This is a genomic window from Kitasatospora sp. NPDC093806 (assembly GCF_040683335.1).
Taxonomy (GTDB): Bacteria; Actinomycetota; Actinomycetes; order Streptomycetales; family Streptomycetaceae; genus Kitasatospora.
Map to the genome: position 1 here is coordinate 1 of NZ_JBFBDO010000004.1, position 113,737 is coordinate 113,737.

The following is a 113,737-nucleotide window of genomic DNA, read 5'->3' on the forward strand; positions in this document are numbered from 1 at the left end:
GCGTTGACTTTTGGCACGCTGTTGAGTTCTCAAGGAACGGACGCTTCCTTCAGGCGGCTTTCACACCGGCCCTCCGGGCGCTTCGTTCTTTCGTGCTTCAACCTTACCAGCTGTTTTCCACTCCGTTTTCCGGAGCTTCACTCAACCGACTCGGCTTTCCGCTTGCCCCCGCTCTCTCGCGGCGACTCCGGAACTGTACGGGGACCGGGCCGCCACATGCAAATCGCCCCCGCCCGGGGTCCGGGCGGGGGCGATCGGTGCGACTCGGGTGAGTGCTCAGCGGACCTCGGTGATCTCCGGGCCGCGGGCGAACGGGTCCAGCGCGGCGCTGCCGAAGCGGTTCTCGCCCTCGCCGGCGGCCGCGACCGCGCCGCCGCCGTCGGCGACCATCTGCGCGTCCTCGGGGAGCTTCAGGACGATCGGGTCGCGGGGCGCCATCGGGCTGTCGCCGCGGACGACGACCGTCTGCCGGAAGACCTGCTCCAGGATCCCGCCCATCTCGGGCTGGACGGCGGCCTGGCCGGAGATCACGCCGCGGAGGAACCAGCGCGGGCCGTCGCAGCCGACGAAGCGCACCAGCTGGACACCCTGCGTGCCGTCCGGCAGCTGGACCGGGACCTGGGCGCGGAGGTGCCAGCCCAGCGGGCCCTCCTCCTCCTCGACCACGCCGCCCTGCGAGGTGATGCCGTTGGCGATCTCCTCGCGGACCTCGCCCCAGATGCCCTCGGACTTGGGGGCCGCGAAGGCCTGCAGCTGGACGGCGCTGTTGCCGAGGACCAGCGTGGCGGCCACGATCGCGTCGCCCGCCACCTCGACCCGGAGCTCCATGCCCTCGACGCCCGGGACCAGCAGACCCCCGAGGTCCACCCGGCCCTCTTCGGGGTTCTCCAGCTCGGAGTGGTCCCACGGCCCGTCCGGACGCGGGGCCGGCGGCAGGCCGACCCGCTCGGCCGGGTCCAGGTCGGTCACGTTCTCGCTCTCGGCGGAACCTTCGACGTCATCGGCCGTCTCGTCGGCGCTGATGGCGTCGTCGGCGAGCTGCTCGACAGCGTCCTCGCTCTTCTGGCGACGACGGAACACGGTCACTGTCCTTCCCGGTCCAAGACCGATGCGAATACCTGCTCGGCTTCCTGCGAGGCCGCGGGCAGCCTAGACCGCGGCGTGGCCGCCGGTCGACCCGAACCCGCCCTCGGCGCGTGCCGACCCCGGCAGCTCGGCCACCTCGTGGAAGCGGGCCTTCTCGACCTGCTGGATGACCAGCTGGGCGATCCGGTCCCCTCGGCGGAAGCTGACGCCCTCACGCGGGTCCAGATTGACGACGATCACCTTGATCTCTCCACGGTACCCGGCATCGACCGTCCCTGGGGCGTTCACCAGAGCAACTCCGCAACGAGCTGCCAGCCCGGACCGGGGGTGGACGAACGCGGCGTAGCCGTCGGGCAGCGCGATGGCGATGCCGGTGGGCAGCACGACCCGCTCGCCGGGGGCCAGTTCGGCGTCGACGGTGGTCCGCAGGTCGGCGCCCGCGTCGCCGGGCTGCGCGTAGGCGGGCAGCGGCAGCTCGGGGTCGATCCGCCGGATCAGGACGTCGAGGGGCTCGCGGGGGGTGCTGCTCAAGGGTTCACCTCAAAGGTTCGGGCACGCTGCATCAGGTCGGGGTCGTCGAGGACCTTCTCGATGTCCTCGGGACGACCGTGCTTGGTGAAGTGTTCCAGCTTCACCTGGATGAAGAGTGCCTGTGCGCGCACCGCGAGCGGTCCCTCGGGGCCGCCGATCCTCGCCTCGGCGGCGCCGTAGACCTTTCGGCCGTGCACTCCGGTGACCCAGGCGCGCAGGTGCAGCACGGAGTCCACCGGGACCGGGGAGAGGAAGTCGGTCTCCAGCCGGCCGGTGACGCCCGGGGCGTGCAGCAGCCAGTTGAGCGAGCCGAGGATCTCGTCCATGGCCGTGGTCAGCAGGCCGCCGTGGGCCAGGCCGGGGCCGCCCTGGTGGGCCTCCCGGACGGTGAACTCGGCGGTGACGTCGAGACCCTCGCCGGCCACCGCGTCGATGCCCAGGCCGCCGGGGTGCTGCGGGCCGCAGCCGAAGCAGTGCTCGTAGTGCGAGCCGAGCCGGGTGCCGGGGGCGGGGGCCTGCGGGGCGCGCGGCGGGAGGACGGCCTCCGGCGGCGGCGTGGTGGGCGACGTGGTGGGCGACGGCGGCAGGGCCGTGCGGGCGGTGGGGGCCGTGGGGGCCGTGGGGGCTGTCGAACCGGTCACGGCGCCCCAGCCTACCGACCGGTAGTCGGCCCGCGGGCGGGGGTTGCGTCCCGGGCCGGGTGTAACGGCGCCCACAATGGAGGGCATGTACGACGAACGCCTCACCGTGCCGCGCTCCTGGTGGCTGTTCCCGGTCATGATCGGCCTCACGCTCGCCCTGATCCTGCTGCGTGCCAGCGCGCTGGGCGCCCTGGTCGGGCTGGTGGTCGGGATCGCCGCCGGCGCCGCCGCGATCAGCAGTTACGGCTCGGCCCGGATCCGGGTGGTCCAGGGTTCGCTGGTGGCCGGCCCGGCCCGGATCCCGGTGGACGCCCTCGGGGCCGCGCACCCGCTGAGCCCGGCGGAGGCCGCGGCCTGGCGGGGGCCGAAGGCCGACCCGCGGGCCTTCATGCTGCTGCGCAGCTACGTCCCGACGGCGCTGCGGGTCGAGGTGGACGACCCGACCGACCCGACGCCGTACCTCTATCTCTCGACCCGGTCGCCGATGAAGCTGGCCGAGGCCCTGGACGAGGCCCGCCGGGGCGCCCGCGCCTGAGCGCGCGCCCGAGCCCGCCCGGACGGAACCGGACGCGGGACGGGAAGCGGGAACGGGACCGGGGACGGTCCGGGCAAACGGAGAGGGACGGTACCGCCTGTGCGGCACCGTCCCTCTGCGTCTTCACACGACGCCTCTCCGTATGACCGTATGACTGGTGCGACCGCCGTGGCGGCCGCCGGAGCTGCCGTCCGGCCCCGCTGCCCGGGGCCGGAAGGGGCGTAGTACCGGTCCCGCGGAAACCGCGAGGCCCGAGTCATGGCCGCCCTGGTCCTCAGGCGCCGCAGTCCCGGCAGATCGGGTTGCCGTTCTTCTCGCTGTACAGCTGGCTGCGGTGGTGCACCAGGAAGCAGCTCATGCAGGTGAACTCGTCCGCCTGCCGGGGAAGGACCCGGACGGAGAGTTCCTCGTTCGAGAGGTCCGCGCCGGGGAGCTCCATGCCCTCGGCCGCCTCGAACTCGTCGACGTCGACAGAGCTGCCGCCCTTGTCGTTCCGACGAGCCTTGAGCTCCTCGATGCTGTCCTCGTTGAGCTCGTCGTCGGTCTTGCGCGGGGTGTCGTAGTCCGTTGCCATTTTTCGCTCTCCCCCTCCGGGTTGTGCGGTGTGTGCGGTATCTCCAGCGCACGTAACGCATGGGAGGTCGGTCTTGTGCCCGACCCGAGGCGGAGATTTTGCCTTACTTCAAGCCCCGTTACTCAATCGACACTCAGCCGGGGGTCCGTTGGGGTGATCCACTCGGGCGCGGAAGGCCTCACGCTGGGCCATCGCCGCGGCGCCCGGACGACCGCCCGGTGAATACGCTCCGTAAGCGAAGGCCCCTGAAGTACCCGCCAATTCCCTTGCCCACCAGGGCGGGGAGTCAATCCTCCGATCCGACCCCGATCACCGTTCCGCTCACGGACGGCGATCGGGGGCAGGGACAGCATGATCACGCTCCGGGGTTGTCCCGGATCGCGGAGCGACACGGTGTGACCTTGGTCACGTTCGCCGTCGGCCGGGGCAAACCGTGGAAAAACCGCCCAAGCTACTGTGCCGCCTGCCGGGCCGCCCGGCGAGCCAGCAGCGCCGCCTGCCGCTCCTCGAACTTGACCGCCTGGGCGTTCAGCCCGTCGAGGAAGACACCGAGCTCCTGCTGCGCCCGCGCGCCCTCCGGACCGAGGTCCGTGATGTCCATGACCTTGAGGTGGCGCAGCACCGGCTGCAGCACGTCGTCGTGGTGGATGCGCAGGTTGTAGACGCCGCCGAGGGCGATCTGGGCGGCGGCCCGCTCGAAGCCGGGGATGCCGTGGCCGGGCATCCGGAAGTCGGTCACCACGTCGGCGATGGCCCGCATGGCCTGGTCGGGGGCGATCTCCAGGGCGGCCTTCAGCAGGTTCCGGTAGAAGACCATGTGCAGGTTCTCGTCGTTGGCGATCTTCGCCAGCAGCTGGTCGCAGAGCGGGTCGCCGGCGTAGTGGCCGGTGTTGCGGTGCGAGATGCGGGTGGCGAGCTCCTGGAAGGCCACGTAGGCGACCGACTGCAGCATGCTGTGCGCGTTGTCGGACTCGAAGCCCTCCGACATGTGGACCATCCGGGCCCGCTCCAGCTCGACCGGGTCGACGGCCCGGGTGGTGAGCAGGTAGTCGCGAATGGCTATCCCGTGCCGGCCCTCCTCCGCCGTCCAGCGGTGCACCCACTCCCCCCAGGCGCCCGAGCGGCCGAACATGCTGGCGATCTCGTGGTGGTAGCTCGGGAGGTTGTCCTCGGTGAGCAGGTTGACCACCAGCGAGACCCGGCCGAGCGGGGTCACCTTGGACTGGCCGAGCTCCCAGGCCTCGCCGCCGAGCACGCCGTCGAAGTCGCGGCCCTGGCTCCACGGGATGAACTCGTGGGGCATCCACTCCTTGGCGACCTTCAGGTGGCGGTTGAGCTCCTGCTCGACGACCTCTTCGAGGGCCAGGATGAGCCGCGTGTCGGTCCAGGCGCTCGAACCGAGCGAGGTGCTGCGCTGCACGGGGGCGATGGTCACGGGTCTGGCTCCTGGGGGACGGGCACGCGCTGGGACGGGCGCGTTGGACGGGCACGCCGGAGTACGTACGGACCGCACTTACGGTTGCGTAGGTTACGACACCGTAAGTTGCCCGGGCCGGAAAAGACAAGCCGCCCCCGCCAGGCCTTATGTCGTCTTGACGGGCCTGGCGGGGGCGGCTGCGGATGGTCGGCGCACGGAGTCCGGCCCCCACCCGGGACCCCGCGGCGGCCCTCAGGAGGGCCGGGACGGGGTCGGGAGGGGGCCGGGAGGGGCCGGGACGGGTTCGGGGCTGCCTGGGCGCCTACGCGCCGGGGATTCGCACGCGCATGGTGAGGCCGCCGCCGGCGCGCGGCGTGGCCTCGATGGTGCCGTTGTGGGCCCGGACCACCGAGCGGACGATCGAGAGGCCGAGGCCGACCCCCTTGTCGCTGCGGGTCCGGTCGGCGCCCTTGACCCGGCGGAACGGTTCGAAGATGTGCTCCAGCTCGTAGCCGGGGACGACCGGGCCGGTGTTGGAGACGACCAGCTCGCCGCCGCCGGGCACCGGGCCGGTGGTGATCTCCACCCAGCCGTCGGGGGCGTTGTAGCGGACGGCGTTCTGCAGCAGGTTGAGCGCGATCCGCTCCAGCAGGACGCCGTTGCCGGCGACCAGCGCCGGGTGCAGCGAGGCGCGCAGGTCGACCTCGCGCTTGGCGGCCTCGGAACGGGTCTGCTCCAGCGCCCGGGTGGCCACCTCGGACAGCTCCACCGGGCGGCGGTCGGTCAGCTCGTTGTCGCTGCGGGCCAGCAGCAGCAGGCCCTCGACCAGCTGCTCGCTGCGCTCGTTGGTGGCCAGCAGGGTCTTGCCGAGCTGCTGGAGGTCGGTCGAGGCCTCCGGGTCGGAGAGCTGCACCTCCAGCAGGGTGCGGTTGATCGCCAGCGGGGTGCGCAGTTCGTGCGAGGCGTTGGCGACGAAGCGGCGCTGGGAGTCGAAGGAGCGGTCGAGCCGCTCCAGCATGTCGTCGAAGGTGTCGGCCAGCTCCTTGAGCTCGTCGTCCGGGCCGTCCAGCTCGATCCGCCGGTGCAGGTCGGAGGAGGCCACCTCGCGGGCGGTGCGGGTGATCCGGCCGAGCGGGCGCAGCACCCGGCCGGCCATCGCGTAGCCGGCCGCGAAGGCGATCACGGCGAGGCAGACCAGCATGGTGAGGGACTTGCGCAGCAGGTTGCTGAGCGCGCTGTTGGCCTGGTTGGTCTGGTAGGCCTCGATCCAGTTGTTGAAGCCCTGGGCCGACAGCTGCTGGCCGTCCGGGGTGACGAACGTCCACGGGACGTCGGAGCGGAGCGTGATGCTCGGCAGCCGGGTGTCGTGGAAGGACTGCCGGACGAAGACGTACATCACCAGCAGCAGCACCACGCCGGCCATCAGGAACATCCCGCCGTAGAGCAGGGTGAGCCGGATCCGGATGGTGGGGCGGAACGGCAGCCAGGCGAGCATGCCGTCGCCGGGGACGTAGGTGTCGCCGGCGGGGTGGTGCAGGCGGGGGGCGCGCGGCGGGTGGGCCGGCTTGGGCGGTACGGGCCGGTTGGGCACGGCGCGCCCGCCGGCGGGCGCGCCGGAGGGCCCGCCGGCCGGGGGCGGGGTGGTCATGATGGTCCTCTCGGGGCGTCCGCCGCGGCGGGCGCGTGGTGGGGGGCGGGAGCCGGACGGGCCGCGGGCCCGGTCGGGTCCGCGGGGGTCCGGTCAGGTCCGCCGGGATCCGGTCAGATCCGGTAGCCGGAGCCCGGCACGGTGACGATCACCGGCGGGTCGCCGAGCTTGCGGCGCAGCGTCATGACGGTGACGCGCACGACGTTGGTGAACGGGTCGGTGTGCTCGTCCCAGGCCTTCTCGAGCAGCTGCTCGGCGGAGACCACGGCGCCGCCGGCCCGCATCAGGACCTCCAGGACGGCGAACTCCTTGGGGGCGAGCTGGACGGGGCGCCCGTCGCGGATCACCTCGCGGCGGCCGGGGTCGAGCGAGATGCCGGCCCGCTCCAGGACGGGGGGCAGCGGGACGGTGGCGCGGCGGCCCAGGGCGCGGACCCGGGCGACGAGTTCGCTGAAGGCGAACGGCTTCGGAAGGTAGTCGTCCGCACCGATCTCCAGGCCCTCGACCCGGTCGCTGATGTCGCCGGAGGCGGTCAGCATGATCACCCGGGTGGCCAGGCCCTGGTCGACGACGCTGCGGCAGACGTCGTCGCCGTGGACCAGCGGCAGGTCCCGGTCGAGCACGACCACGTCGTAGTCGTTGACCGCGATGCGCTGGAGCGCGGCCTCCCCGTCGTACACCACGTCGACGGCCATCGCCTCGCGGCGCAGCCCGGTGGCGACTGCCTCGGCGAGCAGCTGCTCGTCCTCGACGACGAGAACCCGCACGGTTTTTGTCCCTTCTCCAGGCCGGCCCCGGAAGCGGACGCACGGCTCCGAACGTGCCTCCATCCTGCCTGGTCCTGCGGTAAAGCAGCGATAAGCTGCCGCGCGGGCACGGAGAGCGGCCGGCGCCGGGCGCGCGCGGCCGCCGCGCGGGGCGCGGAACGCGACCGCGGTTCGTGGCGGGAACACTCCGCTTGGACTGTGACCCGGGCAACTTTCTCGCGCCGGGAGGTTTCCCGGCCCGGGGGCTGGGGAGGACAGCTGCACACCCGCGATCTGGCGCCACGCCGATCGCACCCACCCGCCGTGCGTTCATCCGCGCCGGCCCTGGGGCTGGGGCGTCACCGGGAGCGGCCGAGGGCCGTCTCCGCGCCCGACCGGAGATCTTCACCGCCCGGATCGGACGCTTCCGCTGGCCACACCACCCTTGGGCGGGGGGCGCACGACCGTGCACGTCCGACACAGTAAGGGGGCCCGTATGGACGCCTTCACCGCCGGAATCCTGCAGCGCATCGCCAACGCCGAGCAGGACCTGCACCGCGCGATCGAGGCCGGGGACGAGTTCCTGGCCGAGGTGGAACAGTCCGAGCTGGACGACCTGCGCCGACTCGCCGCCGAACACGGCGTGGACACGGTGCTGGACCGCCACCGCACCGCCGCCTGACCCTCGACCAGCCCGACCCGACGCCGGACTTCCGGCACCAGCGGCCCTGCGGGGGCCGTGCGAAATCCCAGGCCCTGGCATCCCCCGTATGCCAGGGCTCTTCGCTGCCCCGAAGCGGTCCTGCAGCCCCGGGAAGCCGCCCGGAAGCCGCCCGTCCGCCGCCCGACGGGGCGGGGGCGGACGGCCGGGGGGCGGGGTCAGTCGGTCCAGGCGTGCAGCGCGGCGAGGCGCTCCTGGAGCGGCTCGTAGACCCCGGGGGCGGCGGCCACGGTGAGTTCGCCGTCCGGGCCGTGCCCGGGCCGGCCGCCGAGCAGGGCGCCCGCCTCGGCGGCGATCAGGCAGCCGGCGGCCCGGTCCCAGGGGGCCAGCCCGCGCTCGTAGTAGCCGTCCAGCCGGCCGGCGGCGACGTCGCACAGGTCGACCGCGGCGGCGCCGGCCCGGCGGATGTCGCGCACCTCGGGCATCAGGGCCAGCAGCACCTCGGCCTGCCGGACCCGCCGCTCCTTGAGGTAGCCGAAGCCGGTGGCGATCAGGGCCTGGCCCCAGGGCGGGGCCGGGCGGGTGGCCAGCGGACGGGTGGCCGGCGGGCCGCCGTCCAGGTGGGCGCCGCGGCCGAGGACGGCGTGGAACAGCTCGCCGCGCGCCGGGGCGTACACCACGCCGACCACCGCGCGCCCGTCCAGCTCGGCGGCCACGCTGACCGCCCAGGAGGGCAGGCCGTAGAGGTAGTTCACGGTGCCGTCGAGCGGGTCGACGACCCAGCGCACCCCGCTGGTGCCGGGGCGCTCGGCACCCTCCTCGCCGAGGTAGCCGTCGGCCGGCCGACGGGCGCCGATCAGCTCCAGGACGAGCTTCTCGGAGGCCAGGTCCATCTCGGTGACCACGTCGACCGGGCTGCTCTTGGTGGCCGCCACGGCCAGGTCGGCGGGACGGCCGTCGAGCAGCAGGGCGCCGGCCCGGCGGGCGGCATCCAGGGCGACGTCGAGCAGCTCGTCGAGCAGGGCGGGGTCGGGCGCGGCGGGGCTGGACACGGGATCTCCTCCGGGACGGGACGGGGTCAGCGCTCGGCGGCGGCCGGGCGGGGGGCGCGCGGGTTGGGGCAGCAGGCGACCGCGCAGACGTCGTGGCTCGGGCCGAGCGCGCCGAGCGCGCAGCGGGAAACCGGCTCGCCGCGCTCGGCGGCGGCCCGCTCCAGGACCAGCTCGCGGACCGCGGCGGTGAACCGGGCGTCGGCGCCGACGGTGGCGGCCCGGGCGACCGGCAGGCCGAGCTCGGCGGCCTTGGCCACCGCCTCGGTGTCCAGGTCGTACTTGACCTCCATGTGGTCGGAGACGAAGCCGATCGGGACCATCACCACGGCGGGGGCGCCGTCCGCGTGCTGGGCTTCCAGGTGGTCGCAGATGTCCGGCTCCAGCCACGGGACGTGCGGGGCGCCGCTGCGGCTCTGGTAGACCAGCTGCCAGGGCCGGTCGGCGACGCCGGTGCGCTCGGCGACGGCGGCGGCGACCAGCCGGGCCACCTCCAGGTGCTGGGCGACGTAGGCGCCGCCGGGGCGGCCGCGGGCCGGGTCGTCCGGGTCGCCGGAGGTCTCGGCCATGGTGTCCGGGATGGAGTGGGTGGTGAACGCCAGCCGGGCGCCGGCCCGGACCTCCTCGGGCAGCCGCTCCAGCGCGGCCACCGCGGCGTCGATCATCGGCTCGACGAAGCCGGGGTGGTCGAAGAAGTGGCGCAGCTTGTCGACCCGCAGCTCGGGCAGGCCCTCGGCGGCGAGCGCGGCCAGCGCGTCGGCGAGGTTCTCCCGGTACTGGCGGCAGCCGGAGTAGCCGGCGTAGGCGCTGGTGGCGAGGACGGCGATCCGGCGGTGGCCGTCGGCGGCGAGCTCACGCAGGGTGTCGACCAGGTAGGGCGCCCAGTTCCGGTTGCCCCAGTAAACCGGGAGGTCCAGGCCGTGCTCGGCGAAGTCCTTGCGCAGCGCGGCCAGCAGTTCGCGGTTCTGCTCGTTGATCGGGCTGACCCCGCCGAACAGGAAGTAGTGCTTGCCCACCTCCCGCAGCCGTTCCTTCGGGATGCCGCGGCCCCGGGTGACGTTCTCCAGGAACGGGACGACGTCCTCGGGGGCCTCCGGCCCGCCGAAGGAGAGGAGCAGCAGGGCGTCGTAGGGATCGGCGCCGGCGGGAGAGGTGTTGCGCGCGTCGGACATGCCACCGATCCTGCCACTGTGCGGCGGAGGGCCGGGTCCGGGGCGGCACCGGACGTCCGGAAAATACCGTTTGCCAAGGTTCGTAAGCTGTCTATGCCAGCCTTGTTCCTTACCCCACTGCGGAGCCCCCGTGCTGTCCAGCTACCGCCAGATCTTCGCCGCTCCCGGCACCCTGGCCTTCTCGTCCACCGGGTTCATATCCCGGCTGCCGATCTCCATGACGGGGATCGGCATCGTCACCATGCTGTCCGAGCTGAGGGGCTCGTTCGGCGTGGCCGGCCTGGTGTCGGCGACCATGGCGGTGGCCGCGGCGATCCTGGGGCCACAGGTGTCCCGGCTGGTGGACCGGCACGGGCAGCGCCGGATCGTGCTGCCGGCGATGGTGATCACGATGGCCGCCGCGGTCGGGCTGCTGCTCTGCGCCCGGCTGAAGGCACCGGACTGGACGCTCTTCCTGTTCGCCGCCGGGATGGGCGTGATGCCCAGCACCGGGGCGATGGTCCGGGCCCGCTGGGCGTACCTGTTCCGGGACGAGGCGCCGAAGCTGCACACCGCGTACTCCTTCGAGGCGGTGGTCGACGAGGTCTGCTTCATCGTCGGCCCGATCCTCTCGGTGATGCTGGCCACCGCCGTCTTCCCGGAGGCGGGCGTGCTGCTCGCCGGGGTCTTCCTGACGGTGGGCGTGCTGCTGTTCGCCGCCCAGCGGTCCACCGAGCCCCCGGTCCATCCGGCCGCCCGGCACGCCGGCAGCCCGGTGATCCTCAACCGGGGCCTCCAGGTGCTGATCCTGACCTTCGTGGCGACCGGCGCGATCTTCGGCTCGGTCGAGGTGGTCACCGTCGCCTACGCCAAGGCCCAGGGGCACACCGCGGTCTCCAGCTGGATCCTGGCGCTCTGGGCGCTCGGCTCCTGTCTGGCCGGCATGGTGTTCGGCACCCTGAAGCTCACCGGGTCGATGGCCGGCCGCTTCCTCGGCGGGGTGGCGTTCATGGCGGTCAGCATGGTGCCGCTGCTGGTGGTCGCCGAGTCGGTGAGCGGGATCGCCGGGCTGGCGGCGGTCGGCGGCGCGCTGCTGATCGCGGGCATCGCGATCTCCCCGACCCTGATCACCGCGATGGCGCTGGTCGAGCGGCTGGTCCCGGCCGCCCAGCTGACCGAGGGGATGACCTGGACCACCACCGGGCTGGCCCTCGGGGTCGCCACCGGCTCCTCGGTCGGCGGCTGGGTGATCGACGGGGCCGGCGCCGCCGCCGCGTACTGGGTGCCGCTGACCGCCGGGGTGTTCGGCGTGCTGGCCGCCCTGGCCGGGCTCGGCCGGCTGCGCGCCGGGCTGGCCGAGGGCGGGGCCGCCGAGCCCGCCGGCCAGACCGTAGACCTCGAACGCTGACCTGACTTACCCTCCTCCCTACCCGCGGCCTACCCGCGGGTAGGGATCAGGGACCATCAGGGATCGAGGTGCGCCGACACCGCGCGGCCACCGGAGTCGGAGGCGCCGCCATGCCGCAGGCCAGTACCGCAGCCCGTACCGCCCGCTGGACCAACTGGGCCGGCAACCAGAGCGCCCACCCGGCGAAGGTGGTCACCCCCGGGACGGCGGAGGAACTGGCCGAGGAGATCCTGCGCGCCGCCGACCGGGGGCGGACCGTCAAGGCGGTCGGCTCCGGGCACTCCTTCACCTCGATCGCCTCCGCCGGGGACGGCGTCCTGGTCCGCCCGCACGCGATGACCGCCGTCCGCGAGCTCGACCGGGCGGCCGGCACGGTCACCGTCGAGGCCGGACTCCCGCTGCACCGGCTGAACCGGCTGCTCGCCGCCGCCGGGCTCTCGCTCACCAACATGGGCGACATCGAGGTGCAGACCGTGGCCGGCGCCACCAGCACCGGCACCCACGGCACCGGCCGGGACTCCGGCTCGCTCGCCGCCCAGATCCGCGGACTGGAGCTGGTGCTCGCCGACGGCAGCGTCCGGCACTGCTCCCCCACCGAGGACCCGCGGCTGTTCGAGGCCGCCCGGCTCGGCCTCGGCGCGCTCGGCGTGATCACCGCGCTGACCTTCGCGGTGGAGCCGGCCTTCCTGCTCACCGCGCACGAGCAGCCGATGGGCTTCGACGAGGTGCTGGGCCGGCTGGACGAGCTCACCGCGGTCAACGAGCACTTCGAGTTCTACTGGTTCCCGCACACCGACCGGTGTTCCACCAAGCGGAACAACCGCAGCCTGGGACCGGCCGCCCCGCTGCCCCGGTTCAAGGAGTGGCTGGAGGACGACTTTCTCTCCAACACCGTCTGGGAGGGCGCCTGCCGGCTCGGCCGCCGCTTCCCCGGCTCGGTGCCCACCATCGCCTCGCTGGCCAGCCGGGCCTGGTCGGACCGCAGCTACACCGACACCGCTTACAAGGTGTTCACCAGCCCCCGCAAGGTCAGGTTCACCGAGATGGAGTACGCGGTGCCGCGGGCCGCGCTCGGCGGCGTGCTCCGCGAGCTGAAGGCGCTGGTCGAGCGGTCGGACTGGAAGATCAGCTTCCCGGTGGAGGTGCGGTTCGCGCCCGCCGACGACGTCTGGCTCTCCACCGCGCACGGCCGCGACACCGCCTACATCGCCGTCCACCTCTACCGGGGCACCGCCGAGCAGGGGTACTTCACCGGGGTGGAGCGGCTGATGGCCGCCCACCAGGGCCGGCCGCACTGGGGCAAGCTGCACACCCGGGACGCCGAGTACCTCGCCGGGGTCTACCCCCGGTTCGCGGACTTCACCGCGCTGCGCGACGAGCTCGACCCGGACCGCCGGTTCGGCAACGACTACCTGCGCCGGGTGCTGGGCGCCTAGGACCCGCTCCCGCCGGGAGCCGGGGGCGGGACGGCGGCGGCGCTCGGGGCCGGGGGCTTCGGGGTCGCGGCCCCGGACGGCTTGGCGGACGCGGCCCCGTCGCCGGTGGTCCCGCCGCCGGCCGGCGCGGAGGGCGTGGCCGAGGGGGCCGGCTCCCCGGTGGGACGGGCGGACGGGGTCGCGCTCGGCGTGCTGCTCGGCGTCGCGCTCGGTTCCGGGCCGGGCCCGGTCGAGGGCCGGGCCGTGGGAGCGTCGCTCGGACTCGTCCCCGGGCTCGGCCGTTCCGAGGGGGCGCCGCCCCGACCGGACGAGGGCGAGGGGACGGCGGACGGCCCCGAGGACGGCGCCTCGGCCGGCGGGGCGGCGGGCTTGCGCTCCACCCGGCCGCCCAGCGAGGTCCCGCTGCCCGAGGTACCGGTCACCGTCGCCGACACCGGCTGACCGGTCGCCAGCTCGAAGGCGAGGATCGGCACCATGGCCAGGGTGAAGACCAGCGCCGAGACCGCCGCGTAGGACCGCCAGGTCCACCGGCGGCGCGCCCGGACCACCCGCGGCGCGTTCCACTCCGAGGGCACCGACGACACCGGCGACACCGGCGACACCGACGGTGCCGGCGGGTCGGCCGGGGCCGGCTCCGGGGCCTGCCGCAGTCCGTTCGCCAGCTGCCCCGGTCCGGCGGTGCGGTCCACCGCATCGCGCAGCTGTTCCCCGGTCCGCTTGAACAGGTGTTGGAACACCGCGCCGCCGGTGGTCGCGCCGACGCTCACCACCGCCGCGCCCAGAATGGTGCCGTACACGCCGAGTTCGGACGCGAGCAGCGCCCCCACCACGGTGGCCAGCGCACTGGCCGCGACCTGAGCCACACTCAGATCAATTCGCCTGCGACCTTCCTTGCCGCCCTCCCCGGCGGGCCTCTCCTCCGACATCGACATCCCTCGGGTCCCTGCGACTGTCCTTCGAACAAGTCACTCCATCTTGCCCAAAGAAGGACACAAGGGACGAAAATGCGGTTGCAAGCGGGAGATATATGTGAAGATGATCACCGTTCACCGGCCGATCCTCGGCCATTGGGGTCGCGTGCTCTTGAGATTCCCGTGAATCGCGGGAGACTTGAGCGGCGAGCCGCCCCTTTGGATGCCACGAATGGAGTACTGTTCGTAAAGCCTGAGCCCTGGATCGACTTGTCGACTGCCCATCAGACGGCAGCTTGACAAGGAGCTATGGCACAGGCACGCACGGCGACGCCCGTCCCGGACCGTCGCGATCACTGCGCGTGCGAGGACGGCCGGGACACCCAGGCGCGACGTCGACGGATGGCGTGGCAAAAAGGCAACCGTGCCACAGCGGCGGGGCCGGGCGTAAGCCCGACACGCCGGGGAACTCAGCAAGGTTGTGGCCAGTCGCGAGCGGGCAGGCCACACTCAGTACGGGAGCAGCGACGCAGGTGACGTCGGCAGGCACCACCCGGGAGGTAACCGTGCCCGAACTGCGGGTTGTGGCCGTCAGCAACGACGGCACACGGCTGGTGCTCAAGGCCGCCGACAGCACGGAGTACACCCTCCCCATCGACGAGCGGCTGCGCGCCGCCATCCGTGGTGACCGTCCGCGCCTCGGCCAGATCGAGATCGAGGTCGAGAGCCACCTCCGCCCCCGGGACATCCAGGCGCGGATACGAGCCGGTGCCTCCGCCGAGGAGGTCGCCCAGGCCGCCGGCATCTCGGTCGACCGGGTCCGCCGCTTCGAGGGTCCGGTGCTGGCCGAGCGCGCCTTCATGGCCGAGCGCGCCCGCAAGACCGCGATCCGCCGGCACGGCGAGGCCCCCGGCCCGCAGCTGGGCGAGGCCGTGGCCGAGCGGCTGGCGCTGCGCGGCGCCGAGAAGGAGACCGAGCGCTGGGACTCCTGGCGGCGCGACGACGGCACCTGGGAGGTCATCCTCTCCTACCGGGCCGACGGCGAGGGCCGCAGCGCGGCCTGGACGTACGACCCGCCCCGGCGACTGGTCCAGCCCAACGACGACGAGGCCCGCGCGCTGATCGGCGAGACGGTCGAGCGCGAGGAGGAGTCGGTCTTCCCGTTCATCCCGCGGATCGCCCGGCTCCCGCAGGACCGGCCGCCGCGTCCGATGATCGACCGGCCGTCGGCGGACCGGATCATGTCGGCCCGCGAGGTGCGCGAGTCGCGCGAGGCCACGGCCGACGCGCGGGACTCGCTGACCAGCCTGCTGGACGTGGTGCCCGCGTTCCGCGGCGACCTGGCGGTCGGCGCGCCGCCGCCGATCGAACCGGTGGCCGCCGAGGTGGCCGAGGACGCGGAGGAGCCGGCGGCCGCCGCACCGGCGGTCGGCGCGGGCTCGGCGTACGCGGACATCCTGATGCCGCGTGCGGTCGCCCCGCACCGGGAGCGGCTGGTCGGCACCACCGACCGGCAGGCCGAGGCGGACGGCGTCCGGCCCGGGCGCCGGGCCACCGTGCCGAGCTGGGACGAGATCGTCTTCGGCAGCCGGCGCAAGAAGCAGGAATAGAGCCGTAGCGCGTGGAGAGGGGCGGGTGGCCGTGGCCACCCGCCCCTCTCCGTGCGACCGGGATCAGCCCGGCAGCTCGGTGACCGCGATCGGGCGGGTGCCGTCACCGGACCACTCGCTCCAGGAGCCCGGGTAGAGGGCGGCCGGCAGACCGGCCACCTCCAGGGCCAGGATCTGGTGCGCGGCCGTCACCCCGGAGCCGCAGTAGACGGCGGTCGCCCGCTCCCCCGCGCCGAGCCCGCGGAACCGCTCGGCGAGTTCGGCGGGCGGCAGGAAGCGGCCGTCCGGACCGACGTTCCCGGTGGTCGGCGCGGAGACCGCGCCCGGGATGTGGCCGGCCCGCGAGTCGATCGGCTCGCTCTCGCCCCGGTAGCGCTCCCCCGCCCGGGCGTCCAGCAGCAGCGCCTCCCGGGCCCAGGCCGCGGCGCCGTCGGCGTCGATCACCGGCAGCTGCCCCGGGACGGGCTTGAAGTCGCCGTCCCCGGCGGGCGGCACCTCGGTGGCGACCGGCAGGCCCGCCTCCTGCCAGGCGGCGAAACCGCCGTCCAGCACCCGGACGTCCCGGTGGCCGGCCCAGCGCAGCAACCACCAGGCGCGGGCGGCGGCCAGCGAGGTCGCGCCGTCGTAGACCACCACCGGGCGGTCGGCCGAGACGCCGAAGCGGCGCAGCGCGGCGCCGAACTCCTCCGGGTCGGGCAGCGGGTGGCGGCCGCCGTGCCCGGGCGGGCCGGCCGGGGCGGCGAGGTCGGCGTCCAGCGCGACGAAGTGGGCGCCGGGCAGGTGGCCGGCGGTGTAGTCCTCGATCCCGGGCGGGCCGCCGAGCTGCCAGCGCACGTCGAGCAGGACCGGCGGGCGCCCGGAGTCGAGCGCCGCGCGCAGCTCGGTCACCGAGACCAGCGGGGAGTCTTCGTGAGGGGTGGTCATGGCGCTCATTCTGGCGCAGCGCGTCAAGTGCTCGGGCGAGCTGAGGCACGGCCCTCTCTCTTTGTGCGGTCTTTGCCGGATTTTCCGCGCGGCCCGAGGGTTCGGCGCGTGCCACGGTGGAAGCATCATCCTCACTGTGCCGTTTCGTGCGACGACCGCCTGTGAGGAGATCTGTCATGCCCGCGCTGACACTCCGGCTGGCCCAGGGCACCCCGTGCTGGGTCAGCCTGACGACCGACGACCTGCCCGGTGCCCGGGCGTTCTACGGCGAACTGCTCGGCTGGGACTTCGCACCGGGGCCGGGGCAGCTCGGGGAGTACGTCCGGGCCCGGGTGGGCGCGGAGGCGGTGGCCGGGCTCGGGGTGTCCGAGGTGACCGGCTTCCCGGTGCAGTGGACCACCTACTTCGCGGTGGACAGCGCGGACCGGGCGGCCCAGCTGGTCCGGGAGTGCGGCGGGACGGTCGCGGTCGGGCCGCTGCAGGCGGAGCGGGCCGGGCGGCTGGCGATCGCGGCCGACGTCTCCGGCGCGGTGTTCGGGCTCTGGCAGGGCGAGGAGCACCTCGGCCGGGAGGCCGGGCCCGCGCCGGGCGGGCCCGCCTGGGCGGAACTGCTCACCCCGGACGCGGACGGCGCGGCGGTCTTCTACCGCGCGGTGCTCGGGGTGCCGGTGGCGCCGGCCGAGGGCGGGTCGGCGCTGCTGGTCGACGGCCGGCCGGTGGCCGGGATCCGGCGCGGGGCCGAGCTGCGCGGCCACCCGCCGCGCTGGCGCACGCACTTCGCGGTGGCCGACGTCGAGGCGACGGCGCGCCGGGCGGTGGAGCTGGGCGGCGCGGTGCTGGTGGCGCCGCGGCACACCGGCCGCGGGCCGACGGCCCGGCTGGCCGACCCGCGCGGCGGGCACTTCTCGGTGCTGGAAGTGCCTTAGGCCTGCTGCTCCTCGAAGGGGAGGACGTCCGGGGAGAGGACGGCGGCGCGGGCGGTGGCGGCGGTGAGCCGGCGGCGGTGGTGGCGGCGGCAGAGCACCTCGTAGCCGACCTCGTCCTGGCTGACCGAGATGTCGCCGATCACCACCTGCGCCCCCTCGACCACCATCACCCCGCCGACCGTGCGGGCGTTGTGGGTGGCGCGGGCGCCGCACCAGCAGAGCGCCTCGACCTGCAGCACCTCGACCCGGTCGGCCAGTTCGATCAGCCGCTGCGAGCCGGGGAACAGCCGGGTGCGGAAGTCGGTGGTGATGCCGAAGGTGTAGACGTCGATGTCGAGTTCGTCGACCACCCGGGCGAGCTGGTCGACCTGGTCCGGGGCGAAGAACTGGGCCTCGTCGCAGATCAGGTAGTCGACCCGGCCGCCGGCCGAGAGGCGGTGCACCACGTGGGCGTGGAAGTCGAAGTCGTCGGCCACCTCGACCGCGTCGGCGCGCAGGCCGAGGCGGCTGGAGATGGTCGCCGCGCCGGCCCGGTCGTTGCGGGTGAGGATGATCCCCTGCCGGCCGCGGGCGGCGTGGTTGTGGTCCATCTGGAGCGCGAGCGTCGACTTCCCGCAGTCCATCGTGCCCGAGAAGAACACCAGTTCAGCCATGGGTGGTGCAAAGGCCTTTCACATCAGGGGAGTTCAGCGTCGGACTTCGAGCAGGGGCACGAACTGCTCGACCGGGGTCATCGAACCGTGCAGGCCGATCATCGCGGACTCGCCGGGCTCGTTGCGGGAGGCGACGATCGCGATGTCGTCGCGGGCGGCGGCGACCACGTCGCCGATCCGGTGGTAGACCCGGTCGTCCACGGTCGGGCCGAACCAGCCGGCCTCGATCGCCTGGTCGCGGGTGGCCACCCACATCCGGTCGCCGAGCACCTCGCTCCAGACCGTGTGGACGTCGGCGGCGGCGCCGGGGACGGCGTAGACGTGCCGGGCCCGGCCCTCGCCGCCGAGCAGCGCGACGCCGGCGCCGAGCTCCCAGTCCTCGTCGAAGTCGATCCGGTCCTCCGGCGCGATGTCGATCATGCCGTGGTCGGCGGTGACGTACATCGCCGAGCGCGGCGGCAGCTGTTCGGCGAGCCGGCGGGCGAGCCGGTCGACCGCGTCCAGGGTCATCCGCCACTCGTCGGAGTCCACCCCGAAGCGGTGCCCGGCGCCGTCCAGTTCGCTGACGTAGGTGTAGACGAGCGCGCGGTCGTGCTCGGCCAGCCAGGCGGCGGCCCGGTCCATCCGCTCCTCGCCGGTGGTGCGGCCGAGGAAGGTGCCGCCGGAGAGCGCGACCCGGGTCAGCGGGGTCTGGGCGAACAGCGGGGAGGAGACCTGGGCGGTGGCCACGCCGGCGGCGTGCACCTGCTCGAAGACGGTCGGGTACGGCTGCCAGGCGGCCGGGTCGGTCGGCGGCTGCCAGCGGAGCTGGTTCATCAGGTGCCCGGCGCCGGGCACCGCGACCGTGTAGCCGGCCAGGCCGTGCAGGCCGGGCGGGGTGCCGGTGCCGACCGAGGCCAGCGAGGTCGCGGTGGTGGACGGGAAGCCGGCGGTCAGCGGCCGGCCGGTGCCGCCGAGCGAGCCGCCCACCAGCGAGGAGAGGAACGGCGCGTACTCGGGGTGGCGCAGCAGCAGTTCCCAGCCGAGGCCGTCGACCAGGAAGACCACCGCGCGGTCGGCCGGCGCGAGCGGCAGCGTCGCGGTGAAGCCGGGGACGCCGAGGCCGGCCGCCACCGAGGGCAGCAGGTCGCAGAGCGAGCCGCTGCCGTACGGGGGCGCGGGCGCGGTGGCCGGGTCGAGGAGCTCGAAGGCGTCGTGGCCGTCGGGGGCGAAGGGCATGGTGGCGGGGGTGGCTTCCTGGCTGGCCGGGGCGGCCCGGGCGCGTGGGGGCGGCGTCCGGGCGCGGATCGGTGCGGGTCGGTCCGATGGGATCCGGGTGGTCCGGCGGGATCAGACCCGGGGGCCGTCGGCGATGGTGGCCTCGGAGAGGGCGCGGGCGAAGACCAGCGCCTGGGCGACCGTCTCGGGGCCGTCGCCGGCCTCGCTGACCCGCAGGGACAGGTCGTCGGCGGTGGCGGAGCCGGTGTAGCCGTGGTCCGCCTCGCAGTTGGGGTCGGAGCAGCCGGCCGGTTCGAGGTCGAGGCGCTGCACGGCGCCCCAGCCGATGGTCAGCACGACCTCGCGGGGCAGGGTGCCCGGGGTGTAGGTCTCCGGGTTGGCGACCATCCGGCTGAGCACCACGGAGTTGATCCGGTCCAGCCGGACGCTCTCGGTGGAGGTGGTCGCGAACGGCACGGCGGGGCTGCTCGCGTCGCCGGTCTGCTCGTCGGTGTGGCTCACCACGAACCGGGTCGGGGTCAGCACCAGCACGGTGACGTGTCGGCGGACCTCGTTGGCGTCGAACGTGGTCTCCTGGTGCACCAGGTAGGAGCTGATCGGCTCGGGGCCCACCGCGGACTCCACCGCCTCGGACACCAGGGCCGGGTAGTAGCCGCTGCGCTCGATCGCGGAACGCAGGTCCTGCGTGGTGGTGGTACCGGTCTTCGCCATAACTCCATCCTGGCATGGTCCGCCGACGAAGCGGGCGGCACGGCGCCGAGCTTCGGACAACGGCGCCCGCGGTCCGGACGCAACCAAGGAAGGTTACAGCGTGCTCATGGCGCGCGGGCCCAGATCGCTGCGGACCGGCAGGGGCGCGATGCGTACGCGCGCCCCCAGGATCGCCAGCCCGTGCGGGGCCACGACCACCGGTTCGAGGTCCACCGAGGCGACCTCCGGCAGGTCGTCGACCAGCCGGGACACCCGCAGCAGCAGCTCCTCCAGGGCGTCGGTGTCGACCGCCTCGGCGCCGCGCCAGCCGAACAGCAGGGGGGCCGCGCGGACCTCCCGGACCAGTCCGGCGACGTCCTGGTCGGTGGCCGGAACCAGCCGGTGGGCGACGTCGCCGAGCAGTTCGGCGGGGGCGCCGGCCAGGCCGAAGGAGAGGATCGCGCCGACCGCCGGGTCGACGGTGGCGCCGATCACGGTGTCCACCCCGCGCGGGGCGAGCCGCTGGACCACCAGCTCGGCCTGGGCGGCGCCGCCGAGCAGGGCGTCCAGTTCGCGGTGGGCGCGGCGCAGGCCGGGCTCGCCGGTCAGGTCGAGCCGGACGCTGCCGAGGTCGGGGCGGTGCCGCAGGTGGGGGGCGGTGGCCTTGAGGGCGACGGGGTAGCCGAGGGTGGCGGCGGCCCGGACGGCGGTCTCCTCGTCGGGGGCGGGCAGGGTCGGCGAGACGTCGATGCCGTAGCGGGCGAGCAGGGCGGCGGTGTCGGCGTCGGGCAGGGTGAGCCTTGCCCCGCCGGGCTGGGTGCGAGCGGCGACCGCAGCCCGGGTGGAGAGGGCGGCCTCGACCAGGGTGCGGGCGCCGGCCTCGTCGATCCGGTCGAGTTCGGGGACCCGCGCGGTCTCCTCGGCGGCGGCCATCCGGCGGCGCCAGTCGGCGTAGTGGACGGCGTGGGCGAGCGCCCGGACGGCCCGTTCGGGCGCGGGGTAGGCGGGGATGCCGCCGGGGCGCAGCCGGTTCGGCAGGTCGGTGAGCGCCAGGTGGGCGAGGAGCAGCGGCTTGCCCAGCTCGCGGGCGCGCTCGCCGGCGTCGAGCAGGGCGGCGCCGATCTCCGGGTCGTCGGTGCCGAGGTCGGGGTCGTCCGGGCGGTCGGGGTGGGCGATCCGGCCGCCCGCGCCGAGGGCGGGGCCCCAGCCCTGGGTGCCGATCGGCGGGATGGCGACGGCGATCACCGCGTCCACCGCCGGGTCGGCCAGCGCGGTGTCCAGGGCGATCCGGAAGTTCTCGCCGGTGGCGGCGGTGGTGAGGTCGACGGGGGTGCCCGGGCGCAGGCCGGCGGAGAGGCAGGCGTCGTGGGTGAGCAGGCCGAGCGAGTCGGAGTTGCCGACCACGGCGACCCGGTCGCCGGGCGGCAGCGGCTGGAGGGCGAGCAGTTCGCCGGCGTCGTACAGCTCGGTGATGGTCTCCACCCGGGTGACGCCGGCCTGCTGGAAGAGCGCGTCGACGGTGGCGTCCTTGAGGCCGGTGGCGGTGGCGGGGACGGCGTGGCCGGGCGGCAGGCTGCCGGTGTGGCGGGCGCCCTTGACCACGACCACCGGCTTGGCCTGGGCGAGCCGGCGGGCGATCCGGGTGAACTTGCGCGGGTTGCCGAAGGACTCCAGGTAGAGCAGGACGACCTCGGTGGCCGGGTCCTCGGCCCAGTACTGGAGGAAGTCGTTGCCGGAGACGTCGGCCCGGTTGCCGACCGAGGCGAAGGAGGAGATGCCGAGGCCGCGCCGGTGGGCGGCCTCCAGCAGGGCGACGCCGATCGCGCCGGACTGGCAGAACACGCCGAAGCCGCCGCGCGCGGGCAGCACCGGGGCGAGCGAGGCGTTGACCGGGCGGTCCGGGTCGGTGGAGATCAGGCCGAAGGCGTTCGGGCCGATCACCCGCATGCCGGCCGCGCGGGCCTGGCGGACCAGGGCGCGCTGGCGGTCACGGCCCTCGGGGCCGGTCTCGGCATAGCCGGCGGTGACCACCACCAGGCCCTGGACGCCGTGCGCGCCGCACTCGGCGACCGCTTCGGGGACGGCGTTGGCGGGGACGGCGATCACCGCGAGGTCGACCGGGCCGGGGATCTCCAGGATCGAGCGGTGCACCGGGACGCCGTCCAGCTCGGTGCCGGGCGGGGCGTGGTGGTTGACCGCGTGGACGGTGAGCGGCTCCCGGTCCCCGCCGCCGGCTCCGGCGGCCCCGGCCAGCACGGCGCGCAGCAGGGCGCGGCCGACGTGCTGCGGGTGGCGGGAAGCGCCGATCACCGCGACCGAGCGCGGGGTGAGCAGCCGCTGGACGGAGCGGGCCTCGGCGCGGTGCTCGCGGGCCCGCATGACGGCGAGCGAGGCGGCGGTGGGTTCGAGGTCGAACTCCAGGTGGACGACGCCGTCGGTGAAGCTGCGGTGCTGGGTGTACCCGGCGTCGGTGAAGACCTTCACCATCTTGCGGTTCTCCGGCAGCACCTCGGCCTGGAACCGGCGGATGCCGCGTTCCTGGGCGACCGCGGCGATGTGCTCCAGCAGGGCGGAGGCGACGCCGCGGCCCTGGTGGGCGTCCTGGACCAGGAAGGCGACCTCGGCGTCGGTGCCGGTGTCGGAGGGGCGGCCGTCGGCGTCGATCCGGTCGTAGCGGACGGTGGCGATGAAGCGGTCGCGGACGACGACGGCGAGGCCCACCCGGTTGACGAAGTCGTGGTGGGTGAAGCGGCGGACGTCCTTGTCGGAGAGCCGGGGGTAGGGCGCGAAGAAGCGAAAGTACTTGGACTGGTCCGAGACCTGCTCGTAGAACTCCACCAGGCGGCCGGCGTCGGCGGGGGTGATCGGCCGGATCCGGGCCGTCCCGCCGTCGCGCAGCAGGATGTCGGCCTCCCAGTGCTGGGGGTAGTCCGGCTCGGCCGTGCGGTCCTGCGGGCGGTCGCGCCGGGGGTCCTGCCGGGGGTCCTGCTGCGGGTCCTGCTGGGGGTGCGGTACCGCGGAGTCGTCCACGATCGTCAGGTTATCCGGCGGCGAGCCGAATGGCGCCGGGCGTGCGCGCACGGCAGGGTGGACAGGGCCGCTGGCCGGGGATTATGCGCTGGTTATGCCCCCGAAAGAAACAATCACAAGTCCCGAACGCGGCGCCTCGCAGGGGTCGCCCGCGTGCAACACTGGTCTAGACAACATGGTCGATTCCCCCACGACCGTGACCAGCATTACCGGAAAGGCACGTCTCATGGCCGAGCGCCGCGTCACCATCGGTTGGGCCGAGGGCCTGCACGCCCGTCCCGCCTCCGTCTTCGTCAAGGCCGTCGCGGCCACCGGCGTTCCGGTGACCATCGCCAAGCCCGGCGGCAACCCGGTCAACGCCGGCTCCATGCTCGGCCTGCTGACCCTCGGCGCGCAGGGCGGCGAGGAGGTCGTGCTGGCCTCCGACGCCGAGGGCGCGGACCAGGCGCTCGACCGCCTGGCCAAGCTGGTCCAGGAGGGCCTGGACGAGCTGCCCGCCGCGGCCTGAGTCCGCCGCATCCGGTCCTCGAAGCCCGGGCCCCGTTGGTCGGGGGGCCCGGGCTTCGACGTGCCCGGTGGTCGGCGCGCCCGGTGCGGGCGCCCCGGTCAGCCGTCCGCGATCGCCCGCAGCACGTCCAGCCGGGCCGCCCGGCCGGCCGGCCGCAGCCCCGCCAGCGCGCCCGCCACCAGCCCGGCCAGCAGCACCACCGCGAGCCGCCCCGGCGGGAGGGCGAAGCTGCCCGTCCCCGCGGAGTCCGCCGCCCGCACCAGCGCCCAGCCGAGGAACGCCCCCAGGCCCAGGCCGCCGACCGTGCCGAACAGCGCCACCAGCACCGACTCCCAGCGCACCATCGCCCGCAGCTGCCCCCTGGTCTGGCCGACCGCGCGCAGCAGGCCCAGCTCCCGGGTGCGCTCGTGCACCGCCAGACTCAGCGTGTTGGCGATCCCCAGCAGCGCGATCAGCACCGCCAGCGCCAATAGCGCGTAGACCACCGAGAGCATCAGGTCGACCACCTCGGCCGAGCTCCGCGCGAACTCCGCCCTGGTCTCCACCTTCGGGTCGCCGAACGGCGCCACCGCCCGGGCCACCGCCGCCTTCCCGGCCGCCGGGGAGACGCCGTCCCGCAGCGCGACCGCCACCAGCGAGTCCGCGTCCCGGCCCTGGTGCGGGGCCCAGGCCTCCCGGGTGACCAGGTAGTCGCCGGCCGGCCCGCCGCCCCGGTAGAGCGCCCGCACGGTGAACACCGCCTCGGCGCCGTCGCCGAACCGCACCGGGAGCGTCGTGCCCAGCCGCCAGCCGTACTTCGCCGCCTCCGTCCGGGAGACCGCCAGGCCGTCGGTGCCCAGCAGCAGCGAACCGTCCACCCCGCCCAGGTCGACCAGGCCCGCCAGCCGGGCCGGATCGGTCACGTCCAGGGTCCGGCCGTGGCCGTCCACCCGGGCCACGCCCCGGCCCAGGCCCACGCTCCGCTCCACCTCCGGCAGGGCCGCCACCGCGTCCGCCAGCTTCGGGCTCAGCCCGCCGTCGCGGAAGCCGCCGGCCGAGACCGCGAGGTCCCCGGCGAAGGTCCGCCGCACCGTGTCGTCCATCGTCGCCTTGATCGACGCGCCGAAGACGGTGAACAGCGACACCACCGTCACCCCGATCATCAGCGCGCTCGCCGTCGCCGCCGTCCGCCGCGGGTTGCGGGCCGCGTTCCGCTCCGCCAGCACCCCCGGCATGCCGCGCAGCCGCGGCAGCGGGGCGCCCAGCAGCCGCACCACGACGGTCGCGGCCACCGGCCCCAGCACCACCACGCCGAGCAGCGTGGCCACCGCCCCGGCCGCGGTCAGCGCCACCGACGGACCGTCCGTCGCACCCGCCACCGTGCCCGCCACCCCGGCCGCCAGCAGCAGCGCGCCGCCGAGCCGGCGGATCCGGCCGGCCCGGCCGGTCGCCGCGGTGTCCACCGCCACCGCCCGCAGCGCGGCCAGCGGCGCCGTCCGCCCCGCCCGCACGGCCGGCGCGACCGCCGAACCGACCGCCGTCACCGTCCCCACCAGCAGCGGCAGGACGACCGAGAGCGGACCGACCACCAGCGCGCCGGTCGGCAGGTTGAACCCGATCACCTTGAACAGCGCGGCCAGCCCGGCCGCCACCCCGATCCCGCCGAGCAGCCCCGCCACCGAGGCCGCCACGCCGACCACCACCGCCTCCGCCAGCGTCGCCGCCAGCACCTGGCCGCGCCCCGCGCCCAGCGCCCGCAGCAGCGCGTTCTCCCTGGTCCGCTGCGCCACCACGATGGCGAAGGTGTTGTGGATGGTGAAGGTCGCCACCAGCAGCGCGATGCCCGCGAAGACCAGCAGCAGGGTGGTGAACATGGACAGGAAGCGGCCGGACACCTGGGCGGTGGCCTCCTCGGTCACCTTCGCCCCGGTCACCGCCTCCAGCCCGGCCGGCAGCCGCGCGGACAGCGCCGCCACCAGCTGCTGCTGCGAGACGCCGTCCGCCGCCCGGAACCGGAGCGAAGTCGCCTGGCCCTCCCCCTTCGGCGTCAGGTACCGCTCGGCGTCCCCCAGGGTCAGCCCGGTCCAGGTGTTCTGCCCCATGCCGTCGGCCGCCGCGCCGAAGGTCGCGATGCCGACGATCGTCACCGTCACCGGGTCCGGGGTGCGCAGCACCGTCGAGTCGCCGATCCGCAGGTCGCCGGCCTTGGCGGCGCCCCGGTTGACCACCGCCTCGCCGGACCGCTCCGGCGCCCGGCCCTCGGCCAGCCGGTACGGGTTGAGCCCGCCGTCGGCCTGCCAGTAGCCGGCCAGGGTGGGCGGGCCCTGGCCGCCCACCGCCTTGCCGTCGCGGCCGATCAGCTGGCCGAAGCCCTGCACGGCCGGCTCGGCCGCCGCGACGCCCGGCACCGCGCGCAGCCGGTCGGCCAGCGCGAGGTCCACCGGGGCGCGGACGCCGCCCGGGGTGTTCCCGGCGTCCAGCACGTCGACGCTGCGGACCACCGCGTCGGTGCCGCGGTCGGCGTCGGCGAACAGGGTGTCGAAGCTGGAGCGCAGGGTGTCCCCGAGGACCAGCGTGCCGGCCAGGAAGCTCACCCCGAGCAGGATCGCGGTGAACGTCCCGGCCAGCCGGCGCTTGTGCGCGGCCAGCGAGCGCAGGCCGATCCGCAGGGTGGCGGGTGCGCTGCTCATGACCGGGGTCCCGGGCCGAGCGCGACGGGGCCCGGGGCCGGGCCGGGGTCGAAGGCCTTCATCCGGTCCAGCACGCCGGCCGGGGTGGGCCGGTCCATCCGGTCGACCAGCCGGCCGTCGGCGAGGAACAGCACCTCGTCCGCGTAGCCGGCCGCGGTCGGGTCGTGGGTGACCATGACGACGGTCTGGCCCATCCCGTCCACCGCGCGGCGCATCAGGTCCAGCACCTCGGCGCCGGTGCGGGAGTCCAGGTTGCCGGTCGGCTCGTCCGCGAAGACCACCTCGGGCCGGCCGGCCAGCGCCCGGGCCAGCGCGACCCGCTGCTGCTGGCCGCCGGACAGCTCGGACGGCCGGTGGTCCAGCCGCTCGCGCAGACCCACCGCGTCGATCAGCGACTCCACCCAGGCCTGGTCGACGGCGCCGCCGGCCAGGTCGACCGGGAGGGTGATGTTCTCCCGGGCGGTCAGCACCGGCACCAGGTTGAAGGACTGGAAGACGAAGCCGATCCGCTGCCGGCGCAGCAGCGTCAGCCGGCGGTCGCCGAGGTTCTCCAGCTCGGTGTCGCCGATCACCGCGGTGCCGGCGGTCAGCCGGTCCAGGCCCGCCGCGCAGTGCAGCAGGGTGGACTTGCCGGAGCCGGACGGGCCCATGATCGCGGTGAGCCGGCCGGCCGGGAAGCCGACGGTCACGTGGTCCAGGGCGCGCACCTCGGTCCGGCCGACACCGTAGACCTTGACCGCGTCGGCGACCCGGGCCGCCATCCGCTCGGTGCCGACCGGTTCGAGGATCGGGAGGGCGGTCACCGGGCACCGCCCCGGCCCGGCTTGGCGCCGCCGTCCTGCTCCGGGCCCTGGCCCTCGCTCCGGAGGTGCTCCAGCAGGGTGTCCCGGCGGGTCCGGTACTCCTCCTCGCCGATCTGGCCCTCGGCGTACCGGCGGGCCAGCGCGGCCAGCGGGCCGTCGGGGCCGCCGTTCCACGGGCCGGCGGGGCCACCGGCCCACGGGCCGCCCCAGCGGCCGGCCGCCCACGGCGGGCCCCACGGACCGCGGCGGGCCCAGCCGCGGCGGCGCAGCGCGGTCAGCACGACGACCAGGACGAGCAGCCAGAACAGCGGGAAGAGCAGGAACCACGGCCCCGGGCCGCCGCCGCCCCAGGGGCCCCAGCCGTCCCGGCAGATCGTGTCGGCGAGCAGTGCGGTGCTCTGCATGTCGGTCAACTCCTCGGTGTGCCCCGCGGGTTCGGGCGGGGGCCCGGCCCCGGGATGCTCCCCGGGGCCACCACGAGCCTCCCGCCGGGAGCGGGTCCGGCGCGTCCTCCGGCGAGCGGCATCGGGGGTACGACGGCGGGAGTACGAGCCGGGGGGCGGGCTGCTCCCGCCCCGGGCACCGCTTCGAGGCGTGCGGGCGGGTATCAGCCCAGCCAGCCGGGGCGGACCAGGCCGGATTCGTAGGCGAGGACGACGAGTTGCGCCCGGTCGCGGACGCCGAGCTTCACCATGGCCCGGCTGACGTGCGTCTTCGCGGTCAGCGGGCTGACCACCAGGCGGCGGGCGATGTCGTCGTTGCCGAGGCCCATCCCGACCAGGGTGAGCACCTCGCGCTCCCGGTCGGTGAGCGAGGCCAGCAGCCGGCCGGTGTCGGCGGGCTCCCGGGAGCGGCTGGCGAACTCGTCGATCAGCCGGCGGGTCACGCCCGGGGAGAGCAGCGAGTCGCCGACCGCGACGACCCGCACGGCGCGCAGCAGGTCGGCGGGCTCGGTGTCCTTGGCCAGGAAGCCGGCCGCGCCCAGGCGGAGCGCCTCGAAGATGTACTCGTCCAGTTCGAAGGTGGTGAGCACGACCACCCGGACGCCGGTCAGGTCCGGGTGGGCGCAGATCCGCCGGGTGGCCTCCAGGCCGTCGGTGCCGGGCATCCGGATGTCCATCAGCACGACGTCCGGCCGCAGTTCCGCCGCCAGCCGGACCGCCGCCTCGCCCTCGTCCGCCTCGCCGACCACCTCGATGTCGGGCTGGACGTCGAGCAGCGCCCGGAAGCCCGCCCGGACCAGCACCTGGTCGTCCGCCAGCAGTACCCGGATCATTCCGGCCGTCCTTCCTCGCTCGCCGTGCCCGCTCCCGGGCCCGCGCCCGCCGGTTCGGGCAGCCAGGCCCGGATCCGGAAGCCGCCGCCGTGCGGGCCCGCCGTCAGCTCGCCGCCGCATCCGGCGGCCCGTTCGCGCATGCCGACCAGGCCGTTGCCGGACCCGCCACCGCCGTCGGGGCCGGGGCCGGCGGCCGGGCCCGGGTCGTCGACCCGGAGCAGCAGCCCCGCCGGGGAGGACCAGTCCAGCAGAACCGTGGCGCCGCGCGCCGCCGAATGGCGGATGACGTTGGTGAGCGCCTCCTGGACGATCCGGAAGGCGGCCAGGTCCGGCTGGGCGGAGAGCGGCCGGGCCCGTCCGGTCGTCCGCACCGTGACGGTGAGCCCGGCGTGGCCCGCCTGGGTGACGAGTTCGGGCAGCCGGGCCAGCCCGGGCGCGGGGGTGCGCGGGGCCTGGCCGTCCGGGCCGCGCAGCGTGCCGAGCACCTGGCGGACCTCGCCGAGCGCCTCCTTGCTGGTGGCCTTGATGACGGTCAGCGCGGACCGGACCTGCTCGGGGTGCTCGTCGATCAGCTCCAGCGCCACCCCGGCCTGCAGGTGGATCACCGAGATGGAGTGCGCCAGGATGTCGTGCAGTTCGCGGGCCATCCGCAGCCGTTCCTCGGCGGCCCGGTTCTCCTCGGCCTGGCGCCGGGCCAGCCGGCGGGCGGCCAGCTGTTCGCCGCGTGAGCGCATGATCTCGGCGGCGGCGAGGACCAGCAGCAGCCAGGCCGCCACCCCGGCCTCCTGCCACCAGCCCTCGGTCGGCGCGGGCGCGCGCTGCCAGTCGGGCGGCAGCAGGTGGGAGCTGGTCAGGTGGACCAGGTAGCCGGTGCCGACGGCGATCCAGGCGGTCCGGCGGCGGCCGCGGGCGAGCGCGCCGAACACCGCGACGGCGAGGCCGAAGAAGACCGGCCCGTACGGGTAGCCGGCCAGCAGGTAGCCGGTGGTGACGGCGGTGACCGCGACCACCACCGGGCCGGGGAAGCGGTCGCGCAGGAGCAGCAGGGCGGGGCCGAGCAGCAGCAGCGCGTACCCGGCGGCGTCCAGCGGGGCCCGGTAGTCCTGCTGCTGGCGGGCGGCGGCGGTGGAGCCGACCACCTGGACCGCCGCGACCAGGAGGGCGGAGACCACCGTCCAGGAGCGCCGGGTCCAGGGCGGTCCGCCGAACGGGTCGTGGTCGTGGTCGGTGCCGGTCATGGACAGGGGACGGTCACCGCCCCGGCCGCGGGGTCGCGGTGTCCGGGCCGGTCCCGGACGGGGAGGTCCCGGACTGGTCGGTCTCGAACGGGTCGGTGCGGGACCGGCCGGTGCGGGCGGCGCGGGCGGCGGCGGCCAGCCGGGCGCCGCGCCGGGTGAGCCCCCAGGGCTTGAGCACGGAGAGCACGGTGGCGGCCAGGTAGATCGCCAGGGCCACCGAGGGGGCGATCACCAGCACGTGCGGGGCCCGGCCGGTCGGCGGCACGGTGCCGGCGGCGACCTGGCCGGCCGCGTCGTGGATGAAGGCGCGCAGCGCGAGGATCGAGGCCAGGGTGGCGGCCAGGGTCAGCCAGAACTTGGTGGCCACCCAGCGGTGGCGCAGCAGGCCCCAGCTGGTGCCGAGGGAGAGCACCAGGCCGGAGAGCAGCGAGAGCAGGCTGACCGGGATCAGCAGCCAGTCCGCGAAGATCCGCTGGGCGAGGTAGGCGGCGCGCACGGTGTCCGGGTCGGCGGAGGAGAGGCCGGCGATGCCGAGGGCGAGCACGCCGGCGGTCAGGCCCAGCCAGCCGACCGAGCAGGCGACGTGCACGACCAGCCAGAGCCGGCGGGCGTGCCGGGGCAGGTGGAACCGGCCGGCGCGGCCGGCGCGGTCGGTGGCGGCCGCGACGGTGGTCGCGGTGGGTGTGGGCATCGGCGGTGCTCCGGAGGGCGAGGGACGACGCGGGTCACGGCTGGGGTGGTCGGTGGGACCGCTCCCCACTCTGCCGGGTCGGGGTGGGGCGGGCATCGCACGGCGGGAGTAGTCGGCCGTACCACCGCTTGAGTACGAGCGGTCGGCACACCGGCGGTCGGAGTGCGGACGCTGGAAGCAGGGGCGCGTCAGTAGGCGATCTCGACGACGGTGCGGTGGGCCGCCGGGTCGGCGAGCGCGTCGAGCAGGTAGTGGGCCAGATCGGCGCGCGCTATCGACCAGGCCCCGGGCAGCCGGTGCCCGGCCGCCGTCCGGTAGCGGCCGCGGGCCCGGCCGCCGGTGAGCCGGGCGGCCCGGACCAGCGTCCAGTCCAGCCCGGTGTCGGCCAGCAGCAGCCGTTCCATCCGCGCCATGTCGGCGTACGGCCGGCGGAGCATCGGGTGCAGCAGCCCGGAGGTGAGCGCCCGTTGCAGCGGGGCGGCGCGCCAGGGCGCCGGGTTCAGGCTGGTGGTGGAGACGCAGAGCAGCCGGCCGACGCCGCTCGCGCGCATCGCCCGGAGGATGTGGTCGGTGCCGGCCGAGTAGACGGTGGTGGCGGCCCGGCTGTAGCCGATGCCGAGCGCGGAGACCACCGCGTCGGCGCCCCGGACGGCGCGGGCCACCGCGTCCGGGTCGAGGACGTCGCCCTGCCGGATGGTGGTGGGCCGGGCGTCGGCCAGCGCCAGCGGGTCGCGGGCGAAGGCGACGGTGGCGTGGCCGGCCCGGGCGGCCAGCTCCAGGAAGTGCCGGCCGGTGCCGCCGGTCGCGCCGAAGACGACGATGTTCACGGCGGGCCTCCGGCTCGCTCTCGGGTGCGGGACGGGTTTCGGTACCGGGGCGCGCGGCCGGCCCGCGCCGCGGCCCCGCCGCGGGCGGGCCGGCCGCCGCCGGGGACCATCAGTTGCCCACCTCGACGCGTCGGCCGTAGGTGGCCGGGTCGTCCAGGTGGGCGAGGATGTAGTCGGCGACGTTGGCCCGGGCGACCCGCGAGGCCTTGGGGAGGTGGCCGCCGACCACCGCCCGGTAGTCGGGCGTGGCCGGGCCGTCGGTGAGCATCGGCACCCGGACGATCGTCCAGTCCAGCGGGCTGGCCTCCACCTCGTCCTCCATCCGGGCGAGGTCGAGGTGGATGTTCCGGTAGACCCGGTCCACCACGAACTCGGCGACGAAGCGCTGCATCGCCGGCAGGTGCGCGGTCTCCAGCCCGGCCGAGGACATGGTGACCAGCCGGCGCACCCCGCCGGTCCGGGCGGCGGCGATGAGGTTGCGCACGCCCTCGGAGAAGACCGTGGTGGTGGTCCGGCTGGTCACCCCCAGCGCGACCAGCACGGCGGCCTTCCCGGTCAGCGGGCCGGTCAGCGACTCCGGGTCGAAGACGTCGCCGCGGGCCTTGGTCAGCCGCTCGTGCTCGACCGGCAGCTTGGCCGGGTCGCGCAGCAGCGCGGTGACGGCGTGCTTCTGCTCCAGTGCCTTTTCGACGAGCAGCCGTCCGGTCCGGCCGGCCGCTCCCACCACCACGATCTCCATGACTGCCTCCTTGCCGGGGCCGGCGGCAACTGTCCGCCGCCGGCCGTGAGTTGACCTTCGCTGTGCCAGCGTTCCTACGGTAGGGAAAAGGCGAGCAGGGCGCCGCCCGCGTCGCTCGGGTACTGCGGGTAGTAGGCGGCCTGGACGTAGACCATGCCGTCGGCGACCACCGCGCCGCCGCCGCCGGAGATCGCCGTGCCGTGCGCGGGCACGCCGTTGACCGTGGTGTAGTCGCGGACCGCGTCGTACTGCCAGAGCACGGCGCCGGTACTCGCCGAGAAGGCCCGCAGCTTGCCGTCGGTACTGCCCTCCCAGACCAGGCCGGGGCTGGTGGTCACGGCGGGGGTGAAAGCGCGCTGGCAGAGCTGCGGGTAGCCGGCCGAGCCGCCCCACTGGCAGCCGTCGGCCGGGCTCTCGGTCTGCCAGAGGACGGCGCCGGTGGCCGGGTCGAGCGCGGACAGGGTGCCGGGACCGGCGAACCAGGTGGCGGCGTAGAGCCGGGTGCCGTCGTAGGAGGTGCCCCACTCGATGCCCGAACTGCCGCCCTGCGTGTGCGGGTCGGCGACCAGGGCACGGTCCCAGACCTTGGCGCCGGTCAGCGCGTCGTAGACGTGGTAGACGCCGTTCTTCTGGCCGATGCCGACCACCCGGCGGTGGCCGATGGAGAACACGTTGGCACTGGCGCCGAAGTCCCAGTCGTGGTCGGTGCCGTCGGCCTTGCTCGGGCAGTAGGCGTCGGCGCCGGGGATGTTGCAGGCGACCGTGAAGGTGTCCGGGAAGGCCTCCTGGGAGCGCCAGCGGAGTTCACCCGTACGGGCGTTCAGGGCGAGCACGGAGTCGGTGTCACCCGCCGCCCCGGTGTAGTTCTGGCCGGTGCCGACGTAGAGGGTGCCGCTCTCCCGGTCGAGCACCGGGGAGCTCCAGACGGCTACCCCGGAGGGCTCGGAGCGGTCGGCGCCGTTCGGCCAGCTGCCGACCCGCTGCGGCTCGGGGGTGGTCCAGTACCGCCAGGCCAGGGCACCGGTCTCGGCGTCGACGGCGACCACCGAGCCGCGGAAGGTGCAGCACGGGTAGCTCAGATTGAAGGTGGCGCCGGACTCCCGACTGGACACCCCGACGTACACCAGGCCGTCGTGGACCAGCGGCGAGCCGGTGATCTGGGCCAGCGGGTGCTGGTCGAGCCGCAGCGACCAGCGCAGCGCGCCGGTGCGGCGGTCCAGCGCGTACAGGTAGCCGCGGTTGTCGCCGAAGTAGACGGTGTTGCCCTGGACGGCCGGGCCGCTGCGGACCGGGTCGGGGGCGGCGACGGAGTGGGCGCCGGCCACCGGGGCGAGGTCGAAGGTCCAGCGGGCCGCGCCGGTCTTCGCGTCCAGCGCCTGGAAGGTGCCCTCGGCGCCGCCGGCGTAGAGGGTGCCGTCCACCACGGCGGGCTGGCTGCCCAGGTAGACGCCGGGCACCTTGGGGTGGCCGAAGGCCCAGGCGAGGCCGAGTCCGCCGACTGAGGCCGGGGTGATCCGGCTCTCCTCGTCGTTGGACCGGCTGCCGGCCGCGTCGTACTGCCAGCTGCTCCAGTCGCCGGCCTTGGGGCGGGCCTCGGCGTCCTGGGCACCGGCGCCGTTGGTCGCGGCGAGCAGCACGAGGGCGGTCAGCAGCGCCACCAGCGCGGTGCCGAAGCGGACCGCCCCAGGGCCCGTCTTCACACTCCCGCCTGCTGGGCGACGCCGGGGCACGCACCTCGCCGCGTTGTCGTCGGTCACCAATGCTCCGCAGTGGCTCCCTCCTCCGCCTTGCGATGCACGCACCCCAACGCCGCCCAGCCTGCCCTCCGGGCGGACGACGGGAGTGTGAAGGCGGGCCCTGCGTCTGTACGGTGACACGTGGATCAACTCCTCGGTGAGGGTGAATGGTTCACGAGTGGTTCGGAGCCACCAGGCCGGCGGTGGCTTCGGCGTGGGAGAGCACGGCCGCGCAGTCCAGCTCGCCGAGGCCGGCCTCGGCGGCGGCGATCAGCGCCGCGTGGGTGGCGTCGCAGACGGGGGTGGCGACGCCGAGCCGGCCGGCCTCCGCGGTGGCCAGCCGGAGGTCCTTGCGCATCAGGTCGAGCCGGAACTGCGGGTCGCCGTAGGCCCGGCGCTGCATCACCGCGGCCTTGAACCGCATCACCGGCGAGCTGAAGCCGCTCTCGCCGATCATCCGGAGCGCGAGCTCGCGGTCGATGCCGGCCCGCTGGGCCAGCGTCACCGACTCGGCGAGCACCTGCATCTCCACGCCCATCAGCACGTTGAGCATCACCTTGGCGGTGGCGCCGAGACCGTTCGGGCCGAGGTGGCGGACCTCCTTGGCCAGCGACTCCAGGACGGCGCCGAGGCGGCCGAAGGTGTCGGCGGATCCGCCGACCATGAACCGGAGTTCGCCGTCCCGGGCGTGCTGCCCGTTGCCGATGACGCAGGCGTCGACGGCGCCGCGGCCGTGGTCGGCCACCCGGGCGGCCACCGACCGGGCGAAGTCCGGGGAGACGGTGCTGGTGTCCATCACGATGCCGTGTGCGGGCAGCGCCTCCAGTGCGCCGTCCGGGCCGAACAGCTGCTCCTCGACGGCGGCTTCGGAGGCGAGGCTGAGCAGCACCACGTCCACCCGGGCGGCGAGCGCGGCCGGGGTCGGGGCGACCTCGGCGCCGCGGGCGGCGAACGGGACGGCGCGTTCGGGGGTGCGGTTGTGGACCACGACCCGGTGGCCCCGGTCGAGCAGCCGGGCGGCCATTCCGCCGCCCATCACGCCAAGGCCGATCACACCGATCCGGATCGCCGACGGGGCGCCGGGCCCGGTGGCGACGGGGGCAGGAGCGGGGGCAGGGGTAGGGGTAGGGGTAGGGGTAGGGGTAGGGGCGGGGACGGGCGGGAGGTCCCGGGGGACGCGCGGCTGTCGGCCGGCGGGTATGCCCGGCGCGTTCGGGGAGTTCGAGGCGTTCGGGGCGTCGGGCGTGGCTGGCATGTCGGCCATGGAGTCGACCCGCTTCCTGGTGGGCTGGTCGCGCCGGGGTGCCCGGCGCCCGGAGTGCGGCGGGGTGGGCCGTGCCGGACACCCCGCCCCACCGCGGCCGGGGTGCCGATCACCCGTCCAGCCTAGCGGGTGAACACTCACTCCGCACCGGCTCCGGGCGCCCGGTTCAAGCCGTTCGCATCGCTGACGCATCGTCAACTCACTGTCCTTGAGGGCCCCCTCCCCCGCCGCCGGGGGTGAGGACGGCGGGGGAGGAGGGTCCATCCGGCCGCGGTCAGCCCGCCGCGGCCTCCGGACGCCCGCCGGTCGGACCGCCCTGGGGGCCCGGGCTCTGGCCCGGCCCCCCGGGGCCGCCGGGGCCCCGGCCGCCGGGCGCGCCCATCGGCGCCCGCATCGGACGCTCCTGGAGGAACACCACCACCAGGGCGCCGAGCAGCGCGACGACCATGCCGGTCAGGTAGACCACGTGCAGCGAGTGGGCCAGCGCGTCGGCCACCCCGTCGCGCACCGGTGCGGGCAGCGCCCGGACCTTGGCCGGGGCGGTCAGCACGCCGTCGGTGCCGAGCCGCTGCAGGGCGTCGGCCGGCACCTTCCTCGGCAGCCAGTCCCGCAGCTGGGAGTTGAGGACGGCGCCGAAGACGGTCACGCCCATCGCGCCGCCGAGCGAGCGGAAGAAGTTGGCGGCCGCCGTCGCCACGCCCAACTGCCGCATCTCGACGGAGTTCTGCACCGCCACGATGAGGACCTGGGTGACCAGGCCGAAGCCGATGCCGAAGACGGCCAGGAAGGCACCGGCCGAGAGCTGCGAGGAGTCGGCGTCGAGCGTGGACATCAGGTAGAGGCCGCCCGCCATCACCAGCAGCCCCGCGATCGGGAACAGCTTGTACCGGCCGGTCGCCGCGACCACCTTGCCGGAGACGGTCAGGCTGACCACGGTGGCGAGCATCATCGGGACCAGCAGCAGACCGGACTCGGTGGCGGTGTCGCCGTTGGCGACCTGGAGGAAGAGCGGGGTGTAGACGGTCGCCACGAACAGCGAGATCGAGGAGAGGAAGAGGCCGAGGGTGGCCACCAGCACGACCGGGTCCTTGAACAGCTCCAGCGGGACGACCGGTTCGGCCGCCCGCCGCTCCTGGAGCACGAACGCGACCAGCAGCACCGCCGCGAGCGCCAGCAGCCCGACGATCTGCGCCGAGCCCCAGGCGTACTGGTCGCCGCCCCAGACCGAGACCAGCAGCACCGCGACGATGCCGCCGCTGAGCAGCGCCGAACCGAGGTAGTCCAGCCGGTGCTTCTGCCGGGCGACCGGCAGCTTCAGCACCGAGGTGATCACCAGCAGCGCGACCACGCCGATCGGCAGGTTGATGTAGAAGATCCACGGCCAGGACAGGTGGTCGACGAACGCGCCGCCGACCAGCGGGCCGACCACGCCGGCGAGCACGAAGCAGGACTGCGCGTAGCCCTGCCACTTGCCGCGCTCGCGCGGCGGGACGAGCTCCGCGATGAGCGCCATGGCCAGCGCCATCAGCCCGCCCGCGCCGAGCCCCTGGAGGGTCCGGAACCCGATCAACTGGCCGATGTCGGCGGAGAGTCCGGAGAGCGCCGAACCGAGCAGGAACACCGTGATGGCCGCCTGGAACATCGTCTTGCGGCCGTAGAGGTCGCCCAGTTTGCCCCAGAGCGGCGTGGCGGCGGTGGCGGCGAGCATGTACGCGGTGACCACCCAGGAGAGGTGGGTCACGCCGCCGAGGTCACCGGCGATGGTCGGCAGGGCGGTCGCCACGATCGTCTGGTCGAGGGCCGCCAGGAACATCGCGAGGACCAGGGCGGCGAAGATCGTCAGGAAGGTTCTGCGTGGTACGTCCGGGGCGGGTGCAGCGTACGGGGCGCTCATTGGGTACTCCTTGAGGAGGCGTCCGCCGGCCCGGAGTCCTTGCTCCGAGCGTGAATTCGTATAGACTATACAATCAAAATAAGCCGTCAAGAGCCATGGTCAGGGCGGTCGCGGCCGCCCGGAAGGGCAGTACGCGATGAGCAGACTCCAGGGAAAGACTGCGCTCGTCACCGGCTCCACCTCGGGCATGGGGGCCGCCACCGCGGCCGCCCTCGCCGCCGCCGGAGCTCACGTGGTGGTCTCCGGCCGCCGCTCCGAGCTGGGCCGGGCCGTGGTGGACAGGATCAGGGGAGGAGGCGGACGGGCGGAGTTCATCGCCGCCGATGTCACCGTCGAGGAGGACGTCGCCCGACTGGTGGCGACCACGGTCGAGCGACACGGCCGGCTCGACATCGCCTTCAACAACGCGGGCGGCGGCGGGGCTTACGGCCCGCTGGACCGCGTCCCGGCGGAGGACTTCGCCGCGGTGATCGCCGTCAACCTCACCGGCACCTACTTCGCGCTCAAGCACGAGATCGCCGCGATGCGGGTGAGCGGCGGCGGCAGCATCATCAACAACGCCTCCACCGCCGGGGTCCAGGGCACCGCCTTCGGCCTGGGCGCGTACACCGCGGCCAAGCACGGGGTGGTCGGCCTGACCCGGGCCACCGCGCTGGAGGCCGGCCCGGCCGGCATCCGGGTCAACGCGCTGATCACCGGGCCGGTGGACACCGAGGAGTTCCGGCAGCGGGTCGGCGCCCACCCGGGCGCGCTGGAGCGGGCCGGGCAGGGCACCGCGCTGGGGCGGATCGCGACCGAGGAGGAGGTCGCCGATGCGGTGGTCTTCCTGGCCGGCGACGCGGCGAGCTTCGTCACCGGCTCGCTGTTCGGCATGGAGGGCGGCATGACGGCCGGCGTCTCGGCCGGGGCGATGCAGCCGCCCGGCGGCGGGCGGCCGGCTGCGGGTCGGCCGGACGCGGGTCGGCCGGACGCGGGTCGGCCGGACGCGGGTCGGCCGGACGCGGGCTGAACTCCGGGGAGGGGGCCCGGATCCACCCCGGATCCGGGCCCCCTCCCCCGCCGCCCCGGAATCCCCCGGGCCGGCGGGCTCAGTCCAGCGGGTCGGGGTCCGGGACGGCCTCCAGCAGCGAGAAGGCCGTCCCGGTGGCCACCACCCGGTTCAGTCGGTAGCCGCCGCGCCGGAAGACCTCGGCGAACCGCTCCTCGGTGCGGACCTCGCCGCTCATGGTGACCAGCATGACCAGGTCGAAGTTCTTCACGAACCGCGGCACCCCCGCCCGGTGCACCAGTTCGGCCGCGACGAAGCGGGCGGCCGGCGAGGCCTCCCGGCACCGGCGCAGCAGCCGGACCAGCGCCTCGTCCGGCCAGGAGTGCCAGACCTGCTTGGTGACGTAACTGCCGATCCCGGCCGGGACGCCGGCGAAGAAGTCCACCGGGGCGAACTCCAGCCGGCCCTGCCCGGCCAGTCCGGCGACCTCGGGGTGGGCGCGGGCCTGCTCGATCACGCCCGGCAGGTCGGCCAGCACGCCGCGCCCGAGGGCGGGGTACCGGCGCAGGATCGCGGCCAGGTAGGTGCCCTGGCCGCCGCCGAGGTCGCAGACCGTGCCGGCCTCGGCGAACTCGGGGTAGGCGGCGACCAGGGCCTCGGCGAGCGCGTCGGTGAAGTCGGTCATCGCCTGGTTGAAGGTGGCGGCCGCGGCCGGGTTGCGTTGCAGCCAGGGCCAGAGCGCGGTGCCGTGGACCTTCTCGAAGCCCGGCTTCCCGGTCGCCAGGCTGTGGTCCAGCGCGCCCCAGGAGGACCAGAGCCAGTCGGCGCCGACCATCCGGGCCATCGCGTCCATCGAGCCGGGCACGCCGGGGCGGAGCAGTTCGGAGAGCCCGGTGTTGGCGAACACGCCGGGTTCGACCTCCGCGAAGACGCCGTCCTCGGCGAGCAGCGCGAGCACCTTGGCGAGCGGGCCGGCCGCCACCCCGGCGCGTTCGGCGAGGTCGCCGGCCGGCAGCGGGCCGTCGGCCAGCAGCTCGGCGATCCGGAACTCGGCGGCCAGGGCGAGGCAGCGCGGGGTGGACGGGAACATCAATTCGGAGAGGAACACCGCGCCGGCCGAGGCAGGGGCGGTCTGGGGAACGGCGGTCATGGGGGTGGGGCCTCCCTGCGGGGTCGGGCCGGGGGCGGACGGCGCCCGCGGCCCGAGCGGTCAGCGGTGGTGGGCGGACGGCCCCGGACGGACCGGGGCCGCCCGGCGGTCGGGCGGTGGCCGGGCCGGGGCCCGTCGGGGGACGGCTCCTCGGCCCGGCGGGGCGGACTCAGCCCAGCAGCGCGAAGGAGAAGCCGCCGCCCGGCGCGGCCATGAACTTGTTGGTCGGCGGGACCTCGCCCCCGGCGGCGATCCCCACCGCCGGACCGGCCAGCGCGATCCGGGCCGGGGCCGGGACCAGCTGGACCCGGCCGGCCGCCAGCTGGCCCCAGTTGTTCCAGCCCCAGCCGTACACCGAGCCGTCGGCCAGCAGCGCCAGCGCGTGGCCGCCGTCCCCCGGCGCCGCGTCGGTGCCGCCGCCGCTGGCCGACACCGCCTTGACGCCGGTCAGGCCGGGCACCGGGCCCGGCACCGCGCGGTCGACCACGGTGCCGTCGCCGAGCTGGCCGCCGTCGTTCAGGCCCCAGGCGGCGACGGTGCCGTCGGCCAGCAGCGCCACCGTGTGGTGGTAGGCGCCGGCCAGCTGGGTGACCGGGCCGAGGCCGGTCAGCTTCTGCGGGGCGAAGCGGTCGGTGGTGCTGCCGTCGCCCAGCTGGCCGCGGTCGTTGAAGCCCCAGACCGAGGCGGAGCCGTCGGCGTGCACGACCATGCTGTGCCCGCCGCCGGCGCTCAGCCGGACGGCCGGTTCCAGGCCCTCGACCACGGCCGGGCGCGGCCGGCAGTCGAAGGAGATGCCCATGTAGGTGCGGACGATCCGGCCCGGGCGGGTCGAGCCCGGGCCGTCGCCCAGCTGGCCCCGGTCGTCGCGGCCCCAGGACCAGACCGTGCCGTCGGCCTTGAGCGCCAGGTTGTGCGCGCCGCCGACCGACAGCTCGACCACGTCCTCCAGGCCCTCGATCCGGAACGGGACGGGGTGGACGCCGTAGTTCTCCTCGCCCAGCGCGCAGAAGAAGCCAGCGCCCCAGGCCCAGACGGTGCCGTCGTCCAGCAGCGCGGCGCTGTGCCCGCCGCCCGCGCCGGCCGAGCGGACCCGGCCGGGCAGGCCGGCGACCCGGACCGGGGTCGCCCGGTTCTCGGTCGTGCCGTCGCCGACCTGCCCGAAGGCGTTGCGGCCGAAGCCCCAGAGCTCGCCGTCGGCTGTCAGCGCGAAGGCCTGGCCGCAGCCGGCCACCACCCGGACGACCCCCTCCAGGTCCTTGACCTCCTGCGCGGTGGACCGGTCGACGGTGCCGCCGTCGCCGAGCTGGCCGTTGCTGTTGTCGCCCCAACTGCTGATGATTCCTGCCATGGTGCTGCAACCTCCTCGATCGTCGGGGGCGGTCAGGCCCAGAACCGGTCCACGGCGTACTGGTCCTCGGGGAAGGTCCAGAACTCGGCGATCAGGCCGTCCCGGATGCGCGCCACGTTGACGAACGGCATCTCCAGGCTGCGGTCCGCGCGCTCGTAGCTGGTGCGGACGGTGGCGAAGGCGAGCGTGTCGCTCGCGCCGATCTCCTGGATCTCCATCGTGATGCGGCCCTGGCAGAGCTCGAACATCCGGCCGGCGAAGGCCAGCGCGGACTCGATGCCCTCGTGCGAGCCGGACAGCTCGCTGGTGCCCGGGTAGTGGTGCACGCAGTCCTCGGTCCAGTAGCCGGCCGCCTTCTGGACGTCGCCCACGGTGAACGCGGCGTAGACCGCCTCCATGAGCCGGGCGTTGGGATGGTCGACGACCTTCATGAACTCTCCTCCTGGGTAGGGCGCGAAGGGGTGGGGACGGTGCGTCGGTGCAGGGGGCGGGTCAGCCGGCGGCGCGGCGGACGACGTCGACCAGGGTGCTCCGGGACGGCCCGGGGAACGGCGGGGGCGCGGCGGCCGCGGCCTGCTTGACCCGCAGCCGGATCTCCTCGTCCTCGTAGACCCCGGCCGGGTGGTCGAGCGACATCATGCTGCGGACCAGCCGGCGCCAGACCACCTCGTCGGTGGCGGCCGCCTCGGCGACGGTGCCGAAGGTGATGACGTCCGGCGGCAGCGGCGGCAGTTGCCGCCCGGCCACGGTGGCCCGCCAGAGCCGGGCCCGGCCGGCGTCGTTGCGGACGGCGTCCTCGAACCAGGGGCGGAAGGTCCGCCCGGCCAGGCCGGCCGCCAGCGCGGCCTGCTCGGCGTCCGGCTCCGGGTGCTCGCGCACCAGGTCGGCCAGGCCGAGCACGTGCGCGAGGGCGAGCGAGACGCCGCGCCCGTACGCCGGGTTGGTGGTGCAGACGGCGTCGGCGACCGGCAGGAAGCCGGGCACCGGCTGGACGTCCGGCCCGTACAGCCGCAGCGAGTTGTCCAGGCCGCCCATCGGGTACACCGGCGAGATCGGCTCGGCGGCCTCGGGCGACACCCAGGGGGCGAGCAGCGGGGTGATCCGGGCCGCCGCGGTGAACGCCTCCTCGACCCGCAGCGCCTTCAGCTCGGTGTCGTCCGGCAGCACGCCGAAGGAGAGGGTGAAGGTCTCGTTGTCGCCGAGGAACAGGACGCCGGTGTAGTGGTCCCAGAGCCCGCCGGCGCCGAAGCCGCGGTTGAGCGGGCCGGCCGGGCGGGGGCTCAGGGCGCGGTAGTAGCGGGTGTAGTAGGTGATGTCGGCGCCGTGCGCGACCTGTTCGGGCTCGGCCAGGCCGTGTTCGCGCAGCCACTCGTGGCCCTGCGAGCGGCGGCCGCTCGCGTCGATCACCAGGTCCGCCGCCAGGGTGCGGCCGTCCTTGGTGACGACGCCGGTCACCCGGGCCGGGCCGCGTTCGGCGACGGTCAGGCCGCGCACCGTCTCGCCCCGGCGGAACGCGATCCCCGGTCGGCGCAGGGCCTCCTGACGGAGGATCAGTTCGAAGGTGGAGCGGCGGCTGCCGAGCATCCGCAGTTCCGCGTCGGCGGGGTGCGGGGTCCGGTCGGCCAGGGTGGGCGGCATCGCCCGGCCCAGCTCGATCTCCCGCGCGCCCGCCGTGACCAGCGCCTGGTGGACGGCGGGCAGCCGGTCGCGCAGCAGGTTGGTGCCGAGCGAGCCGAAGGCGTGCGACTGGTGCAGCTGCGGCACGGTCGGCCGCTGCCAGTCGCGGTGCGCCAGGTCGACGGTGTCCGGCGCCTCGGCGGTGTCGCGCTCCAGCACGGTGACGTCGTGCCCGAGCTCGGCGAAGGCCAGCGCGGCGGCCAGGCCGGCGACGCTGCCGCCGACGATCAGTGTCCGGGTCATGCCCTCACCCCGCGGTGGTAGGAGTGGCGAGGCCGGCCCGCGGGGTGTCCCGCGAGGTCTCGGCCTTGATGTGGAAGCGGATGGAGGTGGCGTCGCGGAAGCAGGCGCGCAGCGGGCGGACCAGGTCGCGGTGCCCGGCGGTCCGCTCCCAGGCGGTGAAGTCGTCCAGCGAGCGCCACTCGCTGGTGATCAGCCACTGCTCCGGGTCGGTGGCGGACTGGCAGACCTGGTCCCGCAGGTGGCCGGGGACGCCCTCGGCGACCTGGTGGCGGATCTGCTGGTAGGCCGCGAGGAAGTCCTCGCGGCGCGCCTCCTCGACGGTGATCAGGAAGAGCACGCGGCCCTGCGCCGCGCCCTCGTCGACCGGCATGGCGGTCTCCTTCCGGGTCGGGTGGGTACTCGGTCGGGCGGTGAGCGGGCGGGGGTTCAGGAGTACGCGCGCAGCAGGACGGCGCTGTTGAAGCCGTCGAAGCCGCGGGCGCCGATCAGCGCGGCGCGCACCGCGGCCGCCCGCTCCTCGCGGACGAAGGCCAGGTCGCAGCCGTCCGCCGGCCGCGCCGGGCCCGCCGAGGGCGGGATCAGGCCATAGTCCATCGCGAGCACCGCGGTGGCCGCGTCCAGCGCGCTGCCGCCCTGGTAGAGCCGGCCGGTCAGCGGCTTCTGGGTGGTGACGGCGGCCGGGCCGGCCGGGCCGAACACCGCGCGCAGCGCCTCGGCCTCGGTGCGGTCGTAGGCGGGGACGCCCAGCGCGTCCGGGAACGTCACGTCGACCTCGTCGGGGGTGAGGCCGGCCCGTTCGATCGCGGTGCCGAGCGCGCGGGCGTACTGGCGGACCGAGCCGGCGCCGGTCCGGGTGGTGGCGACGGCGTCCTGGGTGGCGGCCCAGCCGGAGATCTCGGCCCGGATCCGGGCGCCGCGGGCGAGCGCGTGGCCGAGCTCCTCGACCACGAAGACCACCCCGCCCTCGCCCGGCACGTAGCCGGCCGCCCGCCGGTCGAACGGCAGGTAGGCGGTGGCCGGGTCGTCGCCGGTGTGCAGCCGGCCGCTGCGCTGCTGGCAGGCGAGCGCGTACGGGCCGAGCGGCGCCTCGGTGCCGCCGGCCAGCACCACGTCCACGCCCCGGCGGATCAGCCGGGCGGCGTGCGCCAGCGAGTCCAGGCCGCCGGCGCCCTCCGAGACGAGGACGCTGGACGGGCCCTTGGCCTGGTGCCGGATGGCCAGCTGGCCGACGGTCGCCGCGTAGAACCAGGCGATCGACTGGTAGGCGCCGACGGTCCGCGAGGTGTCCGGCTGCCAGAGCCGCTGGAGTTCGCGCTGGCCGAACTGGTTGCCGCCGGAGGAGCTGGCCAGCGCCACCGACAGCTTGTACGGCTCGACCTCGGCCGGGTCGAGGGCGGCCTCGCCGAAGGCCAGCTCGGCGGCCGCGTAGGCGAGGTGGGTCCACCGGTCGGTCTGCACCTGGAGCCGGCGCCCGACGTACCGGCTGACGTCGAAGTCGGCGACCTCGCCGGCCAGCCCGGTCTCGTACGGGGCGGCGTCGAACAGGGTGATCGGGCCGATCCGGCTCTCGCCGCCGCAGACCGTCTTCCAGTGCGCCTCGCTGCCGGTGCCGCTCGGCGCGACCACGCCGAGGCCGGTGACGACCGCCCGCCGCCCGCTCACCGGTCCCTCCCCAGTCGGCCGGTTCCGAGCCGGGCGCTGCCGAACCGGGCGAAGAGCATCGCGGACTGGAAGCCGCCGAAGCCGCTGCCGACCGAGAGCGCCGCGTCCACCCGGACCTCGCGGGCGGTGTTGGGGGTGTAGTCGAGGTCGCACTCCGGGTCCCGGTTGCGCCAGTTGGCGGTCGGCGGGACGACCCCGCGTTCGACGGCCAGCGCGCAGGCGGCCATCTCGATCGCGCCGATCGCGCCCAGCGAGTGGCCGACCATCGACTTGATCGAGCTGATCGGCACCCGGTACGCGGCCGCGCCGAGCGAGCGCTTGAAGGCGCCGGTCTCGTGCCGGTCGTTCTGCCTGGTCCCGGAGCCGTGGGCGCTGATGTAGCCGATGTCCTCGGGGTCGAGCCGGGCCTGGCGCAGGGTGTCGGTGATCGCCTCGGACATCTCCAGGCCGTCCGGGCGCAGTCCGGTCATGTGGAAGGCGTTGCCGCGGTTGGCGTAGCCGACCACCTCGCAGTAGATCCGGGCACCGCGCCGGCGGGCGTGCGTCAGCTCCTCCAGGACCAGCACCGCGCAGCCCTCGCCGAGCACGAAGCCGTGCCGGTCCCGGTCGAACGGCCGGGAGGCGTGCTCCGGGTCGTCGTTGTCCGGGGTGGTGGCCTTGATCGCGTCGAAGGAGGCGACGGTGACCGGGGAGATCGGCGAGTCCGAGGCGCCGGTGATCATCACCTCGGCCTCGCCGTCCACCAGCAGCTGGTAGGCGTGGCCGATGGCGTCGATGCCGGAGGTGCAGCCGGTGGAGACGACCACCGCCGGGCCGTGCGCCCCGTGCCGGACCGCCACGTCGGCGGCCAGACTGCTGGGGACCAGGCCCTGGTAGAGGAACGGGCCGGTGACGTCCGGGTCGACCAGCCAGTTCCGGCCGGAGTCGCTGGCCACCACGAACTCGTCCTCCAGCACGATGGTGCCGCCGACCGCCGAGCCGAGCACCACGCCGGTGGCCTCCCGGGTGCGCTCGTCCAGCGCCAGGCCGGCGTCCCGGACCGCCTCCCGGGAGGCGGCCAGCGCGAACTGCACGTAGCGGTCGGCCCGGCGCAGCTCCAGCGGGGTGAGCCCGGCGGCCGCGCCGTCGAAGTCGGCCTCGGCGGCGATCTGCGAGCGGAACGCCGACGGGTCGAAGGCGGTGATCCGGCGGGTCGCGGTGCGGCCCGAGGTGATGAGGCCCCAGAAGGTCTCCCGGGTGGTGCCGCCGGGCGCCACCACTCCGATCCCGGTGACCACCACCCGGCGGGCGCCGGCGGCCGGGGGCGCGGTCACCGCTCCCCCCGCACGATGTGGCCCTCGTCGGCGCGGGTGCCCGGGCCGTCCTCGGTGTCGACGTGCCCGAGTTCGGGGGACGGCGCCAGCGGGCCGAGGTGGAAGACCGCGAAGGCCTCCTCGGAGCCGGTGTTGCGCAGCCGGTGCCGGACCTCCCGGGGGATCACCAGGCCCTGGCCGGCGGCGAGTTCGAACGGCTTGTCGTCCAGGTCGAGGGTCAGCGCGCCGCGGACGAGCAGCAGGAACTCCTCGCTGTACGGGTGGTAGTGCTCGCTGATCCGCTCGCCCGGCTGGAGCCGGGCCACCCCCATGAAGCCGGAGGTCGAGCCGACCGTGCCGGGGGACAGCACCGCGCGGGTCTCGCCGCCGCGCTTGCGGTTGGCGGGGACGTCGTCGACGGCGATGACACGGATGTTCCTGACGGCCATGGCGCTCACTCCTTCTCGGCGGAGGCGGGGACGGCGGCGGCAGCGGGGGTGGCGGGACCGGTGGCGAGGGCTTCGACCCGGCGCCGGATGATCTCCAGCTGCACGGGCGAGTTGGTGTTGAGGCGGTCGGTCATGCCCCGGTCGTCGACGGGGGCGGTGGGCTTCATCGCGAAGTCCTGGATCCAGGTCATCCGGGTGCCGCCGCCGGGCAGTTCCTCGTACCGCCAGAAGATCTGCATGTAGGCGAACGGGCCGGTCTCGACCCGGTGGGCGTGCACGGTGCGGTCGGCGGCGTTGACGGTCCGGTCGCTGACCCAGCTCCAGACCCGGCCCTCCTCGTCCGGGTGCATGGTGAGCCGGAACCGGACGGTCTCGCCGCGCCGCTCGACGATCTCGGCGCTCGCGTACTCGGTGAACAGCTCCGGCCAGCCGGCGACGTCGTTGGTGACGTCCCAGACCAGCTTGAGCGGGGCCTGGATGACGACGCTGTTCTCGGTGTGCCCGGCCATCGCTCAGCCCACCGCCCCGGCGCCGCGCAGCCCGGCGACGATCTCGTCGACGCTGAGGGCCACCGCGCCGTCCGGGACCTTGAGGCCGTAGCGGTCGGCGATCACCGCCTCCAGCTCCAGCACGGCCAGCGAGTCGAGGCCGAGGTCCGCCAGGGGGACGTGCCGGGAACCCTCGAAGACGTCCGGCGCCGCGCCGGCGCTGGTGATGAGCACGTTCTCGATCTCCGCCGCGGTGACGACGCTGGTCGTCCCGCCGGCCTGGTGGTCGGTCATGGTGCCGCCTCTCGTTCTCTCCGGTGGGGACTCTTCCTGGGAGGACCCGCCCTACGGCCGGCGGTCGGGCTCCCAGGTGTAGAAGCACCGGGCGACCGCGTCCTGCGGCGACCGCCAGGTGGGCAGGTGGGGGGTGATGAACGGGGTGAGCCGTTCGCTGACCCGGGCGAACTCCGGGTGCCGGCGGGCGGCCTCGACGGCCGCCGGGCCGGGATCGTCGGTCTCCAGCAGGTGGACGTAGGTGTCGCCGAGCAGGTACAGCGAGCGGTGGGTGACGCCGGCGATGCGCGGCAGTTCGGTCGCGTCGGACTCGCCGAAGACGCGGGCGACCTCGGCCTCCGTGCCGGGCACCATCCGGGCGATGATCAGTGAGCGGTGCATGCGGGAACTCCCCTCGGGGGCGGACGGCTCAGGGCTGCGGACGGCTCGGGCTGCGGGCGCCAGGCGGTCCTCAGGGGTGGCCGACGGGCTGGATCGCGCCGATGTCGAGCAGGATCCGGGGCACGTTGTCGCCGATCCACGACTCGACGACCCGGCCGTCGACGACCCGGTGGCAGGACATCTCGTGCACGGTGACCGGGCGGCCGGTCGGCGGGATGTCGAACAGCGGCCCCTGGTGGGTGCCGCGGGTGGTGAACCGGGCGTAGACCCGGTCGCCGTCGCCGGCCACGTCCTCGACGGTCACGTGGACGTCCGGGAAGGCGTTCCGCCAGAGCAGCACGGCCTGCCGGAAGGAGTCCGGTCCGGGCGGCAGCGGGGGCAGGCCGGGGGCGTGCACCACGTAGTCCTCGGCGAAGCGGTCACCGATGGCGGCGAGGTCGCCGTCGTTGAAGGCCCGTTCGGTCAGCTCGCGGATGAGGGCCTTGTTGGCCTCCACCGCGCTCTCGGTGGACGAGGTCATGACACTCCCTGGGTCGGGGCGGTCGGGGCGATCGGGGCGGTCGGGGCGGTGCGGCGACGGGTCAGAGCAGGGCGGCGACGGCGAAGCAGGCGGCGGCGCCGATCGCGCCGAGGGTCCGGGTCTCGTGCGCCAGGTGCCAGCGACGGCGCTTGCCGCGCCACGCGGCGTCGCTGTCCCGGTGCGGGCTCCAGCGCTCGATCTGGCGCCAGATCGGGCGGTTGAAGCCCTCGGAAGCGACCGCGACGGTGGCCATCCCGACGGTGCCGGCCGCGTACAGCGCCTTGGCCGTCCGGTTCTCGGCGCGGACCGCCTTGGTGGTGCCGACGGCGACGGTGGCGAGGCCGTTCCAGAAGGCGATCGGGTGGAACACGTGCATGTCGATGAGCTGGCAGGTGTTGACGTACCGGTCGTAGGGCAGCGAGTTCAGCATCGGCAGGATCGAGGTCTTCATGATCCACAGCGTGCCGAGCTGAACGCTGGAGGACGTCACCAGCCAGACGTTCGCGTTGTCCTTCACGTCGATTCCTCGAATCGATCGGAGATCACGGGACGTCCGCCGACGGTGCGGCGAACCGGGTCGGGGGTGCCGCCACATCCTTGCCGCCGGGGGTCCCGGTGTCAGGAGGCATCCGTCTCCACCGGACTGGGACGTCGCCCCGGTGCGCACGGACCGTGTCCCGGCCCGCCCGGGCGGGTTCCCCGACGTGTCCCTCGACACCGTCCCGGGGCCGCCCCTCGGCTCGCTCCTTGCGCCAACCACCGGTCCGCACCGGCGTGTTGACGCGCGCGCCGGCCGCGCCCTACGGTGCGAGCGGGCACTCACTCACAGGCCCGTCCCCCGCACTCGCCTTCCCCCTGGAGGTGCCGAGCCGATGACGATCGATGTGCACGGCCACATCACGTCACCCGAACTCTTCCGCCGCTTCCCCATGCCGCCGAGCCTCGCCGACGTCGACGGCATGGTCGAACTCAAGGCCGCGGCCGGGATCACCACGTCCCTGGTCGGCAGCCCGGTCGGCGCGGGCACCATGGTCCGCACCCCCGGGCTGGACAACTACCGCCAGCCGGCGGACGCCCTCGAACGCTTCCACGACTGGCTCGGCGAACAGGTCCGGGCCAGGCCCGCCGCGCTGCGCGGCTACGTCTACGCCAACCCGCTCGGCTCCGACGCCGAACTCGCCGCCGCGGACGAGCGGTTGGCCCAGCCCGAGTTCGTCGGCCTGATGGTCAACTCCAGCGTCGCCGGACGGTTCCTGGACGTGCCGCAGGCCGACTCCTTCTTCGCCCTGGCCGCCCGGCACCGCGCCCCGGTGCTGCTGCACCCGCCGGCCGAACCGGCCGGGGCCGGGGAACTGCGCGACCTGCGGCTGGTCGAGCAGATCGCCCGCCCCTGCGACGTCACCCTGGGCACGGCGGCGGTGCTGTTCGCCGGGTGGCTGGAGAAGTACCCGGACCTGCGGATCGTCGCACCGGTCTGCGGCGGCGGACTGCCGCTGCTGCTGGAACGGCTGGAGCTGGCCCGGCGGATGCCCCCCGGCTTCGGACGGCCGGGCGGCGGCCCGGCGGGCGGACCCACCGCGACTCCCCCCGCCCCGTTGGCCGGGGTGCTGAGCCGGGTGTACGTCGACACCGCGACCCCGAGCCTGCGCGCGATCGCCGCCGCCGTCGACGCCTTCGGGCCCGGGAACGTCCTGTTCGGCACCGACTCCCCGCCGATGAGCGCGCCGCTGGACGCCTCGCTGGCCCGGCTCGACGGGCTCGGCCTGGACCCCGCCGCGCTGGCCCGGATCCGGCACGGCAACGCCGCCGAGCTGTTCGGCCTGCCCGCGGGCACCGACCGACCCACCCCACCGATGCGCGACAGGGAGGTGCTGCCATGACGGCAGCCGCACCGAGCGAACCACCCGACCCGACCCGCCCGCCGGGGCCACCCGGTCCCGGCGCGCCCCGGCCCGCCCCCGAACGGATCGCCGCCGAGGAGGAGTTCACCGGCCGCCGGGTCCTGCTGGTCGGCGGCTACGGCAGCATCGGCGCCGCCGTCGCCGCCGACCTGGCCGCCCGGGGTGCCCGGGTGGCCGTCGCCGGCCGCTCGCTGAAGCGGGCCGAGGAGACCGCCGACCGCCTGGCCCCGCTGGCCGCCCGGGGCGGCACGGTCGCCCCGCACGCCGTGGACGTCGCCGACCGCGCCGACGTGGACCGGCTGGTGGCCGCCGTGGCCGCCGACTGGGGCGGCGTCGACATCCTGGTCAACTGCGCCAGCGCGCTGGTCACCGTCCCCGCCGAGGCCATCTCCGCACAGGACTGGCGCACCGTGGTGGACACCAACCTGCTGGGCGCCTTCTGGCTCTCCCAGTCGGTCGGCCGGGTCATGATCGCGGCCGGCGACGGCGGCCGGATCGTCCACCTCTCCTCCGTCCGCGGCCGGTTCGGCGCCCGGCGCGGCTTCAGCGCGTACGGCGCCAGCAAGGCCGGCCTGGACCTGCTGGTCCGGCAGCTGGCCGCCGAGTGGGGCCGGCACGGGGTCGCGGTGAACGCGGTCGCCCCCGGCTTCGTGCGCACCGACTTCGTCCAGGAGAGCGCGCGCAACCCCGAGTTCATGCGGACGGTGCTCGGCCGGATCCCGCTGGGCCGCACCGCCGAACTGCACGAGGTCGCCGACGCGGTCGCCTTCCTCGCCTCGCCGCGGGCCGGCTTCATCACCGGCCAGGTGCTGTACGTGGACGGCGGCGTCACCGCCAGCCAGTGATCCGCCCCCGCCAGGCCCCTCCCCCGTCAGGACCCGCCGGGCCAGGCCCGGCCCCGAACCCCAGGAGACGACCATGAGCACCTGGCACGCCCTGTTCTACCCGCTGCTCCCGGGCAGCGAGGACACCGTCAAGGAGCTGTTCCGGCACAGCGGACGCCCGGACTTCGACGTAAGGACCCCCGACGGCACCGTGGTCGGCAAGCTGCTCGGCACCCAGGCCTTCGTCGGCCGGGAACTGGCCGTCCGGGTCATCGAGATCGAGGGCCCGCTGCCGCTGGTGGCCGCGCACATGAGCCAGCAGCCCGCCGTCCGCGCGTTCGAGCGGGAGCTGGAGAAGCACCTGGCCGTCCCGCGCGACATGACCAGCCGGGAGGGCGCGCAGGCCTTCTTCCGGCTGGCCTCGATGGAGAACGTGCTGTCCCGCCGGCACGACCAGCCGCTCGACGGGGAGTGACGATGAAGGTCGGAATCGGACTGCCGACCTCGCTGGCCGGTGCGACCGGCGCCGAGGTGCTCGGCTGGGCCCGGCTCGCCGAGGAGACCGGGTTCTCCACCCTCGGCACCATCGACCGCCTGGTGCACACCAGTTGGGAGCCGCTCGGCACGCTGGCCGCGGCCGCCGCGGTCACCGGCCGGATCGGCCTGGCGACCAGCGTGCTGATCTCGCCGCTGCGCTCGGACACCGCGCTGCTGGCCAAGCAGGCCGCCACCGTGGACCGGCTCTCCGGCGGGCGGCTGACCCTCGGGCTGGCGGTCGGCTCGCGCCCGGACGACTTCGAGGTCGGCCGGGTGGCGAAGGCCGGCCGGGGCGCCCGGACCGGCACCCGGGTGGCCGAACTGCGCCGGCACTGGGCCGACGCGCAGTCCGGCCGCGAACCGGCGGTCGGCCCGGCCCCGGTCCGGCCGAACGGGCCCGAGCTGATCCTCGGCGGGCACTCGCCGGCCGCGCTGCGGCGGGCGGCCCTGCTCGGCGACGGCTGGATCGGCGGCGGCACCGGTCCGGTGCTGTTCGCCCAGGGCGCGCAGGCGGTGCGCGAGCGGTGGGCGGCCGAGGGGCGGGTGGGCACGCCCCGGCTGCTGGCGCTGGCCTACTTCGCGCTCGGCGAGGACGCGGCCAAGCGCACCGAGGGATACCTGCGGGCGTACTACCGGGACGCCGGGCCGTTCGTCGAGCACATCCTGCGCGGCGCCGCCGACCACCCGGGCAAGCTGCGCGGGCTGGCCGGGGCGTACGCCGAGGCCGGGTGCGACGAGCTGCTGCTGATGCCGTGCGCCGGGGACCTCGGGCAGGTCACGGCGGCGGCGGAGGCCCTGGCGCTCCAGGGCTGACGGCGGGCGCGCGGGAGGGGCGGACGGTGGACCCGTCCGCCCCTCCCCCGTGCCCCGGACTCAGCGCTTCCTCGAACGGCTCGGCGCGGGCGCCGGGGCCGGGGCCAGGGTCCGCCAGAGCTGCCGGACGAAGGCCTCGGCCTCCCGCCGGGCCTCCGGACCGCCCGGGCCTCCTGCCGGGCCGGCCGCCGGGGCGGCGAACACGCCGCCGTACGCGGCCAGGTAGCAGGCGCCGAGCAGCAGCTGGGCCGCGGCCACCGGGTCGGCGTCCGGGCTGACCAGCTCGGCCCGCTGGGCCCGGCGCAGGTAGTCGGCGAGCAGCTCGGCGGCCCGGTGCGGCCCCGCGTTGTTGGCCCGCATCCACTCCCGGTGCCGGTCCAGCAGCTTGGGCTCGGCGAAGACCGACAGCAGCATCGGCATCGACTCGCGGTAGAACGCGAGCGCCTCCTCGGCGACCTGCTGGAGGGTCGCCCGCACCTCGGCCTCGCCGCCGACCTGCTCCGGCAGGGTCCGCAGCACCGGCAGCAGGCCGGGCAGCCGCTCGGCCAGGACGGCCAGGAAGACGTCCTCCTTGCTGCGGAAGTGCCGGTAGATGGTGCCCTCGGAGCAGGCGGCGGCCTCGGCGATCTCCTTGGTGGTGCACCGGGCCAGGCCGAGCTCCCGGATCACCCGCTCGGCGGCGTCGACGATCTGCTCGCGCATGCTCATGAAGGCTCCGGGGGGACGGGGCGGCCGGCACCGGACCGGCCGCGGCGGCGGAGGGGCACCCGCAGGATAGCGGGCAGGTGAGCGCCCGCTCACCGGTTCCGGGGCGACCGGACCGACGGCGGGCGGGCGCGGCACGGCTCAGCGGCACGGCTCAGCGGGGCGGCTCAGCGGGGCGGCTCAGCGGGGCGGTCCGCCGGCCCCCGGCGGCGGCCCGACCACCTGCACGCCGAGCGGCCCCAACTCGCCCAGCAGCCGGGCGAAGTCCGGCGGCCCCTGGGGCGGCGGGGGCAGCTCCCGCCGGGTGGCCGGCTCGCCGGTCCGGAAGAACCACTCCTCGAAGCCGGCCGGGGTGCCGAGCACCAGGAAGCGGGTGCCCGCGGTCTCCACCCGGTACTGGTGGGCGATGCCGCGCGGCGCGTAGACCATCGCGCCGGGGCCTGCCTTGTGCTCGTCGTCGCCGACCCGCAGCACCAGCTCGCCCTCCTGGACGATGAAGAGCTCGTCCTCGCGGGTGTGCAGGTGGACGGGCGAGGCGTAGCCCACCGGGGAGAGCTGTTCGGCGAGCCAGAACTGTCCGCCGGTCTCGGCGCCGGTCGCCTTGAAGGTGAGCAGCGCGCCCACGTGCCAGACGGCGCGCCCCTCGGCGGGCTGTTTCACGAACGGTCGGGACGTCACTCGGTTCCTCCTCGATCGGGGGTGCGGGGAACGGGGGTGCGGGGACTCTCGATCCGTCGGACCGGGCGGTCCGTCATGCCGCCCCGGTGGCACGCACCGCGGCCGCCACCTGCTCGGCGTCGGGGGCGAAGGCGTCCTCCAGCGCGGGGCTGAACGGCACCGGGGCGTGCGGCCCGGTGACCATCCGGACCGGCCCGCGCAGCGCCGCGAACCGGTCCTGGGCGACCTGCGCGGCGATGTCGGTGGCCAGGCTGCACCGCGGGTGGGCCTCGTCCACGACCACCAGGCGGCCGGTCCGCTCGACGCTGGCGTAGACGGTGGCGGTGTCCAGCGGCGAGAGCGTGCGGGGGTCGATCACCTCGACCTCCACGCCCTCGGCGGCCAGCCGTTCGGCGGCGGCGAGCGCGACCGCGACCATCCGGCCGATCGCGACCACCGTGCAGTCCGTCCCGGGCCGGACCACCTTGGCCGAGCCGAACGGGATCGCGTACGGCTCCTCGGGGACGGCCCCGGGCACGAAGTAGAGCAGCTTGTGCTCCAGGAAGAGCACCGGGTCGTCGTCCACCAGGGCCTGCGCCATCAGCCCCTTGGCGTCGTACGCGCTGGACGGCGCGACCACCTTGAGCCCGGGCAGGTGGACGAAGAGCGGGTGCAGCGCCTGCGAGTGCTGGGCGCCGCGGCGCAGGCCGGTGCCCCACATCGCGCGCAGCACCAGCGGCACCGAGACCCGGCCGCCGGACATGTAGCGCAACTTGGCGGCCTGGTTGGCGATCTGGTCGAAGCAGACGGTGGCGAAGTCGACGAAGAGCAGGTCGACCACCGGGCGCAGGCCGGTGGCGGCGGCGCCGACCGCGGCGCCGACGAAGGCCGCCTCGGTGATCGGCATGTCGAGCACCCGGTCCGGGAACTCGGTGTGCAGGCCCTTGGTCGGGCCCCAGGCGTTGGTGCTGTCCTCGCCCAGCAGGACCACCGAGGGGTCGAAGCGCAGTTGCTGCGCGAGCGCCTCGCCGATGGCCTGCTGGTAGGTGATGGTGCGCACGTGGCTCACTCCTCCGGGGCCGGTCAGCGGGTGTGGACGTGGTCGAGCAGGCTGCGCGGGTCGGTGGCGAGGGGTTCGGCGGCGGCCGTGACGGCGGCCTCGACCAGGGCGGCGGCGGCCCGGTCGATCCGGTCGAGCTCGAAGGCGGCGGGCCCGGCGACGGTGCCGTCGGCGATCCGGGCGCGGAGCAGCAGCAGCGGGTCGAAGTCGGCGCGCAGCCGTTCCGGGTCGGCGCTCGGGCGGTAGGACTGGTCGTCCCAGAGCTCCATGTGGCCGTGGAATCGCTCGGCCCGGAACTCCAGGACGGTCGGGCCGCCGCCGGCCCGGGCGCGGCGGACCGCGGCGCTGGTGGCGGCGTGCACGGCGAGCACGTCGTAGCCGTCGACCACCTCGCCGGGGATGCCGAAGCCGGCCGCGCGCTGGGCCATGTCGGTGCCGGAGAAGTGCCGGGCGGCGGGGGTGGCCTGGGCGTAGCCGTTGTTCTCGATGGCGAAGACCACCGGCAGGTCGAGCATCCGGGCCAGCACCAGGCTCTCCAGCACCGCGCCCTGGTTGGCGCCGCCGTCGCCGGTGAAGGCCACCGCGACCCGGCCGCTGCGCTGCTGGCGGGCGGTCAGCGCGGCGCCGCAGGCGAGCGGGACGCCGCCGCCGGCCAGGCCGTTGGCGCCGAGCATGCCGCGGTCGAAGTCGGCGATGTGCATCGAGCCGCCCTTGCCGGCGCAGATCCCGTCGGGGCGGCCGTGCAGTTCCTTCATCATCGCCTCGACGTCGCAGCCCTTGGCGATCGCGTGGCCGTGGCCGCGGTGGGTGCTGGCGAGGTAGTCGTCGGGGGCGAGGGCCGCGCAGACGCCCGCGGCGACGGCCTCCTGCCCGCTGTAGAGGTGGACCGCGCCCGGGAGGCTCTTCGCCAGCGTGTGCAGGCGGTCCTCGAAGGCCCGGATCGTGCTCATCGTCCGGTAGACCTCGGCGATCTGATCGATCGTCAGATCGGTGGTGCGGGATGTGCCCATGGGGTCGCCTCCTCGGCTCGCCGGTGGCCCGATCCCTTGAGAGTAAGTGCTCACTCACAGGGCGGCAAGCAACTGTCCGAATCCGTCCCGGCCCGCTTCCGTACGCCCCGCGCCCACCCTTGCGCCCCCCGCAACGGCGCCCCTAAGGTCTTGTGCCGGGTGGATCGGGACAATTCCTTCTCCCCGCGCCAGGAAACACCCGTGCACAGTGGCTCAGACGCGAGCGACGGGGGGTTCTCAGGAACCATGCTGGACCAGCTGAGCAAGAATTCCGGCCGGGGCGACCGAAGACCGGCCGACCTGGCCGTGGACGACGCGGCACCATCAGCTACGCGCGGTGAACGGAACACCTCCGACCGGATCGGGCGACTGGTGAGCACCCTGCTCGGACTGGTCAGCGGCCTCGGCGCGGCCGGCCTGCCACCGGCCCCGCCCCGCCACCGACCACCCGGCCCGCCGACCGGCGAGCCGCCCTCGGACTGCCCGACCGAGGCCGCCCGGCTCGACGAACGACAACGCCTGCGACGGGAGTTGCACGACTCCCTCGCCCCCAGACTGGCCGCCCTGCACATGCGGATGGAGCTGGCCGGCCTCTCCCTGAACGGCGCCGCCGACCAGGCGCCCGCCCTGCTGGCCCAGGCCCGGGAGGACGTCAGCACCGCGATCGCCGACGTCCGGCAGGCGATCCGCGACCTCGACACCCCCGAATGCCGGACCACCGCGCCGCCCGGCACACTCCGCCAGTTCCTGCACCGGCAGGTCCGCGCGTTCGAGGAGGCCGGGGCGGGCCGGCTGCGTTTCCGCACCGAGCTGCCGGCCGTCCTGGACGATTTCCCGGCGCACGTCCAGAACGAATTGAAGAACATCGCCGGTGAGGCCGTCGCCAATGTCGCCCGGCACGCCCGGGCGTCCTTCTGCCGCATTTCCGCGACCCTCGACCGGAACGGCCTCGACTTCTCGATCGAGGACGACGGCAGGGGAATTCCCGATTCCGCCGCCGGTGGAATCGGCCTGTCGTCCATGTGCGCGCGGGCCCGGGAACTCGGCGGCGATTTCTCGGTCGGGCACCGGGCCCCGCACGGCACCGTGGTCCGGGTCCGGCTGCCGCACGCGGTGCTCGTCGGCGACCCCGGCCGGACCGGCTGACCTGCCGCCGCTCCCCCTCCCTTCCCTCCTCGCCTCACCTCACTCCACCTCGCTCCACCTCGCTCCACCTCGCTTCCCAGCGTTCCCTCACCCTCACGCCAGGAGCTCCGCCATGGACCAGGTCGCATCCCGAACCCTGCGCATCCTGCTCGTCGACGACCACGAGCTGTTCCGCGCCGGCTTACGCCAACTCCTCGACCGCATCGACTCCTTGACGGTGGTCGGCGAGGCCTCCAGCGGGGCGGACGTGCTCTCCGCGGTCGAGCGGCTCGCCCCGGACGTCGTGCTGATGGACATCGGCATGCCCGGCACCGACGGCATCGAGGCGACCCGGACCCTGCTCGCCCGCCACCCCCGGGTCGCGGTGGTGATGCTGACCGCCGACGACCAGGACGACTCCATCGTCGCGGCGGTCCGGGCCGGTGCCCGCGGCTACCTGGTCAAGGGAGCGGGCCTGGACGACGTCCGCCGGGCGATCACCGCCGTCAGCCAGGGCGGGGCGCTGTTCGGCCCGGAGGCCGCCGTCCAGCTGCTCGCCCAGGTCCGCCGGCCGGCCCCGGAGCGCGAGCCGTTCCCCGACCTCACCCCCCGGGAGCTGGCCGTCCTGACCATGCTGGCGGACGGCCGCAACAACGCGTCCATCGCCAACGAGTTCGGGCTCTCGATGAAGACGGTGCGCAACTACCTCTCCCGGATCTTCGGCAAGCTGCAGGTCACCGACCGGGCCGAGGCCGCGGTCCGGGCCCGCCGGGCCGGCCTCGGCACCTGAACCACCCGCACCGCCGGACCGGGGGGCAGCCCCGGGACGGCGCCGGGACCGCGACCGGACGGCGGCGGGACCGCGACGGGCCGTCAGTGCTCCAGCAGTCGCGCCCAGAGCTCGGCCTCGCGCCGGCTGAGCGGGGCGCCCGCCGACCCGGACCGCTCCGGGTGCCACTCCGGCACCCCCGGCGGGGGCAGCGCCGGCTCCGGCCGCCGCGCCGTCGGCAGGGCCGAGGGCAGGGCCATCGCCCCCATCACCAGCCCCAGCCAGATCAGACCGTCGGCCAGATGGCGCCCCGCCCGCCGCGCCCACCGGCGCAGCAGGAGACGGCGGTGGGCACGGCGCAGGGAGCGCAGGGCGGATCGCATCGGGGGTCCTCCGGCGGGACGGCGACGGGGAAGCGGTGCTGCGGCGCGGGTCGGACCCGCCCGTAGCCATCCTGCTGACCGGCCGTCCCATCGTCATGGGGCGGGAATCCCCGACACGCTGGGAACCTTTCCCCGCCCCGTCCCCGCCCCGTCCTCGACCGGACCCCCGCCCCGCCCCGCCTCGCCGGCTACCCCCCGACCGGCACGAGGACGATCTTCCCGCTGACCGCCGCGCCCTCCATCGCCCGGTGCGCCTCCGCCGCCTCGTCCAGCGGCATGGTGCGGCCGACCCGTGGACTGACCAGCCCGGTGCGCAGCAGGTCCAGCACGGTCGCGAGGTCCTGCCGGTACGCGGCCGGCTGCGCCTTCTCCAGGCTCCAGGCGTTGTAGAACAGGGTCCGCCGCCCGTCCGGGACCAGCTTCGGCAGCACGATGCCGCCCAGGAACCCCTGGGCCCCGACCAGCAGGTCCGGCCGGCCGCCGCGCAGGGCGGCGTTCTGGCCGAAGCCGACCATCACGCCGCCGCGCCGGACCGCCTGGTACGAGCGGAGGAAGTGCCGCCCGCCGACCGGGTCGAACACCGCGTCCACCGCGCCGCCCGGCAGGCCGCGCACCACCCGGAGGAAGTCCTCGGCGTCCCGGTCGATCGGGTGGCCGCCGAGCCGCCGCACCTGCTCGGCCCGGGCGGCCGAGCAGGTGCCGTGGACGGTGACCCCGGCGAGCCCCGCCAGCTCCAGGAACGCGGTGCCGACGCCGCCGGACGCGCCGTGCACCAGGACCGCGCCGCCGCGCCGGACCCGGGCGACCCGGTGCAGCATCTGCTGCGCGATGAAGTAGTTGAGCGCGAGCGCCGAGGCCTCCACCGGGTCGACCCCGTCGGGCAGCGGGACCAGCCGGCCGGCGGGCACGTTCGCGTACTCGGCGTAGCCGCCGCTGCGCACCAGGGCGACCACCCGGCTGCCCGGTTCGGGGGCCCGGGTGCCGGGTCCGGCCTGCTCCACCTCGCCCACCAGGTCGTAGCCCGGGGTGAAGGGACGCTTGGGTCCGCCGGGGATCACCCCGGCACGGAGCAGAATGTCACCGTAGGAGACTCCGGCGGCGAGCACCCGGACCCGGACCTGCCCCGTGGCCGGGGCCGGGAGTTCGTCGCTGGAAAGCCGTAGGACCTCGGCTCCGCCGAGCCTCGGCACACTCACGTGGCGGTACCTCATGGTGGCCTCCGCTGTGGAGGGAGGGGGCGTTCCCCGCCCTCATATTTTTATATAGACTGAGTGTACAATGAATGTGATAGCACCCTCCCTAGGAGACGTCAACAGCCCATGAGCCCACGCCAGTACCGAGCCGGCCAACGCCAGGCAGCCGCCGAACAGACCCGCACCCGCATTCTGGAGGCGGCCTGCGAGCTGCTCACCGGGGAGAAGGGCCCGGCCTCGTTCAGCATGGACGCCGTCGCCAAGACCGCCGGGGTGGCGCGGATGACCGTCTACTACCAGTTCGACTCGAAGACCGGCCTGCTGGAGGCGCTCTTCGACGACCTGGCGCTGCGCGGCGGGATGGCCGGGATGCCCGCGGCGTTCATGCAGCCCAGCGGGCGCGAGGCGCTCTCCGCGCTGCTCGACGTGCTCACCGGCTTCTACGGCTCCGGGCGGATCGCCCTGCGCCGCCTCCGCGGCCTGGGCATCCTCGACCCGGAGCTCGACAGCGCGCTGCAGAACCGCGGCGAGCGGCGGCGCGGCGGCCTCCAGGTGGTGCTCGGCCGACTGCTCGCCGACCGCGGCGCCGAACTCGGCGAGGCCGAACTCGGCGAACTGGTCGAGCTGTTGTTCATGCTGACCAGCTTCGAGACCTTCGACTCGCTGGCCGGCCCGGACGGCGACACCGGGGCCACCGCGCGCCGGATCGAGGAGCTGATCCTCGCCGTCCTCGACCGCCGGCTCGCCGGCCCGGCCGCCGGCTGACCGACCCGGCCGCCGGCGAACCCGACCGGGGCACGACGGCGACGCGGCGGCCTTCCTCCCCAGGACGCCGCCGCGTCGCCGTCTCCCCTTCCCGCACGGGCCCCGCGGCCCGCGCGGTCACGGCCGGTGCACCGGGCACCCGCCGCCCTCCTCCGGCCGGACGGCCGCACCCCGGAGCACCACCAACAGGGTGCGGGGCCGCCGCCGGAGCAGTCACTCCGACCGCTGCGCCCTCAGGCCGCCCGGTCGTCCGCCGCGGCACCGTCCCCGGCCCCGGCCTCCGCCGCCCGCCGCGGCCGCTGCGCCGGCAGCAGCACGCTGGCCGCGATCAGCCAGATCAGACCGCCGAAGCGGGCGATCGGCAGGAAGAACCCGAGGCTGGTGGAGAGCAGCGCCAGGGTGCCGAGCACCCCGATCCCGGCGAGCACCAGCCCGGCCCAGGCGAAGCCCCGCGGACCGAAGCCGAGCAGCAGCATCGGGACGGCCACCCCGGCCAGCATCACCGCGAACGGGACGACGTGCCCGGGCCCGCCGGAGGCGAAGGTCAGGTCCGCCAGCGAGCGGACCAGCGGCGCGTCGCCGAGGCCGCCGGCCCGGGCGGCGGTCCAGACGGTGAGTCCGCACACCGCCATCGACGCGGCCGCGAGCACCCCGCTGACCAGCGCGATGCCGGGTCCGGGGGCGGTCACCCCGAGCCGGCGCAGCCGCTGGTAGGCGATGGCGGCCCAGATCGCCAGCGGCAGCGAGGCGCCGAACTGCAGCGTCCCGGCGACCTTGGCGACGGTCGCGTGGTCCCGGTAGTAGGCGAGCGTGTCGGCCGCCGAGTCGGTGGGCAGCGGGGTCTGCCGGGACAGCACGATGGACACCACCATCAGTGCCGCGAAGGCCACCGCGGGCAGTAGCAGGGGCGGACCCGACTGCGGGCTCCGGGCGGAGACGGCGGGCACCGCTGAGGTCGTGGTCATGGGAGCGCTCCAGTCGGGAACGGTCGACGGGTCCGACGTCGGGCGGTCGTCGCCGTCGCCGGTAGTTCCATGAAGAGAATAGTTCACCTGGGGACATCATTGTCCACTGCTATCGTGTTTCCATGACCGAGATCCCCGACCGCGCCCCGTCGCCCCACCGCGGCCCGGAGGGATCCCAAGTCGCCTTCCTTCTCTCACAGTTGGGTGAACACGCGGCGCAGTCCTTCGCCCAGCGGGTGGCCGAGCTGGACCTCACACCGGCCCAGGCCGGCCTGCTCCGGACCGTCGGCCTCTCCCCCGGCCGGCACCAGCAGGACCTCGCCCGGCGGCTCGGCATGTCACCCAGTCGGTTCGTGGCCTTCGTTGACGCCATCGAGGAGCGCGGCCTGGTCGAGCGCCGGCGCAACCCCAAGGACCGCCGGTTCCAGGACCTCTACCTCGCACCCAAGGGCGAGGAGCTGATGCGCGGACTCGCCGAGGCGGCGCTCGCCCACGAGGAGGCGGTCTGCGCCGGCCTCGATCCGCAGGAACGTATCGTCCTGGCCGGACTGCTGCGCCGGGTCGCCGAGACCCAGGGCCTCACCCCCGGGGTGCACCCGGGCTACCGCCGGCTCGACCCCGGGACCGACCGGGCCTGACCGGCCCCGGACCCGCCGGGCACGACGAGCGCTCCGGACCCGACGGGCACGACGAAGCCCCCGGCCGGAACCGGGGGCTTCACCTTTCCCGCGCCGGGCTCAGCCCTTGACGCAGACCACCTGCTTCAGGTGCGCGACCACCTCGACGAGGTCCCGCTGCTGCTCGATCACCTTCTCGATCGACTTGTACGCGCCCGGGATCTCGTCGACCACACCCGCGTCCTTGCGGCACTCCACGCCCTTGGTCTGCTCGGCCAGGTCCTGCGTGGTGAACCGCTTCTTCGCGGCGTTCCGGCTCATCTTCCGGCCGGCCCCGTGCGAGGCCGAGTTGAACGACGCCTCGTTGCCCAGCCCGCGGACGATGTACGACCCGGTGCCCATCGAGCCCGGGATGATCCCGTAGTCGCCGGCCCCGGCCTTGATCGCGCCCTTCCGGGTGACCAGCAGCTCGACGCCGTCGTACGTCTCCTCCGAGACGTAGTTGTGGTGGCAGCTGATCACCTCGTCGAAGGTGACCTTCGCCTTGGCGAACTCGCGCCGGACCACGTCCTGGAACAGCGCCATCATCAGCGCCCGGTTGCGCTTGGCGTACTCCTGCGCCCAGAACAGGTCGTCCCGGTAGGCGGCCATCTGCGGGGTCTCCGCGATGAACACCGCGAGGTCACGGTCGATCAGGCCCTGGTTGTGCGGCAGCGACTGGGCCACGCCCATGTGGTGCTCCGCCAGCTCCTTGCCGATGTTGCGCGAACCCGAGTGCAGCATCAGCCAGACCGCGCCGGTGTCGTCGACGCAGACCTCGATGAAGTGGTTGCCGCCGCCGAGCGTCGCCATCTGCTGGAGCGCCCGCTCGCGGCGCCACCGCACCTCGGACGCGATCCCGTCGAACCGCTGCCAGAAGTCGTCCCAGCCGCCGGTCGGGACGCCGTGCACCTTGCCCGGCTCGACCGGGTCCTTGTGCAGGCCTCGGCCGACCGGGATGGCCTGCTCGATCCGCGAGCGCAGCCGCGACAGGTCGTCCGGCAGGTCCTTCGCGGTGAGCGAGGTCTTCACCGCGCTCATCCCGCAGCCGATGTCCACGCCGACCGCCGCCGGGCAGACGGCGCCGCGCATGGCGATCACCGAACCCACCGTCGCGCCCTTGCCCAGGTGGACGTCGGGCATCACGGCGAGCCCGTGCAGCCAGGGCAGCGAGCTGATGTTGCGCAGCTGCTGCATCGCCTGGCCCTCGACGGTGGCCGGGTCGGTCCACATCCGGATCGGAACCCGGATCCCGGGTACCTCGGTGTACGACATGGTTCAACGACCTCCCAAGGTCGGATGGTTCAAGCCTAGGTGGGGTGTCACCCCGGGGGGATGCCGCGCGAAGAACCCGGCGCGGTACGGGGGATGTCCGGGGGGTGGCTGCGCTCAGGCGGCCAAGGGGCATCGGGAGGACAGTCTCGGGGAGCGTCCGTAGGTGTGCTCGACCCGCATGGTGACCGCCTCCTCTCCGTGTGTGTACCGGCTGCCGGGGGCTATCTACCCACGCCCGGCTCGGCGCCCGCAACACAATTAGCGCGAAACAATCAACGCGAAGCGAGCAACGCGGAACGAGCAACGCGAAGGGCCCGGCGGAGCGTCGGTACGCTCCGCCGGGCCCTCACCGCGCCCGCGCCCGGCTCAGGCGCTGATCACGGTCACCTCGCCGATGCCCAGCTCCCGCACCTGCTCGGCGAACGCGGCGGCGTCCCCGACCAGCACGGTGACCAGCCGGTCCGGCGGGAAGGCCCGGACCACGGCCGCGGTGGCCTCGGCGGTCGGCAACTCGGCCAGCTGCCGGTAGACCTCGGCCTGGAAGTCGTCCGCCAGGTGCTGCTCGACCTGGTCGGCCAGGGTGCCGGCGACCGAGCCCGCGGTCTCGTACTTCAGCGGGGCCACGCCCACCAGGAACTGCACGGCCTCGTCGCGCTCCGCGTCGGTCAGCCCCTCGGCGGCCAGCGTGCGCAGGATCGTCCAGGTGTCGGCCAGCGCCGGGGCGGTGGACGCGGTGTCCACCGAGCCGCTGATCGCCAGCAGGGCGCGCCCGGTGCCGTCGGCGGCCGAGCGCAGCGGCTGGGCGAAGGCCCGCACGCCGTAGGTGTAGCCCTTCTCCTCGCGCAGCACCCGGTCCAGCCGGGAGGTGAGGGTGCCGCCCAGGCAGTAGGTGCCGAGGATCTGCGCGGCCCAGTCCGGGTCGTGCCGGTCCGGACCGATCCGGCCGATCAGCAGCTGGGTCTGGACCGAGCCGGGCCGGTCCACGATGACCACCCGGCCGGTGTCGTCGGCGGTCACCGGGGCGTGCGCGGCGGGCACCGCCGGGGCGCCCTTCCAGGTGCCCAGGGTGGACTCCAGCAGGGCCGGCAGGTCGGTGCCGGTCAGGTCGCCGACCACCACGACGGTGGCGGTAGCGGGCCGGACGTGCGCCTCGTAGAACGCCCGGACGGCGGCCCGGTCGATCGTCTTCACCGTCTCGGCGGTGCCGGAGCGCGGCCGGGAGAGCCGGTCGGCGCCGTCGAACAGCTCGGCGTACAGCGCCTTGGCGGCCCGGCGGGCCGGGTTGGCCTGCTCGTGCACGATCTCGTCCAGCCGGTTGGCGACCAGCCGCTCGATCTCGTCCTGCGGCAGCGCCGGGCTGCCCAGCGCGGCGGCCAGCAGGTCCAGGCCGCGGGCCAGCCGGGAGGCCGGGACCTCCAGCGAGACCCGGATGCACGGGTGGTCGGCGTGCGCGTCCAGGGTCGCGCCGGCCCGCTCCAGCTCGGCGGCGAACTCCTCGGCGGTCAGCGTGTCGGTGCCCTCGCTGAACGCCCGGGCCAGGATCGAGGCGACCCCGTCCAGGCCCTCCGGCTCGGCCGCGAGCGGCGCGTCCAGCAGCACGTCGACGGCGACCAGCTGCTGGCCGGGGCGGTGGCAGTGCAGCACGGTGACGCCGTTGCCGAGGGCGGTGCGCTCCGGTGCCGGGAACGCCCACGGGCTGGGGGTGCCGGGCTGGGGCTGCGGGTGGAAGGTCATGGCGGGGACGTACTCGGTGCTCATACGGCGGCGCCCTCCTCGTCGGTCTCGTCGGCAGTGGTCTCGTCGGCGGCGTCCTCGGCCGTGGTCGGCTCGTACACCAGGACCGCCCGGTTCTGCGGGTGCAGGCGCGCCTCGGCGATCGCCCGCACCTCCTCGGCGGTGACGTCGAGGACCTTCGGCAGGGCGTCGTTCAGCAGCTTCGGGTCGCCGAACAGCACGGCGTAGCGGCAGAGTTCGTCGGCCCGGCCGGCCACCGTGGTGAGCCGGTCCAGCCACTCGCGCTCGATCTGCGCCTGGGCGCGCTCCAGTTCGGCCGCGGTCGGGCCCTCGGCGGCGAACCGGGCGAGCTCCTCGTCCACGGCCGCCTCGATCTGCCCGACGGTGGCGTCACCCGAGGTCTTGACGTCCAGCCAGCCCAGGCTCGGCGCGCCGGCCAGCCGCAGCAGGCCGAAGCCGGCCGCGACGGCGGTGCGGTCCCGGCGGACCAGGCGGTTGTACAGCCGGCTGGACTCGCCGCTGCCCAGGATGGTCAGCGCCAGGTCGGCGGCGTCCGCCTCCCGGGTGCCGTCGTGCGGCAGCCGGTAGGCGGCCATCAGCGCGCGGGACGGCACGTCCTCGCGGATCAGCTCGCGGATCTCCCGGCCGATGCTCTCCGGCAGGGTGCCGTCGCGCGGCGGCTGCTTGCCGTCGTGCGCGGGGATGCTGCCGAAGTACTTCTCCACCCAGGCGATGGTCTGCTCGGGGTCGATGTCGCCGACCACCGACAGCACCGCGTTGTTCGGCGCGTAGTAGGTGCGGAAGAACGCCCGGGCGTCCTCCAGGGTGGCCGCGTCCAGGTCGGCCATCGAGCCGATCGGGGTGTGGTGGTACGGGTGGCCGTCCGGGAAGGACAGCGCGGTCAGCTTCTCGAACGCGGTGCCGTACGGGACGTTGTCGTAGCGCTGGCGCCGCTCGTTCTTCACCACGTCGCGCTGGTTCTCCATCGACGTCTCGTCGAGGGCGGCCAGCAGCGAGCCCATCCGGTCCGCCTCCAGCCAGAGCGCGAGCTCCAACTGGTGGGCCGGCATGGTCTCGAAGTAGTTGGTGCGCTCGAAGCTGGTGGTGCCGTTGAGCGAGCCGCCGGCGCCCTGGACCAGCTCGAAGTGCCCGTTGTTGGAGACGTTCGCGGACCCCTGGAACATCAGGTGCTCGAACAGGTGGGCCAGCCCGGTGCGGCCCTTCACCTCGTGCCGGGAGCCCACGTCGTACCAGAGGCAGACCGCGGCCACCGGGGTCAGGTGGTCCTCGGAGAGGACGACGCGCAGGCCGTTGGCCAGGCGGTGCTCGGTGATGGCGATGCCTCGCTGGGAGGCGGGGGCCGGGTTGGCCATGCGCTCGGGTCCTTCCCGTCGTCGATGTCGGGGTTCGTGTGGCGTCCCCCATTGTGGTGCAACGCGCGAACGGCGCGGATGTGTCCGCGCGGACGGGGCGTTCGCCAGGGGCGGAAGAGGGGCGCTGGCCGGGACTGTCGGCGGGAGGGTCCACAATGGGGGCGCCGAGCCCTGTCGACCCACCCGCCGACAGCCCCGGCGACGGCAGCACCGCCGACAGCGCAGACGACAAGCGCAGACGAGACGCAAGCGAGACGTAAGGGAGCCCCGCCGCGATGGCCCGCCGCAGTTCGCAGACCCCGCCCCCCGGAGACTTCGAGGAGCGCATCCTCGACGTCGACGTCGTGGACGAGATGCAGGGCTCGTTCCTCGAGTACGCCTACTCCGTCATCTACTCCCGCGCCCTCCCGGACGCCCGGGACGGCCTCAAGCCGGTGCACCGCCGCATCCTGTACCAGGCCAACGAGATGGGCCTGCGCCCGGAGCGCGGCCACGTCAAGTGCGCCCGCCTGGTCGGCGAGGTGATGGGCCGGCTGCACCCGCACGGGGACGCCTCCATCTACGACTCCGTCGTCCGCATGGCGCAGCCGTTCTCGATGCGGCTGCCGCTGATCGACGGCCACGGCAACTTCGGCTCGCTCGGCAACGACGACCCGCCGGCCGCGATGCGCTACACCGAGTCCCGGCTCACCGCCGCCTCGATGGCCATGGTCGAGTCGATCCACGAGGAGACCGTCGACTTCGGGCCCAACTACGACGGCAGCGAGCAGGAGCCGCTCGCGCTGCCGGCCGCGTTCCCCAACCTGCTGGTCAACGGCGCCACCGGGATCGCCGTCGGCATGGCCACCAACATGCCGCCGCACAACCTCTCCGAGGTCGTCGCCGCCGCCCGGCACCTGATCAAGCACCCCAACGCCGACCTCGACACCCTGATGCGGTTCGTCCCCGGCCCGGACCTGCCCACCGGCGGCCGGATCGTCGGCCTGTCCGGCATCCGGGACGCCTACGAGTCCGGCCGCGGCACCTTCAAGATCCGTGCCACCACGACGGTCGAGGCGGTCACCGCCCGCCGCAAGGGCATCGTGGTCACCGAGCTGCCGTACAACGTCGGCCCCGAGAAGGTCATCGCCAAGATCAAGGACCTGGTCAACGCGAAGAAGCTCCAGGGCATCGCGGACGTCAAGGACCTCACCGACCGCGAGCACGGCCTGCGCCTCGTCATCGAGGTCAAGAACGGCTTCGTCCCCGAGGCCCTGCTGGAGCAGCTCTACAAGCTGACGCCGATGGAGGAGACCTTCGGCATCAACAACGTGGCGCTGGTCGACGGCCAGCCGCTCACCCTCGGCCTCAAGGAGCTGCTGGAGGTCTACGTCGACCACCGCTTCGAGGTGGTCCGCCGGCGCAGCGACTTCCGCCGCCGCAAGCGGCAGGAGCGGCTGCACCTGGTCGAGGGCCTGCTGGTCGCGCTCGTCGACATCGACGAGGTCATCGCGATCATCCGGTCCAGCGACAACGCCGCCCAGGCCAAGGAGCGCCTGATCGAGCGCTTCTCGCTGTCCGAGACGCAGACCGCGTACATCCTCGACACCCCGCTGCGCCGGCTCACCCGCTTCGACCGGGTCGAGCTGGAGCAGGAGCAGGCCAAGCTCAACTCGGAGATCGCCGAGCTCACCGAGATCCTGGAGTCCGACTCCCGGCTGCGCAGCGTGGTCTCCGGCGAACTCGGCGCCGTCGCCAAGCAGTTCGGCACCGAGCGGCGCACCGTCCTGCTGGAGGCCGGCGCCGCGCCGGCCGCCTCGCTGGCCGTCCCGCTGGAGGTCGCCGACGACCCGTGCCGGGTGCTGCTCTCCTCCACCGGGCTGCTCGCCCGGACCGCCGACGGCGAGCCGTTCGAGCTCTCCGAGAAGCGCGCCAAGCACGACGTGATCGTCTCCGCGGTGCCGACCACCGCCCGGGCCGACGTCGGCGTGGTCACCTCGGCCGGCCGGGTGCTGCGCCTGCCGGTCATCGACCTGCCCGCGCTGCCGCCCACCCCCTCGCCGACGCTGGCCGGCGGGGCCGCCGCCACCGAGTTCCTCCGCCTGGAGACCGGCGAGAAGGTCCTCGCGCTGACCACCCTGGACGAGTCCTCCCCCGGCCTGGCGCTGGGCACCGTGCAGGGCGTGGTCAAGCGGGTCGTCCCCGAATGGCCCGCCAACAAGGACGAGTTCGAGGTGATCGCGCTCAAGGACGGCGACGAGGTGATCGGCGCGGTCGAGCTGCGCACCGGCGAGGAGGACCTGGTCTTCATCGCCTCCGACGCCCAGCTGCTGCGCTACCCGGCCGGCCAGGTCCGGCCGCAGGGCCGCCCGGCCGGCGGCATGGCCGGCATCAAGCTGTCCGACGGTGCCCGGGTGCTCTCCTTCACCGCCGTCGACCCGGCGGTCGACGCGGTGGTCGTCTCGGTCGCCGGCAGCTCCGGCACGCTCACCGGCGAGGACCAGTCCAGCTGGAAGGTCACCCCGTTCGAGCAGTACCCGCGCAAGGGCCGGGCCACCGGCGGCGTCCGCTGCCAGCGCTTCCTGCGCGGCGAGGACGCGCTGGCCTTCGCCTGGGCCGGGCCCGCCCCCGCCCACGCCACCACCGCCAAGGGCGCCCCGGTCGACCTCCCCGACCGCGACCCCCGCCGCGACGGCTCCGGCACCCCGGTCACCACCCCGATCGCCGCCGTCGCCGGCCCGGCGTAACACCCGCACACCCCCGGAGGGGCGCCGGACCACGCGTCCGGCGCCCCTCCCCCGTTCCCACCCCACCCCGGCCGGCCCCCGCCCACCGGTCCCGCCCCTGGTCCGAGCGGCCCACGCCCCCCGGCCACCCGGACCACAAGCCACCCCCACTCGCCAGCGGCCGCGCCCCGCTCCGCCGGCCAAGCGACCACCGACCCCACCCGAACACGGCCGCGCCCCTGCCACCCGGCGGCCACCCGTGCCACCTCGCAGCCCCGCCCACCGACCGCGCCACCAACCCCGCCCGCCCCGCGTCGCTCCCCCGGGCCTCCGGTGGGGGGCAAGGGTAGCCTTACCGGCGTGAGCACCTGTGCGACTCTGTCGCGTGAACTGTCGGAGCCGTTGGCCGCCACCGCGGCGACCGCCACCACCTGGCTGCTGGTCGAACAGAACGGCCCCTGGGGAGCGAAGGCACTCGGCGAGAGCCACCTCGACCCGGCGGTCGGCCGCGCGCTGGACGCCGCGACGGCCGGGACCGGCGTGCGGGTGGCGCTGATCCGGCGCCCCGGCCGGCACGCGGACTGCCTGCCGACCCCGCGGCACGAGGTCGTGATCGCGCACACCGTGCCCGCCCCGGGCCGCGCCTGGGTGCGCCGTTCCCAGGTGTCCGACCCGGCCGAGCTGCTCTCCCTGGACTTCGCCGCACTGGGCGCCGGCGACCACGGCGGCTTCGGCGCGCCGCACGTCGGCGGCCCGATCGCCCTGGTGTGTACCAACGGCCGCCGGGACCGCTGCTGCGCGCTGCTGGGCCGCCCGTTGGCCGCCGAGCTGGCGGCGGCCGGGCACAGCGAGGTGTGGGAGGTGACCCACCTGGGCGGCCACCGCTTCTCGCCGACCATGCTGGTGCTGCCGTTCGGCTACGCGTACGGGCGGCTGACGGCCGAGTCGGCCAAGGAGGTGCTGGCCGCGACCGCGGTGGGCCGGATGGTGCCCGAGTGGTCGCGCGGCTGCTCCGGCTGGGAGCGCCCGGGCCAGGCGGCCGACCAGGCGGTGCGGCTGGCCACCGGCGAGACCCGGGCGGCGGCGCTGTCGCTGGAGCAGGCCCCGGACGGGCCGGGCCGCTGGCTGGTGACGGTCCGGCACGAGGACGGCCGGTGCTGGGAGGTCGAGGTGGTCGAGGGCGTGAGCGAGCCGCCCCGCGCGGAGAGCTGCGGAAAGGCGGCGGCCACGCCGTCCCGGATGGACGTCGTGGCCGTTCGGCAGCGCTGACCTGCGGCCCCGCGCCCGTGGGGGTGGGCGCGGGACCGCCGGTCCCCCGGTTCACCCCTTGGCGGCGGCCTTGGCGACGAACTCGGTGGTGTAGGTGCGGGCGAGGTCGATCGTCCCCTCCTTGCCCTTGACGTCCGGGTGGAACGCGGCGAGCACGGCGAGCACGGTCTTCGGCCCGTCGGCGGGCATCACCCCGTCGGTGGTGAACATCGGCAGGGTGGCCTTGATGGCCGCCGCGTACTGCTCGGCGCCGCCCTGCGCGTAGTCGGCGGGCATCTTGCCGGCGATCTCCTCCGGGCTGTGGGTGGACATCCACTTGAGCGTCTTCACGAAGGCGTCGGCGAGCTTCTGGGTGGTCTCCTTGTTCTTCTCGACCCACTCGGTGTTCATGTACAGCGAGGAGGACGGGTAGAGCCCGCCGAGCGCGGCGCGCGAGCCCTCGGGGGTGCGCATGTCGTAGAGGATCTTGCCGAGGCCCTTGTCCAGGATGTTGGCGACGGTCGGGTCGGTGGTCATGCCGGCGTCGATGGAACCCTGCTGGAGCGCGGCGATGAAGGTCTGTCCGGCGCCGACCGCGATCGGGCTGAACTCGCTGACGGCGGTGCCGTTCTTGACCGCCAGGTACTTGGTGAGGAAGTCGGTGGAGGAGCCGATGCTGGTGACGCCGAGCTTCTTGCCCTTGAAGTCGGCGCCCGAGGTGATGGCGTCGGCCTGCTTGGTGGAGACGATCTCCACCTCGCCGGGGGCCTGCGAGAACTGCACCACGGACTGCACGTTCTTGCCCTTGGCCTGCAGGTCGATGGTGTGGTCGTAGAAGCCGACGGCGCCCTGGACGTCGCCGGCCAGCAGCGCGGTGGTGGCGTTGACGCCGGCGGGCTCGCTCATCAGCTCGACGTTGACGCCGGCCTCGGCGAAGAAGCCGAGCCGCTGGGTGAGCATCGCGGGCAGGTAGATGACCTTGTCCAGGCCGCCGACCATGATCTTGACCTTGGGCCCGTCCACCTTCTGCCCGGCCGGGACGGCGGCGCTGTGGGTGGTGGACGCGGCGTCGTTGGCGCAGGCGGCGAGCGGCAGGAGCAGGACGGCGGCGAGGGCGGCGGCGACGGATCGGCGCATGGGTGGGGTGCCTCTCTGGACGGAACGGGGCGGGACGAGCGGGGGGTGGGGGGGTGGGGGAAGGCAGTGGGGGTCAGCGGCCGTCGCCGGACTCGGCCGGCTTCCAGCGGAACAGCTTCTTCTCGGCGAAGGTCAGCAGCCCCTCGGTGAGCAGTGCGACAACCGCGAGGATGGTCATGGCCGCGTACACGCCGGCCGCGTTGAAGGTGCCCTGGGCGGCCGCGACCAGCAGGCCGAGGCCCTTGGTGGCGCCGATGTACTCGCCGACGATCGCGCCGATCAGCGCGAAGCCGAAGCTGACGTGCAGGCTGGTGAAGATCCAGGTGGTGGCGGCCGGGATGACCACCTGGAGGGTGACCCGGCGGTTGTCGGCGCCGAGGATGCGGGCGTTGGCGACGAGGTTGCGGTCGACCTCGCGGGCGCCCTGGAAGGCGTTGAAGAAGACCGGGAAGAAGACCAGGACCACCGCCGAGGCCACCTTGGAGGCCGGGCCGAGGCCGAACCAGATCAGGAAGATCGGGGCCAGCACGATCCGCGGGATCGCGTTCAGCACCTTGATGTACGGCCCGAACACATCGGCCAGGAAGCGGATCCGGCCGAGCGCGATGCCGAGCAGCACACCGCCGGTGACGCCGATCACCCAGCCGGTGAGCGCCTCGTACAGGGTGTAGCCGATCTGCTCGCCGAGCGAGCCCTGCGCGGTGCCGTGGGTGGTCCACTGCCAGATCTGCGCCCAGATCCGGGACGGCTGGGAGAAGTTGAACGGGTCGATGACGTCGGTCCGGGCGCACAGCTCCCAGAGCCCGAGGAAGGCCACGAGCACGGCGACGCGGGCCCCGTACACCCGCAACCGCCGGTTCCGGGCGGCCCGTTCGCGGGCCTCGGTCCGTCCGCCGGCGGGCGCCGCCGGGGGTGCGCCGGCGGCCGGGGCGGTCCGGGCGTTCTGAGCGGTCTCAAGCGGCACGACCCGCTCCTCTCTCACGGGTGATGCGCACCTCTTCGCCGAGCGAGGCCCAGATCTCGCGGTACAGCTCGACGAACCTCGGCTCCAGCCGGACGGCCTCCACGGTGCGCGGACGCGGCAGGTCGACGGTGAAGACCTCCTTGACGGTGGCCGGTCCGGCCGTCATCACGACCACCCGGTCGGCGAGCGCGATCGCCTCGTCCAGGTCGTGGGTGACGAAGACGACCGAGGAGCCGGTACCGGCCCACAGCTCCAGCAGCTGGTCCGACATCAGGGCCCGGGTCTGCACGTCGAGCGCCGAGAACGGCTCGTCCATCAACAGGATCTTCGGGTCGTTGACGAAGGTCTGGGCGAGCGCGACGCGCTTGCGCATGCCGCCGGAGAGCTGGTGCGGGTAGCGGTCCTCGAAGGCGCCGAGGCCGACCCGGGCGAGCCAGTCCCGGGCCCGCTCGCGCGCCTCGGCGGCCGGGACGCCGCGGAACCGCGGGCCGGCCATCACGTTGGACAGCACCGTCCGCCAGGGGAAGACGGCGTCCTGCTGGAAGACGAACCCGACCCGCGGGTCGATCCCGCGGACCGGCTCGCCGTACACCCGGACGTCGCCCTCGGTGGGCTCCTCCAGGCCGCTGACCAGCGTCAGCGTGGTCGACTTGCCGCAGCCGGTGGGGCCGACGACGGCGACGAACTCACCTTGCGCGACGGTCAGGTCGAGGTCGCGGACGGCGGTGTGCAGGGCTCCGGACGGGGTGCGGAACCGCTTGGTCGCGGCGGTCAGCTCGATCGCCGCGGTCGCCACCTCCCCGCCCGCCACCGGGCTCGGTGCCGGGGTTGTGCTCATGTGACCTCCCGGGTCAGTGCTTGCCCCGGGAGGCTAGGAGCGCGGGGCGCGGCGGCGGGAGGCTTCTCGGCGTACTGCGGGTTCTCCGCGTTGAGGGCTGTTCTGCTCGTTTTGCTTCCGCTACAACAACGGGGACGCGGCTGACAGAAACAGGTCGGAAACATAAGGTGTCCCAACCACGGGGGGTGTCCGGGCCGCGGCGAACACAGCGCCACGGAGTGCCACGGAGCGGCACAAAGCGGCAGAGCGCCGCAGCCGAGCGCCACAGGAGAGGAGACCCCCGATGAGGCAGCCCCGCCGTCCGCGCCGGGTCTTCGCCCAGCTGCTGCTGAGCCAGACCGTGGTCACCGTGGGCGTCACCGTGGTCACCGCCGGCCTGTTCCTGGCCCCGGTCAGCTCCGAGCTGGACCACGACGCGATGCAGCGCGCGCTGTCGATCGCCCAGGCCACCGCGAGCGACGAGACGATCGCCCGGGCCGCCTGGGCCCGTGACTCGGCCGCCGCGCAGCGCGACGCCGAGCAGATCCGGCTGGCCACCGGCGCCAGCTTCGTGGTGGTCACCGACGCCGACGGCATCCGGCTCTCGCACACCGACCCGGGCCGGATCGGCCAGCGGGTGTCCACCGACCCGGAGCCGGCGCTGAGCGGCCGCAGCGTGACCGCGATCCAGCAGGGCACGCTGGGCCGCACCGCCCGCGGCAAGGTGCCGCTGCGGCTGGCCGACGGCACGATCGTCGGCGAGGTGTCGGTCGGCATCAGCGACGACTCGATCCGCCGCCGGCTGCTCAAGATGCTCACCGGCATCCTGCTCTGCGCGGGCGCCGGACTCGCCGCCGGCACCGTCGCCACCCTGGTGCTGGCCCGGCGGCTGAAGCGGCGCACCCACAACATCGCGCTGGCCGACATCTCGGCGCTGCTGGTCGAGCGCGAGGCGATGCTGCACGGCATCCGCGAGGGCATGGTCGCGCTGGACGAGCGCGGCCGGATCCGGCTCGCCAACGACGAGGCGGTCCGGCTGCTCGGCCTGCCCGCCGACGAGGAGCACACCGGCCGCCCGATCGACGACGTGCTGCCGCCCGGCCGGCTGGCCGACGTGCTGACCGGCCGGCTCACCGGCGCCGACCTGCCCGCCGTCCGGGACGACCGGGTGCTGGTGGTCAACCGGATGGCGACGGCCGAGGGCGGCGCGGTGGTCACCCTGCGCGACCGGACCGAGCTGGAGTCGCTGGTCCGCGAGCTCGACACCACCCGCGGCCTCACCGAGGCGCTGCGCGCCCAGGACCACGAGCACGCCAACCGGATGCACACCCTGCTCGGGCTGCTGGAGCTCGGCCGCCACGAGCAGGCGGTGGCGTTCATCTCCGAGCAGTCCGGCTCGCACGCGGCGGTCGCCGCCCGGATCGCCGAGCAGGTCCAGGACCCGCACGTGGCCGCGCTGCTCGCGGGCAAGACGGCGGTGGCCGGCGAGCGCGGCGTCCGGCTGCGGATCTCCCCGGCCACCCACCTGCCGGACGCCGTGGTGGACGCCCGGGCGCTGCTGACCGTCCTCGGCAACCTGGTCGACAACGCGCTGGACGCGCTCGCCCCGACGGGCGGCGGACGGCTGGAGGTCACCCTGCTGGCGGTCGGCGGCACACTGCTGGTCGAGGTCGCCGACAGCGGGCCGGGCGTTCCGCCGGAGCTGCGCGAACGGGTCTTCGAGGAGGGCTGGACCAGCAAGGAGGCACCCGCGCACCGGCCGCGCGGGCTGGGCCTGGCGATGGTCCGGCGGCTGGTCGAGCGCACCGGCGGCCGGATCGTGCTCGACACCGGCCCGCTCGGCGGCGCCCGCTTCACCGTCGAACTCCCCGAAGCCCTGCACACCCCGGCCGACGGCGTCGCCCCCGTCCCCGACACCCCCACCTCCGCAGCCGCTCCCGCCCCCGGAGCCCCCACCCCCCTCGTGGAGGCGTGATGATCGACGTACTCGTGGTGGACGACGACTTCCGGGTCGCCGACGTCCACGCCGCCTACGTGGCCCGGGTCCCCGGCTTCCGGGTCACCGGCACCGCGCACTCCGCCGCCGAGGCCCTCGCCGCCCTGGAACGCCGCCCGGTGGACCTGCTGCTGCTCGACCACCACCTCCCCGACGAGACCGGCCTCGCCCTGGTCCGCCGGCTGCGCGGGCTCGACGTCGGCTGCGACGTGATGATGGTGACCGCCGCCCGCGACGTCTCCACGGTGCACGCCGCGATGCAGCACGGCGCCCTGCAGTACCTGGTCAAGCCGTTCACCTTCGCCGGACTCCGCGACAAGCTGGTCGCCTACGGCCAGCTGCGCCACGCGCTGGCCGGCCCCGCCGCCCGGGAGGCCGGCCAGGACGAGGTGGACCGCCTGTTCGCCACCCTGCGCAGCGCCGCCGCGCCGGCCGCCAGCCTGCCCAAGGGCCACTCCGCGCCCACCACGGACCTGGTCCTCGGGGTGCTGCGCCGGGCCGGCCGGCCGCTCTCCGCCCAGGAGGTCGCCGACGCCACCGGGCTCAGCCGGTCCACCGCGCAGCGCTACCTCAAGCAGCTGGAGCGGGACAGCCGGCTGCGCCTCACCCTGCGGTACGGCGACACCGGCCGCCCGGAGCACCGCTACGGCCTGGCCGCACGCGGCTGACCGATGCTACCGAACGGACCGACGAAACGGACGACCCCCGACGGGGCCCCCGTCGGGGGTCGTCCGGTCCCGCGTCCCGCGGGTCCGCCGTGCCTAGGCCGCACCGGCCCCGGTCAGCGCGCGGACCTCCAGCTCCGCGTACCGGTCCGGGTCGGCCGGCTCGGCGGAGGTGAGGGTGCCGATCCAGCCGGCCAGGAAGCCGAGCGGGATGGAGACGATGCCCGGGTTCTCCAGCGGGAACCAGTGGAAGTCGACACCGGGGAACAGCGCCACCTTGGTCCCGGAGACCACCGGGGAGAAGGCCACCAGCACCACCGCCGGGATCAGCCCGCCGTACACCGACCAGACCGCGCCACGGGCGGTGAACCGCTGCCAGAACAGGCTGTAGAGCAGCACCGGCAGGTTGGCCGAGGCCGCGACGGCGAAGGCCAGGCCGACCAGGAAGGCGACGTTGAGCTGCTGGGCGAACAGGCTCAGGACGATCGCCACCGCCCCGATCCCGACCGCCGCGACCCGTGCGACGCCGACCTCCTCGCGTTCCGCGACCGCGCCCACCGGGGCGTCGTCCACCGGGACCGGTACCGCTTCCGCCGCCGTCCCGCCGCCCGCCCGGCGGGAGGCCGGGACGACGGCCCGCCGTCCGCGCGCGCCCCGTCCGCCGCGGACGCCCCGGCCGGCCCCCGAGCGGCGCGGCCGGCCCCGCCAGGCACCCGCCCAGATGTCGTGGGCGAACGCCGCCGAGGAGGCCAGCGTCAGCCCGGCGACCACGGCGAGGATGGTGGCGAAGGCGATCGCCGAGATCAGCGCGAACAGCACCACCCCGCCGGTGGAGCCGTTGCCGCCGCCGAGCACCAGGGCCAGCAGCGGGACGGCCGTGTTGCCCGCCGCGTTGGCGTGTCGCACCTCGGCCGAGCCGACCAGCGCGGTGGCACCGAGCCCGAGCGCGATGGCCATCAGGTAGAACCCGCCGACCAGCCCGATCGCCCACATGGTGGAGCGCCGGGCGGCCCGCGCGGTGGGCACCGTGTAGAAGCGGGACAGGATGTGCGGCAGCCCCGCGGTGCCCAGCACCAGGGCGAGGCCGAGGCTGAAGAAGTCCAGCCGGCTGGTGAAGGTCGCGCCGTACTTGAGCCCGGGTTCCAGGTACCGCCGCCCGGCGCCGCTGTGCTGGGCGGCCTGCCGCATCAGCTCGCCGATGTCGCCGTGGAAGCGGACCAGCAGCAGCACGGTCAGCAGCACCGAGCCGACGATCAGCAGGAACGCCTTGACGATCTGGATCCAGGTGGTGGCCCGCATCCCGCCGACCGTGACGTAGACGATCATCAGACCGCCCACCGCGACGATGGTCCAGGTCCGGGCCTGGGCGCTGTTGGTCCCGAGCAGCAGCGCGACCAGGCTGCCCGCGCCGACCATCTGCGCGACCAGGTAGAACAGCGTGACGACCACGCTGGCGCCGCCCGCCGCCGCCCGGACCTTGCGCCGGCGCAACCGCAGCGCCAGCACGTCGGCCAGGGTGTACCGGCCGGCGTTCCGGACCAGTTCGGCGACCAGCATCAGCACCACCAGCCAGGCGACCAGGAAGCCGATGCTGTAGAGCACGCCGTCGTAGCCGTACAGCGCGATCAGCCCGGCGACCCCGAGGAAGGAGGCGGCGGAGAGGTAGTCCCCGGAGAGCGCGAAACCGTTCTGCAGCGGGGTGAAGTCCCGGCCGCCGGCGTAGAAGTCCTCGGCGGCGCTGCCGCGGCGGCCGGCCAGGAAGGTGATCGCCAGGGTGACCACGACGATGACGGCGAACAGCACGACGGCCAGGTCGTGGTGGTCCCCGGCGGGGGCGACGGGGGGCGGGGTGGCGGCCCTCATCGGAGCTGGTCCTGGGTGTCCCAGCGCAGCGACAGGGCGGCCCGGTCGCGCTTGGTGCGGGCGTTGCGGGCGTACAGCCAGGTCAGCAGGAAGGTGCTGGCGAACTGCAGCAGGCCGAGCAGCCAGGCGACGTTCACCGGGCCGGCGACCGGGCTGCGCATCAGTCCGGGCGCCGCCGCCTGGGCGGCCACGTACAGCAGGTACCAGGCGAGGAAGACGCCGCTGACCGGGAAGACGAAGGACCGGTAGCTGTGGCGGATCTGCTGGAAGGCGAGGCTGCGCTGGACGGAGCGGTAGACCTCCGTGCTGCCGTCGGCCTCGGCGGCCGGGGCGGGTGCGGACGCGGGCGCCGGCGTCCACCAGTCCGACTGCCGTCCCGGATCGGCATTTCTCGTCTGCTGTTGTGGCACGGCTGCTCCTGGACCGGGGGGTTGTGACCCGAACCATCATGGCGGCGTCCCAACTCCCCAAACTCCCAACGCAGATACGTTCACTCGATGAGGTGATCGATGATCCGACAGACGCTCATCCGACTACTGCGACGACCCGGTGATTCCGTTTCGGAAGGCGTACGCGACCGCTTGCGCCCGGTCCCGCACGCCGGTCTTGGCGAACAGGTTGTTGATGTGGGTCTTCACGGTGGCCGGACTGACGAACAGCCGCCGGGCGATCTCGGTGTTGGACAGCCCCTCCGCGATCAGCCCGAGCACCTCCGCCTCGCGCAGGGTCAGCCCGTCCGGCGGTTCCGCCCCGCGCCGCTCCACCGGCGGCCCGTCCCCCGGCGCGACCGCCCCCGAGGAGGTCGTCCCCGACGGGCTCGCCACCGGCGGGGCCACAGCCGACGTGATCCCGGCCGCCCCCTCCCCCGCCAGCCGCTCCAGCAGCCGCAGCTGTACCTGCGGCGAGAGCCCGGCCGCCCCCGAGCGGACGTCCGCGATCGCCCGGGCGATCTCCTCGGCCCCGGCGTCCTTGGTCAGGTAGCCGCGCGCCCCCGCCCGCAGCGCCGGGAACAGCGAGTCGTCGTCGGCGTACGTGGTGAGCACCACGACCTCGGTCCCCGGGTGCGCGGCGCGGATCCGCCGGGTCGCCTCGACGCCGTCGCAGCGCGGCATCCGCAGGTCCATCAGCACCACGTCCGGGTGGTGCCGCCCGACCAGGGCGACGGCCTCCTCGCCGTCCGCCGCCGAGCCGACCACCTCGATCCCGGGCAGCAGTCCGAGCAGCATCACGATGCCCTCGCGGACCACCGTCTGGTCGTCCGCGACCACCACCCTGGTGACCGCCGCGCCCGTCGGATCGGCTCCCCCCGTCGGATCGGCTCCCGCCGTCGGGTCTCCTCCCCCCGTCATGCCGGCACCCGCAGCAACACGCGCCATCCTCCCTCGTGGGGGCCCGCCAGCAGGGTGCCGCCGAGCAGTTCCGCGCGTTCGCGCATCCCGAGCAGACCGTACCCGGCGCCGCTGTCCGCCAGCTCCCCCGGCGCCGCCGCCGCACGCGCCGGGCGCTCGTCCCGCACCTCCAGCTCGACCTCCCCGGGCAGGTAGCGCAGCTCGACCGTGCAGCGTGCGCCGGGGGCGTGCTTGCGGACGTTGGTCAGCGCCTCCTGCGCCGTGCGCCGGACCGCGAGCCCCGCTTCCGCGCCCAGCGGACGCGGCGTGCCGGTCACCCCGAACGCCGCCCGCTCCCGCCCGGTCAGCTCCACCAGGTACTCGCCGACCGGGGTGAACTCGCCGCGCAGCGCGGACAGCGCCTGCCGGGTCTCGGCCAGACCGTCCCGGGCCATCCGCCGGGCGGCCACCACCCGCTCGCGGACCTGCTCCCGGTCGGTGCCGGCGTCCAGCATCAGCCGGGCCGCCTCCAGGTGGACCAGCTGGGCGGAGAGGCTGTGCGCCAGCACGTCGTGGATCTCCCGGGCGATCCGGGCCCGTTCGGCGAGCGCGGCGCTCTCCGCCTCGGCGGCCCGGGCGGCCCGTTCCTGGGCGAGCAGCCGCCGCGCGGTGCCGCGCGCCTCGATGTCCAGCCGGAGCAGGTAGCCGAGCAGGAAGATCCCGCCGACCGTGGCCGTGATGCTCAGCCAGCCCGCCCAGCTGACCGCGGCGTACGAGCCGAGCGAGGCCGCCGCGGCGAGCAGCGCCGGGGCGAGCGGCAGCCGGATCAGCGCGGTCACCGCCAGCCCGTACCAGAGCACGTCGGCGAGCAGCACGGCCTGCCCCTGGTTGGCCAGCCAGGCGGCCGCGAACACGGCGGTGGCCAGGCCGTACGCGGCGAGCGGCCGCTGCTCCCGGCTGGCGTGCAGGTAGCCGGCGCTGAGGCCGACCGCCGCGACCAGTCCGGCGACGGCGGCCACCACCGCCCAGCCGGCGTACTTGCCGCCGGAGAACGTCCCCCAGGTGACGGTGACCACCAGGACGGCCCGGCCGATCCCGGTGAGGATCCGCCGCGGCCGGCTCTCGGCGTCGCGCTCCAGCCCCTCCCGGGACGGCCAGCGGGTCCAGTACCAGTCGGCCACGGGCGGGCTCCTCCGATTCGCGGTGTGTCGAGTACTCGCTGTGTGTTCGGTACTCGCGGTGTGTTCGGGATTCGCCGAGTGCTCAGGACTCTCGGCGTGCTCAGGGCTCGCGGCCCGCTCAGGACAGCGGGGCGGCCCGGTCCGGGGCCTCCAGGGCCCGCGCCCTCCAGTTCACCACGAGCCAGCGGGTCAGCAGCAGGACGGCGAGGCCGAGCAGCAGCGTGCTGGTCGACTGGTGGAGGTGGAGGGCGACGCCGGTCTCGTACAGGCCGATCCTGATGGCGATCATCCCGCCCCAGGCGGCCAGCGTGGCCTTGGTCCCCTTGGCCCAGAGCGCGCCGTCCGCTTCCCGCCAGATCCGGACGGTCCAGCCCCAGACCGAACCCATCGCGAGCACCGCGACCAGTCCGACCGCCAGCAGGCAGACCGACCAGCCGGTGTCCTGGCGGTCGATCAGTTCCGGGTCCCGCAGCGCGATCGCGCCGAGGACCAACGGCAGCACCCAGAAGCGGCGGTCGCCGTCCATCCGCTGGGCGCGCATCTGGCGCCGCAGCACCACGGCCATCACGAGGACCACCAGAACGACATTGACCAGGGCAGACATGCGGACTTCTCCGTCCCGACGGGAGGCTTCGACTGACCTCTCCGACGCTACGGATCCGGCCCCGCCGGGGGATCGGAGCCGGGGTGGACCCCGGGTGGACCGGCACGGCGAGGGCCCTCCACCCGGGGGTGGAGGGCCCTGTCCGAACGGGGGCGGCCGGGCCGCCGGGTCAGGCGTCGATGCGCGAGCGGTCCAGGGTGGCCGCCGAGTCCACGATGAACTCCTTGCGCGGCGCGACGTCGTTGCCCATCAGCAGGTCGAAGATCCGCTCGGCCTGCTCCAGGTCGCCCAGGTTGATCCGGCGCAGGGTCCGGTGGCGCGGGTCCATGGTGGTCTCGGCCAGCTGGTCGGCGTCCATCTCGCCGAGGCCCTTGTACCGCTGGACCGGGTCCTTCCAGCGCAGGCCCTTGCGCTGGAACTCCAGCAGGGTGGAGCGCAGCTCGGCGTCCGAGTAGGTGTAGTGGTACTTCTCCTGGCCGCGCTTGGGGTTGGTGAGCTCGATCCGGTGCAGCGGCGGCACCGCGGCGAAGACCCGGCCCTGCTCGACCATCGGCCGCATGTAGCGCTGGAAGAGCGTCAGCAGCAGGCAGCGGATGTGCGAGCCGTCGACGTCGGCGTCGGCCATGAAGATGACCCGGCCGTAGCGGGCCTGGTCGATGTCGAAGGTGCGGCCCGAGCCGGCCCCTATCACCTGGATGATCGCCGCGCACTCGGTGTTCTTGAGCATGTCGCTCACGGACGCCTTCTGCACGTTGAGGATCTTGCCGCGGATCGGCAGCAGCGCCTGGAACTCGGAGTTGCGGGCCAGCTTGGCGGTGCCGAGCGCGGAGTCCCCCTCGACGATGAAGAGTTCGCTGCGGTCGACGTCGTCGCTGCGGCAGTCGGCCAGCTTGGCCGGCAGCGAGCTGGTCTCCAGCGCGGTCTTCCGGCGCTGGGCCTCCTTGTGCTGCCGGGCGGCGACCCGGGTGCGGGCGGCGGCGACCACCTTCTCCAGCACGGCCCGGGCCTGGACCTTCTCGTCCTTCTTGGCCGAGGTGAGGAAGTTCTTGAGCTCCTTGGCGACGACGGCCGCGACGATCCGGTTGGCCGCCGAGGTGCCGAGCACCTCCTTGGTCTGGCCCTCGAACTGCGGCTCGGCGAGCCGGACGGTGACCACGGCGGTGAGGCCCTCGGTGGCGTCGTCCTTGGTGATGTCGTCCTCGGCGACGCGCAGCAGCTTGCCCGCCCGCAGCGCCTCGTTGACGGTCTTGGCCAGCGAGCGCTCGAAGCCGGTGACGTGGGTGCCGCCCTTGGGGGTGGCGATGATGTTGACGAAGGAGCGCAGCGTGGTGTCGTAGCCGGCGCCCCAGCGCAGCGCGATGTCCACCCCGAGCTGGCGGGTGACCTCGGTGGGCGTCATGTGCCCGAGTTCGTCGAGGACCGGCACGGTCTCCTTGAAGGTGCCCTCGCCGTGCAGCCGCAGCACGTCGCAGATCGGCTTGTCGGGCGCCAGGAACTCGCAGAACTCGGCGATCCCGCCGTCGTAGCGGAAGGTGCTCTCCTCGACCTTCTCGCTCTCGGTGAGCCGCTCGTCACGGACGATGATGGTCAGGCCCGGGACGAGGAAGGCGGTCTGCCGGGCCCGGCTGTGCAGGTGCTCCAGGGAGAGCTTGGCGTCCTTGAGGAAGATCTGCCGGTCGGCCCAGTAGCGGATCCGGGTGCCGGTGCGGTTCTTCGCCACCTTGCGGATCTTGGCCATGCCGTTGGCGGGCTCGAACGGGGCGTCCGGGCTGGACTCGGTGAAGATGCCGGGGGTGCCGCGGCGGAAGCTCATCGCGTGGGTGTGGCCGCTGCGGTCGACCTCGACGTCCAGCCGGGCGGAGAGCGCGTTGACGACGGAGGCGCCGACGCCGTGCAGACCGCCGGAGGCCGCGTAGGAGCCGCCGCCGAACTTGCCGCCGGCGTGCAGCTTGGTCATCACGACCTCGACGCCGGACAGCCCGGTCTTCGGCTCGACGTCCACCGGGATGCCGCGGCCGTTGTCGCGGACCTCGACCGAGGCGTCGTCGTGCAGCACGACCTCGATCCGGTCGCAGTAGCCGCCGAGCGCCTCGTCGACCGAGTTGTCGATGATCTCCCAGAGGCAGTGCATCAGACCGCGGCTGTCGGTGGAGCCGATGTACATGCCGGGGCGCTTGCGGACCGCCTCCAGGCCCTCCAGGACGAGCAGGTGCCGAGCGGTGTAGTTGGAACCGTCGTCGCCGGCCAGCAGAGCGGACGGCACGGTCGTTTCGGCACTCACGCGGCACTCTCCTCGGTGAAGTTCTGTCTCATCGGTCACATCCGGGCGGGTCCGGACCGTCCGCCAGTGCAGCACGCCGCACCGACAGCCGTTACCCCTCTGTGTGCGCACCCCTCCGCTGGGTGCACAGCACGGCGGGCCGGTCCCGCGCAGCTTGTACGCGCTGCGCGAACAAGAGCCGTGCCGGATTCGGGGCGCCGGGGCGCCATCTCCTCCCGGTACCACCGGTCCTGGCGGATCGTGGGACCGGGCGCAGGCTCCGGAACTGCCGTTATGCAGGCTACCGGGGCCCGGGACGGGGCTTATGCTCCAACCCAGCAGAGGATTATGCTACGCGGACTCCGGCACCCGGTTCCGATCGGGCGTTCGAGCGACGGGCGGATCCTGGGATTCGGTACGCATGAACCACCGGCCCCCGGGGCACGTCCTCATCAACACAGCAGAATCCTCAGGGAAGAAAAGCCACGAGCGGGAACGTTTTCGGCCTGGTTGGATGTTGACCCTGGTACGACAGCTCGTCGAGCTAGAGAAGAGGCGACGTGACTACTGTTCTGACCCCTGCGAGCCCGCTCACCGCGGCTGACCGCTGCGACCGCTGCGGCGCCCAGGCCTACCTGCGCGTCGTTCTCGCCAGCGGCGGAGAGCTGCTCTTCTGCGCCCACCACGGCCGGAAGTTCGAGCCCGAGCTCAAGAAGATCGCCGTGGAGATACAGGACGAGAGCGGCCGCCTGGGCGGCACCGCCGCCACGGCCACCGACGACGAGCGCTGATCCCGGGCGCCACGCAGCAGCAACGAGCGTCGAGCTGTGTCCGGTCGCGCACCGCGCGCGACCGGTGAGCCGGGCGGCCGACCCCTCCGGGGGCCGGCCGCCCGGCTCCGACGTTTCTCCCGCCCGACCGCCGTCCCACCGCGGCAGGCCGGGGAGGTTCCGGTGCGAACCGTCCGCTACAGGACGGCGCGCACCGCGTCGGCGACCGCGCCGACCCGGGTGTAGACGCCCGGGTGGGCCGCCTCGGCGCAGCCCGTCCCCCAGGAGACCAGCCCGGCAAGCCGGCCGGCGACCACCAGCGGCCCGCCGCTGTCCCCCTGGCAGGCGTCCTTGCCGCCCCGCTCCTCGGCAGCGCAGACCATGCCCCGGGCGTCGAAGCGGCCGTCCTGGCCGCCCGGGTAGGCCTGCGCACAGGTCTGGTCCGGGATGATCGGCACATCCACCTCGCGGAGCACGGGCGAGTAGTCGCCGCGGCCGGTGGTGTCCCCCCAGCCGTAGACCTGGGCCATGGTCCCGGGCTGGTAGGGCTCGGTCTCCCCCTGGCCGACCAGTCCGATCACCGGCCGGTCCCCCTGGGACTCGGCCAGCGTGAGGACCGCCACATCGTTCATGTTGGTGGCAAAGGAGTAGTCGGGGTGGATCCAGACCGCCTGCACCGGCACCTCGCGGCCGACCGAGCCGTGCAGGTCGTCCCGGCCGATCACGGCCTTCAGGCCCGGCCGGTCGACCCGCTGGCCGCGGCTCTCGTCGTAGAAGCAGTGCGCGGCGGTCACCACCTTGGTCGGGGTGACCAGCGCTCCCCCGCAGAACTGGCCCGAGCGGCCGGAGCCGAACTGCTGGCGGCTGCCCAGCGCCACCACCCACGGGTGGTCGGCGGTGCCGACCACCGTGCCGCCGACGATCCGGCCCTGCGCCAGGGCGGCCGGTGCGGCCGGGCCGAAGGCGAGCAGCGGCGCGGGCAGCGCGGCCAGCAGGAGCAGCGCGGCGGCCCGGGGCCGGCGGCGCGTCGGGGTCGGGGTCGGGGCGGTGGTCGGCGACACCGTGTCTCCAAGGTGGCTCGGCAGCAGGCAACCGGCACAGCGTAGGCGATCGACTACGATGCGCGACCGACTACCGCCGCACCGCCACCCGGACGAGGGACAACGGCCACCCGGACGGTGACGCCCACCCCGCCCGAACAGCCGGAAGGCCCGGAGCGAGAACGCTCCGGGCCTTCCGACAGGATCTTCGGATCAGTCCAGGTAGTCGCGCAGGACCTGCGAACGCGACGGGTGACGCAGCTTGGACATGGTCTTCGACTCGATCTGGCGGATGCGCTCACGGGTGACCCCGTACACCTTGCCGATCTCGTCCAGCGTCTTCGGCTGACCGTCGGTCAGACCGAAGCGCATCGACACCACGCCCGCCTCGCGCTCGGACAGGGTGTCCAGCACCGAGTGCAGCTGCTCCTGGAGCAGGGTGAAGGAGACCGCGTCGGCCGGGACGACCGCCTCGGAGTCCTCGATCAGGTCACCGAACTCGCTGTCGCCGTCCTCACCCAGGGGGGTGTGCAGCGAGATGGGCTCGCGACCGTACTTCTGGACCTCGATGACCTTCTCCGGGGTCATGTCGAGTTCCTTGGCCAGCTCCTCCGGGGTGGGCTCGCGGCCCAGGTCCTGGAGCATCTGGCGCTGGACGCGGGCCAGCTTGTTGATGACCTCGACCATGTGCACCGGGATACGGATGGTGCGGGCCTGGTCGGCCATCGCGCGGGTGATCGCCTGGCGGATCCACCAGGTGGCGTAGGTGGAGAACTTGTAGCCCTTGGTGTAGTCGAACTTCTCGACCGCACGGATCAGACCGAGGTTGCCCTCCTGGATCAGGTCCAGGAAGAGCATGCCGCGACCGGTGTAGCGCTTGGCCAGCGAGACCACGAGACGGAGGTTGGCCTCCAGCAGGTGGTTCTTGGCCCGGCGGCCGTCCTCGGCGATGATCTCCAGCTCGCGCTTGAGCTTGGGGGCGAGCTTGTCGGCAGCCGAGAGCTTGTCCTCGGCGAACAGGCCGGCCTCGATCCGCTTGGCGAGCTCGACCTCCTGCTCGGCGTTGAGCAGCGGGACCTTGCCGATCTGCTTCAGGTAGTCCTTGACCGGGTCGGCGGTGGCACCGGCGACCGCGACCTGCTGGGCCGGCGCGTCGTCCTCGTCGTCGTCGGAGAGCACGAAGCCCTGCGACTCCTCCTCGGGCTCCGCCTCCTCACCCGGCTTGTCACCGGGCAGCGCGACCTCCTCGAGCAGCTCCTCCTCGCCGATGAGCTCCTCGTCGCCCTTGCCCGCCTTGGCGGCGGTGGTCTTCTTGGCGGCGGTCTTCTTGGCCGGGGCGGCGGCCTTCTTGGCGACGGCCTTCTTGGCGACGGCCTTCTTCGCCGGAGCCGCCTTCACCTCGCCGAGGACCGTGGTCGTCGGCTCGGCGGTGATGTCGGCGGACACGGTGCTGACCGGCGCGGCGGCGGCCGCGACCGTCGGGGTGGAGACGGGCGCGCCGGGCGCGATGCGCACGGGCGGCTTGGTCGGGGCCGACGGAGCGGCCGGGGTCCGGGTGGTGACCGCCTTGGTGGCGGTGCGCTTGGCGGGGCTCTTGGCAGCAACGCTCTTGCGCTTGGCGCCGGCCGGTTCGGCCGCGCTGACCATGAGGTCCACCCCCTCCTCAATCAGCACCTGGTTGAGGCTGCGCATGACGTTCTTCCACTTGGTGACCGGGATCTGGTCCGCCTCGAACGCCTGGCGTACGTCGTCACCGGCGATCTGCCCCTGGGCCTTGCCCCGCTCGATGAGCGCCAGCAGAGCCGCGGACTCGGCGATCTCGGGGGGAAGTGAACGGGATGTGCTGGCCGACACGAACAACCTCTCGGACGATGAGTGGACTCGAACCCGTACCGGCCGCCCGAGCGGGCGGGGAAGGAAAACGCGCGTCGGGCACGCGGTGTCGATTCCGACCGACTCGGGTTTGAGGACTGGGTTTGCAGGACGGCAGCAGCGCCGCGGACCAACACAGCATTTTGCAGTGTCGGGGTATTCCGGAGCTGCCCCCGCTCAGGAGACATCGCTGCTACTCGTCAAGTGTTACGCATGGCCTTCGTGTCGCGGGTCACACCGTTCGGCGCCCGCGGCCCGGGGCCGACTTCCATCATCCCCCACTCGCGCCGAAGTTGTTCACCATGGACACGACAGCGAGCCTTCCGGTGCGGCCCGGGTGGCACCCCGGTGGTGCTCCGACCGCGCTCCGGACGTGCTCCGGCGGCGGTCCCGCCGGCGCTCCGGCGGTGCTCCGGACGTGCTCCGGCGGCATACAGAGGCCCTCCGGCTGCGCGCTGGCGGCAGCCGGAGGGCCGGTGGTCGCGGGGTCTTCGGGGTCGCGGGGCCGTCGAGGTCTCCGCGCTCGCGGGGGCGTCGGGGCCGGTCGTCCGGGATGGTGAGCCCGGAGCGGGCGACAGGGTGCCCGGTCGCCGAACGGGGCCCTCAGTGCTCCCGGGGCGCCGGGACCGACGGCTCAATCTCGGGGTGGACGGTGAGCACCGCCCGCATCGTGCTCTCGGCGGCGGTGCCGTCGCCGGCGCCGAGCGCGTCCACCAGCCGGGCGTGCAGGCCGACCGAGGACTCCGAGGGCCGCTCGCAGGAGGTGGCCGGGCCGCCCGAGACCTGGAGCGCGCAGGCGACGATCCCGGAGAGGTGCTCCAGCATCCGGTTGCCCGCCAGCTGCAGGATCAGCCCGTGCAGCTCGGCGTCGGCCCGGGCGAAGGTGCCGAGGTCCGCCTGGGCGGAGGCGTGGCCCATGATCTCGATCAGCTCGGCCAGGCGCTGCTGGACGTCCTCCCGGCCGTGACCGGCGGCCAGCCGGGAGGCCAGCGGCTCGATCGCCCAGCGGAGCTCGAACAGCTCCCGGCGCTGCTCGTCCCGCTGCGGGCCGAAGGCGCGCCACTCGATGATGTCCGGGTCGAGCAGGTTCCAGTCGCTGACCGGACGGACCCGGGTGCCGACGTTCGGCCGGGCGCTGACCAGGCCCTTGGCCTCCAGCACACGGAGCGACTCGCGGACGACGGTGCGGGAGACCTCGAACCGCTGGCCGATCTCCTCGGGGACGAGCGGCCGGTCGGCGCCGAGGTCGCCGGAGACGATCATCTGGCCGAGCTGCTGGACGAGCTGGCCGTGCAGGCCGCGGCCGCGGCTGCTGGTGGTCTTGCGGCCGACCCGGGCGAGGTCCGACTCGGCGCCCTCCCAGCGGGGCGGCGGCGGGGTCGGCCGGTCGGCGTAGGAGAAGCGGTCCAGGTCGACGGGGCCGTGGATGGCCCCGTCGGCGGAACGGGCAGGGGTCATGGTGGGGTGCGCAAGGGTACTCACAGGTCCTTTGTCGGCGATCGGCGGGCACAGCTTGAGAATTCTCGTGAAAAGCACACGAAAGGGTGATCGGCCGTGACTGGATAATTGACTTCTTTTCAGGATGAACCGCGCATTACGGTCACCAGTGGTCGATCTTGACGAACCGTCCGGACCTCAGAGCGCCCGGCGCCGCACCTGGACCACCAGGGTGACCAGCAGCAACACGAACGCGGGCGCCGTCACGGCGGCCAGCAGCGCCGGATCGGTCAGCGCCGAACCGCTCACCGCAAGCCGACGGTCCCCGCCGTACACCCATCCGTACGCCCATTCGATCCCGGACTGGAACGGCAGCAGTTCCGCCGCCCGGGTCGGCCAGGCCGTCCCGGTCTCGCGCAGCAACAGCGCCACCCCGGACTCCAGCAGCGGCGGCAGCGCGCAGAGCAGCAGCACCCCGGCGGCGGCGCTCCGGGTCAGCGCGGCGGTCAGCACCCCGGTCCAGGCGGCCACCACCACCAGCAGGACGAAGGCCAGCAGCGCGGCCGGCGCCCCGTGCCCGGCCGCCAGCGCCACCGGGGCCAGCGCCCCCGGCAGCTCGCCGAGCCCGCCCAGACCGGCCGCGGCCAACCCGTCCGCCACCTGCCCGGACAGCGCCGCCGGGTCCGACCAGGCCCGCACCGTCACCCCCGCCGGCAGCGCCAGGTGCACGGCCACCGCGTCGACCAGCAGCGTCACCAGCGCCAGCAGCGCCGCCGCGGCACCGGTCACCACCAGCTTGGCCGCCAGCAGCCGCACCCGGCGCAGGTAGGAGGTCTGCGAGGCCGCCAGCCCCGGATGCCGCACCTCGTGCCCGTACGACAGCGCGCCCAGCACGCCGGCCCCGAGCGCCGCGAACGGCAGCGGCACCAGCGGCACCGCCGCCGTCAGCAGCCGCACCGCCGCCGCGCTGCCCAGCGGCCCGCCGGCCACCTGCCCGGCCAGCACGGCGGCCACCGCCGCGTCACAGAGCAGCACGACACCCAGCAGCAGCCAGGTCGAACGCAGGCCGCGCACCCGGCGCAGCTCATAGGCCAGAACACGCACGCTTCACTCGCTCCGCAGGTCGGAAGGGTCAGGAAGGTCGGAATGGTCTGAGGTGACGGGGGCCACCGCACCACCCCGGCCCTGCCCCACCGGCCCGGTCGGTGTGGTCGGTGTGGACCGGGCGGACGGCCCGTGTGCCGCCCGCCCCGGCCGCAGCACGGCGGGCAGCCCCGCCCCCGGCGGCACCCACTCCCACCCCGGCGTCCGCTCCGGCGTCCGCTCCGGCTCCCCGGCCGGAGCGGGCTCGGCCCCCTCCCGCTCCCCCGGGTGAGCGAGGCGGCCCAGCCGGATGGTGTCGTCGGTCAGCAGGTCGGCGGCCGCAGCGGGCCGGTCCTCCCCGGGCTCGGCCAACGGGGCCTCGGCCGACCGGGCCAGGTCGGTCAGGCCGTCCCGGAAGAGCCGGTCCACCGCGACCACCGGCGAGGCCTCCTCCTCCGGCTGCGCACTCTCCGGCTGCCCCGCCCCGGGCACGGCATCCTCCGGCGTCCCGCTCTCCGCCGCCCCGCTCCCCGGCTTCCCGTCGGCGGTCTCCGCCGGGGCGCCCCCGCCGGCCGCGCGGCGGGCGGCGGTCCGGGCAGCGGGCCGGGAGGTGAGCGCCGACAGCGCGGTCGCGGCCGAGAGCCCGCCCGGCACGGCGACCGGGACAGCGACCGGGACTGCGGCGACCGGAAGGGCGAGGGTGGGCGCGGGCGCATGGTCGTGGTCATCGGCGACCGGCTGCTCCACCGGCGCCGGTCGCTCCGCCGTCTGCGGAGCCGGCACCGACAGCGGCGCCGCCTTCGCCACCGGCATCGCGACGGTCCGGTCGGCCGGTCGCTCCGCCGTTCCTCCTGCCGCGTCCGCCACATCCACCACAGCCGCCGCGTCCGCCGACGCCCGTCCGTCCGCCTTCCCCACCGGGTGGTCAGGGCGCGCCGGAGGAGCCGGGCGGGGCGGACGGACCGGTTCGGGCCCGGCCTGCACCTGGAGGTTCCCGGTACGGCCGGAGCCGACCGGCAGGGTGGCCCGGGGTGCGGGCTGCTCGACGACCCGGTCGGCGAGCTCGTGCAGCAGGATGCCGTGCCGGTAGGCGAGTTCGCCGATCTCGGTCCGGCCGATCCCCGCCACCGCGAGACCGGCCCCGCCGTCCCGGCGGACCTGCGCGCCCTGTCCGACGAGCAGATCGGCGAGCCGGGCCATCTGCGGTCCCCGCACCGCGACCTCCGGGCTGATCCGGGTGCGCCGGAACTCCGTCACCGGCTGATCGGCCACCAGCCGGCCCTGGTCGAGGGTGACCACGCGGTCGGCGAGCCGGGCGGCCTCCTGCGGGCTGCGGGTGGTGACCAGGACCGTCCCCCCGGCCACGCCGAAGGAGCGCAGGAAGGAGTGGAACCACTCCACGTTGCGCGGCGAGAGCCCCTCGGTGGGCGCGTCCAGGAGCAGGGTGCCAGGGTCGCCGAGCAGCGCGGCGGCGAGCGCCAGCCGACGGTGCATGCCGGGCGAGAAGGTGCGCAGCCGCTGGTCGGCGACGGCCGCGAGCCGGGTCTGCTCCAGGAGTTCGTCGGCCCGGCGGGCGGGCACCCCGACGGCGGCGGCCAGCATCCTGAGGTGTCCGTGGGCCTTCCGGCCGGGGTGCCCGGCGGTGTCCGCCGCCCCGGTCGCGCCGCCCGGGCCGGGCAGCACCACGCCGACCTCGCGCTCGGGCCGCCGCAGCCGTCGGTAGGTGCGGCCGTCGAAGAGGGTGACGCCGTGACCCCGTTCGAGTTCGAGCATCAACCGCAGCGCGGTGGACTTGCCCGCCTCCTCGGGGCCGAGCAGCGCCGTGACCATGCCGGGGCGGGCGTCGAAGGTCAGATCCAGCACCGCCGGTGGGGCGCCCCGGCGGTAGACCTTGGTCAGTCCGGTGATCTGGATCATCGCTGGCTGCTCCCATGCCCTCGGCCGACCTGGTCTGCGCGGCGCGGGGTCGTGCCCCGCACGGTTCCGCGCCAGCACATTAGGGGGCCGCACCGGCGATTTCGGGCATTACGGGAGCGGCGCGGGCCCGCCGGCCACACACCTCACCCGATCAGGGGACAATCCGATCCTGCGATCGAGCACGCCGAACACGCCGAGCACCACACTCGGCCCGGGAGCCCGGGAGCCCGGACGGGGCCGGATCGGGCTGGACGGGCCGGACCGGGCCGACGGCGGCTCAGGACTCCGGGCGCAGCATCGGCGGGTTGAGCACATTGGCCCCGCCGGAGGTGAACAGCTGGGCCGGCCGACCGCCCTGACGGGTCGTGGTGCCGCCCGAGGGGAGCAGGAAGCCCGGGGTGCCGGTGACCTTGCGGTGGAAGTTGCGCGGGTCCAGCACCACGCCCCAGACCGCCTCGTAGACCCGGCGCAGCTCGCCGACGGTGAACTCGGTCGCGCAGAAGGCCGTCGCCAGCGAGGAGTATTCGATCTTGGAGCGGGCGCGCTCCACCCCGTCGGCCAGGATCAGCCCGTGGTCGAAGGCGAGCGGGACGCCGTCGACCTGGTGGGGGCCGAGGAGTTCGGTGACGGGGGCCCAGCGGGCGCTGCTGGCGTCGCCGCCGGCGCGCGGGGTCGGCAGGTCGGGGGCGAGCACCAGGTACGCCACGCTGACCACCCGCATCCGGGGGTCGCGCTGGGGGTGGCCGTAGGTGGCGAGCTGTTCCAGGTGGGCTCCGGCGGTGCCGGGGCCGGCCGCGTCGTGGCCGGGGGCGGAGTAGGCGCGCAGGCCGGTCTCCTCGGCCAGCTCCCGGGAGGCCGCCTCGGCGAGGCCCTCGTCGGGGCGGACGAAGCCCCCGGGGAGCGCCCAGTAGCCCTGGTAGGGCGGCTCGCCCCGCCGGACGATCAGGGCGCAGAGCGCGTGCTCGCGCACCGTCAGAACGACCAGGTCGACCGTGACAGCGAACGGGGGGAAGGCCGACGGGTCATAACGCGACATGGCGACGATCATAGTCGTCTCTCTGACGATAAGCACAGGCCCGCGTACGGACCGTGCTCCGCGCACCCACCGCCGGGGCGGGCCGGGGGCGTCCGGCCCGCGCGCCGGGCGGTGGCGGCGGCGTCAGCGGGCCACCAGCTGCAATTCCGTGGACGCCTCCTCGACCATCGCCACGCCGATCCGGCTGACCCGCACCGAGAACGGCTCGCCCGCGACCCGCAGCCCGGTCAGCTCCAGCTCGCCGAGCGGCGCGGTGCTGGCCGGGCGGACCAGCACCCGGCCGCCGGGGACGTCCGGCCGGACCCCGGCGAGCGCGAACACCGCGTGCGCGGCGCCGGCCGCCGAGACCGCCGCCGGTCGGCAGGCGCCCGGGTGCGGCACCGGCGGGCAGCCGGGCACCCGCTGCTCCCCCGCGTACATCTCGGGGAGCCGGCCCTCGAAGTGGGCGGCGGCGGCGAGCAGGCCCTCCAGCAGCGCCCCGGCCTCGTTCTCGTGGCCGGCCTCGGCCAGCCCGGCGATCGCCAGGGCGGTCTCGTGCACGCGCACCGCCCCGCCGCGGTGGCCCAGCGGGTTGAACCGGGGCGACTTGGCGCTGAGCGTGCGCAGCCCCCAGCCGCTGTCGAGTTCCGGCGCGGCCAGCCGCTGGGCGAGCAGCCTGGTCTGCTCGCGGTCCAGCAGGCTCTCGTGCCGGCCGCCGTCGGCGGAGAGCCCGGGGTCGAGGAGGTGGACCAGGGTGGCGGCCACGGCGGGCAGCGGCTGGCCGCCGGGCGCGAGACCGGCCGCCGGGCGGCCGCCGGAGAGGTCGTCCACCCAGAACCGGTCGCGGAACCGGCCCCGCAGCGCGGCCGCCCAGTCGCGCCACTCCTCGGCGCCGGTCCGGCCGAAGGCCGCCAGCAGGTCGGCGCCGTGCAGGGCGGCCCGGTGCGCCTGGGCCTGCACCTCAGCCCGCGCGGGCACGGGGTGCGCGGACCGCTCCTCGACCGGGCGGCTCAGGTCGGTGACGAAGCCGTCGACCAGGCCCTCGCGCAGCGCCGCGAGCGCGCGCTCGGCGACCGGGAGGAGTTCGGCGACCTCCGCCCGGGGCAGGCCCCAGCGCCAGGCCTCGGCCAGCACGGTGACGAACAGCAGCGTCGCCTCGGTGGCCGTGCAGGTGGGCGGCAGCTCGGGGCCGCCGTGGCGCAGCGCCCCGGGGAGCAGCCCCTCGGGGCGGCGGCCGCCCGGCCCGGGGGCGGTCGCCGGCTGCTGACGGCGGGCCAGGGCGCGCAGGGTGCCGGCGGCGAGCCGGGTGCCGAGCGGCAGGGTCAGCCGGGCCGCCCAGAGCGCGTCGGCCGGGGCAAGGCCGAACCGCCAGGGCGCGCCGGACGCCGGGTAGAGGTCGGTGGGCCGGTCCGGGTCGGCGAACAGCAGCCCGCCGAGGGCGTCCAGCGAGCGCGCCACCACCAGTGCCGCGCGGGGGTCGTCGCAGCGGACCTCGGGTTCCGCCCAGGGCAGCGGGACTCCGGTGCCGCGGCCGCCCGGTGGCCGCGGGCCGGGCACGGTGCTCTCCAGCTCGGTCCGCAGTTCGACCGACCAGCGGGCGCCGGGCTGGACCTCCAGGTCCCAGCGCAGCACGCCGGCGCCGGCCAGGACGGCGTGCGGCGAGGGCTGGGCGCTGACCGTGGCGCTGTGCGTGGGCCCGGCCCAGCGGAGCCCGGCGGACTGCACCTGGCCGGGCAGGTCGGGCGGCCGGTGGCCGGCGGCGATCTCGCCGACCGGGCCGAGGTCGGTGCCGAGCGCGATCTCCAGCGGGAGCCGGGCCGCGCGGCTGCCGGCGTTGCGCACCGTCACGGTCTCCACGCCGTCGGCGTGCCGCAGCCGCTCGACGGTGAGCGCGGGGTCGGGGTCGAGGTCTCCGGGGAGCCGGACGGCGCCGAGGAAGCGGGCCTGGGCCGCCGAGGTCAGGGTGCCCTGGAGCGGGAGCGGTTCGATCCCGCCGAGCCGCAGCTCCATCCGGGCCACCACCCGGACGCCGGAGCGGTAGAAGCCGTGCAGGCCGTGTCCGCGCAGCTGGCCGTCGGGACCGGAGGCGGCCATCGCCGGTGCGTTGACACAGAGCACCGCGTGGTGGACGGCGGCCGGCTGCGGGCGCGGCGGCGCGGGCCGGGCCGGGCCGCCGGGCCCGGCCGGCTGGACCTGGTCCGGTCGGCCGGCCGGTCGCGGCGCGCCGACGACGCTCTCGGCCGGCATGGCCTGTGGTGGCCTCATCGCGGTCACCGGACTCTCCTCCCCTCGGCGGCCCGGTGGCCGGGAGGGCCGGTGGGCCGCGAGCATTGCTCGATCGCGTGTTGGTGCCGGGCCGGCGGACGCCCCCGCCGGCCGGTGTGCCGTGTCTGGCCGTACCCGGTGCCGGGCCGTGCCATGCGGCGCTCGGTACCGAGTCGGTACCGGCTCCGCGTCGTTCGCTCCCGGGCGTCCGGCGCGCGCCGGCCTCCGCCGTGCCGCCCGGCGCACCGTCAGGTCCGCCGTCTGCCGCCCGCCGTCAGACGTCCTCCGCCCGGCCACCGGTGTCGCCGGGCCCGGCCGGGCCCGGCTGCCCCGCGCGGGCCGCCCCGGGTGGCGGCTCCGGCCGGTGGCCCCGTTCCGCTCCGGCGTCCCGTGGCACCCCCGGCGGGGCCGGGTCGGGCCCGGGTCCGGGTCCGCGCCCGGGAGCGGTGGACGTCCGGGCGCAGGGCCCCCGGAGTGAACGCCGGAGACCGGCCACAGGTCACGCCCGCCGGATCGGCCGGGGTGCCCGGCCGGGGGTGCCGCGGGTCGTGGTGGACCCGCCGCGACTCCGGCCGGTGGTGCCCGCCGACCGCGTGGGCCGCCGGTGGGCGGTCACGGGCGGCGGCCGCCCCGGCGGCGCCAGGCCGCGGCCAGGATACGGTGCGGGGGTCGCGGCCCCGCCACCGGCAACCCCGGCCAGGAGCGGCGCGATCGCTGTGCCCAGCAGAGACCGAGGAGTTGTATGTCCACCGCCAGCCGGCTGCCCGGGATTGTCATCACCGACCACGTCTTCCAGCTGCCGCTCGATCACAGCGCCCCGGAGGGCGAGCTGATCGACGTGTACGCCCGCGAGGTGGTCGCCTCGAAGCGGGCCGAGGACACCGACCTGCCCTGGCTGCTCTTCCTGCAGGGCGGCCCGGGTGGCAAGGCCGGTCGCCCGGCCGGCCGGGACGGCTGGCTGGAGCGCGCGCTCGACGACTACCGGGTGCTCCTGCTCGACCAGCGCGGCACCGGGCGGTCCACCCCGGCGACCCGGCAGACGCTGGCGCGGCGGGGTGGCGCCAAGGAGCAGGCGGACTACCTGGCGCACTTCCGGGCCGACTCGATCGTCCGGGACGCCGAGCTGATCCGCCGCCGGCTGCTCGGCGACGACCACCGCTGGAGCGTGCTCGGCCAGAGCTTCGGCGGCTTCTGCACCCTCACCTACCTCTCGATCGCGCCCGAGGGGCTGGACCAGGCCTTCATCACCGGCGGCCTGGCCGGCCTGCGCAGCTCCGCCGACGACGTCTACCGAGCCGCCTACCCGCGGGTGGTCCGCAAGAACGAGGGCCACTACGAGCGCTTCCCGCAGGACGTCGCGGCGGTGCGGCGGATCGCCGCCCACCTCGCCGACGCCCCCGCCACCCTGCCCGACGGCGGGCGGCTCACCGTCGAGGCGTTCCAGGGACTCGGCATGCTGCTCGGCACCGGCAGCGGCTCCGGCACCCTGCACTACCTGCTGGAGGAGGCCTGGGTGGAGGGCGTGGCCGGCCCCGAGCTCTCCGACACCTTCCTGGCCGGCGTCCAGGCCCAGCTCTCCTTCGCGCAGGGCCCGCTCTACGCCGTCCTGCACGAGTCGATCTACGGCCAGCGCTCGGTGGACCCGGCCGGCACCGCCTGGTCGGCCGCGCGGCTGCGGGCGGAGTTCCCGGAGTTCGACGCCCGGGCCGCGCTGGAGTCGGACGCGCCGGTGCTGTTCACCGGGGAGATGATCTACCCCTGGCTGTTCGAGACCGACCCCGCGCTGCGTCCGCTGAAGGAGACCGCGGAGCTGCTCGCCGCCCGCACCGACTGGCCCGACCTGTACGACCCGGCGCGGCTCGCCGCCAACGAGGTGCCGGTGGTGGCGGCGGTCTACCACGACGACATGTACGTCGACACCGCCGATTCGCTGGAGACCGCGCGGGCCGTACGGGGGCTGCGGGCCTGGGTCACCAACGAGTGGGAGCACGACGGTCTCCGGGTCAGCGGGGGCAAGGTGCTCGACCGGCTGATCGCGATGGCCCGCGGCGAGGTGTAGTACTCCGACGCCCCCGGCCGCCGGACGGACCGGGCCGCCCGGCCGGTGCCACGCCGGCCGCCCGCTGGGGCGGTCGACGTGACACCCGGCCGTGGCCACGGCGTCGCCGCGGAGGTCAGCGCGCATGCCGCTCCCCGGCCGCCGCCCGGCGGACCTCCCGGCACCGGCCCCGGCGCGCGGCGGCCGGGGAGGGCGCCGCCCAGGGCGACGGCCGCCCGAGCCGCACCCGGCGCCCGGGGTGCGGCCGGTCCACCGGACCGCACCCCGCGGACCGTCGCCCCGCCGCCGGCTCGCGGCCGGGGTGGTGGCCGAGGTGGTGGCCGGCCACCGGGGCCGGACCCGGCTCGGCGGGGCCTCGGCGCGCCCCGCGCTGCTCGGGCGGCCCGGGCGGCGCCCCGGCCGGGTGCTCGGGGCCCACGGGCGTGTCGGCTGCCCGCCCCGGGCAGGTCCCGGTGGACGGCGCCGATCCGTCGACCGGTCCCGGGCGGCCGCGCCGACGCCCTCGGCGGCGCCGCGACTTCGCCGGAGCCGCGCCGTCCGGCCCGGCACCCCCACGGGGCCGCTCCGGCTCCACCGGCCCGTCCGGCCGGTCCGGCCCGCCGCTGCCGGGCCCGCTGTCCGCCGCTCCGCTGTCCGCCACCGCCGTGTCCGCCGCCCCGGCACCGCCACCCGGGACCGCCTCCGGGGGCCCCGCCGCCCCCTCGGCCGCCGCCCGCTCCCGCTCGGTGCGGCGGCAGCGCTCCGCCTCCACGCTCGCCAGCAGCGTCTCCGGCGCGAAACCGCCGTTCAGCGACTCGTAGAGCAGCTGGGCCAGCAGGTAGGAGGGGTGACGCCGGAGCGTGTGCCCGAGCACCACCCGCGCCGTGGCGGTGTCCCCCGCGACCCAGCAGATCCAGGCCAGCAGGGTGAGCGGCGGCGCGGCGAGCCGCTCGTGCGGCGCCACGCAGCGGGTGGCGAGGAACCGCCAGAGCCGCTGGACGGCGGCGAGCTCGTCCGGCCGGGCGTACTCGGCCGCGCGGTCCCGGATGAGCCGGTCCTGGAGCGCCAGCAGCAGCCGCGCCGTCCGGTCCTCATCGAGCGCGGTGGCACCGGCCAGGAACTCGGCCACGACCCGGTCGAGCAGCTCCGCGCTCTCCCGCCGGGTGAGCGACAGCCGCCGCCCCGCCGCCCCGGACCCGGCCCGCAGGAGCGCCGCCCGCAGGGCGTCCGCCGCGGGCGGGCCGACCGGGGCCAGCCCGGCCAGGATCTCCTTGCGGCTGCCGCGCGGCACCAGGCCGGCGACGGTCGCCGCCACCGCCACCGGGCCGGGCCCGGGTGAGTGGCGGATCGGGTGCCCCGCCGGATCGCAGCACCCCTCCCGCGTGCAGAGGAAGGACCACCAGCGGCCGGCCGAGACGCAGAGCGACTCCTTGACCCGCACGCCACGGCTCGCGAACGCCCGGTGCAACCGATCGGCGAGCGGCCGCAGGCGCTCCGCCACCGGCGGGCCGTGCTCCCGGCCGGGGTCCTGACAGAGATAGAGGAGGACCTGGACCGGCCGCTCGTCCTGCCGCTCGGAGAGCCGGACGAGGAGGGCGGCCGTCTCCTCGGCGGCGGCCGGCCACTCCTCGGCCGACTCCGGGATGTCCAGCCGGATCACCCCGCCCTGGTGGAGGCCGGGCGGCTGGAGGCCGACCGCGACGATGCTGTCGTCGGGGAAGAAGCCGAGCAGGTAGGGCAGCAGCTCGGCCATGTCGGCCGGGCCCCGCATGGTGATCGGACGGCCGCCGGGGCCCTCCGCGAAGGGAAGCGCGATGTGTTCGTTGTGCATGGCCGGAAGGCTGCCGCCGATTCCCCGCCGCCCCGGAATCTTCTTTTTTTTCTGTGGATAAACCCGGCCTGTGAATAACTCCTCCCTCGTTCGGCCTAGCGCCGAGTCACTCCCCCGGGGGAATTTTGACCGCCGTTCAGCAGAAGAGCGGATGAAATGCCTCCACCCTTCGCCCGCTCCTCACCCACCGCCGTTCGCCCGTTGTCGGCCCCTCGGGGTTACATGGACGCCATGCAGCAGCCGAAGACCCACACCACCGCCACCGCCGACCGCGCCGAGGTCCGGGCGCGGGCCGAGGCCGTCCTGCGCGAGCTGGCCGGCCCCGGCGCCACGCTCCGCGAGGACCAGTGGACGGCCATCGAGGCCCTGGTCGTCGACCACCGCCGCGCCCTGGTGGTGCAGCGCACCGGCTGGGGCAAGTCCGCCGTCTACTTCATCGCCACCGCCCTGCTGCGGGCGCGCGGCGCCGGCCCCACGGTGATCGTCTCGCCCCTGCTCGCCCTGATGCGCAACCAGGTGGACTCGGCGGCCCGGGCCGGGATCCACGCCCGCACCATCAACTCCGCCAACACCGACGAGTGGGACGCCGTCCAGGCCGAGGTCGCGGCCGGCGCCGTGGACGTCCTGCTGGTCAGCCCGGAGCGGCTGAACAACCCGGACTTCCGCGACCACGTGCTCCCCAAGCTCGCCGCCTCCACCGGCCTGCTGGTGGTCGACGAGGCCCACTGCATCTCCGACTGGGGCCACGACTTCCGCCCCGACTACCGGCGGCTGCGCACCATGCTCGCCGAGCTCTCGCCGGGCGTCCCGGTCCTGGCCACCACCGCCACGGCCAACGCCCGGGTCACCGCCGACGTGGCCGAGCAGCTCGGCACGGGCACCGGGGACGAGCACGCGCTGGTGCTGCGCGGCCCGCTCGACCGCGAGAGCCTCACCCTCGGGGTGCTCGCCCTGCCCGACCCGGCGCACCGGCTGGCCTGGCTCGCCGACCACCTCGACCGGCTGCCCGGCTCCGGGATCGTCTACACCCTGACGGTCGCCGCCGCCGACGAGGTGACGGCCTTCCTGCGCGAGCGGGGCTTCGCGGTGGCCTCCTACTCGGGCCGCACCGAGGACGCCGAGCGCCGCACCGCCGAGGCCGACCTGCTGGCCAACCGGGTCAAGGCGCTGGTCGCCACCTCCGCCCTGGGCATGGGCTTCGACAAGCCCGACCTCGGTTTCGTGGTGCACCTCGGCTCGCCCAGCTCCCCGATCGCCTACTACCAGCAGGTCGGCCGGGCCGGGCGCGGGGTCGACCGGGCCGAGGTGCTGCTGCTGCCCGGCCGCGAGGACGAGGCGATCTGGCGCTACTTCGCCTCGCTGGCCTTCCCGCCCGAGGAGCAGGTCCGCCGGACGATCGACGCGCTCGCCGAGGCCGGCCGGCCGCTCTCCACCGCCGCCCTCGAACCCCGGGTGGACCTGCGCCGCGCCCGGCTGGAGACCATGCTCAAGGTCCTCGACGTGGACGGCGCCGTCCGGCGGGTCAAGGGCGGCTGGACGGCCACCGGGCAGAGCTGGGCGTACGACACCGCCCGCTACGCCAAGGTGGCCGCCTCCCGGGAGGCCGAGCAGCGGGCGATGCGCGAGTACGCGGCGGCGACCGGCTGCCGGATGGAGTTCCTGCGCCGCCAGCTGGACGACGAGCAGGCGGTGCCCTGCGGCCGGTGCGACAACTGCGCCGGGCCGCTGCACGGCCCGGAGGTCTCGGCGGAGGCCCTGGACGCGGCCCGGGCCGCGCTCGGCCGGCCGGGCGTCGGCTTCGAGCCGCGCCGGCTCTGGCCCACCAGGATGGACTCCCTGGGCATCCCGCTCAAGGGCCGCATCCCGGCCGGCGAGCAGGCCGAGACCGGCCGGGCGCTCGGCCGACTCTCGGACATCGGCTGGGGCAACCGGCTGCGGACCCTGCTCGCCGACCAAGCCCCGGACGGGCCCGTCCCCGGCGAGGCGGTGGACGCCCTGGTCACCGTGCTGGCCGACTGGGCGCGCGGCCCCGGCGGCTGGGCCGGGCCGGCGGCGGCCGACGGCACCCGGCTGGACCGGCCGGTCGGCGTGGTGACGATGGCCTCGTCCGCCAGGCCGCAGCTGGTCGGCAGCCTCGGCGCCCGGATCGCCGAGGTCGGGCGGCTGCCGCTGCTCGGGCGGATCGAGTACGCGACCGGGCAGCCGCCGCACGGGTCGCGCAGCAACAGCGCCCAGCGGCTGAACTCGGTGGCGGGCGCGCTTGTCCTGCCGCCCGAGCTGGCGGCGGCGGTGGCGGCCGCGAACGGGCCGGTGCTGCTGGTGGACGACCTGGTCGACTCCGGGTGGACGGTCACCGTGGCCGCCCGGCTGCTGCGCAAGGCCGGGGCGAGCGCGGTGCTGCCGCTGGTGCTGGCCGTCCAGGGCTGACACCGGGCGCGGGCCCGGCGGGCGGCCGGACCGATCCGCGCCGCTCGATCGGGGTAGGCGAGGACGTACCGGACGACACAGGGAGACGACGCGGGGAAAGGAGGGGCGGAGTTGGCCGAGACGCTTCGGAGCGCTCTTCGGGTAGGCCGGATCACGATCCGGCGACACCTGACTGGCGTTCGCGCGACGGTGGAATATATCCGGCAGAACGTTGGCTTTCGGGCGGCGTTCATCATTTCATCGTTGCCGCTCCACCCCTTCTGCCCTGAGAATTGGACCGTACCCGGAGCCAGGTCCCATGGACCAGTCCTTCGGCGTACGCAGGCACCCGCGCGCCGCCCGTGGGTCGGGAAGGAGGATCGTGATCAACGGCATCGACCGAGGTCAGTATCCCCTCGCCCGGAGTTCGTCGCCCAGACGGGTGCTCGACCTGGAGACCTGGGCCACCTCGGAGATCCCGCTGCTCCGCGATCCGCGCGAGTTCGTGCTGGAGCTGCACCAGCGCCACCTGCCCCAGCCCGGCACGGTCGTGGTGGCCGTCCTGGACGCCCTGCACCGGGTGACCGCCTCGGCCTCGTTCACCCCCTGGCCGCACGACGAGGACGGCTGGCAGCACCGCAACGCGCTGCTCACCCACCTGCGCCAGGTCACCCCGCACGACCTGCGCCTGCCCGCCCCGACCCGGACGGCCGTGCTGCTGCGCTGCCGGGAGGGCGCGGCCGGCTGGACGGAGCAGGACGGTGCCTGGATGTGGGCGCTCCAGGACGCGGCCTCCCTGCACGGACTGCGCTGCGGGGCGTACGTCGCGCTGACCCCGGCCGGCTGGCAGATCCTCGGCGACGGGCGGAGCGGCCGCAATCCGCACTCGGGTTCGTGGGCGGAAGGGCCGGTCCACACCGTGACGGAGCTGCCGCCGCGCTCGGCGCTGGACGCCACGCGCGGCCAGCGGCAGCTGCGGCAGGCACCCGAGCGGCCGTGGGCACCCGCCCGGGTCGCCGCGATCGAACCGGCCCGGCGCACCGGCACCCGCTGACCGGTCGGCCGCCCGTCCGCGGTCCGTGACGGCGGACGGGCGGGCCCGGGCCATGGCCCGGACGCGCCCCGACCACGACACCCGACAGCGATGCCCGGCACCGAAACCCGGCACCGAAACCCGACAACGACAGCCCGCAGCAACGACACCCGGCGGCGACACGGCACCGGCAACGCCGAGGCCCGGCACCAAGGGGTACCGGGCCAGGCGTTCCGCAGGTCTCGGAGACCGTCCTCGGGTCTCGGATCCGTCCGTGGGTCTCAGGCGGGCAGCCGTTCGGCGGCCGGTGCACCGGCCGTGGTGACGGACGCCCCGACGGCGGCCGGCACCGGGCCGCCGCAGACCACCAGCAGCGCCTCGGCGCGCTGGAGCGCCCCGGCGTAGGCCGCCGCGGCCCGGTCGGCCGAGCCGTCGTTGACCACCAGCACGACCACCGGTCGGCGGGCGGGCCGGGTCAGCGCGGCGTCGGCGTAGAACACGTCACTGCCCTCGGCGAGCTGCGCCCAGTAGCGCTCCTCGCCGAAGGAGAGCTCGTGCTGCTGCCACGGGTGGGCGGCGCCGACCGTCAGCACCAGGACGGTGCCGGGGTCGCGGCCCGCGTCCAGCAGCGCGTCGAGGGCCTCGTCGGCGCGGTCCAGCGCCTCCGCCGCGGTGGCCGGGACGTGCCGGACCTCGACCGGTGCCGGCCGCGGTGCCGGGCGCTGCGGGCCGGGCTTGGGGATCGGGTTCGGGCGCGGCGTCGGCCCCGGTCGGTCCGCACGCGTGGCCGCCGGACGCGGCGGCACCGGTCGCGGCGGCGCGGGACGCGGTCCCGGCACCTGGGCCGGCACGGCGGCGGCGGCCGACGGTACGACGGTGGTCGGGCCGGCGGTGGCCGACGTGCGGAGGGCTTGTGCGTCCGACTCGCGGGGGCTGGGAACGCCGGGGCCCGGGAGACTCTCGTTGATCTCCGGCTCCTCGGGGAAGACAGGCATACCCGGATATCTATCAAATGCCGGTCGGACGCGCACGGGCGCCCCACCCATCGGGCACCACCAACCTCACGGCCCCCTCCCGATATTTCCCGACGTAGCGTCAGAAACCGAGCGCCAACTGTTCGCCCACCGGCTCCGCCGAACCCGTTCCGCCGGGGCCGGGGATCGTCCGGACCCGCTTCAGGTGGCGCCACTGGGGCAGCCCGTCCAGATAGGACCAGGAGAGGCGGTGGTGCTCGGTCGGCCCGAACTCCTCCAGGGCCGCCCGGTGGACCGGGGACGGGTAGCCGGCGTTGTCGGCGAACCCGTACTCGGGGTGCGCTTCGCCGAGTTCGGCCATCAGGCCGTCGCGGTGGACCTTGGCGAGCACCGAGGCGGCAGCCACGCAGATGCACGACTGGTCGCCCTTGATCACCGTGCGCACCCGCCAGGGGCCGCCGAGGTAGTCGTGCTTGCCGTCGAGGATCACCGCGTCCGGCTCCACCGGCAGCGCCTCCAGGGCGCGGACGGCGGCCAGCCGCAGCGCGGCCGTCATGCCGAGCTCGTCGCACTCCAGCGCGGAGGCGTGACCGAGCGCGTACGCGGTGACCCAGTCGGAGAGCACGGGGGCGAGCGCCTGGCGGCGGAGCTCGGTGAGCAGCTTGGAGTCGGTCAGGCCCTCCGGCGGGCGGCGCAGCCCGGTGACGGCCGCGCCCACGGTGACCGGTCCGGCCCAGGCGCCGCGTCCGACCTCGTCGAGGCCGACCACGACCTTGGCGCCGGCCCGGCGGAGCGAGCGCTCGACGGAGTGCGTCGGCGGGACGATGGGCATGATGGGGTCCGTTCAGCTGGGCGGACTCCAGCCTAAGCCACCCCCGCACACCCCCGGCCCGGGCGGGCCTCAGCTCCGGATCAGCGGCACGAGCACCTCGTCGACCAGCTGATCGACGAACTCGGCACCGACCTGACGGCCACAGACCTTGATCCGGTACAGCAGCATCGCCGGCACCACGTCGGCGACCAGCGGGGTGGCCGCGCCGGGCCGGACGTCGCCCCGCTCGGCGCCCCGACGGAGGATGTCGAGGATCACCTCCTTGGTGGGCTCGATCATCCGCTGGGCGATGAAGCCCTTGAAGACCTCGGCCTGCTCGTGGTCCAGCTCGGCCATCAGCGCGTTCATCGCGCCGCCCGCGCGCGAGCGGACGACGGACACGAAACTCTCGACGAGGTACCGCAGTTCGTCACGGGCGGACCCGAGGTCCGGGGTGTCGGAGGGGCGTGGCAGAGTGGAGTCCAGGGCGTCGATGACCAGTTCGACCTTGGACGTCCAGCGCCGGTACAGCGCGGCCTTCCCGGTCCGCGCGGCGCCGGCGACCCCTTCCATCGTCAGCCGCGCGAATCCGCCGGAGGTGAGCTGATCGAGCGTCGCTTCGAAGATCGCCGCCTCCAGCTCCCTCCCGCGTCGCCGCACCGGCCGACTCAGGACCTCGGCCACGACCTGGACGGGACAGGCGCCCCGCCCCGCCTCGGCGGATTCGGTCGGCCGCTCGGCCGCCCTGCCGGCCGAACGCTCGACCGCCCTCCCGCCCGAGCGGTCCGCCGCCTGGTGCCGCACCAACTGATCCACTGTCACCAACCCTAAGGAACGCTTGCGTTCATAATCTCGCCAACGCTATCGTCCACAGTAGTGAACGATTCCGTTCCTTCATAGCCCGCAGGACGCCGACGGGCCCGTGCCGGACCCTGAGGTCCGCAGCACACGAAGCAATAGCCAGCAGGGGGCATCAACTTGGCTATCTCCGACACACTCAGCAAGAAATCTCCAGCGCAGGGCAGCCACGGCCGGAACAAGGGCATCACCCTGACCGTCATCGCCGCCACGCAGCTGATGGTGGTGCTCGACGCCACCATCGTGAACATCGCGCTGCCGCAGATCCGGGACGCGCTGGACTTCTCCACCACCAACCTGTCATGGGTGATCAACGCCTACACGCTGACCTTCGGCGGCCTGCTGCTGCTCGGCGGCCGCGCGGGCGACATCCTCGGCCGGCGCCGGGTCTTCATCGCCGGCACGCTGCTGTTCGGGCTGGCCTCGCTGCTCGGCGGCTTCGCCCAGGACGGCGGCATGCTGCTGGCCGCCCGCGCGCTCCAGGGCATCGGCGGCGCGATCTGTTCGCCGACGGCGTTCGCCCTGATCGCCACCAACTTCGACGAAGGACCCGAACGCAACAAGGCGTTCGGCGTCTTCTCCGCGGTGGCGGGCTCCGGTGCCGCGATCGGCCTGCTGGCCGGCGGTGTGCTCACCGAGTACCTCGACTGGCGCTGGGTGTTCTTCGTCAACGTGCCGATCGCCGTCCTGATCGCGATCGCCGCCCCGCGCTACATCGCCGAGTCGGACCGCCAGCAGGGCCGGTTCGACCTGCCCGGCGCGTTCACCTCGACGCTCGGCCTGGTCAGCCTGGTCTACGGCTTCATCCGCGCCGCCTCGGACGGCTGGAAGGACCCGCTGACCCTCGGCTCCTTCGCCGCCGGCGTGCTGCTGGTGGCCGCCTTCGTGGTGATCGAGACCCGGACCGCCCAGCCGATCACCCCGCTGAAGCTGTTCGCCGACCGGAACCGCACCGGCGGCCTGGTGATGATGCTCTGCCTGGCCGCGGCCATGTTCGGCATCTTCTTCTACATCACGCTCTTCGTGCAGGGGCCGCTGGACTACAGCCCGCTGAAGGCCGGTTTCGCCTTCCTGCCGATCAGCGCGTCGATCATCGTGGCCGCCCAGATCGCCTCCAGCCTGCAGATCAAGTACGGCCCGAAGCCGTTCATGGCGGGCGGCGCGCTGTTCGTCACCATCGGGCTCACCTGGCTGACCTTCATGGACGCGGACAGCGGCTACCTGGACGGGGTGCTCGGCCCCACGGTGGTCTTCGGCTTCGGCATGGGCCTGGTCTTCGTCCCGGTGATGCTGCTCGCCGTCGCGGGCGTCCCCGGGGACGAGACCGGCGCCGCCTCCGGCCTGCTCAACTCGATGCAGCAGATCGGCGGTTCGCTCGGCCTGTCCATCCTGACCACGGTGTTCGCGCACTACGCGACCGCCGAGGCCAAGATCCAGCTGCCCGGCTTCATGGCCACGGCCACGCCGGAGCAGAAGGCCTGGCTGATGGAGAAGCAGGAGTTCCCCAAGGGCACCGGCGCGGCCAACGAGGTGCTCGCGCAGGGCATCTCGCACGGCTTCATCGTGGGCGCGGTGCTGGCGGGCCTCGCCTTCCTGGTCGCCGCCCTCGTGGTCAAGGCCAAGGCCGCCGACCTCCCGTCGGAGTCCTCGGGCGTCGCGATGCACTGACCCCGGCGCCGCACCACCACGGCGCCGCAGCAACGCCGCAACGCATCACCGCGGCACCGCGGCACCGCAACACCGCCGTACCGCAACGCCGAAGGGCCGGCCGGGAGTCGTACGCTCCCGGCCGGCCCTCGCGCGCTACGGGGCGGCGGCCGCCCCGGCCGTCAGCCGCCGAAATAGTCGTCGGACCGCAGCCCGGCCCGGTCGCAGGCGGTCTCGCGCGCCGAGGAGTGGTCGACGGCCGGGCGCTCGGCGAGGATCCGCCGGGCCCGCGAGTCGGCCAGGCTGCCCGCGTACCAGGGCTTGGGACCATCGGCCGCCAGCTCGAACGTGATGATGCCCAGCGCACAGGTCCGGTAGTCGCCCGGCAGCCGGTCCAGCGCCGGGACGGCGTCGAGCGAGAGGCCGCGGACGTTGCGCAGGTCGAGCTGCCCGGTCCGCTCGAACCTGGCCACGTTCTGCTCGGCGATCATCGCGTCCGGCCCCATCAGCCCGTACACGGCGGCGGCCAGTGCCGCGCTCAGCACCGCCGCGCGCGGCAGCCAGGCGGCGGAGCGGGTCAGTCCGGCCGCGATCAGCAGCAGGAACACCACGCCCAGCCAGATCTCGACCGCCAGCACCCAGAGCCGGAGCGTGGTCAGCCCGGAGGCGTCCACGTAGAACCACATCCGGCCGAGCGCCGAGGCCACCACCACCAGGGTGAGCAGGCAGAGCGTGCCGAGCAGCAGCCGCGCCAGCCGGCGGTCGCCCTCGGTCCCGCGCGGCGCCCAGCGCTTGGCGACGGCGACCACCAGCAGGGTCAGCACGGTGACCACGAGCAGCTGCCAGAAGCCCTGCCGGGCGTACTCGGAGCGGCTCATCCCGGTGTTCGCCAGGATCGAGTCCCGCCCGCCGAGCACCACCACCGCCTGGACCACCGCGAAGGCCCCGAACATCAGGTCGAGCGCGACCAGCGGCAGCGCCCACTCCAGCCGGCCCCGGGCGCGGCCGGGCGGGACCACGGTGCGGTCCCAGCGGCGCGGGCCGGCCGCGATGTGGGCGAAGCCGAGCGCGATCGCCAGGCCGAGCCCGAAGAGCGCGACGTGCCGCGGGAGTTCGCCGAGGTCCAGGCTGGGCACGAGGCTCCCCAGGATGTCCGCCATGGCCGCGTCGGCGCTGGCGAACAGGCCGCCGAAGACGGCGAGCAGCACGGCCGCCACCAGGACCGCCTTGACCACCGGCAGCACCCGGTCCCGGCCGACCGCGGCCCGGCCGCGCAGGCCCTTCAGCGCCCAGCGCAGGCCGGGCACGAGCTGCCAGAGCAGACCGGGCAGCGCGAGCAGCACCCCGGGCCAGCGCCGGCCGCCGTGCAGCGCGAGCGAGGCGAGGCCCAGTGCCCAGAGCGTGCACATCAGCACCGGCCAGCCGGCCTCGGACAGCGCCGGGACGGCGAGCAGGGCGAGCGCGAGCACGCTCCACAGGACGGTCCAGCCGCGCGGTCGGCGGCCGGCGGCGCGGGCCGCGATCCCGGCTCCGACGGTGACGACGACGGCGCAGAGCAGCAGGTTGACGCCGAGTCCGTCGGCCAGCAGCCAGGAGGTCAGCAGCCCGGCCAGCACGGCCGCCGCGACCGTCTGCCCGGCGGCCGGCGCCTTCCGGTCCGGGTCGCTGGGCCGCAGCCACTGGAACGGCCGGGGCGCGGGCACACCTGGCGTCCGGTACGGCCCGGCACCCGCCGGTCCGGGGCCGTAACCGGGAGCAGGCCCATAACCGGGGCCGGGAGCAGAGCCGTAAGCAGGACCGGGCCCGGACCCGTAGCCGGGAGCAGGCCCGTAACCGGGACCGTAGCCGGGAGCAGGCCCGTAACCGGGACCGTAACCGGGGCCAGGCCCGTAACCGGGGCGCGGAGGTTCGGCACCGGTCGGCCCGCCGTCCCCGGCGGGCGTGGTGATTCCGGACATGGGTCCCCCTCAGTGGTCAGGCGGGCGGGCGTGCGGAAACCACCCTCGGGGCGGTCCGCCGTCGGGCACGCGGAACCACACCGGTGACAGCACCGGGCACCGCGGCCGAAGCCGACTGTAGACCATTCTGAACAGGTTCAAAAATACCGGATCGAGCTCTGTCACACCCCTGTGACCGGGGCCGCGACCGTCAGCCCTTGACCGAGCCGGCCAGCAACCCGCGCACGAAGTACCGCTGGAGCGCGAAGAAGACCGCCAGCGGGATCACGATCGACAGGAACGCCCCCGCGGTGAGCAGTTCCCACCGTCCGCCGAAGGAACCGGACAGCTGCGCCAGCCGGACCGTCATCGGCGCCACCTCGGGCGTGCCGCCCGCGAAGGTCAGCGCCACCAGCAGGTCGTTCCAGACCCAGAGGAACTGGAAGATCGCGAAGGAGGCCAGCGCCGGGGCGCAGAGCGGCAGCACGATCGAGCGGAAGATCTTGAAGTGCGAGGCCCCGTCCACCACCGCCGCCTCCATCAGGTCGCGCGGCAGCTGCGCCATGAAGTTGTGCAGCAGGAAGATCGCCAGCGGGAGCGCGAACATGGTGTGCGCGAGCCAGACCGGCGCGTAGGTGCCCTTGAGGTCGAGCGCCGGCACCAGCGTCAGCGACCCCAGGTGCGCGCCGCCGGAGAACAGCTGGAGCAACGGGATCAGCGCCATCTGGAGCGGCACCACCTGGAGCGCGAACACCACGAAAAACAGCGTGTCGCTGCCCCGGAAGCGCACCCAGGCCAGCGCGTACGCGGCCATCGCCGCCAGCACCAGCGGGAACAGCGTGGCCGGGACGCTGATCGCCAGCGAGTTCACCAGGAACGGCATCAGACCGGTGGAGACGCCGGAGCCGCCCTCGAACAGCACGGTGTGGTAGTTGTCCAGGCCGAGGTCCGGGTGGAGGAAGGCGTTCCACCAGCCGTCGGCGGTGACGTCCCGCTTGGGGCGCAGCGAGGTGACCAGCAGGCCCAGGGTGGGGATGGTCCACAGCACCGTCACCGCGATCACGAAGACCGAGGCGAGCGGGGTGGAGAAGGCCTTCCGGACGGGGCTTCCGGTACTCCGTACGCTCATCGGACCGCACGCTCCTTGCGCAGCTGGACGATGTTGTAGGCCACCAGCGGCAGCACCGCGAGGAAGAGGATCACCGCCAACGCGCTGCCCCGCCCGGTGTTGAACTGGACGAAGGACTGCGAGTACATCTCGTTGGCCAGCACCTGGGTGCCGAAGTTGCCGCCGGTCATGGTCCGGACGATGTCGAAGGCCTTCAGCGTGGTGATCATGACGGTGGTCAGGACCACCACCACCGTGGTGCGGATCATCGGCACGGTGACGTACCAGAACAGCCGCACCCCGCGGGCGCCGTCCAGCCGGGCCGCCTCGGTGATCTCGTCCGGGATCGCCTTGATCGCCGCCGAGAGGACCACCATCGCGAAGCCGGTCTGCACCCACACCATGACCGCCATCAGCAGGAAGGTGTTGAGCGGCTGGGAGAGCATCCAGTTCGGCGGGTCGTCCCAGCCGAGCGTGATCGCGACCTGGCTGAGCAGGCCGATCTGACGCTGCGACGGGTCCCGCGACTCGTAGACGAACTTGAAGATGATCGAGGCGCCGACCAGCGAGATCGCCATCGGCAGGAAGATCAGCGACTTGTACACCGCCTGGCCGCGCATCCGGTCGACCAGCAGGGCCAGCACCAGGCCGAGGCCGGTGGCCGCCAGCGGCGCGACCACCAGCCAGAGCACCGTGTTGACCAGCACCTCGTGCACCGAGTCGGTGGTGAAGGCCCAGCCGAAGTTCTCGCCGCCGACGAACCGGCTGCTGTCGTCGTTGTAGAGGCTCAGGTAGACCGTGCGGATCAGCGGCGCGACCAGGCCGACCAGCAGCAGCACCACCGCCGGGCCGAGCAGGACCAGGACGGCCAACGGGCGGGCGAGCCGGCCGGACGCCCGGCCGGCGGCCAGGAAGACCAGCAGCAGGACGCCGAGGAACCCGGCGATCGCGCCGAAGCCGTTGCCGAACTTGACCACCGCGTCGCCCCAGGCGCCGGCGGAGAGGGACATGGCGTGACGTCCTTTCCCTGCGGAGGACGGACTTTCCCTGCGAAGGCTTTCCCTGCGAAGGCTTTCCCTATGGAGGCTTTCCCTGCGGAGGACGAGCCCCACTGCGGAACGGAAGGGGGTGGGCGGTGCGGGTGGGTGGCCCCGCACCGCCCTCGACAGGTGGTCCCGCGACGCGCGCCGCTACTGCGGCCAGGCGGCGTCGATGTCCGCGGCGGTCTTCTGGATCGACTGCCCCTCGGCGAACCAGGCGGTGAGCGACTTCCACTCCTGCCCGGCGCCGACCGCGGCCGGCATCAGGTCGGAGCCGTCGAACCGGAAGGTGGCCGCCGGGTCGGTCAGCGCGTCGGCCGAGAGCCGGTCGATCGGATCGGTGTACAGGCTCTTGTCCACGCCCTGGTTGGCCGAAACCCAGCCGCTCGCGGTCCGCACCCGGCTGCTCGCCCAGTCCGTGCTGGACAGGTAGTCCTGGACCGCCTGCACCTCGGGCCGGCTCGCGAACGCGGTGAGGAACTCCCCGCCGCCCTCGACCGGGTTGGGCACCGAGGGGTTCACCGCCGGCAGGTGGAAGGCGAAGATGTCGCCGTCCGGGCCGATCTTCGTCTCCTTCGGCCACTGCGCCTTGTAGAACGACGCCTGCTGCAGCATGAAGCACTTGCCGGTGAGGATCGGCGCGCCCGCGTCCTGGAAGGTCGTGGTGGCGATCGACTTCACGTCGCCGTAGCCGCCGTTGACCCAGGCCGGGTTCTGCATCCAGTCGGCGACGGTCTTCATCGCCGCGGTGATCTTCGGGTCGGAGAACTTCAGCTGGTGCCCCACCCACTGGTCGTACACCTCGCCGCCGTACGAGCCGAGCACCACCTCCTCCAGCCAGTCGGTGGCCGGCCAGCCGGTGGCCGTCCCGGAGGCGATGCCGCCGCACCACGGCTTGCCGCCACCCGCCTTGGCGATCCGCTCGCTGAGCGCCATCAGGTCGGCCCAGGTCTTCGGGGCCTCGTAGCCGGCCTGCTTGAACGCCTTCGGCGAGTACCAGACCAGGGACTTCATGTTGGCGCTCATCGGCGCCGCGTAGAAGGTGCCGTTGACCGAGCCGTAGGTCTTCCAGACCGGGCTCCACTTCGCCTGGTTCGCCACCGTCTGCTGCGACGGCTTGACCACCTTGCCGCTCTTCACCATCTGCGCCAGCAGACCGGGCTGCGGGATGATCGCGAAGTCCGGGGCGTTGCCGCCGCTCACCCGCACCGGCAGCTGGGACTCGAAGTCGTTGCTGCCCTCGTAGCTGATCCTGATGCCGGTGCACCGACTGAAGTCGGACCAGGACTTCTCCAGGTTGTCCGACTCGGGGCTGAGGATCGACGCGAACACCGTCACCGTCTTGCCGGCGTGCCCCGCATAGGGCTGGTAGACGGCGCAGTCACCGGACAGCGTCGCTCCGGCGGAGCCGCCGGAGCCTCCGGAACCGCCTGAGCTGTCGGAGCTGTTGGAGCAGGCCGCGGTCAGGGCGACGACGGCCAGCAGGGCCGGCAGTGCCGATGGACGGCGGCGGGCACGCGTGGACGGCACGGTCGGGGTGGGGGTCAATGCGGTCCTCCTCGGCAGGGCGCGGACGCTCGGCTGTACGACAGAACGACATTGCGCTGTACCGGAGATCGACGTTCGACATGGACGCGGCGGCCGGCCGATCTGATGACGTTAACGCAGCCGCCACGCGCCGCCAAGGTCCCGACACGCCCTTCACCCCCGTACACCCCCGCACGCCCCGGAACGACCCGGAACGCCGACCGCCCCACCCGGAACCGGGCGGGGCGGGGCATACGAGGGGCAGACGATCGGATGATCGGTCAGAACAGCCGGACCGGCAGCTCCTTCAGCGCGTTCACCACCAGCGAGCCGCTCGGCCGCAGCTCCTCGTCCGGCACCGCCAGCGACAGCTCCGGGAACCGCTCGAACAGCGCCGGCAGCGCGATCCCCGCCTCCAGCCGGGCCAGCGGCGAGCCCGGGCAGACGTGCGGGCCGTGCCCGAAGGACAGGTGCCGGATCGGGTCCCGGGTGACGTCGAACAGCTCGGCCGTCACCCCGTGCTGCGCCGGGTCGCGCCCGATCGCGTTGTACGAGATCAGCACCGGCTCGCCCTTGGGGATCACCGTGTCGCCCACCGGCACGTCCTCGGCGGCGAACCGGAACAGGAAGTTGCTGGTCGGCGGCGTCCAGCGGAGCGACTCCTCGACCACCGCGTCCCAGCCGACCTCGCCCGCCCGCACCAGCGCCAGCTGGTCCGGGTGCGACAGCAGCGCCCGCACCGCGTTGCCGATCAGGTTCACGGTGGTCTCGTGACCGGCCGCGATGATCACCCGCAGGGTGGCCGCCGCCTCGGCGTCGGTCAGCGCCCCGCCCTCGGCGTCGGCCAGCAGCAGCACGCTCGCCAGGTCGTCCCCCGGGGCCGAACGGCGCTTCGCCACCAGGTCGTTGACGAAGGCGTTCAGACCGGCGATGGTCGCCTGGATGCCCTCCGGGTTCGGCCGCGCGCCGAAGAACCGCTCGTACAGGTCGCGCAGGTGGGCGTGGTCCGACTCCGGCACGCCGAGCAGCGAGCAGATCACCGTCATCGGCAGCGGGAAGGCGAAGGCGGACTTGAGGTCCACCTCCGGCTCCCCCGCCGCCAGCGTGTCCAGCAGGCCGCGGGTGATCTGCTCCACCTGCGGGCGCATCAGCTCCACCCGGCGCGGCGTGAACGCCTGCGCCACCAGCGCGCGCAGCCGGCGGTGCGCCGCGCCGTCGGTGGTCACCATGCTCGGACCGGGCACCGCCAGACCGATCAGCGGCCAGGTCTTCGGCACGTCCCCGCGCTGGTAGGCCGCCCAGTGCTCGGCGTTCTTGACCAGTCGGGCGTCGGTCAGCAGCTCACGGGCGGCCGCGTGCTGGGTGACCGCCCAGGCGGCGACACCGCCGGGCAGCTCCACCGGCACCACCGGGCCGGCGGCGCGCAGCAGCGCGCCCTCGGCGGCGTTGTCGCGCGCCAGCGGGTCGAGGACTATCGGGGCGGGGGCGGTCATCGGCTACAGCTCTCCTTCGGTTCCGGTCCTGCGGATTCCGGACCTGTGCACGGGAAAGGGAACGGGCCGCAGCCCGCGTACGGCGGAACGGGCCTCAGCCCGCGTACCCCGGCGTGAACGACACCGGCAGCGCCACCAGCCCGCGCACCCAGGCCGACGGCCGCCACACCAGCGCGTGCTCGGCCACCGCCAGCCGCAGGTCCGGCAGCCGGTCCAGCAGCACCTCGACCGCCGTCGTCGCGATCACCTCGGCCGCCTCCTGCGCCGGGAACGGGCAGCCGTGGTCGCCGTACGAGTAGCTCAGGTACGCGCGGTTGCCCTCGGCCGGCCGGCCGTCCGCCTGCCGCACCGACGGATCCGCGTTGGCCCCCGCGAACCCGAGCAGCACCATGTCCCCGGCGGCGATCCGCTGCCCGCCGAGCCGGGTGTCCCGGGTCGCCCAGCGGCCCGCGAAGATCTGCGTCGGGGTGTCCTCCCAGAGCGCCTCGTTCAGCGCCTGGCTGATGCTGCGCCGGCCGCCGGACAGCGAGGCGGCGAACCGCCGGTCGGTCAGCATCAGCCGCAGCGCGTTGGAGATCCAGTACGAGGTCGGCTGCTGGCCGGCGATCAGCAGCACCCGCAGGTCCCGCATGACCTCCTCGTGGTTCAGCCCCGCCGGGTGCGCGAGCATCCGCGAGGCGATGTCCTCGCCCGGGTACTCGGCCTTCTCCGCCACCAGCTCCTGCATCACGCCGAGCAGCCGCATCGCGCCGGCCGGGGCGTCCGGACCACCGTCCAGCATGGTGTGCAGGGCCTCGATGAGCACCGGCGCCTGCTCCTCGCTCAGCCCGAGCACCCGGCAGAGCACCAGCAGCGGCAGCCGGTGCGCGTACTCGGCGACCATGTCCGCCTCACCCCGCCCGGCGAAGTCGTCGATCAGCCGGTCGGCCAGCTCCTCGCAGTGCTTGCGCAGCTCGTACGGGTCGACGGCGGCCAGCGCGTCGGTGACCGCCCGGGAGCGGCGGACGTGCTCCTCGCCCTCGGCGTACAGGATCGACGGCACCGGGGCCATCATCGGCTTCAGCGGCCAGTTCTCGGGGACGGTCGCCCAGCCGGTCCAGCGGGTGGAGTCCCGGCCGAACAGCTGCGGCTGACCGGTCACCAGCTGGAGCTCCCGGTAGCCGATCACCAGCCAGGCCGGGACCCCGCCGGCCAGCTCGACCGGCGCGACCGGGCCGTGCGCGGCCCGCAGCTCGCGGTAGAGCTGCCCCGGGTCGGTCTGGAAGCGCGGCCCGTACAGCGGGGTGGCGCCGGCGTGCGCCGGGCAGCCCGGCGGCGGGGTGGCGGCGGCGGGCTCGGTCACGGGGTGCTCTCCTCAAGGACGGGGGCGGCGGCGCCGACGGCCGGGGCGACGGGGGCGCCCGCCGTCGCGGCCTCGACCCGGGCGGTCAGGTGGCGGACCAGCTCGATCAGCACCCGCTTGCCGGACTCCCGGTCGCGGGCGTCGCAGTCCACCAGCGGCACGTCGGGCGACAGGTCGAGCGCCTCGCGGACCTGCTCCAGGCTGTGGGTCGGCTCGCCGAAGTTGTTGCGGGCGACGATGAACGGCGTGCCGTGGTGCTCCAGCCGGTCGATGGCGTACCAGGACTCCTCCAGCCGCCGGGTGTCCACCAGGACGACCGCGCCGAGGGCGCCGCTGAACAGCCGGTCCCAGAGGAACCAGAAACGCTCCTGCCCGGGCGCGCCGAACAGGTACAGCACCTGGCTGGCGGACAGGGTGATCCGGCCGAAGTCGAACGCGACCGTGGTCGACCGCTTGCCCCAGGCGCCGGTGGGGTCGTCGATCCCCTCGCCCGCCTTGGTCATGGTCTCCTCGGTGTTCAGCGGACGGATCTCGCTGACCGCGCCGACCAGGGTGGTCTTGCCCACGCCGAAGCCGCCGACCACGACGATCTTCAGCGCGTTGTCGGCGGTGCGGCGCAGCGGGGTCCGCCCGACCGGGCGCGGGTCCCGGTCCTCAGAGCTGTTGGAGTCCATGCAGTACCTGCTTCAGCGTGTCGAGATCGGGCAGCCGGGCCTTGTTCGGCGCGAACCGCGGGTGCCGGGCGGTGATCGATCCGCCCTCCAGCAGGTCGCCGAGGAGGATCTTCACCACCGACAC

General features: G+C 74.6%; 102 protein-coding genes (1 of these 102 cut by a window edge). 25 read left to right on the forward strand and 77 right to left on the reverse strand.

What is annotated here, in order from left to right; genetic code table 11:
• Nucleotides 1-276: 276 nt before the first annotated feature.
• From AB0N76_RS04475 to AB0N76_RS04485, 3 genes are all read right to left on the reverse strand, one after another.
• A complete protein-coding gene (locus tag AB0N76_RS04475) occupies nt 277-1,080 on the reverse strand; it encodes a DUF3710 domain-containing protein (RefSeq protein ID WP_363553061.1) in 804 nt (267 codons plus the stop codon).
• 69 nt (nt 1,081-1,149) lie between these two features.
• Nucleotides 1,150-1,617 (reverse strand): dUTP diphosphatase, encoded by a 468-nt coding sequence (gene dut, locus AB0N76_RS04480; RefSeq protein ID WP_363553063.1) that lies wholly within the window; start codon nt 1,615-1,617, stop codon nt 1,150-1,152.
• Nucleotides 1,614-2,204 carry a PaaI family thioesterase gene (locus tag AB0N76_RS04485; protein ID WP_363553331.1) on the reverse strand — a complete coding sequence of 197 codons (591 nt, stop codon included), beginning with the start codon at nt 2,202-2,204 and terminating at the stop codon, nt 1,614-1,616. Before AB0N76_RS04485 ends, dut begins: the two co-directional genes overlap by 4 nt.
• 130 nt (nt 2,205-2,334) lie before the next feature.
• Between AB0N76_RS04485 and AB0N76_RS04490 the strand changes: the two genes are divergently transcribed.
• Entirely contained in the window at nt 2,335-2,793 is a 459-nt protein-coding gene (locus AB0N76_RS04490) for a DUF3093 domain-containing protein (protein WP_363553065.1), read from the forward strand.
• 274 nt (nt 2,794-3,067) lie between these two features.
• On the opposite strand, the gene AB0N76_RS04495 is transcribed toward AB0N76_RS04490, so the two are convergent.
• The 4 genes from AB0N76_RS04495 to AB0N76_RS04510 form a co-directional block, all read right to left on the reverse strand.
• Nucleotides 3,068-3,367: a DUF4193 domain-containing protein gene (locus AB0N76_RS04495; protein WP_327681335.1), complete on the reverse strand. Its 300-nt coding sequence runs from the start codon at nt 3,365-3,367 to the stop codon at nt 3,068-3,070.
• 451 nt (nt 3,368-3,818) lie between these two features.
• Nucleotides 3,819-4,802 (reverse strand): acyl-ACP desaturase, encoded by a 984-nt coding sequence (locus AB0N76_RS04500; protein WP_363553067.1) that lies wholly within the window; start codon nt 4,800-4,802, stop codon nt 3,819-3,821.
• A gap of 304 nt (nt 4,803-5,106) precedes the next feature.
• Nucleotides 5,107-6,279 carry a HAMP domain-containing sensor histidine kinase gene (locus tag AB0N76_RS04505; RefSeq protein WP_363553333.1) on the reverse strand — a complete coding sequence of 391 codons (1,173 nt, stop codon included), beginning with the start codon at nt 6,277-6,279 and terminating at the stop codon, nt 5,107-5,109.
• Between the two features lie 266 nt (nt 6,280-6,545).
• Entirely contained in the window at nt 6,546-7,199 is a 654-nt protein-coding gene (locus tag AB0N76_RS04510) for a response regulator transcription factor (RefSeq protein WP_148642660.1), read from the reverse strand.
• A gap of 475 nt (nt 7,200-7,674) precedes the next feature.
• Here AB0N76_RS04510 and AB0N76_RS04515 point away from each other — a divergent pair, with 475 nt between their 5' ends.
• Complete coding sequence (locus AB0N76_RS04515; RefSeq protein ID WP_363553069.1) at nt 7,675-7,860, forward strand: hypothetical protein; 186 nt, start codon at nt 7,675-7,677, stop codon at nt 7,858-7,860.
• Between the two features lie 197 nt (nt 7,861-8,057).
• Here AB0N76_RS04515 and AB0N76_RS04520 read toward each other — a convergent pair whose 3' ends face one another.
• The gene (locus AB0N76_RS04520; protein WP_363553071.1) at nt 8,058-8,891 is read right to left on the reverse strand and encodes an inositol monophosphatase family protein; all 834 of its coding nucleotides are present in this window, start codon (nt 8,889-8,891) and stop codon (nt 8,058-8,060) included.
• Between the two features lie 26 nt (nt 8,892-8,917).
• Entirely contained in the window at nt 8,918-10,060 is a 1,143-nt protein-coding gene (locus AB0N76_RS04525) for a ferrochelatase (protein WP_363553073.1), read from the reverse strand.
• Between the two features lie 130 nt (nt 10,061-10,190).
• Here AB0N76_RS04525 and AB0N76_RS04530 point away from each other — a divergent pair, with 130 nt between their 5' ends.
• Nucleotides 10,191-11,447 (forward strand): MFS transporter, encoded by a 1,257-nt coding sequence (locus tag AB0N76_RS04530; RefSeq protein WP_363553075.1) that lies wholly within the window; start codon nt 10,191-10,193, stop codon nt 11,445-11,447.
• Between the two features lie 110 nt (nt 11,448-11,557).
• Complete coding sequence (locus AB0N76_RS04535; RefSeq protein ID WP_363553077.1) at nt 11,558-12,883, forward strand: D-arabinono-1,4-lactone oxidase; 1,326 nt, start codon at nt 11,558-11,560, stop codon at nt 12,881-12,883.
• On the opposite strand, the gene AB0N76_RS04540 is transcribed toward AB0N76_RS04535, so the two are convergent.
• Entirely contained in the window at nt 12,880-13,746 is an 867-nt protein-coding gene (locus AB0N76_RS04540; RefSeq protein WP_363553079.1) for a hypothetical protein, read from the reverse strand. The genes AB0N76_RS04535 and AB0N76_RS04540 overlap by 4 nt on opposite strands.
• A gap of 581 nt (nt 13,747-14,327) precedes the next feature.
• Here AB0N76_RS04540 and sepH point away from each other — a divergent pair.
• Nucleotides 14,328-15,404, forward strand: a complete 1,077-nt coding sequence (sepH, locus tag AB0N76_RS04545) for a septation protein SepH (RefSeq protein WP_363553081.1) — start codon at nt 14,328-14,330, stop codon at nt 15,402-15,404.
• Nucleotides 15,405-15,467: 63 nt separating this feature from the next.
• Here the strand turns inward: sepH and AB0N76_RS04550 are convergent, their stop codons facing one another.
• Complete coding sequence (locus AB0N76_RS04550; protein ID WP_363553083.1) at nt 15,468-16,328, reverse strand: sulfurtransferase; 861 nt, start codon at nt 16,326-16,328, stop codon at nt 15,468-15,470.
• A gap of 176 nt (nt 16,329-16,504) precedes the next feature.
• On the opposite strand from AB0N76_RS04550, the gene AB0N76_RS04555 reads away from it, so the two are divergent.
• Entirely contained in the window at nt 16,505-17,254 is a 750-nt protein-coding gene (locus AB0N76_RS04555; protein ID WP_363553085.1) for a VOC family protein, read from the forward strand.
• Here the strand turns inward: AB0N76_RS04555 and AB0N76_RS04560 are convergent.
• The 4 genes from AB0N76_RS04560 to AB0N76_RS04575 form a co-directional block, all read right to left on the reverse strand.
• Nucleotides 17,251-17,907, reverse strand: coding sequence for a thymidine kinase (locus tag AB0N76_RS04560; RefSeq protein ID WP_363553087.1), 657 nt, complete (start codon nt 17,905-17,907; stop codon nt 17,251-17,253). The two genes, AB0N76_RS04555 and AB0N76_RS04560, sit on opposite strands and share 4 nt — an antisense overlap.
• A gap of 33 nt (nt 17,908-17,940) precedes the next feature.
• Entirely contained in the window at nt 17,941-19,125 is a 1,185-nt protein-coding gene (locus AB0N76_RS04565) for a nucleotide pyrophosphatase/phosphodiesterase family protein (protein ID WP_363553089.1), read from the reverse strand.
• 111 nt (nt 19,126-19,236) lie between these two features.
• Nucleotides 19,237-19,836 carry a DUF5998 family protein gene (locus AB0N76_RS04570; RefSeq protein ID WP_363553091.1) on the reverse strand — a complete coding sequence of 200 codons (600 nt, stop codon included), beginning with the start codon at nt 19,834-19,836 and terminating at the stop codon, nt 19,237-19,239.
• A 93-nt stretch (nt 19,837-19,929) separates the two neighbouring features.
• Entirely contained in the window at nt 19,930-22,719 is a 2,790-nt protein-coding gene (locus tag AB0N76_RS04575) for a GNAT family N-acetyltransferase (protein ID WP_363553335.1), read from the reverse strand.
• A gap of 352 nt (nt 22,720-23,071) precedes the next feature.
• Between AB0N76_RS04575 and AB0N76_RS04580 the strand changes: the two genes are divergently transcribed.
• The gene (locus AB0N76_RS04580) at nt 23,072-23,353 is read left to right on the forward strand and encodes an HPr family phosphocarrier protein (protein ID WP_363553093.1); all 282 of its coding nucleotides are present in this window, start codon (nt 23,072-23,074) and stop codon (nt 23,351-23,353) included.
• Nucleotides 23,354-23,451: 98 nt separating this feature from the next.
• On the opposite strand, the gene AB0N76_RS04585 is transcribed toward AB0N76_RS04580, so the two are convergent.
• The 11 genes from AB0N76_RS04585 to AB0N76_RS04635 all read right to left on the reverse strand — a co-directional run bounded on the left by AB0N76_RS04585 (nt 23,452) and on the right by AB0N76_RS04635 (nt 36,490).
• Nucleotides 23,452-26,022, reverse strand: coding sequence for an ABC transporter permease (locus AB0N76_RS04585; protein ID WP_363553095.1), 2,571 nt, complete (start codon nt 26,020-26,022; stop codon nt 23,452-23,454).
• Entirely contained in the window at nt 26,019-26,783 is a 765-nt protein-coding gene (locus AB0N76_RS04590) for an ABC transporter ATP-binding protein (protein ID WP_363553337.1), read from the reverse strand. The genes AB0N76_RS04585 and AB0N76_RS04590 overlap by 4 nt, the downstream gene beginning before the upstream one ends.
• A gap of 38 nt (nt 26,784-26,821) precedes the next feature.
• Nucleotides 26,822-27,229, reverse strand: coding sequence for an SHOCT domain-containing protein (locus AB0N76_RS04595; RefSeq protein ID WP_363553097.1), 408 nt, complete (start codon nt 27,227-27,229; stop codon nt 26,822-26,824).
• A gap of 203 nt (nt 27,230-27,432) precedes the next feature.
• Nucleotides 27,433-28,101 (reverse strand): response regulator transcription factor, encoded by a 669-nt coding sequence (locus tag AB0N76_RS04600; RefSeq protein ID WP_363553099.1) that lies wholly within the window; start codon nt 28,099-28,101, stop codon nt 27,433-27,435.
• Nucleotides 28,098-29,339 carry a histidine kinase gene (locus AB0N76_RS04605; protein ID WP_363553101.1) on the reverse strand — a complete coding sequence of 414 codons (1,242 nt, stop codon included), beginning with the start codon at nt 29,337-29,339 and terminating at the stop codon, nt 28,098-28,100. Before AB0N76_RS04605 ends, AB0N76_RS04600 begins: the two co-directional genes overlap by 4 nt.
• 13 nt (nt 29,340-29,352) lie before the next feature.
• Nucleotides 29,353-30,030, reverse strand: coding sequence for a DUF2269 domain-containing protein (locus AB0N76_RS04610; protein ID WP_363553103.1), 678 nt, complete (start codon nt 30,028-30,030; stop codon nt 29,353-29,355).
• 188 nt (nt 30,031-30,218) lie between these two features.
• Nucleotides 30,219-30,857 (reverse strand): NAD(P)H-binding protein, encoded by a 639-nt coding sequence (locus AB0N76_RS04615; protein ID WP_363553105.1) that lies wholly within the window; start codon nt 30,855-30,857, stop codon nt 30,219-30,221.
• A 109-nt stretch (nt 30,858-30,966) separates the two neighbouring features.
• Nucleotides 30,967-31,596, reverse strand: a complete 630-nt coding sequence (locus AB0N76_RS04620) for an NAD(P)H-binding protein (RefSeq protein ID WP_363553107.1) — start codon at nt 31,594-31,596, stop codon at nt 30,967-30,969.
• 74 nt (nt 31,597-31,670) lie between these two features.
• The gene (locus AB0N76_RS04625) at nt 31,671-33,296 is read right to left on the reverse strand and encodes a PQQ-binding-like beta-propeller repeat protein (RefSeq protein ID WP_363553109.1); all 1,626 of its coding nucleotides are present in this window, start codon (nt 33,294-33,296) and stop codon (nt 31,671-31,673) included.
• 208 nt (nt 33,297-33,504) lie between these two features.
• Entirely contained in the window at nt 33,505-34,386 is an 882-nt protein-coding gene (locus tag AB0N76_RS04630; RefSeq protein WP_363553111.1) for an NAD(P)-dependent oxidoreductase, read from the reverse strand.
• A 484-nt stretch (nt 34,387-34,870) separates the two neighbouring features.
• Nucleotides 34,871-36,490, reverse strand: a complete 1,620-nt coding sequence (locus AB0N76_RS04635) for an MDR family MFS transporter (RefSeq protein ID WP_363553113.1) — start codon at nt 36,488-36,490, stop codon at nt 34,871-34,873.
• Between the two features lie 136 nt (nt 36,491-36,626).
• On the opposite strand from AB0N76_RS04635, the gene AB0N76_RS04640 reads away from it, so the two are divergent.
• Nucleotides 36,627-37,499, forward strand: coding sequence for an SDR family oxidoreductase (locus AB0N76_RS04640; RefSeq protein ID WP_363553115.1), 873 nt, complete (start codon nt 36,627-36,629; stop codon nt 37,497-37,499).
• A 79-nt stretch (nt 37,500-37,578) separates the two neighbouring features.
• Here the strand turns inward: AB0N76_RS04640 and AB0N76_RS04645 are convergent, their stop codons facing one another.
• The 13 genes from AB0N76_RS04645 to AB0N76_RS04705 all read right to left on the reverse strand — a co-directional run bounded on the left by AB0N76_RS04645 (nt 37,579) and on the right by AB0N76_RS04705 (nt 47,499).
• Nucleotides 37,579-38,628 carry an ArsR family transcriptional regulator gene (locus AB0N76_RS04645; protein WP_363553117.1) on the reverse strand — a complete coding sequence of 350 codons (1,050 nt, stop codon included), beginning with the start codon at nt 38,626-38,628 and terminating at the stop codon, nt 37,579-37,581.
• Nucleotides 38,629-38,797: 169 nt separating this feature from the next.
• Nucleotides 38,798-39,976, reverse strand: a complete 1,179-nt coding sequence (locus tag AB0N76_RS04650) for a hypothetical protein (RefSeq protein WP_363553119.1) — start codon at nt 39,974-39,976, stop codon at nt 38,798-38,800.
• 32 nt (nt 39,977-40,008) lie between these two features.
• Entirely contained in the window at nt 40,009-40,407 is a 399-nt protein-coding gene (locus AB0N76_RS04655) for a nuclear transport factor 2 family protein (protein ID WP_363553121.1), read from the reverse strand.
• A 61-nt stretch (nt 40,408-40,468) separates the two neighbouring features.
• A complete protein-coding gene (locus tag AB0N76_RS04660; RefSeq protein ID WP_363553123.1) occupies nt 40,469-41,896 on the reverse strand; it encodes a tryptophan 7-halogenase in 1,428 nt (475 codons plus the stop codon).
• A 4-nt stretch (nt 41,897-41,900) separates the two neighbouring features.
• On the reverse strand, nt 41,901-42,266 hold the full coding sequence (locus tag AB0N76_RS04665; protein ID WP_363553125.1) for an antibiotic biosynthesis monooxygenase family protein: 366 nt from the start codon (nt 42,264-42,266) through the stop codon (nt 41,901-41,903).
• Nucleotides 42,267-42,322: 56 nt separating this feature from the next.
• Nucleotides 42,323-43,558 (reverse strand): beta-ketoacyl synthase N-terminal-like domain-containing protein, encoded by a 1,236-nt coding sequence (locus AB0N76_RS04670; RefSeq protein ID WP_363553127.1) that lies wholly within the window; start codon nt 43,556-43,558, stop codon nt 42,323-42,325.
• Complete coding sequence (locus AB0N76_RS04675; protein ID WP_363553129.1) at nt 43,555-44,871, reverse strand: beta-ketoacyl-[acyl-carrier-protein] synthase family protein; 1,317 nt, start codon at nt 44,869-44,871, stop codon at nt 43,555-43,557. The genes AB0N76_RS04670 and AB0N76_RS04675 overlap by 4 nt, the downstream gene beginning before the upstream one ends.
• Complete coding sequence (locus tag AB0N76_RS04680) at nt 44,868-45,299, reverse strand: cupin domain-containing protein (RefSeq protein ID WP_363553131.1); 432 nt, start codon at nt 45,297-45,299, stop codon at nt 44,868-44,870. The genes AB0N76_RS04675 and AB0N76_RS04680 overlap by 4 nt, the downstream gene beginning before the upstream one ends.
• A 5-nt stretch (nt 45,300-45,304) precedes the next feature.
• Nucleotides 45,305-45,808, reverse strand: coding sequence for an SRPBCC family protein (locus AB0N76_RS04685; RefSeq protein WP_363553133.1), 504 nt, complete (start codon nt 45,806-45,808; stop codon nt 45,305-45,307).
• 3 nt (nt 45,809-45,811) lie between these two features.
• Complete coding sequence (locus AB0N76_RS04690) at nt 45,812-46,081, reverse strand: acyl carrier protein (RefSeq protein ID WP_363553135.1); 270 nt, start codon at nt 46,079-46,081, stop codon at nt 45,812-45,814.
• 51 nt (nt 46,082-46,132) lie between these two features.
• The gene (locus AB0N76_RS04695; protein WP_363553137.1) at nt 46,133-46,462 is read right to left on the reverse strand and encodes a TcmI family type II polyketide cyclase; all 330 of its coding nucleotides are present in this window, start codon (nt 46,460-46,462) and stop codon (nt 46,133-46,135) included.
• A 70-nt stretch (nt 46,463-46,532) separates the two neighbouring features.
• A complete protein-coding gene (locus AB0N76_RS04700) occupies nt 46,533-46,982 on the reverse strand; it encodes an ester cyclase (protein ID WP_363553139.1) in 450 nt (149 codons plus the stop codon).
• A gap of 61 nt (nt 46,983-47,043) precedes the next feature.
• Nucleotides 47,044-47,499 (reverse strand): hypothetical protein, encoded by a 456-nt coding sequence (locus AB0N76_RS04705; RefSeq protein ID WP_363553141.1) that lies wholly within the window; start codon nt 47,497-47,499, stop codon nt 47,044-47,046.
• 355 nt (nt 47,500-47,854) lie between these two features.
• Here AB0N76_RS04705 and AB0N76_RS04710 point away from each other — a divergent pair, with 355 nt between their 5' ends.
• The 4 genes from AB0N76_RS04710 to AB0N76_RS04725 all read left to right on the forward strand — a co-directional run bounded on the left by AB0N76_RS04710 (nt 47,855) and on the right by AB0N76_RS04725 (nt 51,057).
• Nucleotides 47,855-48,862 carry an amidohydrolase family protein gene (locus tag AB0N76_RS04710; RefSeq protein ID WP_363553143.1) on the forward strand — a complete coding sequence of 336 codons (1,008 nt, stop codon included), beginning with the start codon at nt 47,855-47,857 and terminating at the stop codon, nt 48,860-48,862.
• A complete protein-coding gene (locus AB0N76_RS04715) occupies nt 48,859-49,728 on the forward strand; it encodes an SDR family oxidoreductase (protein ID WP_363553145.1) in 870 nt (289 codons plus the stop codon). The genes AB0N76_RS04710 and AB0N76_RS04715 overlap by 4 nt, the downstream gene beginning before the upstream one ends.
• A gap of 73 nt (nt 49,729-49,801) precedes the next feature.
• Nucleotides 49,802-50,182 carry a SchA/CurD-like domain-containing protein gene (locus AB0N76_RS04720; protein WP_363553147.1) on the forward strand — a complete coding sequence of 127 codons (381 nt, stop codon included), beginning with the start codon at nt 49,802-49,804 and terminating at the stop codon, nt 50,180-50,182.
• A gap of 2 nt (nt 50,183-50,184) precedes the next feature.
• A complete protein-coding gene (locus tag AB0N76_RS04725) occupies nt 50,185-51,057 on the forward strand; it encodes an LLM class flavin-dependent oxidoreductase (RefSeq protein ID WP_363553149.1) in 873 nt (290 codons plus the stop codon).
• A 60-nt stretch (nt 51,058-51,117) separates the two neighbouring features.
• On the opposite strand, the gene AB0N76_RS04730 is transcribed toward AB0N76_RS04725, so the two are convergent.
• The 4 genes from AB0N76_RS04730 to AB0N76_RS04745 all read right to left on the reverse strand — a co-directional run bounded on the left by AB0N76_RS04730 (nt 51,118) and on the right by AB0N76_RS04745 (nt 54,489).
• Nucleotides 51,118-51,765: a TetR/AcrR family transcriptional regulator gene (locus tag AB0N76_RS04730; RefSeq protein ID WP_363553151.1), complete on the reverse strand. Its 648-nt coding sequence runs from the start codon at nt 51,763-51,765 to the stop codon at nt 51,118-51,120.
• A 177-nt stretch (nt 51,766-51,942) separates the two neighbouring features.
• On the reverse strand, nt 51,943-52,440 hold the full coding sequence (locus AB0N76_RS04735; protein ID WP_363553153.1) for a cupin domain-containing protein: 498 nt from the start codon (nt 52,438-52,440) through the stop codon (nt 51,943-51,945).
• Between the two features lie 73 nt (nt 52,441-52,513).
• Nucleotides 52,514-53,479, reverse strand: coding sequence for a transketolase C-terminal domain-containing protein (locus AB0N76_RS04740; RefSeq protein ID WP_363553155.1), 966 nt, complete (start codon nt 53,477-53,479; stop codon nt 52,514-52,516).
• A 23-nt stretch (nt 53,480-53,502) separates the two neighbouring features.
• Nucleotides 53,503-54,489, reverse strand: a complete 987-nt coding sequence (locus tag AB0N76_RS04745; RefSeq protein WP_363553157.1) for a thiamine pyrophosphate-dependent dehydrogenase E1 component subunit alpha — start codon at nt 54,487-54,489, stop codon at nt 53,503-53,505.
• 246 nt (nt 54,490-54,735) lie between these two features.
• Between AB0N76_RS04745 and AB0N76_RS04750 the strand changes: the two genes are divergently transcribed.
• Nucleotides 54,736-55,635: a sensor histidine kinase gene (locus AB0N76_RS04750; RefSeq protein WP_363553159.1), complete on the forward strand. Its 900-nt coding sequence runs from the start codon at nt 54,736-54,738 to the stop codon at nt 55,633-55,635.
• Between the two features lie 112 nt (nt 55,636-55,747).
• Complete coding sequence (locus AB0N76_RS04755) at nt 55,748-56,404, forward strand: response regulator transcription factor (protein WP_363553161.1); 657 nt, start codon at nt 55,748-55,750, stop codon at nt 56,402-56,404.
• Between the two features lie 83 nt (nt 56,405-56,487).
• Here AB0N76_RS04755 and AB0N76_RS04760 read toward each other — a convergent pair whose 3' ends face one another.
• Entirely contained in the window at nt 56,488-56,766 is a 279-nt protein-coding gene (locus AB0N76_RS04760) for a hypothetical protein (RefSeq protein ID WP_363553163.1), read from the reverse strand.
• A gap of 188 nt (nt 56,767-56,954) precedes the next feature.
• A complete protein-coding gene (locus AB0N76_RS04765) occupies nt 56,955-57,962 on the reverse strand; it encodes a medium chain dehydrogenase/reductase family protein (protein WP_363553165.1) in 1,008 nt (335 codons plus the stop codon).
• A 123-nt stretch (nt 57,963-58,085) separates the two neighbouring features.
• Between AB0N76_RS04765 and AB0N76_RS04770 the strand changes: the two genes are divergently transcribed.
• On the forward strand, nt 58,086-58,724 hold the full coding sequence (locus tag AB0N76_RS04770) for a helix-turn-helix domain-containing protein (protein ID WP_363553167.1): 639 nt from the start codon (nt 58,086-58,088) through the stop codon (nt 58,722-58,724).
• 233 nt (nt 58,725-58,957) lie between these two features.
• Here the strand turns inward: AB0N76_RS04770 and AB0N76_RS04775 are convergent, their stop codons facing one another.
• Complete coding sequence (locus AB0N76_RS04775; protein WP_363553169.1) at nt 58,958-59,689, reverse strand: DUF4386 domain-containing protein; 732 nt, start codon at nt 59,687-59,689, stop codon at nt 58,958-58,960.
• A gap of 122 nt (nt 59,690-59,811) precedes the next feature.
• Here AB0N76_RS04775 and AB0N76_RS04780 point away from each other — a divergent pair, with 122 nt between their 5' ends.
• Nucleotides 59,812-60,327, forward strand: a complete 516-nt coding sequence (locus AB0N76_RS04780) for a MarR family winged helix-turn-helix transcriptional regulator (protein ID WP_363553171.1) — start codon at nt 59,812-59,814, stop codon at nt 60,325-60,327.
• 99 nt (nt 60,328-60,426) lie between these two features.
• Here the strand turns inward: AB0N76_RS04780 and AB0N76_RS04785 are convergent, their stop codons facing one another.
• The 3 genes from AB0N76_RS04785 to AB0N76_RS04795 form a co-directional block, all read right to left on the reverse strand.
• On the reverse strand, nt 60,427-61,620 hold the full coding sequence (locus AB0N76_RS04785) for an RtcB family protein (RefSeq protein WP_363553173.1): 1,194 nt from the start codon (nt 61,618-61,620) through the stop codon (nt 60,427-60,429).
• 366 nt (nt 61,621-61,986) lie between these two features.
• Nucleotides 61,987-63,354, reverse strand: a complete 1,368-nt coding sequence (locus AB0N76_RS04790) for a pitrilysin family protein (protein ID WP_363553339.1) — start codon at nt 63,352-63,354, stop codon at nt 61,987-61,989.
• Nucleotides 63,355-63,374: 20 nt separating this feature from the next.
• Nucleotides 63,375-64,727: a pitrilysin family protein gene (locus AB0N76_RS04795; protein ID WP_363553175.1), complete on the reverse strand. Its 1,353-nt coding sequence runs from the start codon at nt 64,725-64,727 to the stop codon at nt 63,375-63,377.
• A 275-nt stretch (nt 64,728-65,002) separates the two neighbouring features.
• On the opposite strand from AB0N76_RS04795, the gene AB0N76_RS04800 reads away from it, so the two are divergent.
• Both AB0N76_RS04800 and AB0N76_RS04805 read left to right on the forward strand, forming a co-directional pair.
• Complete coding sequence (locus tag AB0N76_RS04800; protein WP_363553177.1) at nt 65,003-67,453, forward strand: DNA topoisomerase IV subunit A; 2,451 nt, start codon at nt 65,003-65,005, stop codon at nt 67,451-67,453.
• Between the two features lie 339 nt (nt 67,454-67,792).
• Complete coding sequence (locus AB0N76_RS04805) at nt 67,793-68,701, forward strand: sucrase ferredoxin (protein WP_363553179.1); 909 nt, start codon at nt 67,793-67,795, stop codon at nt 68,699-68,701.
• Between the two features lie 51 nt (nt 68,702-68,752).
• On the opposite strand, the gene AB0N76_RS04810 is transcribed toward AB0N76_RS04805, so the two are convergent.
• From AB0N76_RS04810 to AB0N76_RS04820, 3 genes are all read right to left on the reverse strand, one after another.
• Nucleotides 68,753-69,817 (reverse strand): ABC transporter substrate-binding protein, encoded by a 1,065-nt coding sequence (locus AB0N76_RS04810; protein WP_363553181.1) that lies wholly within the window; start codon nt 69,815-69,817, stop codon nt 68,753-68,755.
• Nucleotides 69,818-69,890: 73 nt separating this feature from the next.
• Entirely contained in the window at nt 69,891-70,781 is an 891-nt protein-coding gene (locus AB0N76_RS04815; RefSeq protein ID WP_363553183.1) for an ABC transporter permease, read from the reverse strand.
• Nucleotides 70,771-71,619, reverse strand: a complete 849-nt coding sequence (locus AB0N76_RS04820; RefSeq protein WP_363553185.1) for an ABC transporter ATP-binding protein — start codon at nt 71,617-71,619, stop codon at nt 70,771-70,773. The genes AB0N76_RS04815 and AB0N76_RS04820 overlap by 11 nt, the downstream gene beginning before the upstream one ends.
• A gap of 283 nt (nt 71,620-71,902) precedes the next feature.
• Here AB0N76_RS04820 and AB0N76_RS04825 point away from each other — a divergent pair, with 283 nt between their 5' ends.
• Together AB0N76_RS04825 and AB0N76_RS04830 are read left to right on the forward strand one after the other, a co-directional pair.
• Nucleotides 71,903-73,573: a sensor histidine kinase gene (locus tag AB0N76_RS04825; RefSeq protein ID WP_363553187.1), complete on the forward strand. Its 1,671-nt coding sequence runs from the start codon at nt 71,903-71,905 to the stop codon at nt 73,571-73,573.
• Nucleotides 73,573-74,262: a response regulator gene (locus tag AB0N76_RS04830; protein WP_363553189.1), complete on the forward strand. Its 690-nt coding sequence runs from the start codon at nt 73,573-73,575 to the stop codon at nt 74,260-74,262. The genes AB0N76_RS04825 and AB0N76_RS04830 overlap by 1 nt, the downstream gene beginning before the upstream one ends.
• Nucleotides 74,263-74,355: 93 nt before the next feature.
• Here the strand turns inward: AB0N76_RS04830 and AB0N76_RS04835 are convergent, their stop codons facing one another.
• The 6 genes from AB0N76_RS04835 to AB0N76_RS04860 form a co-directional block, all read right to left on the reverse strand.
• Nucleotides 74,356-76,122, reverse strand: coding sequence for a cation acetate symporter (locus tag AB0N76_RS04835; protein WP_363553191.1), 1,767 nt, complete (start codon nt 76,120-76,122; stop codon nt 74,356-74,358).
• Nucleotides 76,119-76,532, reverse strand: coding sequence for a DUF485 domain-containing protein (locus AB0N76_RS04840; RefSeq protein ID WP_363553193.1), 414 nt, complete (start codon nt 76,530-76,532; stop codon nt 76,119-76,121). Before AB0N76_RS04840 ends, AB0N76_RS04835 begins: the two co-directional genes overlap by 4 nt.
• Before the next feature lie 123 nt (nt 76,533-76,655).
• A complete protein-coding gene (locus tag AB0N76_RS04845) occupies nt 76,656-77,471 on the reverse strand; it encodes a response regulator transcription factor (protein WP_363553195.1) in 816 nt (271 codons plus the stop codon).
• Nucleotides 77,468-78,631 (reverse strand): histidine kinase, encoded by a 1,164-nt coding sequence (locus AB0N76_RS04850; protein ID WP_363553197.1) that lies wholly within the window; start codon nt 78,629-78,631, stop codon nt 77,468-77,470. The genes AB0N76_RS04845 and AB0N76_RS04850 overlap by 4 nt, the downstream gene beginning before the upstream one ends.
• Nucleotides 78,632-78,749: 118 nt before the next feature.
• Nucleotides 78,750-79,235: a DUF1453 domain-containing protein gene (locus AB0N76_RS04855; protein WP_363553199.1), complete on the reverse strand. Its 486-nt coding sequence runs from the start codon at nt 79,233-79,235 to the stop codon at nt 78,750-78,752.
• Nucleotides 79,236-79,404: 169 nt separating this feature from the next.
• Nucleotides 79,405-81,516: a DNA topoisomerase IV subunit B gene (locus AB0N76_RS04860; RefSeq protein WP_363553201.1), complete on the reverse strand. Its 2,112-nt coding sequence runs from the start codon at nt 81,514-81,516 to the stop codon at nt 79,405-79,407.
• 539 nt (nt 81,517-82,055) lie between these two features.
• On the opposite strand from AB0N76_RS04860, the gene AB0N76_RS04865 reads away from it, so the two are divergent.
• Complete coding sequence (locus AB0N76_RS04865; RefSeq protein WP_363553203.1) at nt 82,056-82,286, forward strand: hypothetical protein; 231 nt, start codon at nt 82,056-82,058, stop codon at nt 82,284-82,286.
• A gap of 176 nt (nt 82,287-82,462) precedes the next feature.
• Here the strand turns inward: AB0N76_RS04865 and AB0N76_RS04870 are convergent, their stop codons facing one another.
• The 7 genes from AB0N76_RS04870 to AB0N76_RS04900 all read right to left on the reverse strand — a co-directional run bounded on the left by AB0N76_RS04870 (nt 82,463) and on the right by AB0N76_RS04900 (nt 92,894).
• Nucleotides 82,463-83,326 carry a serine protease gene (locus tag AB0N76_RS04870; RefSeq protein ID WP_363553205.1) on the reverse strand — a complete coding sequence of 288 codons (864 nt, stop codon included), beginning with the start codon at nt 83,324-83,326 and terminating at the stop codon, nt 82,463-82,465.
• A gap of 192 nt (nt 83,327-83,518) precedes the next feature.
• Nucleotides 83,519-85,159: an RNA polymerase sigma factor gene (locus AB0N76_RS04875; RefSeq protein ID WP_363553207.1), complete on the reverse strand. Its 1,641-nt coding sequence runs from the start codon at nt 85,157-85,159 to the stop codon at nt 83,519-83,521.
• 621 nt (nt 85,160-85,780) lie between these two features.
• Nucleotides 85,781-86,713 carry a FadR/GntR family transcriptional regulator gene (locus tag AB0N76_RS04880; protein ID WP_363553209.1) on the reverse strand — a complete coding sequence of 311 codons (933 nt, stop codon included), beginning with the start codon at nt 86,711-86,713 and terminating at the stop codon, nt 85,781-85,783.
• 99 nt (nt 86,714-86,812) lie between these two features.
• Nucleotides 86,813-87,718 carry a hypothetical protein gene (locus tag AB0N76_RS04885; RefSeq protein ID WP_363553211.1) on the reverse strand — a complete coding sequence of 302 codons (906 nt, stop codon included), beginning with the start codon at nt 87,716-87,718 and terminating at the stop codon, nt 86,813-86,815.
• A 3-nt stretch (nt 87,719-87,721) separates the two neighbouring features.
• Nucleotides 87,722-89,614, reverse strand: a complete 1,893-nt coding sequence (locus tag AB0N76_RS04890) for an ATP-binding cassette domain-containing protein (protein ID WP_363553213.1) — start codon at nt 89,612-89,614, stop codon at nt 87,722-87,724.
• 277 nt (nt 89,615-89,891) lie between these two features.
• On the reverse strand, nt 89,892-90,650 hold the full coding sequence (locus tag AB0N76_RS04895; RefSeq protein WP_363553215.1) for an NUDIX domain-containing protein: 759 nt from the start codon (nt 90,648-90,650) through the stop codon (nt 89,892-89,894).
• A gap of 123 nt (nt 90,651-90,773) precedes the next feature.
• A complete protein-coding gene (locus tag AB0N76_RS04900) occupies nt 90,774-92,894 on the reverse strand; it encodes a glycogen debranching N-terminal domain-containing protein (protein ID WP_363553341.1) in 2,121 nt (706 codons plus the stop codon).
• A 742-nt stretch (nt 92,895-93,636) separates the two neighbouring features.
• Between AB0N76_RS04900 and AB0N76_RS04905 the strand changes: the two genes are divergently transcribed.
• The gene (locus tag AB0N76_RS04905; protein WP_363553217.1) at nt 93,637-94,953 is read left to right on the forward strand and encodes an alpha/beta fold hydrolase; all 1,317 of its coding nucleotides are present in this window, start codon (nt 93,637-93,639) and stop codon (nt 94,951-94,953) included.
• 115 nt (nt 94,954-95,068) lie between these two features.
• Here AB0N76_RS04905 and AB0N76_RS04910 read toward each other — a convergent pair whose 3' ends face one another.
• Complete coding sequence (locus tag AB0N76_RS04910; RefSeq protein ID WP_363553219.1) at nt 95,069-96,763, reverse strand: DUF4192 domain-containing protein; 1,695 nt, start codon at nt 96,761-96,763, stop codon at nt 95,069-95,071.
• 231 nt (nt 96,764-96,994) lie between these two features.
• On the opposite strand from AB0N76_RS04910, the gene AB0N76_RS04915 reads away from it, so the two are divergent.
• Complete coding sequence (locus AB0N76_RS04915; protein WP_363553221.1) at nt 96,995-99,190, forward strand: RecQ family ATP-dependent DNA helicase; 2,196 nt, start codon at nt 96,995-96,997, stop codon at nt 99,188-99,190.
• 361 nt (nt 99,191-99,551) lie between these two features.
• On the forward strand, nt 99,552-100,223 hold the full coding sequence (locus tag AB0N76_RS04920; protein WP_363553223.1) for a hypothetical protein: 672 nt from the start codon (nt 99,552-99,554) through the stop codon (nt 100,221-100,223).
• A 260-nt stretch (nt 100,224-100,483) separates the two neighbouring features.
• On the opposite strand, the gene AB0N76_RS04925 is transcribed toward AB0N76_RS04920, so the two are convergent.
• The 3 genes from AB0N76_RS04925 to AB0N76_RS04935 form a co-directional block, all read right to left on the reverse strand.
• Entirely contained in the window at nt 100,484-101,197 is a 714-nt protein-coding gene (locus AB0N76_RS04925) for a hypothetical protein (protein ID WP_363553225.1), read from the reverse strand.
• 100 nt (nt 101,198-101,297) lie between these two features.
• Entirely contained in the window at nt 101,298-102,008 is a 711-nt protein-coding gene (locus AB0N76_RS04930) for a ribonuclease HII (protein ID WP_363553227.1), read from the reverse strand.
• Nucleotides 102,009-102,077: 69 nt separating this feature from the next.
• On the reverse strand, nt 102,078-102,671 hold the full coding sequence (locus AB0N76_RS04935; RefSeq protein WP_363553229.1) for a TetR/AcrR family transcriptional regulator: 594 nt from the start codon (nt 102,669-102,671) through the stop codon (nt 102,078-102,080).
• Between the two features lie 300 nt (nt 102,672-102,971).
• On the opposite strand from AB0N76_RS04935, the gene AB0N76_RS04940 reads away from it, so the two are divergent.
• Nucleotides 102,972-104,513, forward strand: a complete 1,542-nt coding sequence (locus tag AB0N76_RS04940) for an MFS transporter (RefSeq protein ID WP_363553343.1) — start codon at nt 102,972-102,974, stop codon at nt 104,511-104,513.
• Between the two features lie 161 nt (nt 104,514-104,674).
• Here the strand turns inward: AB0N76_RS04940 and AB0N76_RS04945 are convergent, their stop codons facing one another.
• The 8 genes from AB0N76_RS04945 to AB0N76_RS04980 all read right to left on the reverse strand — a co-directional run.
• Nucleotides 104,675-106,195 (reverse strand): DUF4173 domain-containing protein, encoded by a 1,521-nt coding sequence (locus AB0N76_RS04945; RefSeq protein WP_363553231.1) that lies wholly within the window; start codon nt 106,193-106,195, stop codon nt 104,675-104,677.
• A gap of 445 nt (nt 106,196-106,640) precedes the next feature.
• Nucleotides 106,641-107,558: a carbohydrate ABC transporter permease gene (locus tag AB0N76_RS04950; RefSeq protein WP_363553233.1), complete on the reverse strand. Its 918-nt coding sequence runs from the start codon at nt 107,556-107,558 to the stop codon at nt 106,641-106,643.
• Nucleotides 107,555-108,547, reverse strand: coding sequence for a sugar ABC transporter permease (locus AB0N76_RS04955; protein WP_363553235.1), 993 nt, complete (start codon nt 108,545-108,547; stop codon nt 107,555-107,557). The genes AB0N76_RS04950 and AB0N76_RS04955 overlap by 4 nt, the downstream gene beginning before the upstream one ends.
• Nucleotides 108,548-108,727: 180 nt before the next feature.
• Complete coding sequence (locus AB0N76_RS04960) at nt 108,728-110,125, reverse strand: ABC transporter substrate-binding protein (protein WP_363553237.1); 1,398 nt, start codon at nt 110,123-110,125, stop codon at nt 108,728-108,730.
• A 260-nt stretch (nt 110,126-110,385) separates the two neighbouring features.
• Nucleotides 110,386-111,597 (reverse strand): cytochrome P450, encoded by a 1,212-nt coding sequence (locus AB0N76_RS04965; RefSeq protein WP_363553239.1) that lies wholly within the window; start codon nt 111,595-111,597, stop codon nt 110,386-110,388.
• A 94-nt stretch (nt 111,598-111,691) separates the two neighbouring features.
• A complete protein-coding gene (locus AB0N76_RS04970; RefSeq protein ID WP_363553241.1) occupies nt 111,692-112,939 on the reverse strand; it encodes a cytochrome P450 in 1,248 nt (415 codons plus the stop codon).
• Nucleotides 112,936-113,613, reverse strand: a complete 678-nt coding sequence (locus AB0N76_RS04975) for an ATP/GTP-binding protein (RefSeq protein WP_363553243.1) — start codon at nt 113,611-113,613, stop codon at nt 112,936-112,938. The genes AB0N76_RS04970 and AB0N76_RS04975 overlap by 4 nt, the downstream gene beginning before the upstream one ends.
• Nucleotides 113,594-113,737, reverse strand: partial view of a DUF742 domain-containing protein gene (locus AB0N76_RS04980; protein WP_363553245.1) — the 3' end only. 246 nt of this gene lie beyond the right edge of the window; only the last 144 of its 390 coding nucleotides appear in the window; its start codon lies beyond the right edge, outside the window — the gene reads right to left on this strand; its stop codon occupies nt 113,594-113,596. The genes AB0N76_RS04975 and AB0N76_RS04980 overlap by 20 nt, the downstream gene beginning before the upstream one ends.

Coding starts and splice junctions, on each gene's coding strand:
- AB0N76_RS04490 (WP_363553065.1), top strand. CDS start 2,335: ATGGAGGGCATGTACGACGAACGCCTCACCGTGCCGCGCTCCTGGTGG.
- AB0N76_RS04495 (WP_327681335.1), bottom strand. CDS start 3,367: ATGGCAACGGACTACGACACCCCGCGCAAGACCGACGACGAGCTCAAC.
- AB0N76_RS04505 (WP_363553333.1), bottom strand. CDS start 6,279: ATGCTCGCCTGGCTGCCGTTCCGCCCCACCATCCGGATCCGGCTCACC.
- AB0N76_RS04515 (WP_363553069.1), top strand. CDS start 7,675: ATGGACGCCTTCACCGCCGGAATCCTGCAGCGCATCGCCAACGCCGAG.
- AB0N76_RS04525 (WP_363553073.1), bottom strand. CDS start 10,060: ATGTCCGACGCGCGCAACACCTCTCCCGCCGGCGCCGATCCCTACGAC.
- AB0N76_RS04535 (WP_363553077.1), top strand. CDS start 11,558: ATGCCGCAGGCCAGTACCGCAGCCCGTACCGCCCGCTGGACCAACTGG.
- AB0N76_RS04550 (WP_363553083.1), bottom strand. CDS start 16,328: ATGACCACCCCTCACGAAGACTCCCCGCTGGTCTCGGTGACCGAGCTG.
- AB0N76_RS04555 (WP_363553085.1), top strand. CDS start 16,505: ATGCCCGCGCTGACACTCCGGCTGGCCCAGGGCACCCCGTGCTGGGTC.
- AB0N76_RS04560 (WP_363553087.1), bottom strand. CDS start 17,907: ATGGCTGAACTGGTGTTCTTCTCGGGCACGATGGACTGCGGGAAGTCG.
- AB0N76_RS04565 (WP_363553089.1), bottom strand. CDS start 19,125: ATGCCCTTCGCCCCCGACGGCCACGACGCCTTCGAGCTCCTCGACCCG.
- AB0N76_RS04570 (WP_363553091.1), bottom strand. CDS start 19,836: ATGGCGAAGACCGGTACCACCACCACGCAGGACCTGCGTTCCGCGATC.
- AB0N76_RS04580 (WP_363553093.1), top strand. CDS start 23,072: ATGGCCGAGCGCCGCGTCACCATCGGTTGGGCCGAGGGCCTGCACGCC.
- AB0N76_RS04585 (WP_363553095.1), bottom strand. CDS start 26,022: ATGAGCAGCGCACCCGCCACCCTGCGGATCGGCCTGCGCTCGCTGGCC.
- AB0N76_RS04590 (WP_363553337.1), bottom strand. CDS start 26,783: ATGGCGGCCCGGGTCGCCGACGCGGTCAAGGTCTACGGTGTCGGCCGG.
- AB0N76_RS04595 (WP_363553097.1), bottom strand. CDS start 27,229: ATGCAGAGCACCGCACTGCTCGCCGACACGATCTGCCGGGACGGCTGG.
- AB0N76_RS04600 (WP_363553099.1), bottom strand. CDS start 28,101: ATGATCCGGGTACTGCTGGCGGACGACCAGGTGCTGGTCCGGGCGGGC.
- AB0N76_RS04605 (WP_363553101.1), bottom strand. CDS start 29,339: ATGACCGGCACCGACCACGACCACGACCCGTTCGGCGGACCGCCCTGG.
- AB0N76_RS04610 (WP_363553103.1), bottom strand. CDS start 30,030: ATGCCCACACCCACCGCGACCACCGTCGCGGCCGCCACCGACCGCGCC.
- AB0N76_RS04620 (WP_363553107.1), bottom strand. CDS start 31,596: ATGGAGATCGTGGTGGTGGGAGCGGCCGGCCGGACCGGACGGCTGCTC.
- AB0N76_RS04635 (WP_363553113.1), bottom strand. CDS start 36,490: ATGAGCGCCCCGTACGCTGCACCCGCCCCGGACGTACCACGCAGAACC.
- AB0N76_RS04640 (WP_363553115.1), top strand. CDS start 36,627: ATGAGCAGACTCCAGGGAAAGACTGCGCTCGTCACCGGCTCCACCTCG.
- AB0N76_RS04645 (WP_363553117.1), bottom strand. CDS start 38,628: ATGACCGCCGTTCCCCAGACCGCCCCTGCCTCGGCCGGCGCGGTGTTC.
- AB0N76_RS04650 (WP_363553119.1), bottom strand. CDS start 39,976: ATGGCAGGAATCATCAGCAGTTGGGGCGACAACAGCAACGGCCAGCTC.
- AB0N76_RS04655 (WP_363553121.1), bottom strand. CDS start 40,407: ATGAAGGTCGTCGACCATCCCAACGCCCGGCTCATGGAGGCGGTCTAC.
- AB0N76_RS04660 (WP_363553123.1), bottom strand. CDS start 41,896: ATGACCCGGACACTGATCGTCGGCGGCAGCGTCGCCGGCCTGGCCGCC.
- AB0N76_RS04665 (WP_363553125.1), bottom strand. CDS start 42,266: ATGCCGGTCGACGAGGGCGCGGCGCAGGGCCGCGTGCTCTTCCTGATC.
- AB0N76_RS04680 (WP_363553131.1), bottom strand. CDS start 45,299: ATGGCCGTCAGGAACATCCGTGTCATCGCCGTCGACGACGTCCCCGCC.
- AB0N76_RS04685 (WP_363553133.1), bottom strand. CDS start 45,808: ATGGCCGGGCACACCGAGAACAGCGTCGTCATCCAGGCCCCGCTCAAG.
- AB0N76_RS04690 (WP_363553135.1), bottom strand. CDS start 46,081: ATGACCGACCACCAGGCCGGCGGGACGACCAGCGTCGTCACCGCGGCG.
- AB0N76_RS04695 (WP_363553137.1), bottom strand. CDS start 46,462: ATGCACCGCTCACTGATCATCGCCCGGATGGTGCCCGGCACGGAGGCC.
- AB0N76_RS04700 (WP_363553139.1), bottom strand. CDS start 46,982: ATGACCTCGTCCACCGAGAGCGCGGTGGAGGCCAACAAGGCCCTCATC.
- AB0N76_RS04710 (WP_363553143.1), top strand. CDS start 47,855: ATGACGATCGATGTGCACGGCCACATCACGTCACCCGAACTCTTCCGC.
- AB0N76_RS04715 (WP_363553145.1), top strand. CDS start 48,859: ATGACGGCAGCCGCACCGAGCGAACCACCCGACCCGACCCGCCCGCCG.
- AB0N76_RS04720 (WP_363553147.1), top strand. CDS start 49,802: ATGAGCACCTGGCACGCCCTGTTCTACCCGCTGCTCCCGGGCAGCGAG.
- AB0N76_RS04725 (WP_363553149.1), top strand. CDS start 50,185: ATGAAGGTCGGAATCGGACTGCCGACCTCGCTGGCCGGTGCGACCGGC.
- AB0N76_RS04730 (WP_363553151.1), bottom strand. CDS start 51,765: ATGAGCATGCGCGAGCAGATCGTCGACGCCGCCGAGCGGGTGATCCGG.
- AB0N76_RS04745 (WP_363553157.1), bottom strand. CDS start 54,489: ATGGGCACATCCCGCACCACCGATCTGACGATCGATCAGATCGCCGAG.
- AB0N76_RS04750 (WP_363553159.1), top strand. CDS start 54,736: ATGCTGGACCAGCTGAGCAAGAATTCCGGCCGGGGCGACCGAAGACCG.
- AB0N76_RS04755 (WP_363553161.1), top strand. CDS start 55,748: ATGGACCAGGTCGCATCCCGAACCCTGCGCATCCTGCTCGTCGACGAC.
- AB0N76_RS04760 (WP_363553163.1), bottom strand. CDS start 56,766: ATGCGATCCGCCCTGCGCTCCCTGCGCCGTGCCCACCGCCGTCTCCTG.
- AB0N76_RS04770 (WP_363553167.1), top strand. CDS start 58,086: ATGAGCCCACGCCAGTACCGAGCCGGCCAACGCCAGGCAGCCGCCGAA.
- AB0N76_RS04775 (WP_363553169.1), bottom strand. CDS start 59,689: ATGACCACGACCTCAGCGGTGCCCGCCGTCTCCGCCCGGAGCCCGCAG.
- AB0N76_RS04780 (WP_363553171.1), top strand. CDS start 59,812: ATGACCGAGATCCCCGACCGCGCCCCGTCGCCCCACCGCGGCCCGGAG.
- AB0N76_RS04785 (WP_363553173.1), bottom strand. CDS start 61,620: ATGTCGTACACCGAGGTACCCGGGATCCGGGTTCCGATCCGGATGTGG.
- AB0N76_RS04790 (WP_363553339.1), bottom strand. CDS start 63,354: ATGACCTTCCACCCGCAGCCCCAGCCCGGCACCCCCAGCCCGTGGGCG.
- AB0N76_RS04795 (WP_363553175.1), bottom strand. CDS start 64,727: ATGGCCAACCCGGCCCCCGCCTCCCAGCGAGGCATCGCCATCACCGAG.
- AB0N76_RS04800 (WP_363553177.1), top strand. CDS start 65,003: ATGGCCCGCCGCAGTTCGCAGACCCCGCCCCCCGGAGACTTCGAGGAG.
- AB0N76_RS04810 (WP_363553181.1), bottom strand. CDS start 69,817: ATGCGCCGATCCGTCGCCGCCGCCCTCGCCGCCGTCCTGCTCCTGCCG.
- AB0N76_RS04820 (WP_363553185.1), bottom strand. CDS start 71,619: ATGAGCACAACCCCGGCACCGAGCCCGGTGGCGGGCGGGGAGGTGGCG.
- AB0N76_RS04825 (WP_363553187.1), top strand. CDS start 71,903: ATGAGGCAGCCCCGCCGTCCGCGCCGGGTCTTCGCCCAGCTGCTGCTG.
- AB0N76_RS04830 (WP_363553189.1), top strand. CDS start 73,573: ATGATCGACGTACTCGTGGTGGACGACGACTTCCGGGTCGCCGACGTC.
- AB0N76_RS04835 (WP_363553191.1), bottom strand. CDS start 76,122: ATGAGGGCCGCCACCCCGCCCCCCGTCGCCCCCGCCGGGGACCACCAC.
- AB0N76_RS04845 (WP_363553195.1), bottom strand. CDS start 77,471: ATGACGGGGGGAGGAGACCCGACGGCGGGAGCCGATCCGACGGGGGGA.
- AB0N76_RS04855 (WP_363553199.1), bottom strand. CDS start 79,235: ATGTCTGCCCTGGTCAATGTCGTTCTGGTGGTCCTCGTGATGGCCGTG.
- AB0N76_RS04890 (WP_363553213.1), bottom strand. CDS start 89,614: ATGATCCAGATCACCGGACTGACCAAGGTCTACCGCCGGGGCGCCCCA.
- AB0N76_RS04895 (WP_363553215.1), bottom strand. CDS start 90,650: ATGTCGCGTTATGACCCGTCGGCCTTCCCCCCGTTCGCTGTCACGGTC.
- AB0N76_RS04900 (WP_363553341.1), bottom strand. CDS start 92,894: ATGAGGCCACCACAGGCCATGCCGGCCGAGAGCGTCGTCGGCGCGCCG.
- AB0N76_RS04905 (WP_363553217.1), top strand. CDS start 93,637: ATGTCCACCGCCAGCCGGCTGCCCGGGATTGTCATCACCGACCACGTC.
- AB0N76_RS04910 (WP_363553219.1), bottom strand. CDS start 96,763: ATGCACAACGAACACATCGCGCTTCCCTTCGCGGAGGGCCCCGGCGGC.
- AB0N76_RS04915 (WP_363553221.1), top strand. CDS start 96,995: ATGCAGCAGCCGAAGACCCACACCACCGCCACCGCCGACCGCGCCGAG.
- AB0N76_RS04925 (WP_363553225.1), bottom strand. CDS start 101,197: ATGCCTGTCTTCCCCGAGGAGCCGGAGATCAACGAGAGTCTCCCGGGC.
- AB0N76_RS04930 (WP_363553227.1), bottom strand. CDS start 102,008: ATGCCCATCGTCCCGCCGACGCACTCCGTCGAGCGCTCGCTCCGCCGG.
- AB0N76_RS04950 (WP_363553233.1), bottom strand. CDS start 107,558: ATGAGCGTACGGAGTACCGGAAGCCCCGTCCGGAAGGCCTTCTCCACC.
- AB0N76_RS04955 (WP_363553235.1), bottom strand. CDS start 108,547: ATGTCCCTCTCCGCCGGCGCCTGGGGCGACGCGGTGGTCAAGTTCGGC.
- AB0N76_RS04965 (WP_363553239.1), bottom strand. CDS start 111,597: ATGACCGCCCCCGCCCCGATAGTCCTCGACCCGCTGGCGCGCGACAAC.
- AB0N76_RS04975 (WP_363553243.1), bottom strand. CDS start 113,613: ATGGACTCCAACAGCTCTGAGGACCGGGACCCGCGCCCGGTCGGGCGG.